Annotated in this window: 105 protein-coding genes and 2 tRNA genes (1 of these 107 only partly in view); 62 read left to right on the top strand and 45 right to left on the bottom strand. The window is 59.2% G+C overall.

The window, feature by feature from the left end; translation table 11 throughout:
• The first annotated feature begins 218 nt into the window (after positions 1 to 218).
• The 16 genes from tolQ (at position 219) to CRO62_RS09110 (ending at position 19,579) form a co-directional block, all read left to right on the top strand.
• Positions 219 to 938, top strand: coding sequence for a protein TolQ (gene tolQ, locus CRO62_RS09035; protein WP_003511390.1), 720 nt, complete (start codon positions 219 to 221; stop codon positions 936 to 938).
• Positions 939 to 984: 46 nt separating this feature from the next.
• A complete protein-coding gene (tolR, locus tag CRO62_RS09040) occupies positions 985 to 1,443 on the top strand; it encodes a protein TolR (RefSeq protein WP_003511389.1) in 459 nt (152 codons plus the stop codon).
• An 8-nt stretch (positions 1,444 to 1,451) separates the two neighbouring features.
• Entirely contained in the window at positions 1,452 to 2,621 is a 1,170-nt protein-coding gene (locus tag CRO62_RS09045; protein WP_097099924.1) for a hypothetical protein, read from the top strand.
• Positions 2,622 to 2,641: 20 nt separating this feature from the next.
• Complete coding sequence (gene tolB, locus CRO62_RS09050) at positions 2,642 to 3,949, top strand: Tol-Pal system beta propeller repeat protein TolB (protein WP_003511387.1); 1,308 nt, start codon at positions 2,642 to 2,644, stop codon at positions 3,947 to 3,949.
• Positions 3,950 to 4,159: 210 nt separating this feature from the next.
• Positions 4,160 to 4,693: a peptidoglycan-associated lipoprotein Pal gene (pal, locus tag CRO62_RS09055; protein ID WP_003511386.1), complete on the top strand. Its 534-nt coding sequence runs from the start codon at positions 4,160 to 4,162 to the stop codon at positions 4,691 to 4,693.
• A 158-nt stretch (positions 4,694 to 4,851) separates the two neighbouring features.
• Positions 4,852 to 5,844, top strand: coding sequence for a tol-pal system protein YbgF (ybgF, locus tag CRO62_RS09060; protein ID WP_154963538.1), 993 nt, complete (start codon positions 4,852 to 4,854; stop codon positions 5,842 to 5,844).
• 30 nt (positions 5,845 to 5,874) lie between these two features.
• Positions 5,875 to 7,212 carry a tRNA lysidine(34) synthetase TilS gene (gene tilS, locus CRO62_RS09065; protein WP_097099925.1) on the top strand — a complete coding sequence of 446 codons (1,338 nt, stop codon included), beginning with the start codon at positions 5,875 to 5,877 and terminating at the stop codon, positions 7,210 to 7,212.
• A gap of 154 nt (positions 7,213 to 7,366) precedes the next feature.
• Complete coding sequence (ftsH, locus tag CRO62_RS09070) at positions 7,367 to 9,331, top strand: ATP-dependent zinc metalloprotease FtsH (RefSeq protein ID WP_013761814.1); 1,965 nt, start codon at positions 7,367 to 7,369, stop codon at positions 9,329 to 9,331.
• A 188-nt stretch (positions 9,332 to 9,519) separates the two neighbouring features.
• Positions 9,520 to 10,872, top strand: coding sequence for a phosphoglucosamine mutase (gene glmM, locus CRO62_RS09075; RefSeq protein ID WP_003511381.1), 1,353 nt, complete (start codon positions 9,520 to 9,522; stop codon positions 10,870 to 10,872).
• A gap of 186 nt (positions 10,873 to 11,058) precedes the next feature.
• On the top strand, positions 11,059 to 11,904 hold the full coding sequence (locus CRO62_RS09080) for an outer membrane protein (protein WP_097099926.1): 846 nt from the start codon (positions 11,059 to 11,061) through the stop codon (positions 11,902 to 11,904).
• A 216-nt stretch (positions 11,905 to 12,120) separates the two neighbouring features.
• On the top strand, positions 12,121 to 13,299 hold the full coding sequence (locus CRO62_RS09085; RefSeq protein ID WP_097099927.1) for a phosphoserine transaminase: 1,179 nt from the start codon (positions 12,121 to 12,123) through the stop codon (positions 13,297 to 13,299).
• A gap of 83 nt (positions 13,300 to 13,382) precedes the next feature.
• Positions 13,383 to 14,978: a phosphoglycerate dehydrogenase gene (gene serA, locus CRO62_RS09090; RefSeq protein WP_003511378.1), complete on the top strand. Its 1,596-nt coding sequence runs from the start codon at positions 13,383 to 13,385 to the stop codon at positions 14,976 to 14,978.
• Positions 14,979 to 15,203: 225 nt separating this feature from the next.
• On the top strand, positions 15,204 to 16,286 hold the full coding sequence (locus CRO62_RS09095) for a Tim44 domain-containing protein (protein WP_097099928.1): 1,083 nt from the start codon (positions 15,204 to 15,206) through the stop codon (positions 16,284 to 16,286).
• A gap of 488 nt (positions 16,287 to 16,774) precedes the next feature.
• On the top strand, positions 16,775 to 17,965 hold the full coding sequence (locus tag CRO62_RS09100; RefSeq protein WP_097099929.1) for an OpgC family protein: 1,191 nt from the start codon (positions 16,775 to 16,777) through the stop codon (positions 17,963 to 17,965).
• A 205-nt stretch (positions 17,966 to 18,170) separates the two neighbouring features.
• Positions 18,171 to 19,367 (top strand): tRNA 2-thiouridine(34) synthase MnmA, encoded by a 1,197-nt coding sequence (gene mnmA, locus CRO62_RS09105; protein WP_097099930.1) that lies wholly within the window; start codon positions 18,171 to 18,173, stop codon positions 19,365 to 19,367.
• A 135-nt stretch (positions 19,368 to 19,502) separates the two neighbouring features.
• Positions 19,503 to 19,579, top strand: a tRNA-Met gene (locus tag CRO62_RS09110).
• 206 nt (positions 19,580 to 19,785) lie between these two features.
• On the opposite strand, the gene CRO62_RS27025 is transcribed toward CRO62_RS09110, so the two are convergent.
• On the bottom strand, positions 19,786 to 20,085 hold the full coding sequence (locus CRO62_RS27025) for a hypothetical protein (protein WP_143539383.1): 300 nt from the start codon (positions 20,083 to 20,085) through the stop codon (positions 19,786 to 19,788).
• 287 nt (positions 20,086 to 20,372) lie between these two features.
• Positions 20,373 to 20,447 (bottom strand) — tRNA-Gly (locus CRO62_RS09115).
• 256 nt (positions 20,448 to 20,703) lie between these two features.
• Between CRO62_RS09115 and CRO62_RS09120 the strand changes: the two genes are divergently transcribed.
• The 6 genes from CRO62_RS09120 (at position 20,704) to pbpC (ending at position 30,817) form a co-directional block, all read left to right on the top strand.
• Positions 20,704 to 21,213 (top strand): prolyl-tRNA synthetase associated domain-containing protein, encoded by a 510-nt coding sequence (locus tag CRO62_RS09120; protein ID WP_013761810.1) that lies wholly within the window; start codon positions 20,704 to 20,706, stop codon positions 21,211 to 21,213.
• A gap of 54 nt (positions 21,214 to 21,267) precedes the next feature.
• On the top strand, positions 21,268 to 22,236 hold the full coding sequence (gene trxA, locus CRO62_RS09125; RefSeq protein ID WP_003511373.1) for a thioredoxin: 969 nt from the start codon (positions 21,268 to 21,270) through the stop codon (positions 22,234 to 22,236).
• Positions 22,237 to 22,304: 68 nt separating this feature from the next.
• Positions 22,305 to 22,976, top strand: coding sequence for an LON peptidase substrate-binding domain-containing protein (locus tag CRO62_RS09130; RefSeq protein WP_179784481.1), 672 nt, complete (start codon positions 22,305 to 22,307; stop codon positions 22,974 to 22,976).
• Between the two features lie 10 nt (positions 22,977 to 22,986).
• A complete protein-coding gene (locus tag CRO62_RS09135; protein ID WP_003511371.1) occupies positions 22,987 to 23,175 on the top strand; it encodes a Trm112 family protein in 189 nt (62 codons plus the stop codon).
• Between the two features lie 122 nt (positions 23,176 to 23,297).
• Complete coding sequence (locus tag CRO62_RS09140; protein ID WP_097099931.1) at positions 23,298 to 28,742, top strand: alpha-2-macroglobulin family protein; 5,445 nt, start codon at positions 23,298 to 23,300, stop codon at positions 28,740 to 28,742.
• A complete protein-coding gene (pbpC, locus tag CRO62_RS09145; RefSeq protein WP_179784482.1) occupies positions 28,739 to 30,817 on the top strand; it encodes a penicillin-binding protein 1C in 2,079 nt (692 codons plus the stop codon). The genes CRO62_RS09140 and pbpC overlap by 4 nt, the downstream gene beginning before the upstream one ends.
• A 115-nt stretch (positions 30,818 to 30,932) precedes the next feature.
• Here the strand turns inward: pbpC and CRO62_RS09150 are convergent, their stop codons facing one another.
• Both CRO62_RS09150 and CRO62_RS09155 read right to left on the bottom strand, forming a co-directional pair.
• A complete protein-coding gene (locus tag CRO62_RS09150; protein ID WP_013761805.1) occupies positions 30,933 to 31,229 on the bottom strand; it encodes a hypothetical protein in 297 nt (98 codons plus the stop codon).
• A gap of 685 nt (positions 31,230 to 31,914) precedes the next feature.
• Positions 31,915 to 33,078 carry a M20 aminoacylase family protein gene (locus CRO62_RS09155; protein WP_097099932.1) on the bottom strand — a complete coding sequence of 388 codons (1,164 nt, stop codon included), beginning with the start codon at positions 33,076 to 33,078 and terminating at the stop codon, positions 31,915 to 31,917.
• Positions 33,079 to 33,302: 224 nt separating this feature from the next.
• On the opposite strand from CRO62_RS09155, the gene CRO62_RS09160 reads away from it, so the two are divergent.
• Positions 33,303 to 34,361 (top strand): D-alanyl-D-alanine carboxypeptidase family protein, encoded by a 1,059-nt coding sequence (locus CRO62_RS09160; RefSeq protein WP_046205618.1) that lies wholly within the window; start codon positions 33,303 to 33,305, stop codon positions 34,359 to 34,361.
• Positions 34,362 to 34,569: 208 nt separating this feature from the next.
• Positions 34,570 to 35,709 carry a CobW family GTP-binding protein gene (locus tag CRO62_RS09165; RefSeq protein ID WP_097099933.1) on the top strand — a complete coding sequence of 380 codons (1,140 nt, stop codon included), beginning with the start codon at positions 34,570 to 34,572 and terminating at the stop codon, positions 35,707 to 35,709.
• A gap of 107 nt (positions 35,710 to 35,816) precedes the next feature.
• Here CRO62_RS09165 and CRO62_RS09170 read toward each other — a convergent pair whose 3' ends face one another.
• The 5 genes from CRO62_RS09170 to CRO62_RS09190 all read right to left on the bottom strand — a co-directional run bounded on the left by CRO62_RS09170 (position 35,817) and on the right by CRO62_RS09190 (position 39,824).
• The gene (locus CRO62_RS09170; RefSeq protein WP_025595404.1) at positions 35,817 to 36,053 is read right to left on the bottom strand and encodes a sulfurtransferase TusA family protein; all 237 of its coding nucleotides are present in this window, start codon (positions 36,051 to 36,053) and stop codon (positions 35,817 to 35,819) included.
• On the bottom strand, positions 36,050 to 37,348 hold the full coding sequence (locus CRO62_RS09175) for a L,D-transpeptidase family protein (protein ID WP_097099934.1): 1,299 nt from the start codon (positions 37,346 to 37,348) through the stop codon (positions 36,050 to 36,052). The genes CRO62_RS09170 and CRO62_RS09175 overlap by 4 nt, the downstream gene beginning before the upstream one ends.
• A 293-nt stretch (positions 37,349 to 37,641) precedes the next feature.
• Entirely contained in the window at positions 37,642 to 38,595 is a 954-nt protein-coding gene (locus tag CRO62_RS09180) for an acetyl-CoA carboxylase carboxyltransferase subunit alpha (protein ID WP_097099935.1), read from the bottom strand.
• Positions 38,596 to 38,658: 63 nt separating this feature from the next.
• Complete coding sequence (gene xerD / locus CRO62_RS09185; protein ID WP_373694472.1) at positions 38,659 to 39,639, bottom strand: site-specific tyrosine recombinase XerD; 981 nt, start codon at positions 39,637 to 39,639, stop codon at positions 38,659 to 38,661.
• 11 nt (positions 39,640 to 39,650) lie between these two features.
• On the bottom strand, positions 39,651 to 39,824 hold the full coding sequence (locus tag CRO62_RS09190) for a hypothetical protein (protein WP_003511358.1): 174 nt from the start codon (positions 39,822 to 39,824) through the stop codon (positions 39,651 to 39,653).
• Positions 39,825 to 40,012: 188 nt separating this feature from the next.
• Between CRO62_RS09190 and CRO62_RS09195 the strand changes: the two genes are divergently transcribed.
• Together CRO62_RS09195 and aroB are read left to right on the top strand one after the other, a co-directional pair.
• The gene (locus tag CRO62_RS09195; RefSeq protein ID WP_003511357.1) at positions 40,013 to 40,594 is read left to right on the top strand and encodes a shikimate kinase; all 582 of its coding nucleotides are present in this window, start codon (positions 40,013 to 40,015) and stop codon (positions 40,592 to 40,594) included.
• Positions 40,595 to 40,599: 5 nt separating this feature from the next.
• Entirely contained in the window at positions 40,600 to 41,733 is a 1,134-nt protein-coding gene (aroB, locus tag CRO62_RS09200; RefSeq protein ID WP_097099937.1) for a 3-dehydroquinate synthase, read from the top strand.
• A 19-nt stretch (positions 41,734 to 41,752) separates the two neighbouring features.
• Here the strand turns inward: aroB and CRO62_RS09205 are convergent, their stop codons facing one another.
• Complete coding sequence (locus tag CRO62_RS09205) at positions 41,753 to 42,034, bottom strand: BolA family protein (RefSeq protein ID WP_097099938.1); 282 nt, start codon at positions 42,032 to 42,034, stop codon at positions 41,753 to 41,755.
• Between the two features lie 115 nt (positions 42,035 to 42,149).
• Between CRO62_RS09205 and CRO62_RS09210 the strand changes: the two genes are divergently transcribed.
• From CRO62_RS09210 to CRO62_RS09225, 4 genes are all read left to right on the top strand, one after another.
• The gene (locus CRO62_RS09210; protein ID WP_097100442.1) at positions 42,150 to 42,788 is read left to right on the top strand and encodes a J domain-containing protein; all 639 of its coding nucleotides are present in this window, start codon (positions 42,150 to 42,152) and stop codon (positions 42,786 to 42,788) included.
• A 68-nt stretch (positions 42,789 to 42,856) separates the two neighbouring features.
• Entirely contained in the window at positions 42,857 to 43,846 is a 990-nt protein-coding gene (gene cobS, locus CRO62_RS09215) for a cobaltochelatase subunit CobS (protein ID WP_003511352.1), read from the top strand.
• 107 nt (positions 43,847 to 43,953) lie between these two features.
• Positions 43,954 to 45,855 (top strand): cobaltochelatase subunit CobT, encoded by a 1,902-nt coding sequence (gene cobT, locus CRO62_RS09220; protein WP_097099939.1) that lies wholly within the window; start codon positions 43,954 to 43,956, stop codon positions 45,853 to 45,855.
• 37 nt (positions 45,856 to 45,892) lie between these two features.
• Positions 45,893 to 46,870, top strand: a complete 978-nt coding sequence (locus CRO62_RS09225) for an esterase-like activity of phytase family protein (RefSeq protein WP_179784483.1) — start codon at positions 45,893 to 45,895, stop codon at positions 46,868 to 46,870.
• Between the two features lie 4 nt (positions 46,871 to 46,874).
• Here the strand turns inward: CRO62_RS09225 and CRO62_RS09230 are convergent, their stop codons facing one another.
• The 3 genes from CRO62_RS09230 to rpmB all read right to left on the bottom strand — a co-directional run bounded on the left by CRO62_RS09230 (position 46,875) and on the right by rpmB (position 48,363).
• Positions 46,875 to 47,207, bottom strand: coding sequence for a pentapeptide repeat-containing protein (locus tag CRO62_RS09230; protein WP_025595408.1), 333 nt, complete (start codon positions 47,205 to 47,207; stop codon positions 46,875 to 46,877).
• A 115-nt stretch (positions 47,208 to 47,322) separates the two neighbouring features.
• Positions 47,323 to 47,961 carry a queuosine precursor transporter gene (locus CRO62_RS09235; RefSeq protein WP_097099941.1) on the bottom strand — a complete coding sequence of 213 codons (639 nt, stop codon included), beginning with the start codon at positions 47,959 to 47,961 and terminating at the stop codon, positions 47,323 to 47,325.
• Between the two features lie 111 nt (positions 47,962 to 48,072).
• The gene (rpmB, locus tag CRO62_RS09240; RefSeq protein WP_003509888.1) at positions 48,073 to 48,363 is read right to left on the bottom strand and encodes a 50S ribosomal protein L28; all 291 of its coding nucleotides are present in this window, start codon (positions 48,361 to 48,363) and stop codon (positions 48,073 to 48,075) included.
• A gap of 251 nt (positions 48,364 to 48,614) precedes the next feature.
• Between rpmB and CRO62_RS09245 the strand changes: the two genes are divergently transcribed.
• Positions 48,615 to 49,388, top strand: a complete 774-nt coding sequence (locus CRO62_RS09245; protein WP_097099942.1) for a DUF3108 domain-containing protein — start codon at positions 48,615 to 48,617, stop codon at positions 49,386 to 49,388.
• Between the two features lie 5 nt (positions 49,389 to 49,393).
• Here the strand turns inward: CRO62_RS09245 and CRO62_RS09250 are convergent, their stop codons facing one another.
• Positions 49,394 to 49,834, bottom strand: coding sequence for a cupin domain-containing protein (locus CRO62_RS09250; protein WP_097099943.1), 441 nt, complete (start codon positions 49,832 to 49,834; stop codon positions 49,394 to 49,396).
• Positions 49,834 to 50,604 carry a hydroxyacylglutathione hydrolase gene (gloB, locus tag CRO62_RS09255; protein ID WP_097099944.1) on the bottom strand — a complete coding sequence of 257 codons (771 nt, stop codon included), beginning with the start codon at positions 50,602 to 50,604 and terminating at the stop codon, positions 49,834 to 49,836. The genes CRO62_RS09250 and gloB overlap by 1 nt, the downstream gene beginning before the upstream one ends.
• Positions 50,605 to 50,711: 107 nt before the next feature.
• Between gloB and CRO62_RS09260 the strand changes: the two genes are divergently transcribed.
• From CRO62_RS09260 to CRO62_RS09275, 4 genes are all read left to right on the top strand, one after another.
• Positions 50,712 to 51,473, top strand: coding sequence for a class I SAM-dependent methyltransferase (locus CRO62_RS09260; RefSeq protein WP_003511344.1), 762 nt, complete (start codon positions 50,712 to 50,714; stop codon positions 51,471 to 51,473).
• 86 nt (positions 51,474 to 51,559) lie between these two features.
• A complete protein-coding gene (gene hisC, locus CRO62_RS09265) occupies positions 51,560 to 52,666 on the top strand; it encodes a histidinol-phosphate transaminase (RefSeq protein WP_097099945.1) in 1,107 nt (368 codons plus the stop codon).
• Between the two features lie 151 nt (positions 52,667 to 52,817).
• Positions 52,818 to 53,924 (top strand): histidinol-phosphate transaminase, encoded by a 1,107-nt coding sequence (gene hisC / locus CRO62_RS09270; protein ID WP_097100443.1) that lies wholly within the window; start codon positions 52,818 to 52,820, stop codon positions 53,922 to 53,924.
• The gene (locus CRO62_RS09275; protein WP_097099946.1) at positions 53,924 to 54,853 is read left to right on the top strand and encodes a prephenate/arogenate dehydrogenase family protein; all 930 of its coding nucleotides are present in this window, start codon (positions 53,924 to 53,926) and stop codon (positions 54,851 to 54,853) included. Before hisC (CRO62_RS09270) ends, CRO62_RS09275 begins: the two co-directional genes overlap by 1 nt.
• Before the next feature lie 126 nt (positions 54,854 to 54,979).
• Here the strand turns inward: CRO62_RS09275 and CRO62_RS09280 are convergent, their stop codons facing one another.
• Positions 54,980 to 55,981: a DUF2125 domain-containing protein gene (locus CRO62_RS09280; protein WP_097099947.1), complete on the bottom strand. Its 1,002-nt coding sequence runs from the start codon at positions 55,979 to 55,981 to the stop codon at positions 54,980 to 54,982.
• Between the two features lie 49 nt (positions 55,982 to 56,030).
• Here CRO62_RS09280 and CRO62_RS09285 point away from each other — a divergent pair, with 49 nt between their 5' ends.
• Complete coding sequence (locus CRO62_RS09285) at positions 56,031 to 56,558, top strand: gamma-glutamylcyclotransferase (RefSeq protein WP_097100444.1); 528 nt, start codon at positions 56,031 to 56,033, stop codon at positions 56,556 to 56,558.
• Here CRO62_RS09285 and CRO62_RS09290 read toward each other — a convergent pair.
• The 4 genes from CRO62_RS09290 to ftsE all read right to left on the bottom strand — a co-directional run bounded on the left by CRO62_RS09290 (position 56,555) and on the right by ftsE (position 59,986).
• Complete coding sequence (locus CRO62_RS09290; RefSeq protein ID WP_097099948.1) at positions 56,555 to 57,352, bottom strand: lysophospholipid acyltransferase family protein; 798 nt, start codon at positions 57,350 to 57,352, stop codon at positions 56,555 to 56,557. The genes CRO62_RS09285 and CRO62_RS09290 overlap by 4 nt on opposite strands.
• 123 nt (positions 57,353 to 57,475) lie before the next feature.
• Positions 57,476 to 58,213, bottom strand: coding sequence for a YdcF family protein (locus CRO62_RS09295; protein ID WP_097099949.1), 738 nt, complete (start codon positions 58,211 to 58,213; stop codon positions 57,476 to 57,478).
• 113 nt (positions 58,214 to 58,326) lie between these two features.
• On the bottom strand, positions 58,327 to 59,334 hold the full coding sequence (locus tag CRO62_RS09300; RefSeq protein ID WP_003511335.1) for a cell division protein FtsX: 1,008 nt from the start codon (positions 59,332 to 59,334) through the stop codon (positions 58,327 to 58,329).
• On the bottom strand, positions 59,327 to 59,986 hold the full coding sequence (gene ftsE, locus CRO62_RS09305) for a cell division ATP-binding protein FtsE (protein WP_003511334.1): 660 nt from the start codon (positions 59,984 to 59,986) through the stop codon (positions 59,327 to 59,329). The genes CRO62_RS09300 and ftsE overlap by 8 nt, the downstream gene beginning before the upstream one ends.
• 200 nt (positions 59,987 to 60,186) lie before the next feature.
• Between ftsE and CRO62_RS09310 the strand changes: the two genes are divergently transcribed.
• From CRO62_RS09310 to CRO62_RS09320, 3 genes are all read left to right on the top strand, one after another.
• A complete protein-coding gene (locus CRO62_RS09310) occupies positions 60,187 to 60,855 on the top strand; it encodes a hypothetical protein (RefSeq protein WP_097099950.1) in 669 nt (222 codons plus the stop codon).
• A 70-nt stretch (positions 60,856 to 60,925) separates the two neighbouring features.
• A complete protein-coding gene (hpt, locus tag CRO62_RS09315; RefSeq protein ID WP_003511330.1) occupies positions 60,926 to 61,468 on the top strand; it encodes a hypoxanthine phosphoribosyltransferase in 543 nt (180 codons plus the stop codon).
• 142 nt (positions 61,469 to 61,610) lie between these two features.
• Entirely contained in the window at positions 61,611 to 61,970 is a 360-nt protein-coding gene (locus tag CRO62_RS09320; protein WP_003511329.1) for a response regulator, read from the top strand.
• A 248-nt stretch (positions 61,971 to 62,218) separates the two neighbouring features.
• On the opposite strand, the gene CRO62_RS09325 is transcribed toward CRO62_RS09320, so the two are convergent.
• The 4 genes from CRO62_RS09325 to argH form a co-directional block, all read right to left on the bottom strand.
• Positions 62,219 to 64,903: a TIGR02302 family protein gene (locus tag CRO62_RS09325; protein WP_097099951.1), complete on the bottom strand. Its 2,685-nt coding sequence runs from the start codon at positions 64,901 to 64,903 to the stop codon at positions 62,219 to 62,221.
• Between the two features lie 178 nt (positions 64,904 to 65,081).
• Positions 65,082 to 66,350 carry a diaminopimelate decarboxylase gene (gene lysA, locus CRO62_RS09330; protein ID WP_097099952.1) on the bottom strand — a complete coding sequence of 423 codons (1,269 nt, stop codon included), beginning with the start codon at positions 66,348 to 66,350 and terminating at the stop codon, positions 65,082 to 65,084.
• A 13-nt stretch (positions 66,351 to 66,363) separates the two neighbouring features.
• Complete coding sequence (gene lptM, locus CRO62_RS09335) at positions 66,364 to 66,567, bottom strand: LPS translocon maturation chaperone LptM (RefSeq protein ID WP_020809890.1); 204 nt, start codon at positions 66,565 to 66,567, stop codon at positions 66,364 to 66,366.
• Between the two features lie 94 nt (positions 66,568 to 66,661).
• The gene (gene argH, locus CRO62_RS09340) at positions 66,662 to 68,062 is read right to left on the bottom strand and encodes an argininosuccinate lyase (RefSeq protein ID WP_097099954.1); all 1,401 of its coding nucleotides are present in this window, start codon (positions 68,060 to 68,062) and stop codon (positions 66,662 to 66,664) included.
• Positions 68,063 to 68,086: 24 nt separating this feature from the next.
• Between argH and tlpA the strand changes: the two genes are divergently transcribed.
• Complete coding sequence (gene tlpA / locus CRO62_RS09345; protein WP_097099955.1) at positions 68,087 to 68,755, top strand: thiol:disulfide interchange protein TlpA; 669 nt, start codon at positions 68,087 to 68,089, stop codon at positions 68,753 to 68,755.
• 67 nt (positions 68,756 to 68,822) lie between these two features.
• Here tlpA and CRO62_RS09350 read toward each other — a convergent pair whose 3' ends face one another.
• The 7 genes from CRO62_RS09350 to CRO62_RS09380 form a co-directional block, all read right to left on the bottom strand.
• Positions 68,823 to 69,704 (bottom strand): 3-hydroxybutyryl-CoA dehydrogenase, encoded by an 882-nt coding sequence (locus CRO62_RS09350; protein WP_097099956.1) that lies wholly within the window; start codon positions 69,702 to 69,704, stop codon positions 68,823 to 68,825.
• A 117-nt stretch (positions 69,705 to 69,821) separates the two neighbouring features.
• Positions 69,822 to 70,751 (bottom strand): electron transfer flavoprotein subunit alpha/FixB family protein, encoded by a 930-nt coding sequence (locus CRO62_RS09355; RefSeq protein ID WP_003511321.1) that lies wholly within the window; start codon positions 70,749 to 70,751, stop codon positions 69,822 to 69,824.
• A 25-nt stretch (positions 70,752 to 70,776) separates the two neighbouring features.
• Positions 70,777 to 71,523 (bottom strand): electron transfer flavoprotein subunit beta/FixA family protein, encoded by a 747-nt coding sequence (locus CRO62_RS09360; RefSeq protein WP_097099957.1) that lies wholly within the window; start codon positions 71,521 to 71,523, stop codon positions 70,777 to 70,779.
• Positions 71,524 to 71,706: 183 nt separating this feature from the next.
• Entirely contained in the window at positions 71,707 to 72,480 is a 774-nt protein-coding gene (locus tag CRO62_RS09365; protein WP_097099958.1) for a rhomboid family intramembrane serine protease, read from the bottom strand.
• 35 nt (positions 72,481 to 72,515) lie between these two features.
• Positions 72,516 to 73,109 carry a cob(I)yrinic acid a,c-diamide adenosyltransferase gene (locus tag CRO62_RS09370; protein ID WP_097099959.1) on the bottom strand — a complete coding sequence of 198 codons (594 nt, stop codon included), beginning with the start codon at positions 73,107 to 73,109 and terminating at the stop codon, positions 72,516 to 72,518.
• 1 nt (position 73,110) lies between these two features.
• Positions 73,111 to 73,308: a twin transmembrane helix small protein gene (locus CRO62_RS09375; RefSeq protein ID WP_003497428.1), complete on the bottom strand. Its 198-nt coding sequence runs from the start codon at positions 73,306 to 73,308 to the stop codon at positions 73,111 to 73,113.
• 17 nt (positions 73,309 to 73,325) lie between these two features.
• Positions 73,326 to 74,159: an SDR family oxidoreductase gene (locus tag CRO62_RS09380; protein ID WP_097099960.1), complete on the bottom strand. Its 834-nt coding sequence runs from the start codon at positions 74,157 to 74,159 to the stop codon at positions 73,326 to 73,328.
• A 182-nt stretch (positions 74,160 to 74,341) separates the two neighbouring features.
• Between CRO62_RS09380 and CRO62_RS09385 the strand changes: the two genes are divergently transcribed.
• Positions 74,342 to 75,259, top strand: a complete 918-nt coding sequence (locus CRO62_RS09385) for a YihY/virulence factor BrkB family protein (RefSeq protein ID WP_097100445.1) — start codon at positions 74,342 to 74,344, stop codon at positions 75,257 to 75,259.
• On the opposite strand, the gene gluQRS is transcribed toward CRO62_RS09385, so the two are convergent.
• Positions 75,227 to 76,111 (bottom strand): tRNA glutamyl-Q(34) synthetase GluQRS, encoded by an 885-nt coding sequence (gene gluQRS, locus CRO62_RS09390; protein ID WP_179783995.1) that lies wholly within the window; start codon positions 76,109 to 76,111, stop codon positions 75,227 to 75,229. The two genes, CRO62_RS09385 and gluQRS, sit on opposite strands and share 33 nt — an antisense overlap.
• 72 nt (positions 76,112 to 76,183) lie before the next feature.
• Between gluQRS and CRO62_RS09395 the strand changes: the two genes are divergently transcribed.
• Positions 76,184 to 76,831: a DNA-3-methyladenine glycosylase family protein gene (locus CRO62_RS09395; protein WP_097099962.1), complete on the top strand. Its 648-nt coding sequence runs from the start codon at positions 76,184 to 76,186 to the stop codon at positions 76,829 to 76,831.
• Positions 76,832 to 76,846: 15 nt separating this feature from the next.
• Here CRO62_RS09395 and CRO62_RS09400 read toward each other — a convergent pair whose 3' ends face one another.
• Entirely contained in the window at positions 76,847 to 78,265 is a 1,419-nt protein-coding gene (locus CRO62_RS09400; RefSeq protein ID WP_097099963.1) for a helix-turn-helix domain-containing protein, read from the bottom strand.
• Between the two features lie 118 nt (positions 78,266 to 78,383).
• On the opposite strand from CRO62_RS09400, the gene CRO62_RS09405 reads away from it, so the two are divergent.
• The 8 genes from CRO62_RS09405 (at position 78,384) to CRO62_RS09440 (ending at position 88,438) form a co-directional block, all read left to right on the top strand.
• Positions 78,384 to 79,916: an acyl-CoA carboxylase subunit beta gene (locus CRO62_RS09405; RefSeq protein WP_097099964.1), complete on the top strand. Its 1,533-nt coding sequence runs from the start codon at positions 78,384 to 78,386 to the stop codon at positions 79,914 to 79,916.
• A 100-nt stretch (positions 79,917 to 80,016) separates the two neighbouring features.
• Positions 80,017 to 80,913, top strand: coding sequence for a glutathione-dependent disulfide-bond oxidoreductase (gene yghU / locus CRO62_RS09410; protein WP_003511310.1), 897 nt, complete (start codon positions 80,017 to 80,019; stop codon positions 80,911 to 80,913).
• 125 nt (positions 80,914 to 81,038) lie between these two features.
• Positions 81,039 to 81,416: a hypothetical protein gene (locus CRO62_RS09415; protein ID WP_013761770.1), complete on the top strand. Its 378-nt coding sequence runs from the start codon at positions 81,039 to 81,041 to the stop codon at positions 81,414 to 81,416.
• A 35-nt stretch (positions 81,417 to 81,451) separates the two neighbouring features.
• A complete protein-coding gene (locus CRO62_RS09420; protein WP_097099965.1) occupies positions 81,452 to 82,015 on the top strand; it encodes an RNA 2'-phosphotransferase in 564 nt (187 codons plus the stop codon).
• Positions 82,012 to 84,015, top strand: coding sequence for an acetyl/propionyl/methylcrotonyl-CoA carboxylase subunit alpha (locus tag CRO62_RS09425; protein WP_097099966.1), 2,004 nt, complete (start codon positions 82,012 to 82,014; stop codon positions 84,013 to 84,015). The genes CRO62_RS09420 and CRO62_RS09425 overlap by 4 nt, the downstream gene beginning before the upstream one ends.
• 118 nt (positions 84,016 to 84,133) lie before the next feature.
• Positions 84,134 to 86,275, top strand: a complete 2,142-nt coding sequence (gene scpA / locus CRO62_RS09430) for a methylmalonyl-CoA mutase (RefSeq protein ID WP_097099967.1) — start codon at positions 84,134 to 84,136, stop codon at positions 86,273 to 86,275.
• Between the two features lie 13 nt (positions 86,276 to 86,288).
• Positions 86,289 to 86,705 (top strand): methylmalonyl-CoA epimerase, encoded by a 417-nt coding sequence (mce, locus tag CRO62_RS09435; RefSeq protein ID WP_097099968.1) that lies wholly within the window; start codon positions 86,289 to 86,291, stop codon positions 86,703 to 86,705.
• Between the two features lie 188 nt (positions 86,706 to 86,893).
• Positions 86,894 to 88,438 (top strand): glycerol-3-phosphate dehydrogenase, encoded by a 1,545-nt coding sequence (locus tag CRO62_RS09440; RefSeq protein WP_097099969.1) that lies wholly within the window; start codon positions 86,894 to 86,896, stop codon positions 88,436 to 88,438.
• A gap of 19 nt (positions 88,439 to 88,457) precedes the next feature.
• Here the strand turns inward: CRO62_RS09440 and CRO62_RS09445 are convergent, their stop codons facing one another.
• Positions 88,458 to 89,690 (bottom strand): ROK family transcriptional regulator, encoded by a 1,233-nt coding sequence (locus CRO62_RS09445; protein ID WP_179784484.1) that lies wholly within the window; start codon positions 89,688 to 89,690, stop codon positions 88,458 to 88,460.
• Positions 89,691 to 89,932: 242 nt separating this feature from the next.
• Between CRO62_RS09445 and xylF the strand changes: the two genes are divergently transcribed.
• From xylF to CRO62_RS09460, 3 genes are all read left to right on the top strand, one after another.
• Positions 89,933 to 90,973, top strand: coding sequence for a D-xylose ABC transporter substrate-binding protein (gene xylF, locus CRO62_RS09450; protein ID WP_003511300.1), 1,041 nt, complete (start codon positions 89,933 to 89,935; stop codon positions 90,971 to 90,973).
• An 80-nt stretch (positions 90,974 to 91,053) separates the two neighbouring features.
• A complete protein-coding gene (locus CRO62_RS09455) occupies positions 91,054 to 92,367 on the top strand; it encodes a sugar ABC transporter permease (RefSeq protein WP_097099971.1) in 1,314 nt (437 codons plus the stop codon).
• An 18-nt stretch (positions 92,368 to 92,385) separates the two neighbouring features.
• On the top strand, positions 92,386 to 93,168 hold the full coding sequence (locus tag CRO62_RS09460; RefSeq protein WP_097099972.1) for an ATP-binding cassette domain-containing protein: 783 nt from the start codon (positions 92,386 to 92,388) through the stop codon (positions 93,166 to 93,168).
• 210 nt (positions 93,169 to 93,378) lie between these two features.
• Here the strand turns inward: CRO62_RS09460 and CRO62_RS09465 are convergent, their stop codons facing one another.
• The 7 genes from CRO62_RS09465 to CRO62_RS09495 form a co-directional block, all read right to left on the bottom strand.
• Positions 93,379 to 93,609: a hypothetical protein gene (locus CRO62_RS09465; RefSeq protein WP_174003311.1), complete on the bottom strand. Its 231-nt coding sequence runs from the start codon at positions 93,607 to 93,609 to the stop codon at positions 93,379 to 93,381.
• 94 nt (positions 93,610 to 93,703) lie between these two features.
• Positions 93,704 to 94,141: a helix-turn-helix domain-containing protein gene (locus tag CRO62_RS09470; protein WP_025595440.1), complete on the bottom strand. Its 438-nt coding sequence runs from the start codon at positions 94,139 to 94,141 to the stop codon at positions 93,704 to 93,706.
• Between the two features lie 69 nt (positions 94,142 to 94,210).
• Positions 94,211 to 95,416, bottom strand: a complete 1,206-nt coding sequence (locus tag CRO62_RS09475) for a hypothetical protein (protein WP_097099974.1) — start codon at positions 95,414 to 95,416, stop codon at positions 94,211 to 94,213.
• Complete coding sequence (locus tag CRO62_RS09480; protein WP_097099975.1) at positions 95,413 to 96,126, bottom strand: TfuA-like protein; 714 nt, start codon at positions 96,124 to 96,126, stop codon at positions 95,413 to 95,415. Before CRO62_RS09480 ends, CRO62_RS09475 begins: the two co-directional genes overlap by 4 nt.
• Entirely contained in the window at positions 96,126 to 97,322 is a 1,197-nt protein-coding gene (locus CRO62_RS09485) for a YcaO-like family protein (RefSeq protein ID WP_097100446.1), read from the bottom strand. The genes CRO62_RS09480 and CRO62_RS09485 overlap by 1 nt, the downstream gene beginning before the upstream one ends.
• Before the next feature lie 37 nt (positions 97,323 to 97,359).
• On the bottom strand, positions 97,360 to 97,788 hold the full coding sequence (locus tag CRO62_RS09490) for a hypothetical protein (protein WP_003511290.1): 429 nt from the start codon (positions 97,786 to 97,788) through the stop codon (positions 97,360 to 97,362).
• A gap of 8 nt (positions 97,789 to 97,796) precedes the next feature.
• Entirely contained in the window at positions 97,797 to 99,749 is a 1,953-nt protein-coding gene (locus tag CRO62_RS09495) for a BTAD domain-containing putative transcriptional regulator (protein ID WP_179784485.1), read from the bottom strand.
• A gap of 173 nt (positions 99,750 to 99,922) precedes the next feature.
• Here CRO62_RS09495 and CRO62_RS09500 point away from each other — a divergent pair, with 173 nt between their 5' ends.
• Positions 99,923 to 100,408, top strand: a complete 486-nt coding sequence (locus CRO62_RS09500) for a hypothetical protein (RefSeq protein WP_035199599.1) — start codon at positions 99,923 to 99,925, stop codon at positions 100,406 to 100,408.
• Positions 100,409 to 100,596: 188 nt separating this feature from the next.
• Positions 100,597 to 100,920: a hypothetical protein gene (locus CRO62_RS09505; RefSeq protein ID WP_236765579.1), complete on the top strand. Its 324-nt coding sequence runs from the start codon at positions 100,597 to 100,599 to the stop codon at positions 100,918 to 100,920.
• 29 nt (positions 100,921 to 100,949) lie between these two features.
• Here the strand turns inward: CRO62_RS09505 and CRO62_RS09510 are convergent, their stop codons facing one another.
• On the bottom strand, positions 100,950 to 102,089 hold the full coding sequence (locus CRO62_RS09510; protein WP_097099977.1) for an ROK family transcriptional regulator: 1,140 nt from the start codon (positions 102,087 to 102,089) through the stop codon (positions 100,950 to 100,952).
• 94 nt (positions 102,090 to 102,183) lie between these two features.
• Here CRO62_RS09510 and CRO62_RS09515 point away from each other — a divergent pair, with 94 nt between their 5' ends.
• From CRO62_RS09515 to CRO62_RS09540, 6 genes are all read left to right on the top strand, one after another.
• The gene (locus CRO62_RS09515; protein ID WP_097099978.1) at positions 102,184 to 103,434 is read left to right on the top strand and encodes an ABC transporter substrate-binding protein; all 1,251 of its coding nucleotides are present in this window, start codon (positions 102,184 to 102,186) and stop codon (positions 103,432 to 103,434) included.
• 67 nt (positions 103,435 to 103,501) lie between these two features.
• The gene (locus CRO62_RS09520; protein WP_019564841.1) at positions 103,502 to 104,413 is read left to right on the top strand and encodes a carbohydrate ABC transporter permease; all 912 of its coding nucleotides are present in this window, start codon (positions 103,502 to 103,504) and stop codon (positions 104,411 to 104,413) included.
• Positions 104,413 to 105,501 carry a carbohydrate ABC transporter permease gene (locus CRO62_RS09525; protein WP_097099979.1) on the top strand — a complete coding sequence of 363 codons (1,089 nt, stop codon included), beginning with the start codon at positions 104,413 to 104,415 and terminating at the stop codon, positions 105,499 to 105,501. Before CRO62_RS09520 ends, CRO62_RS09525 begins: the two co-directional genes overlap by 1 nt.
• A gap of 5 nt (positions 105,502 to 105,506) precedes the next feature.
• A complete protein-coding gene (locus tag CRO62_RS09530; RefSeq protein ID WP_097099980.1) occupies positions 105,507 to 106,619 on the top strand; it encodes an ABC transporter ATP-binding protein in 1,113 nt (370 codons plus the stop codon).
• An 11-nt stretch (positions 106,620 to 106,630) separates the two neighbouring features.
• Positions 106,631 to 107,356 (top strand): glycerophosphodiester phosphodiesterase family protein, encoded by a 726-nt coding sequence (locus tag CRO62_RS09535; protein WP_097099981.1) that lies wholly within the window; start codon positions 106,631 to 106,633, stop codon positions 107,354 to 107,356.
• Between the two features lie 27 nt (positions 107,357 to 107,383).
• Positions 107,384 to 108,298, top strand: a complete 915-nt coding sequence (locus CRO62_RS09540) for a TIM barrel protein (RefSeq protein ID WP_097099982.1) — start codon at positions 107,384 to 107,386, stop codon at positions 108,296 to 108,298.
• Positions 108,299 to 108,376: 78 nt separating this feature from the next.
• Here the strand turns inward: CRO62_RS09540 and CRO62_RS09545 are convergent, their stop codons facing one another.
• A complete protein-coding gene (locus tag CRO62_RS09545) occupies positions 108,377 to 109,774 on the bottom strand; it encodes a family 16 glycosylhydrolase (RefSeq protein WP_097099983.1) in 1,398 nt (465 codons plus the stop codon).
• A gap of 209 nt (positions 109,775 to 109,983) precedes the next feature.
• Here CRO62_RS09545 and greA point away from each other — a divergent pair, with 209 nt between their 5' ends.
• Complete coding sequence (gene greA / locus CRO62_RS09550) at positions 109,984 to 110,466, top strand: transcription elongation factor GreA (protein ID WP_019564836.1); 483 nt, start codon at positions 109,984 to 109,986, stop codon at positions 110,464 to 110,466.
• A 74-nt stretch (positions 110,467 to 110,540) separates the two neighbouring features.
• On the opposite strand, the gene CRO62_RS27185 is transcribed toward greA, so the two are convergent.
• Positions 110,541 to 111,923, bottom strand: coding sequence for an O-antigen ligase family protein (locus CRO62_RS27185; RefSeq protein ID WP_179784486.1), 1,383 nt, complete (start codon positions 111,921 to 111,923; stop codon positions 110,541 to 110,543).
• Between the two features lie 136 nt (positions 111,924 to 112,059).
• Positions 112,060 to 113,250: the 3' portion of an SGNH/GDSL hydrolase family protein gene (locus tag CRO62_RS09560; protein ID WP_097100449.1), read on the bottom strand. 147 nt of this gene lie beyond the right edge of the window; 1,191 of the gene's 1,338 nt are visible here — the last part of the coding sequence; its start codon lies off the right edge, out of view — the gene reads right to left on this strand; it ends in the stop codon at positions 112,060 to 112,062.

Raw genomic sequence — 113,250 nt, forward strand, 5'->3', positions numbered from 1 at the left:
TAACACTCCTTTAACCATAATGGTGTCTTACTTTAGCAACTGGCATTTGTGCGGCGCACGCCTTCCTTTCACCAAATTTATTGGCAAGTAAGGCTTACTGGCAAGTATCGGGGTATGGCAAAGGGGTTTGCGGCTGTTGCTGCATAGCTTCGAGCGTTAACACGCGTTTGAATCGCCCGGTCCCGTACCGGGCGTTTGGATTCGGGGATTGGATATTTATGGAACAGGCAGGTTTGGCAGCGGCGACGCACGATGTAAGTCTCTGGGCGCTGTTTATGCAGGCGGGCCTCATCGTGAAGTTCGTGATGATTGGACTTATCGCCGCCTCGGTCTGGACGTGGGCGATCGTCTTCGACAAATACGTAAGCTTCGGCAAGGCAAAGCGCCAGTTCGACCAGTTCGAACAGGTCTTCTGGTCTGGCCAGTCGCTCGAGGAGCTTTACCGCACTTTGGCAGAACGCCAGAATGTCGGTCTCGCTGCAATTTTCGTTTCCGCCATGCGGGAGTGGAAGAAATCATTTGAACGCGGCGCCCGTTCGCCCATCGGTCTGCAAATGCGTATCGACCGGGCAATGGACGTGACGATTGCTCGTGAAGGCGAACAATACGAGGCTCGCCTCGGTTCGTTGGCGACGATCGGTTCTGCCGGTCCGTTCATCGGCCTCTTCGGTACGGTCGTTGGTATCATGACCTCGTTCCAGGCGATTGCCGGTTCGAAGTCCACCAACCTTGCGGTCGTGGCGCCGGGTATCGCCGAAGCGCTTCTGGCAACGGCCATCGGTCTTGTCGCGGCTATTCCGGCGGTTATCGCCTACAACAAGTTCACGGCTGACGCGCACAAGCTTTCCGCTCGCATGGAAGGTTTCGCCGACGAGTTCTCCGCGATCCTTTCGCGCCAGATCGATGAAAAACTTCAGACGCGGCAGGCAGCCCAATAAGCGCGCCGCGCAGTAATTTGCCGCAAGGCAAAATGGAGTAGATGTTATGGGTATGTCAGCAGGTGGCAGCAGCGGCGGTTCCGGTGGACGCCGTGGGCGCGGCGGACGTCGCAGGGGCGGCGCGATCAGCGAAATCAACGTGACGCCACTGGTTGACGTCATGCTCGTGCTGCTCATCATTTTCATGGTGGCCGCACCGATGATGACGGTCGGCGTTCCGATCGACCTGCCGCAGACATCTGCCAACGCGCTGAATTCGGACACGCAGCCGATCACGATTTCCGTCAATGCCAATGGCCAGATCCATTTGCAGGAAACGGAAATCCAGGCGGCCGAGGTGGCCGACAAGCTGCAGGCAATCGCCACGACAGGTTATAACGAACGCATCTTCGTGCGCGCGGATTCCGTTGCCGCCTACGGCGTCGTCGCCGACGTGATGGCGCGTATCCAGGCAGCGGGCTTCAAGAATATCGGCCTTGTGACCCAGCAGAAACAGGACAATTGACGTCAGCGATGAAGGGCAGCCTTACCACATCCGCGATCGTGCACGCATCGCTTCTGGCTTTCGCCCTCGTTTCCCTGGGCTCGCCGGAGCCTCTTGACGTGTCGCAGGCTGAGGCCCTGCCTGTGGAGCTGGTGCCAATCGAGGAATTGAGCCAGATCCAGCAAGGCGACAAGAACGCGCCGAAAGCGGAAAAGTCGGCCCCGGTTCCGACTACGCGTCCGGATATCGTCCCGAACGCCCAGAATGTCGGCAACAACGTGGCCGATATAGAAGCGCCGCCGACACCTACTACAAAGCCGAACGACAATATCAGTGCGGCCGCTCCGCCAAAGCAGGAAAAGCCGCAGCCGGTCGTCGACACCAAGGCGAACGAGGTGAAGGAAATAGTCAAGGAAGAGACCTCGGCTCCGAAGCCGCAGGAAATGGCCGCCTTGCCGCAGACCAAGCCCGAGATCGCGCCGCAACCGAAGACGGAGCCGCCGCCGCAGGAAACGAAAGCGGAAGAGCCGCCGCCGGTGCAGCAGGAACCGGCCGAAATTCCCGTGCCGCCGAACGTGCCGCGCCCGAATTCCCGCCCGGAGCCGCCGAAGCCTGAGGTGCCGAAACAGGCTGAGACCAAACCTGCCGAGCAGAAGCCCGCTGAGAAGCCTGCAGAGACCAAGCCCGATCAGGCAAAGTCCACGGACAAGCCTTCCGACAAGAAGCCGGGTGAGAAAAAGCAGGAAACGGCGAAATCCGCCTCGTCGAAGGAAAGCGATTTTAACGCTGACGATGTTGCCGCGCTTTTGAACAAGCAGGCGCCCTCCGGTGGTGGTGCAAAGCGCTCGACGGAGACTGCGTCGCTTGGCGGCAAAAAGACGACGGGCGGTTCGACGCTCAGCCAGACGGAAATGGATGCGCTACGTGGCGCGATCCAGAAAAACTGGCAGATCATTCCCGGCATGGCGGATGCCTCGGACGTTCGCGTTCGGGTCACCATGAAGCTTGACCGTGATGGATCCATCATCGGCCGGCCCGAGATCGAAGCAACGGGCGGTTCCGAGGGAACGCGTCGCGCCCTTTCCGGTGGTGCCTATCGCGCCATCATGCGCTCTGCTCCGTTCACGAACCTTCCTGCCGACAAATATGATGCATGGAACGAAGTCGTAGTGAATTTCGATCCCAGTGAATTGCTATGAATGCTGAAAGGCCTGGCAACATGAAGATATTTTCGCCGATCCGGCTGGTGCTCGCTGTCGCGGCCCTTATGTCGGTTTTCTCCGCACCGGCTTTTGCGCGGGTGGAAATCAACATCAACAAGGGTAACGTTGAACCCTTGCCCATCGCCATAACCGACTTCATCTCGGGTGACGGCATCGGCGCGCAGGTGTCGGCCGTAATTGCTGCCGATCTGCAGCGTTCCGGCCTGTTCGCGCCAGTCAACAAGAGTGCCTTCATCGAAAAAATCGCCAACCCGGATCAGCAGCCGCGTTTTGAGGACTGGAAGGTTATCAACGCGCAGGCACTCGTAACGGGCCGCGTGACGCGTGAAAGCGATGGCCGTCTGCGTGCCGAGTTCCGCCTTTGGGATACTTTCGCAGGCCAGCAGATGACCGGGCAGCAGTTCTTCACGCAGCCGGAAAACTGGCGCCGTGTCGCCCACATCATCGCGGACGCCATTTATGAGCGCGTCACCGGTGAAAAGGGTTACTTCGATACCCGCGTCGTTTTCGTCTCCGAAAGCGGCCCCAAGACGGCCCGCAAGCGTCAGCTGTCGATCATGGACCAGGACGGCTTCAACGTCCGCAACCTGACCAATTCGAACGACATCGTCCTGACGCCGCGTTTTTCGCCGAACCGTCAGGAAGTCACCTACATGTCGTTTGAAGGCCAGCAGCCGCGCGTTTACCTGCTGCAGCTGGAAACCGGACAGCGCGAAGTGGTCGGTAATTTCCCCGGCATGACATTCTCGCCACGCTTCTCGCCGGATGGCCAGAAGGTCATCATGAGCCTTCAGCAGGATGGTAACGCCAATATCTACACCATGGACCTGCGCTCACGAACCACGACGCGCCTGACGAACACGTCCGCGATCGATACTGCACCGTCATTCTCCCCGGATGGGCAACGTGTTGCCTTTGAAAGCGACCGTGGCGGCCGTCAGCAAATTTACGTGATGAATGCCGATGGTTCAGGACAGCAGCGTATTTCGTTCGGCGACGGGTCGTATTCCACGCCGGTCTGGTCGCCACGCGGCGATCTGATCGCCTTCACCAAACAATCGGGCGGCAAGTTCTCGATTGGCGTGATGAAAACCGACGGTTCCGGTGAGCGCATTCTGACTAGCGGCTTTCATAATGAAGGCCCAACATGGGCGCCGAACGGCCGTGTGCTGATGTTCTTCCGCCAGAACGCTGGTGCCGGCGGTCCGCAGCTCTATTCGATCGACTTGACCGGCTACAACGAACAACTGATCAAGACTCCCACCTTCGCTTCGGACCCGGCCTGGTCGCCGCTTCTGGACTGATATTGACTGCCATGACGGCGCCGGCCCAACCGGCGCCGTTATGTTTTTACACATGCCGTACGGGAAACTGCCTCTTTCTTGCCGCAAAGTGTTGTGAGGGAGCAAAAAAGTGGGACGTTTCCTTTCTGTTAACCATAAGCGTTTGTCGGCTATTAACCTCGATCCGTTAGTGTCTGGCAACGTTATTGCAATCCCAAGGAGAGACCGGCGATGAGCCGTACACACACTTCGGCACTCAGCCCGATGCAGAAACTGGCCCGTAATCCGGCTGTTATCGCCATGACGCTCGCTCTTGCTCTCGCAGGCTGCGCGAACAAGAAGAACATGCCGAACAGCGCCGGTGAGCTCGGTCTCGGCGGTGCGGGCTCTGCGACGCCCGGCTCCCAGCAGGACTTCACGGTCAATGTTGGCGACCGCATCTTCTTTGATACGGACTCGACTTCCATCCGTGCAGACGCGCAGCAGACGCTGCAGCGCCAGGCACAGTGGCTTGCCCGTTACCCGAAATACGCCATCACCGTCGAAGGCCATGCCGACGAGCGCGGTACGCGTGAATACAACCTGGCGCTCGGCGCCCGTCGTGCCGCTGCAACCCGTGACTTCCTGGCCTCCCAGGGCGTTCCGGCAAGCCGCATGAAGACGATCTCCTACGGCAAGGAAAAGCCGGTCGCCGTTTGCGACGACATTTCCTGCTGGTCGCAGAACCGCCGCGCTGTGACGGTTCTCGGTGGCGCAGGCATGTAATCGCCTGACGCTTTTGTGATCTCGAATGGAAGGCGGTCTATGGGCCGCCTTTCGTTTTTTTCATAGTTTGGCCGAAGTTAAGTTGCTTTTTCGGTTGATATGGAAAAAATCCGGCTTGCGCCATTCCGGTGCAAATCAGTTAAGGCAGGGCAAATGAGATGAAGAAACTTGTCGTGGCGGGAATGCTGGGGCTTGCAGCCTGCACCGGCTTGAGCGGCACAGCCGTTTCAGGTCCGCTGTTTGGTGCGGGGGGTAGCTTCGGCACGGTCAACTCTCAGCAGGTCCCAATTGTGCGGGTTCAGGCCAATGAAGCCTATAAGGTTCAGCAGCTTGAAGAACAGATCCGGCAGCTCAACGGCCGTATCGAAGAAATGAGCTTCCAGCTTTTGCAGATGCAGGAAACGATCCGCAAGGCGCAGGAGGACAATGAATTCCGCTTCCAGGAACTGGAAGGTGGCAAAGGCGCGAGTACCACCGCGCCGAAAAAGAAGGCGGAGGCCACTCCGGCCGCTCCGCCGAGCGACGACGTTGCAACGATCATCGAAACGCCACCTCAGGGTGGCGCTTCCGTTTCGCCGTCCGCTTCCGCCAACGCGCCGACGAGTGCACCGGGAGAGACGACGCTTGGCTCCATCGAGCTTGATTCCAAGGGCATGCCGATCGGCGGCTCATTGAACCAGGGTGCCAACAATTCTTCCGGCAGCCTTCCGGGCGTTACCACCGGCAACGGTTCGCGCAAGACCGATCCGGTCAACACCGCAGCACTCACCAGCGAGGGCGATATCTATCAGGCTGCTTACGGCCATGTTCTTTCCGGCGATTACAAGCTGGCGGAGCAGGGGTTCCAGCAATATCTCCAGGGTTACCCCAAGGGCACCAAGGCCGCTGATGCCAGCTTCTGGCTGGGCGAGGCACAATATTCGCAGGGCAAGTTCAACGAGGCCGCAAAAACCTTCCTGAACGGCCATCAGACCTATGGCAAGTCTCCGAAAGCGCCGGAAATGCTGATGAAGCTCGGCATGTCGCTTGCAGCTCTGGACAACACCGAGACCGCCTGCGCCACGCTGCGCGAAGTGCCGAAGCGTTATCCCAGTGCTTCAAAGACTGTGCTGAACAAGGTTGCCAGCGAACAGAAGCGGCTGAGCTGCTGATCTTTCTCCTGCCATGGCGGCGGTCTTTCCATGCCGGTTGATGTCCGCATTTTGAACGAAAAGACGGTTGCGCCGCTCGCTGCGGCAAGGTCCTTCGTCGAAAATCTTCGCAAACCCGTCCATATTCTCATCGCAATCTCCGGCGGTAGCGATTCCACCGGTCTGTTGCTGGCATTGCATGAGGCGAGGGCGGAGGCAGGCCCCGACCGGGTGCAGCTTTCCGCCGTCACGGTCGACCATGCCCTAAGGGCGGAATCCGCTGATGAGGCTCACAAGGTCTCCTTGCTCTGCGCGGAACTCGGTATCCCGCATGCCGTGCGCAAATGGAATGGCCCCAAACCCGCTTCCGGCATTTCCGAAGCCTCCCGTCTTGCCCGATATAGTCTGATTGCCGACGTTGCGCGCGACATTGGAGCCGATGTCGTCGTGACGGGGCATACTCTTGGCGACCAGCGGGAAACCGTGGCGATGCGTGCCGCAAGAAGCGGCAGCAGCGAAAATCTCGGCCTCGCCGGCATGGCAGACGCTGTCCTATACGATGGACGCCTCTGGATCATGCGGCCGTTCCTGATCTGTGAAAGACAGGAAATCCGCGATTTCGTATCATCTCGCTCGCGTGGCTGGTTTGACGACCCGAGCAATGACAACGCGCGCTACGAGCGGGTTCGTGTGCGGCAGTCGCTTTCCGACTCTCCGCCGCCGTTGGATGCGCAGGCCGCTGTCAAACGACAGGCATATTCAGAGAAAACCGCCTTTTTCCTCCAACAAAACGTAGAAGTCTTTCACGCCACGCTCGCCAGATTGTCGGCTGAAGGCCTGATGCCCGATCTTCCCGAATTTCGGCACGGGCTAGCGGTTCTCATCGCTAATCTCGGTGGAAGGGCCTATTTCCCGGCGGCCAGCAGCATGGATCGGGTGTTGCAGTTTCTCAAAACTGGCGAGAACGGACGGATAACGGTTGGCCGCGTTCTTCTCGATCGCCGAAAGGACGGGCTTTATCTTTTCCGCGAGCACCGGAATGTGCCGGAGCTGCAAGTCGAGGCTGGTGGGCAGGGCCTTTGGGACGATCGTCTTCTTGTGAAAAACATATCGGCTTTTCCGGTCAATATTGCGGCGGGCAGGACGGGTGGCGTTGCGGATGCGGCAGCACTTTTTCCAGCGGTGCCGCCAGGGATTGCAAAACAGGCGATGGCGATCTTGCCGCAAATCACCGCGTTGGTTCCCGGTCGGGCCTCTCCAGAGGGCGCCATCAGTATTGTGCCGAGGCTTGCCCCCTTCGATCTTTTTCTGCCGCGCTTCGACCTTGAGTTGGCGAATGCCATCGCGGTTTTATTCGGCCGTGTGGCCTATCCACAGCCGCCGGTTTAAATCCGGCCTCTTTTTCGTGAATTGCCTTGGAATAGTTTTTACACCAAAACGCATCAGATAACGCCCTTTGCCTTGGCAACGGCATATGTCGTCCTTATGTTAGGGGCGAGTAATAGCGGGCAGCAAACATGTCCGTGTGAGTTCGGGGAGTTCGATGAACCCAAATTTCAGAAATTTCGCCTTGTGGGCCGTGATTGCCCTCTTGCTGATCGCTTTGTTCAGCATGTTCCAGACTTCGCCGACGCAAACGGGTTCGCGGGAAATTCCGTATTCCCAGTTTCTTCGCGATGTGGATTCCGGGCGAGTTCGCGACGTGACCGTCACCGGTAACCGGGTTCTCGGAACCTATACCGAAAACGGCACGGCCTTTCAGACCTATTCCCCCGTGATCGACGACAGCTTGATGGAGCGCTTGCAGAGCAAGAACGTCACCATCGTCGCGCGTCCCGAGAGCGACGGTTCTTCCGGTTTTTTGAGCTATCTCGGCACGCTTTTGCCGATGTTCCTCATCCTCGGCGTCTGGCTGTTCTTCATGCGGCAGATGCAGGGTGGTTCGCGCGGCGCGATGGGCTTTGGCAAGTCAAAAGCCAAGCTTTTGACGGAAGCGCATGGCCGCGTGACGTTTGACGACGTCGCAGGTGTGGACGAAGCCAAGCAGGACCTTGAGGAAATCGTGGAATTCCTGCGCGATCCGCAGAAGTTCCAGCGCCTCGGCGGCAAGATCCCGCGCGGCGTGCTGCTGGTCGGCCCTCCAGGTACTGGTAAGACGCTACTGGCGCGCTCCGTCGCGGGTGAAGCTAATGTGCCGTTCTTCACCATTTCCGGTTCTGACTTCGTGGAAATGTTCGTCGGCGTCGGCGCAAGCCGCGTGCGTGACATGTTCGAGCAGGCCAAGAAGAATGCGCCGTGCATCATCTTCATCGACGAAATCGACGCCGTGGGTCGTCATCGCGGTGCGGGTCTCGGCGGTGGCAATGACGAACGCGAACAGACGCTGAACCAGCTGCTGGTCGAGATGGACGGCTTCGAGGCAAATGAAGGCATTATCCTCATCGCCGCCACCAACCGTCCGGACGTTCTCGATCCCGCACTTCTGCGTCCCGGCCGTTTCGACCGTCAGGTCGTCGTGCCGAACCCGGATATCGTCGGCCGTGAGCGCATCCTCAAGGTTCACGTTCGCAACGTGCCGCTGGCTCCGAATGTCGATCTCAAGGTTCTGGCCCGTGGCACCCCCGGTTTCTCGGGCGCTGACCTGATGAACCTCGTCAACGAAGCCGCCCTGATGGCCGCCCGCCGTAACAAGCGCGTGGTTACCATGCAGGAGTTCGAGGACGCCAAGGACAAGATCATGATGGGTGCGGAACGCCGCTCCTCCGCCATGACCGAAGCGGAAAAGAAACTGACCGCTTACCACGAGGCGGGGCATGCGATTACCGCGCTGAAGGTTGCTTTGGCTGATCCGCTTCACAAGGCGACAATTATTCCTCGCGGCCGTGCACTCGGCATGGTCATGCAGTTGCCTGAAGGTGACCGCTACTCCATGAGTTACAAATGGATGGTGTCGCGTCTGGTGATCATGATGGGTGGCCGCGTTGCCGAGGAGTTGACCTTCGGCAAGGAAAACATCACCTCCGGCGCATCTTCGGATATCGAACAGGCCACCAAGCTTGCCCGCGCCATGGTAACGCAATGGGGTTTCTCCGACGCTCTCGGACAGGTCGCCTATGGTGAAAACCAGCAGGAAGTCTTCCTTGGCCATTCCGTCTCGCAGTCCAAGAATGTCTCCGAGGCAACGGCTCAGACGATCGACACCGAAGTCCGCCGTCTGATCGACGAGGCCTATACAGAGGCACGTCGTATCCTGACGGACAATCACGACGGGTTCGTTGCTATTGCCGAGGGTCTTCTGGAATACGAAACCCTCACTGGCGACGAGATCAAGGCTTTGCTGAGGGGCGAGAAGCCCGCCCGCGATCTGGGTGACGATTCTCCTGGCAGCCGTGGTTCGGCTGTTCCGAAAGCAGGCACCAAGAAGGACGGCCCAAGCGAAGTCAAGGGTGACGGCGAAGCCAAGGGCGACGGCGAGGCTGAAGGCGGCATGGAGCCCCAGCCGCACTGATTGCGTGACCAAGAAGACTATTGAAAAAGGCCATCCGGTTTTCCGGGTGGCCTTTTCAGTTTGGTAACAAGATATAAGCCATTTTTGCGGTAATTTACGTGCTGTTTATCGTGGTTTGTGGCATTTAGCCAAAAACGCTTCCGGCAGTTTTATGCTATGCCGGAATGCCCGAAAGATTTGGAGTTCAAATGGCACGCCGTTATTTCGGAACCGATGGTATCCGCGGACAATCGAACGTCTTCCCCATGACGCCGGATCTGGCGATGCGTGTGGGCATTGCGGTCGGAACGATCTTCCGCCGGGGCCATCATCGCCATCGTGTCGTGATCGGCAAGGATACCCGGCTTTCCGGCTACATGCTGGAAAACGCGCTGGTCGCAGGTTTCACCGCGGCCGGCCTTGATGTCTTCCTGCTCGGGCCCATTCCAACCCCCGCCGTTGCCATGCTGACCCGCTCGCTGCGTGCCGATATCGGCGTAATGATCTCGGCGTCGCACAACCCATTTTCCGATAATGGAATCAAGCTTTTCGGACCCGACGGATACAAGCTTTCCGACGAGCTTGAGCTGGAAATCGAAGATCTTCTCGACAAGGATCTCTATGCCCAGCTCGCCAAGCCGAGCGAGATCGGACGCGCCAAGCGCGTGGATGGCGATATCTACCGCTATATCGAATTCGTCAAACGTACCCTGCCGCGTGATGTGACGCTGAGCGGCCTCAGGATCGCTATCGACTGTGCCAATGGCGCTGCCTACAAGGTGGCTCCCGCAGCACTCTGGGAACTGGGCGCCGAAGTCGTTACCATCGGCAACGAGCCGAACGGCATCAATATCAATCTCGAATGCGGCTCCACCCACCCGGAAGCCCTGCAGAAAAAGGTGCATGAGGTGCGGGCCGATATCGGTATCGCGCTCGATGGCGATGCGGACCGTGTCATCATCGTCGACGAACGCGGCGAGATCGTCGATGGCGATCAACTCATGGCGGTGATTGCCGATAGCTGGGCTTCCGACAATACGCTGCGTGGTGGCGGCATTGTCGCAACCGTGATGTCCAATCTCGGTCTTGAGCGTTTCCTTGGCGACAAGGGTCTCACCCTTGCCCGCACCAAGGTGGGCGACCGTTATGTTGTCGAACATATGCGCAACCACAATTTCAACGTCGGCGGTGAGCAGTCCGGCCACATCGTATTGTCGGATTACGGCACGACTGGCGATGGGCTGGTGGCAGCTTTGCAGGTTCTCGCCAAGGTCAAACGTTCGGGCCTTACCGTCAGCGAGGTTTGCCGCAAGTTCGAGCCGGTGCCGCAGCTTTTGAAGAACGTCCGTATTTCCGGCGGCAAGCCATTGGAAAATCCGATCGTGCAGCAGGCGATCGCCGATGCGGAAAGCGCATTGGCCAATAATGGCCGCCTCGTCATCCGCCCTTCCGGTACTGAGCCTTTGATCCGCGTCATGGCGGAGGGCGACGATAGTGCGAAGGTGGAGCAGATCGTCAACGATCTCGTCGGCGTCATCACCAATGCCCGCTCGGCTGCATAAATTGCGCTACCAAGTGAAAAGAAAAAGCCGGCTCTCGAGTCGGCTTTTTCTTTGAGTATTGCCTAATAAATATAGTGAATGATCGTGGTTAATCGGGACTTAACCATTTTACGCCAATCTCCGTGACTGAACAGTTCACTGGCATTTGCTGCCGCAACGGCAGGTGCCTCTTCTGGAGTGGAAGTCATGAAAAACGCTTTGGCCGGCATTCTGGCCGTTCTGATGACCGGCACGAGCGCCTTCGCTGCCGATCTTTATCAAGCTGAACCTGCACCTGCCTATGTGGAGGCACCCGAGGTGCAGATAACACAGGCGAGCGGCTGGTATTTGCGCGGCGACGTCGGTTATTCCTTTAACAAGCTTCGCGGCGCCCATTATTATCAGGGCGGCCCCGGCGGTTATCTGCAGGATTTCGATACCGCAAAGATCGATGACAGCTATAATATCGGTGCCGGTGTCGGTTATCAGTTCAACAACTATTTCCGCAGCGACGTGACCTTCGACTACATGGGCAAATCGGACTTCCGTGGTTCTACCATCGGTGGCTGCGGCTCCGTCCCCGGTCCCTGTGTCTCGACGGACCTTAGTTCGCTGCGTGCCTATACGCTGATGGCCAACGCCTACGTCGATCTCGGCACCTATGGCCGCATCACACCCTATGTTGGCGGCGGTATTGGTGGCTCCTACGTCAAGTGGGACAAGCTGCGCAATACTTCATGCAGCACCAACGGCCTCGGCTGCGACCCGACCACCGAACACGGCGGCAGGGGCAAGTGGCGCTTCGCCTACGCCCTTATGGCTGGTGCCTCCATCGACGTTACCTGTAATCTCAAAGCCGATATCGGCTATCGCTTCCGCCAGATCAACAAGGGCGACATGTTCTCCTACGAGAACAATGGTGGCCCGGGCCGCGACAAGGGTCTCTATTCGCATGAAGTGCGCGTCGGCGGCCGTTATGTCTTCAACGGTTGCGACACCGCACAATACATGCCGCCTGCCGATATTCCGCTGCAGCCTGCCGTTTATAAATAAACGTCACGCCGGACTGTTAGCTTCAGGCCGTTCGCATCCTCCTCGGGTGCGGGCGGTTTTTGTTTTCAGCGGTATCCAATTGGTCGCATGACGCATATGGACTAAAATTCTCATGCGTAGCGACATATTCCGCTTGACGGAGGCCGGTGAGAGGAATAGCAACGGCGTCAGGACACCTCTCCCTAACGAGAGGCGCCTATCTGAAAGGGTAGTCAAATGACAGATATAGTGAAGCCGGACCTCCGTCCGGGCAATACGCATTTTTCTTCTGGTCCCTGCTCGAAGCGTCCCGGTTGGTCGCTAGATGCTCTCTCCGATGCACCGCTCGGTCGCTCGCATCGCGCCAAGGTTGGCAAAGCCAAGCTGAAGCAGGCCATCGATCTCACCCGTGAAATTCTCAATGTTCCCGCCGATTATCGCATCGGTATCGTTCCCGCGTCCGACACCGGTGCCGTTGAAATGGCCCTTTGGTCGCTGCTCGGTGAACGCGGCGTCGATATGCTTGCCTGGGAAAGCTTCGGTGCCGGCTGGGTTACCGATGTCGTCAAGCAGCTGAAGCTGAAGGACGTACGCAAGTTGGAGGCCGATTACGGCCTGCTGCCGAACCTGGCAGAAGTCGATTTCGATCGCGATGTGGTTTTCACCTGGAACGGCACCACCTCCGGTGTCCGCGTTCCCAATGCCGATTTCATTCCTGCTGACCGCAACGGTCTGACGATCTGCGACGCCACCTCGGCGGCCTTCGCGCAGGATATGGACTTTGCAAAGCTCGACGTCGTAACCTTCTCTTGGCAGAAGGTTCTGGGCGGCGAGGGTGGCCACGGCGTCATCATCCTTTCGCCGCGCGCTGTCGAGCGTCTCCTGAGCTACGCGCCGGCATGGCCGCTGCCGAAAATCTTCCGCATGGTCTCCGGCGGCAAGCTCATCGAAGGCATCTTCACCGGCGAAACCATCAACACACCGTCCATGCTCTGCGTTGAGGATTATATCGACGCGCTGCTGTGGGCGAAGAACCTTGGTGGCCTGAAGGCGCTGATTGGCCGTGCCGATGCCAATGCCAAGGTCATCTACGACTTCATCGAGAAGAACGACTGGATCGCCAACCTGGCCGTCAAGCCGGAAACCCGCTCCAACACCTCCGTCTGCCTGAAGATCGTCGATCCCGACGTACAGGCGCTGGATGCTGCTGCGCAGGCCGATTTCGCCAAGGGCATCGTTGCCCTGCTCGAAAAGGAAAATGTCGCCCTCGATATTGGCGCTTACCGTGACGCACCGTCCGGTCTGCGCATCTGGGCCGGCGCAACCATCGAGACGGCCGATATGGAAGCCGTTATGCCCTGGCTCACCTGGGCCTACCAGACGCAGAAGGCAACCCTTTCCAGGGCTGCCGCCTGATTTTGATACCGGCCCTGCGTTGATGCAGGGCCGCCGATTTCCCGCTTTTAAAACTGCACCGTTTTTCAAGGAGCCCCTGAACCATGGCACCTCGCGTACTCGTATCCGACGAACTGTCGGAAACCGCCGTCCAGATTTTCCGTGATCGTGGCGTCGAAGTCGATTTCCAGCCGAAACTCGGCAAGGACAAGGACAAGCTGGCTGAAATCATCGGCAATTACGATGGTCTTGCCATTCGTTCCGCCACGAAGGCGACCGAAAAGCTGATCGAAGCGGCGACCAATCTCAAGGTCATCGGCCGCGCCGGCATCGGCGTCGATAACGTCGATATCCCGGCCGCCTCGCGCCGCGGTATCATCGTCATGAACACGCCGTTCGGCAACTCTATCACCACTGCCGAACATGCGATTGCGCTGATGTTCGCCGTCGCGCGTCAGCTTCCGGCTGCCGATAGCTCCACGCAGGCGGGTAAGTGGGAAAAGTCGAAATTCATGGGTGTCGAAATCACCGGCAAGACGCTCGGCGTCATCGGTGCCGGCAACATCGGCTCCATCGTCTGCTCGCGCGCACTTGGCCTGAAAATGCACGTTCTGGCCTACGATCCCTTCCTGTCGCCGGAACGCGCGCAGGAAATGGGCGTGACGAAGGTTGAGCTGGATGAGCTGTTGGCGCAGGCCGATTTCATCACCCTGCATGTGCCGATGACCGACAAGACACGCGGCATCCTCAATGCCGAAAACCTTGCCAAGACCAAGAAGGGCGTGCGTATCGTCAATTGCGCCCGTGGCGGTCTGGTGGATGAGGCGGCTCTTGCCGACGCCATCAAGTCCGGCCATGTTGCCGGTGCAGGCTTTGACGTTTTCGAAGTCGAGCCTGCCACCGAAAGCCCGCTTTTTGGTCTTCCCAATGTCGTCTGCACGCCGCATCTCGGCGCTTCGACCACGGAAGCACAGGAAAACGTTGCGCTTCAGGTTGCCGAGCAGATGTCGGATTATCTGGTCAAGGGTGCCGTCTCCAACGCCATCAACATGCCATCGATCACGGCGGAAGAAGCACCGCGCCTGAAGCCCTTCATCCGTCTGGCGGATGTTCTCGGCTCCTTCGTCGGCCAGGTACAGGAAAGCGCCACCAAGGAAATCGAAATCCTTTATGATGGCGCAACCGCCAACATGAACACCAAGGCGCTGACCAGCGCGTTGCTGGCAGGCCTTATCCGCAGCCAGGTTGCGGATGTGAACATGGTTTCCGCGCCTGTTATGATCAAGGAAAAGGGCGTCATCCTGTCCGAGGTCAAGCGTGACAAGACCGGCGTTTACGACGGTTACATCAAGTTGACGGTCAAGACTGAAAACCAGGTTCGCTCGGTTGCTGGCACGGTGTTCTCGGATGGCAAGCCGCGCTTCATCCAGATCAAGAACATCAATATGGATGCGGATGTTGGATCGCACATGATCTACATCACCAACACCGACGTTCCCGGTATGATCGGCTTCATGGGCACCACGCTTGGTGAGGCTGGCGTCAACATTGCCAACTTCCAGCTCGGTCGTGAAAAGGAAGGCGGCGACGCCATCGCGCTTCTTTATGTCGATGGTCCGGTTTCTGAAGACGTGCTGGACAAGCTGCGCGCCAACCCGGCAATCCGCCAGGTCAGGCCGCTGACATTCAACATCGACTGATACCTATCGTTCCTCCCAAGGGGACAATAAGGGCCGGTGCAGGGGAAACCCTGTGCCGGTTTTTTTGTTTCTGAACCGCCGGTTTCACCGAAATATGTGCGTGTTTCTCTCTTTGGTTGCATATCACGAAAAATTTAAGGTGAGCATACTAAAAATGATGATCATGAGTTGCTATATCGCGTGCTGATACGCCGCTCATGGGAGGGTGGCCAACAGGAGATAGTGATGTTTGCTGCCTTTCGGCGCTTCAAAGGTTTGTTCGCAGTCGCCGCGCTTGGTATCGCGGTATCTTTCGTAGCCGTAGATATGGCGGAGGCCCGCCGTGCGAGCGGCGGTTTCGGTAGCCGCGGCACAAGGACGTTTTCCGCGCCGCCGTCGACCAGCACCGCCCCCGGCCAGACCGCGCCGATCAACCGTAGCATGACGCCGAACACCCAGCAGAACCAGGCGGCGCCCGGTGCTGCACAGCCGGCGCGTCCCGGTGCGCAGGCACCGCAGCAGAGCCGTGGCCTGTTTGGCGGCATGATGGGTGGCTTGATGGGCGGACTGCTGATGGGTGGCCTGTTCGGCATGCTTATGGGCGGCGGTTTCGGCGGCATGGCCGGTTTCTTCGGTATGTTGCTGCAGGTGGCGCTGATTGGCCTTCTGGTCATGTTCGCCATGCGTTTCTTCGCATCGCGCCGTCAGGGCCAGCCGGCTTTCGGTGGCGCAGGCGGATCGCAGCGCACGGATCATTCCGGCTCCTCCTTTAATGGCGGCCCGCAGGCAGGTCCTTCCGCATCCTCGTTCAAGATTCCGAAGATCGGCGCGCTTGCCGGTGCTGCGGGCGGCGCAGCTGTGGCCACTGCCGCAACCGCAAAGCCGGTGGCACATGCCAACGCAATGTCCGAAGGTGACGAAATTGGCATTACCCAGAGCGATCTCGAAGTCTTCCAGAAAATGCTGCAGGATGTTCAGGCTGCCTATGGGGCTGAAGATTACGGCACGTTGCGCAAGCTGACGACGCCGGAAGCCATGTCCTATCTTGCTGAGGAACTGAGCGACAACGCGACGAGCGGCGTGAAAAACGACGTGCGCGACGTAACGCTGCTGCAGGGCGATGTTGCCGAAGCCTGGCACGAAGAGGGCCAGGACTATGCGACGGTAGCCATGCGCTACTCCGCCATCGACATTATGCGCGACCGCACCTCCGGCAAGGTGATCGAAGGGGACGAGCAGCATCCGTCCGAAGCGGTGGAAATGTGGACCTTCGTGCGCCGTGGCGGTAACGACAACTGGCAGGTCGCCGCCATTCAGGCCGCTGCCTGAGACGACGCGTAGTCTTATCTGAATGAAACAGCCCGGAGGTTTTACTAACCTCCGGGCTTTTGCGTGTCGCGATGCGTGATGCCGCGACATCGTCTTTCGTCGATACTTCAGTGATCGCGGTGGCAGATCGCAACTCTCCAAAAAATGACTGATAAATCTAACGGGTGATATCTGTATCGCCCCGCGAGTGTCTGTCCGCGTTTTCCCTGCCATGCAGGGGTTTGCGCCCTCTTTGTCGAGGTGTGGCGCTGGCGCATAGCTCTTTTGCTCCATGGAATTGCCGTTTTTCATTCATCCGGTGTTCAGTCCGCGCATCCTAACCAGCATGCGTACACGTCAATGTTACTTTTCGCGCCGGTTCTAAACCGCTTTGGGAAGGGAACCACAGGCGCAAAACAGCGTTGACAATCCAATTCCCGGCCCGCCTCCCGCAAGCCGGGCTGGGTGGCCGGGCAATGCACGGCCCGCGAGAACGGAGAGCTATCGAGATGAAACGCTTTGACCTGATCGACGGGATGCGTGGTTACTTCCTCGTCTTCATGCTGATCAACCATCTGGTGTTTGCAGGTGGTTTCTGGCTGGTGGAAATCAATCACCGCCAGTTTGCCTTCGTGGAAGACGCGCAGGGCTTCGTCTTTCTGTCCGGTCTGCTGATCGGCATGGTCTATGCCCGCAAGATGATGAAGTATGGCTATGATGTCGGCAAACAGATGATCTGGAACCGGGCGATGGAACTCTATCGCTATGCGATGGGTCTGGTCATCGCCGTGCTGTTCTTCCGCATGGTCATCCCGCATGCACCCTATATCTGGTACAACTGGCTGGGCATGACATCGTTCGACGATCCGCTGCGTCTGGCGGCGATTGCGACATTCCTCTTCCAGCCGACATTCATGGATATTCTGCCGCAGTACATCGTTTACATGCTGTTCGCACCCATCCTCGTTAAACTCTGCCTCGACGGCAAATGGGCTTATGTCATGGCAGGCTCGCTGCTGGTCTGGATGGCCGGCCAGCTCGGTCTTCAGCAGATTGTGACGACGCCGCTCAATGAACTCGTCAAGGGTGCCGACGAGCAGGGTATCCGTGTCAGCTTCAACCTTCTCGGCTGGCAGCTTGTGTTCTACTCGGCGCTGGTGCTGGGCGCGATGACGGCGCAGAACCGCATTCCGTGGAAGGCGATCTTCTCACCGCAGCAAACATGGCTTCCGAAGGCGGCACTTCTCATCTGCCTGTTTTTCATGCCGCTTCGTATTGCAACCGCCTGGGGCCTGATGCCGGAATTCGTGATGGGCAAGTTCTCCACCATGGAAATCCGCGCCGATTTCGGTCCGGTCTACCTCATCAATTTCCTTGCTGTTGGGGTGGGTCTTACCTGGCTGGTGATTGCCGGTCCGAAGCATCACCGCCCGATCGTCCGCTCGATTGCGGAGGGCGTGATCTGGGTGCTCTCGCTGAAATTCCTGCAGCTGCTCGGCCGCCATTCGCTTCAGGTCTATGTCTGGCATGTGGCCATCGTCTATGGCGTCTATTATCTGGATGGCCGTACGGCCGAACTTTCGCAGGTCAGCAAGACGCTGATTGCCCTCACCGCGATAGGCTTGCTGGCTCTGCCGGCTCTGTGGAGGGAACGCGACAAGTGGATTGGCAGCAGCGGCCAGAAGACAGCGGGCGCCTAACAACCGGTCACCACCTCACTCTGATGGCTTTACGGGGCGGTTTTCCGCCCCGTACTTGCGTGCGCGGCCATTCCTTTCTATATGCAGCCCTTAAATCCGTATGCTGGCGAGGCAGGACAGTCTTTTTTCGACTGAGGCTCCCGCAGCGGATGACCGACAGGCGGCGGGGCCTTTACCCCCGTTATGACTGACGATGGGAAAAAACGTGAATACGCTCGATTTTGACAAGAGGCCGGAAGACACCCGGATCGTTGTCGCCATGTCCGGTGGCGTCGATTCTTCGGTTGTGGCCGGTATCCTCAAGCGCGAGGGCTATGACGTCCTCGGCATAACTCTCCAGCTTTACGACCACGGTGCGGCTGTGCACCGCGCCGGCTCCTGCTGTGCGGGACAGGATATTGACGATGCGCGCAGGGTCTGCGAAACGCTCGGCATTCCCCACTATGTGCTGGATTATGAAGCGCGGTTCCGCGAAACCGTCATCAATCCCTTTGCCGAAGCCTATGCGATGGGTGAAACGCCGATCCCCTGCGTCGCCTGCAACCAGACGGTAAAATTCGCCGATCTGCTCGCCACCGCTCAGGAACTCGGCGCAGATGCGCTGGCGACAGGCCACTACATCCGCTCGCGTCCCAATCCCGTTGCCGGCCAACCGGGACGCCGCGCGCTCTATCGCCCGATCGATAGCGATCGTGACCAGAGCTGGTTCCTGTTTGCAACGACGCAGGAGCAGATCGACTATCTGCGGTTTCCGCTCGGCGGTCTCTCCAAGGCCGAAACACGCGCGCTGGCGGAAGATATGGGTCTCGTCGTGGCCAAGAAGGCCGACAGCCAGGACATCTGTTTCGTGCCGCAGGGCAAATATACCGATATCATCAACAAGCTGAAGCCGAATGCGGCGTTGGCGGGCGATATCGTCCATCTGGACGGGCGCGTACTCGGCCGCCATGACGGCATCGTGCATTATACCATCGGCCAGCGCCGGGGTATCGGTGTCGCGACTGGAGAGCCGCTGTACGTCGTGCATCTCGATGCGCGTGGCCGCAGGGTCATCGTCGGTCCGCGGGAGGCGCTGGAGACCCGCCGTGTCTATCTGCGCAACATGAACTGGCTTGGCGATGGCGCGCTTGCGGACGAGGCCGGGCAGGGCTTTGCCTGCTTCGCCAAGGTGCGCTCCACCCGCCCGCCAACCGAAGCGATGTTGCATGCCGATGAAAACGGCATCTACGTGGATCTGATGACCGGCGAGGCGGGTGTTGCTCCCGGTCAGGCCTGCGTGCTCTATTCTGCACCGGGCGCTGATGCCCGCGTTTACGGTGGCGGTTTCATCGAACGTTCGGAACGCTCGGTGGACGCTGAGGCTTCGCTGAAGGCGCTTTTGGAAAAGCCGGTTGCTGCCTGAAACAATTCGGTTTTCACCGCCGTGTGGAAAGCGAATTTTTTGCGCGTCATGCGCTTGACACTTTGGGGAGCGGCACCTTATAAGCCGCTCATCCTGATGGAGCGGACGGTCACATGGCCGTCACGTTTTCCCTGTGGCGGGGTAGCTCAGGTGGTTAGAGCAGCGGAATCATAATCCGCGTGTCGGGGGTTCAAGTCCCTCTCCCGCTACCATTCATCTTCAATGAGAAAAGCAAAGTTCGCGTCTTCTTCTGGACGGACGTTGAGAATTTGCGGCACTCCTCGCACTGCCTGTGGCTGGCCGGACGCCAAAAAAAGGGAAACCCGCTTGCCGTATCGAAACAGCCAGCGGGTCTCAACCTTTACCCCCTCCCACAAGGGCGAGCGAACAAAAGCACATCAAATGAATTATGACAAGATCAAGGCGACCATATTGTTGCAGTAGAAGACTCTGTTTGCCAGTTTAGCGGTGGATGGCAGAGAGTAACCACTTCCGTATGCCGCTCGTAGGGGGAGCGGTAAGACACGATGTTCTCGTTGCAGCGTAAGGGCGCGCCAGCAGCATAGACATTTGCAACGGCACGCGGATGATGGTGTACTTTGTATTTCGGAGCCGGTTCCCTGCCATAAGTGATCATGTCGGCGGCAAAAGACGCGGCCGGAATGGACAGGACGGCAAATACCGCAATCACACAAGTTCGTCTGAGATCTATGGACATGAGCTATCCCCTCGCGTTGAACAACGCAAGAAAACGCGATGCACCCGGAAGCTGTTCCCTAGGCGAAATGGTATTTTGACGGGGCGACAAAAAAATGCCCGCTCGCGGCGGGCAATTCAGAGGGGAACTGAGGTTAGGAGCCTCGGGTCCAAAACGGATATCCTCGCCATAAGTTCCGCCTGATTACACGTCGCCCGATAAAAATCATGCACGCCAAGCCGACAGAGCAGGAGCGGCGTCTTCATAAGCAATCGAAATAACGCAAATAACTGTGTCCTGGGAAATTTTGGAGCGGGCGAAGGGATTTGAACCCTCGACCCCAACCTTGGCAAGGTTGTGCTCTACCCCTGAGCTACACCCGCTCAAATCCATCGGTCCGGGGTAGTACGCTGAACCGTGGGCCACCGCAATGCGGCGACGGGCGCTATATCGCTCAATCGATTTTGGAATGCAACAGGGAAATGACAAAAACGCGAAAATTTCTTTGAGAAATGCGACAAGCGGCGGAAATGATTGGGAATTTTCGCGCCGTCGCTTTTTCACGCGTTGCCAAGCCGCGGTTGCCCCCTTAATCATGACGGAGAGGATATCGGAATCGGCAAAGGCAGGCGGTAGGATATGGCGGAAAATTCTCCGAAGACGGCAGCGGACTTGTTCGCGTTTCTGGACGGACTCGGCATCGAGCATAAGACAAAACAGCATGAGCCTGTCTATACCGTTGCCGAATCCCAGTCGTTGCGTGATCTAATCCCGGGCGGCCACACGAAGAACCTTTTTGTGAAGGACAAGAAGGATCAATATTTCGTTCTGACCGTTGAGGAGAACGCGGTCGTCGATCTGAAAAGCGTTCACAAGACGATTGGCGCGGCAAGCCGCGTATCCTTCGGCAGGCCGGAAAAAATGCTTGAATATCTGGGTGTCGTGCCGGGATCTGTCACGGTTTTCGGCGCCATCAACGACACCGGTGGGCAGGTTACCTTCGTACTCGACAGCGATCTTCTGGAAAATGAGCTGATCAACGGTCACCCGCTTTCCAACGACCAGACGACGACGATAGGAAACAAGGACCTCATTCGCTTTCTGGAGGCGACCGGCCACACGCCGCTTGTCTTGAAAGTCAGCGAGTGAGATACGATCTTTGCTTCAACCAAGACAATACGACAGAGATTACGGGAGACCGGCATGAGCGGCACGAACAATCCTTACGGCAGTTCCTATGGCGGGCAGATGTCCGGCAACGCACAATATAGCGGGGAGCTGAACGGCGCGTCTTCCGGTCACATCAAGGACACCACAACGGCGGCCTTCTCCAAGGATGTTCTCGAGGAATCGCGCCACCAGCCGGTTCTGGTGGATTTCTGGGCACCGTGGTGCGGCCCGTGCAAGCAGCTGACGCCGGTTCTCGAAAAGGCAGTAAACGAGGCGAATGGCCGCGTGAAGCTTGTGAAACTGAATATCGACGATCACCCGTCTATTCCAGGCCAACTCGGCATCCAGTCCATTCCCGCCATCGTTGCTTTCCTGGATGGCAGGCCGGTGGACGGCTTCATGGGCGCGGTACCGGAAAGCCAGATCAAGCAGTTCATCGACAAGATCGCCGGACCGGATGCGGGCGATCCGAAGGCTGAGATCGAAGCGGTTCTGGCGGAGGCAAAGCAGCTTCTGGCGGATGGCGATCATAATGGCGCGGCACAATTGTTCGGCGCGGTTATGCAGGCCGATCCCGAAAACGCCGCCGCAATCGCTGGTATTGCCGAATGCATGATTGCCGTTGGACAATATGAACGGGCGAGCGAACTTCTCTCGTCCCTGCCGGCGGAAGTGGCCGCAGATGCAGGCATTCAGCTCGTCTCGAAAAAGATCGCGCAATATGAAGAAGCCCGCAAGATTGGCGACCCGGTGGCGCTGGAACGTGATCTCGCGCTCGATCCCGATAATTACGAGGCGCGTGTGAAGCTTGCCAAGGTCCTCAACGCCCAGGGGCGGCGGGATGAGGCAGCGGACCATCTGCTCTATGTCATGCGCAAGGACAGAACCTTCGATGATGACGGCGCACGCCGCCAGCTTCTGGAGTTTTTCGAGGCCTGGGGCTTCAAGGATCCGGCAAGTGTGGCCGGGCGCCGGAAGCTTTCGGCGATCTTGTTTTCGTAATGCGGGCATATCCCGGCCATGGCGGTTGATCCGCCGGCCGGGCAGCGGTGAACAGGGGGCTTGATCCCATGCATGTCGGAAATGCGAGATATGTGAAGAACAACGATTTGCCGGAAATTGTGCCGGTATTTCCATTGTCGGGCGCGCTGCTTTTGCCGGAAGGCCACCTGCCGCTCAATGTCTTCGAGCCTAGATACCTCGCCATGATCGATATGGCACTGGCCGGCCACCGGGTCATCGGCATGGTGCAGCCGGCCCTTCACGTGATTGAGGGGGGGCATGATGGCGGTCCTTTGAGTGCTGTCGGATGTCTTGGTCGCATCACTTCTTTTTCGGAAACCGGGGATGGGCGTTATGTCATTTCGCTCACCGGCATCTGCCGCTTCCGCCTGCTGGAAGAGGTGGATGTGGGCAAGCCCTATCGCAGTTTCCGGCACGCGCCCTTCATCGCCGATCTTTCCGGCGAGTATGATGAGGACGCTGTGGACCGCGAAAATCTGCTGCGGGTGTTCCGCGCGTTTCTGGATGCGAACCAGCTGGAAGCGGATTGGGAAAGCGTGGAGCGCGCAGGCAATCGTGTCCTCGTCAATTCGCTTTCCATGATGTCTCCCTTTGGTCCCGCCGAAAAGCAGGCGCTGCTGGAAGCGCCTGACCTGAGGACGCGGGCCGAAACATTGATCGCCATCACCGAGATCGTTCTTGCCCAGGGCTCGGGCGAGGCCGGTACTGTGCTGCAATAGGATCGCCGCCATGGACGACAGGATGAGCAATGCCGATCCCAAGCTGCTTGAGCTGCTGGTCTGCCCCTTGACGAAGGGACGTCTTTCCTACGATCGCGCCCGCAACGAGCTGGTGTCCGAAAGCGCAGGGCTCGCCTACCCGATCCGCGACGGGGTGCCGATCATGCTGATTTCCGAAGCGCGCAAATTAGAAGACTAGCGTTAGCCCTGTCTGCCGCTCTCTCCACAGTGTCGCGTCGCAAATTGACGATGATGCGTTGACAACCGTGCGTGGATTTGACCAGAGTCCCGCCCGACATGTCTGTTGCGGGGAGAAAACTGATGTCGTTGCGCGCGCTCGTCCGGATCTCGTTGATTGCGGTCTCAACCGCCATTACTTTTCTTCCAGCTGTGGCGGCGGAACCTTCCCGCAAGGTGGTTACCACCAAAAATGGCGATTATTTCGGGTTCGATCTCAGAACCGAGCAGAATGTCTCGGTTGAGCAGTGCGGCGAGATTTGCGTCGGCGATACCGCCTGCAAGGCCTTCACCTACAATCCCAAGGTGCAATGGTGTTTCCTTAAATCGGATTTCAATCAGCTCAATGCCTTCCCCGGTGCCGTTGCCGGCAAGATCGTGCAGGTTATCGCTGAAGCCGATATCGGTGCACCGCAGCGTCTTTCTTTCGTGGCTGATAGCCTGCAGCAGGAAGCGCGCCGGCTGAAATCGGGCCTTGCGGCAAGCGCGGAGCAGGAGAGCCAGGGACTGGAGAGCCTGCTGCAAACGGCAAGGCAGCAGGCGGCAGCGGACGCGATCGAAACCTACAAGGCGGCTCTTGCGATTTCGCCCGATGACGGTGCTCTCTGGGCCGAATTTTCGCAAAGGGCGGCGCAGGTTACCGACAATTACGCGATTGCGGGCCAGGCCGCTTCCGCTGCCATCAATGCCTATCAGTTGAGCCGCACGGTCAGTGCCCGCACCGAGGCGTTGAACCGGCTGGCCCAGGCTTTCGAAAAGACCCAGAATTATCGCGCGGCGCTTAATGCCTATAAGGAGAGCCTGACACTTTCCGATAATGCGCAGACGAAGGCGGCCTATGCCGATCTGCGCACGCGCCAGGGATTCCGTGTCATCAACAACACGATTGATACGGATAGTGTCAGCCCGCGCGCATGCGTGCAGTTTTCCGAACCGCTGGTGAAGAACGGTGTCGATTATTCCTCTTTCGTCACATTGGATGGTGCTGCACCCAAGGCGATCGAGGCGAAGGGCAGTGAGATTTGCGTCGAGGGGCTGACCCATGGTCAGCGTTACAAGATTGCGTTTCGCGCCGGCCTGCCGTCCTCGGTGGAAGAACCGCTGGAAAAGCAGGTCGATCTCGATATCTACGTGCGTGACCGTGCAGCGAGCGTCCGCTTCACCGGCGAGAACTTCGTGCTGCCGGGCACGGCGCGGCGCGGCATTCCCATCGTTTCGGTCAATGCCGAAAAGGCCGATCTGAAGCTTTACCGTATTGGCGACCGTAACATCACGTCGGTCTTGGCAAACTCGCAGTTTTTGACGCAGATGGACGGTTACAACGCCGACCGTATTGAAAACGAGCTCGGCGAGCTGGTCTGGCAGGGTTCGATAGACATTCAGCCGGACCTCAACAAGGATGTAGTGACGAGCTTTCCGGTGGACGAAGCCTTGCCGGAGCGGAAGCCCGGCATCTATGTGCTGACCGCCGTACCGCCCGGCACCGCACCCGAGACATGGGATTCGCTCGCCACGCAGTGGTTCCTCGTTTCCGATACGGGCATCACCACCTATTCCGGCACCGATGGCCTGAACGTATTCGTGCGCTCACTCGGCAGCGCCGCACCGCTTGGCGGGGTGGACTTGCAATTGCTCGCCAAGAACAACGAAGTGCTCGGCACGGCAAAGACGGATGCAGACGGCAGGGCAGTATTTTCGGCAGGCCTGATGCGTGGCACAGCGGCGCAGGCGCCCGCCATCCTCACGGCGCGCAATGGCGACAAGGACTACGTCTTTCTGGACATGACGCGTGCCGGTTTCGATCTTTCCGACCGTGGCGTGACTGGCCGCGCGGCCCCCGGCGCCATCGACGTGTTCAGCTGGACAGAGCGCGGTATCTACCGCGCCGGCGAGACCGTGCACGCGGCAGCGCTGGCCCGTGATGTCGACGGCAAGGCGATCGAGGATCTGCCGCTGACCTTCATCTTCTCGCGCCCTGATGGCGTCGAGGACCGGCGTTTCGTGAGCGACGGCAAGGCGCTCGGCGGCCATGCGGTCGATCTGCCCTTGCAGGCGAATGCCATGCGCGGCACCTGGACGCTGCGCATTCATACCGATCCGAAAACGGCTGCGATCAGCGAAAAGAGCTTTCTGGTCGATGATTTCGTACCTGATCGCACCGAATTTGATCTTTCCAGCAAGGTGAAACAGATCGAGCCGGGCGCGGAAACGGCAATCGACGTTGATGGCCGTTATCTCTACGGCGCGCCCGCAGCCGGCCTGACGCTGGAAGGTGAGGTCGCCGTCAAGCCGACCCGCACGAGTACCGACTTCGAGGGTTATTTCTTCGGTCTGGCCGATGAGGAAAGCGAAGAGGAAAATCGCACCGCGCTTGCCGATCTGCCGGCGCTGGACGAAGAAGGCAAGGCAAGCTTCAACGTCGATCTGACGGATTTGCCATCCACCACGCAGCTGCTTTCCGCCAACATCACCGTTCGGATGCGCGAGGCCGGTGGCCGCGCCGTCGAACGATCTCTGACGCTGCCGGTGAAGGCGCAAGCACCTGTCATCGGCATCAAACCGGAGTTTTCGGGTGATCTCGCCCAGAATTCCGTTGGCCGTTTCCACATTATCGGCGTGACAGCCGATGGCGCAAAACAGGCGATGAGTGGCCTTAACTGGAAGCTCATCAAGGTAGAGCGAAACTATCAATGGTATCGTCAGGGTAACTCCTGGCGGTACGAACCGGTGGAATATACCAAACAGACCGAAACCGGCACGGTTTCCGTCGATGCTAATGGCGGTGAGATTTCCGTGCCTGTCACCTGGGGCCGCTACAGGCTGGAAGTGGAAGGTGCCGGCAATGGCGCACCGGTTTCGAGCGTCGAATTCGATGCTGGTTTCTACGTCGAAGCAAGCTCGACAGAGACGCCGGATGCGCTGGAAATCGCGCTGGACAAACAAAACTACAAGATCGGTGATACCGCAAAACTCAAGGTATCGTCGCGTTTTGCCGGTCAGCTGATGGTCACGTCAGGTTCGGAAAAGCTGATTTCCGTGCAGAATGCTGAGATCGGTGAGGATGGCGGCGAGATCGACATTCCCGTTACCGAGGAATGGGGCGCGGGGGCGTATGTGACGGCCACGCTGTTCCGTCCGGGCGATTCGCAGGAAAGCCGCATGCCGATGCGCGCCATAGGCATCAAGTGGCTTGCCGTCGATCCCGCCGAGCGCAAGCTTGCTGTAACGCTAGGCGCGCCGCAGAAGACGCTGCCGCGTCAACCGCTTGAAATTCCGATCAGCGTCGCCGGCGCGGGCGTGGGCGAAAAGGCCTATGTCATCGTCGCGGCTGTGGATGTCGGCATATTGAACCTCACCCGCTATGAACCGCCGAAGCCGGATGAATGGTATTTCGGCCAGCGACGGCTGGGGCTGGAAATCCGCGACCTCTATGGCCGCCTGATCGACGGTTCGCTTGGCGCCACAGGTCGCCTGAGAACGGGCGGTGATGGCGGGGGCGCAGCACTGCAGGGCAGCCCGCCCACCGAAAAGCTCGTGGCCTTCTTCTCGGGACCTGTCGAACTTGACGCTGACGGCAAGGCGACGGTGAGCTTCGATATTCCTCAGTTCAACGGCACGGCCCGCATCATGGCTGTCGCCTGGACGAAGACGGGCGTGGGACATGCGGTCTCCGACGCCGTCATTCGAGATCCCGTGGTGGTGACGGCCAGTGCACCGAAGTTCCTCGCGCCCGGCGATGTCTCGCAATTGCGGCTCGATATCGCCAATACCGATGGCGAGGCCGGCGACTACCGGCTGGATGTGACCAGCAACACGGCACTTACGGTCGATCAGGGTGAGATGTCGCAGACCCTGGCACTGCAAAAGGGCGGCAAGTCGTCGCTGACCGTGCCGTTGACAGGCGAACAGCCGGGCAATGGCGCAATCACCATCAAGGTCTCCAATGCCGCCGGCCTTTCGCTGGAGCAGGTATTGAACGTTCCCGTGCGTCCAGCCGTTCTGCCGGTCACGACGCGGCGTGAAATCAAGATTGCGCCGAATAGCAGCCTGACGATCAATGGCGACCTTCTGGCCGATAGCATGCTTCTCGGTTCGTCCGTCGCCGTCAACGTCACACGCTCGCCAGCCTTCGATATTCCGGCGCTGGTGATGATGCTCGACAAATATCCTTACGGCTGCGCCGAGCAGACGACGAGCCGCGCTTTGCCGCTGCTTTATCTCTCGGAAATGACCAAGGATAGCGGCATCGCCGAGGACCCGGATACCCGCCGCCGCGTGCAGGAGGCGATCTACCGGGTGCTGTCCTTCCAGTCGAGTTCCGGCAGTTTCGGCCTCTGGTCTCCCGGTTACGGAGATCTGTGGCTGGATGCCTATATCAGCGACTTCCTGACCCGTGCGCGCGAGCAGGGCTACGATGTTCCCGAACAGGCCATGGTGCAGGCTTTGAGCAACCTGCAAAACGGTCTTTCCTACGATAGCAACGTCAAGGATCGCGGCAACGAGATCGCCTATTCGCTTTACGTTCTGGCGCGCAACCGCAAGGCGGCGATCAACGATCTCAGATATTATGCGGATACGGCGCTTGCCGATTTCCCCACACCGCTTGCCAAGGCGCAGGTTGCCGCAGCCCTTTCGCTTTATGGCGATCAGGCGCGCGCGAAGACTGTGTTCGGTGCCTCGCTCGATATGGCGAGCCGTGCCACCAAGGTTAGCTTCGCAAGGGCGGATTACGGTTCCGCCCTGCGTGATGGCGCAGCGACGCTGGCGCTTGCAGCGGAAAGCCGCCCTGTTCCTGCCGTCGTGCCGCAACTTGCCGGTGCCGTGGCGAAGGAATGGGAAAAGAAACCCTATACCAGCACCCAGGAACAGGCATGGATGCTGCTTGCCGCCCGCGCCGTCAAAGGTGAGGACAAGGATATCCGTCTTGATGTGAACGGCGATTTGCAGACCGGCGGTTTCGGCAAGCGGATGAGCGGCGACGAATTGCTGGCGGCACCCTTGAAGATCGCCAATGCGTCGGCCGATCCGGTCACGGCGGTGGTCACCACGGTCGCGCCCCCGGCACAACCGCTTGCCGCCGGTGGCGAGGGCTTCACCATCACCCGTACCTATTATTCCATGGATGGCGAGGAGGTGAACCCGAGTGAGGTGGTGCAGAACGAGCGTTACGTGGCGGTGCTGAATGTCACGCCTAAAAATGACTGGCAGGCACGCATTCTCGTGACTGACCTTCTGCCTTCCGGTTTCGAGATCGACAATCCGAGCCTCGTCAATTCTGCCGCTCTTTCGAATTTCGACTGGTTGCCGGAAACCGAAGCTGCGCATACCGAATTCCGCTACGACCGGTTCGTTGCGGCCTTCGACCGCACGGCTGGCGACAGTTCGGAAATCACGCTGGCCTATGTGGTCCGGGCCGTCACCCCCGGCACTTATGATCATCCGGCGGCCTCGGTCGAGGATATGTACCGGCCGCAATTTTCCGCCCGCACGGCAACGGGCCGCATGGAGGTGCGTTCGGCAACCCCATGAGGCGAAAAAAGGCGATCATCGTCGGCATCGTGTCGGCCGCTCTGCTTGTAGGCGGTGCGGCCTTCGGTCTCGATGCGCTGGACAAGGCCTATCCACCACCGCTGGAGGCTGCGCAGCAGCGGTCCTTCGAGGTGCTGGATAGAGACGGGCGGTTGCTGCGCGCATTTGCGACACCTGATGGCCGCTGGCGGCTGAAAACCAGCGCTGCAGAAATCGATCCGCAGTTCCTGCGCATGCTGATCGCTTATGAGGACCAGCGTTTTTACGACCATCACGGCATTGACCCGTGGGCGCTGCTGCGCTCCGCCTGGCAATTGGCAAGCAACGGCCGGATCGTTTCCGGCGCCTCGACGCTTTCCATGCAGGTGGCGCGGCTGATCGAACCGCGCACCGACCGGTCGTTTTCGGCGAAGTTTCTGCAGGGATTGCGCGCGCTCCAGATCGAAAGACGGCTCGACAAGGCGGAAATCCTCGATCTTTATCTGAATATCGCGCCTTATGGCGGCAATCTTGAGGGTGTTCGTGCCGCAAGCCTCGCCTGGTTTGGCAAGGAGCCCGCCCGGCTCGACACGGCGGAGGCGGCTCTTCTGGTTGCGCTGCCGCAATTGCCGGAGAAACGCCGACCGGACCGCTTTCCGGATGCGGCAAGGCAGGCGCGGGAGAGGGTTTTGCAGCGCCTTGCCGTGGAACGCGTGGTGGGTGAAGGGGAAGCAGAGCGGGCGATCCTTGCAGCCGTTTCCGCCAACCGGCGTGATCTGCCGGCCTATGCACCGCATATGGCGGCTGCCGCACGCGTGAAGTTTCCCAATGCCACCGAGGCGCACTCGACGCTCAGATTGCCGATCCAGCGGGAACTGGAAGCCGTTGCCCGCCATGCAGCGGAAAAGCTGACAGAAAAGGTCTCCGTCGCCATCGTCATGGCCGACGCGCAGACCGGTGATATTCTGGCTGAAGTTGGTTCCGCTGATTATCTCGATACTGCAAGGCGCGGTTTCGTGGAGATGAGCCGCGCCGTGCGCTCGCCGGGCTCCACTCTCAAGCCGTTCATCTATGGCCTTGCCTTTGAAAATGGTCTCATCGGGCAGGAAACCATCATCGAGGATCGCCCGGCGGATTTTTCCGGTTACCGCCCGCGTAATTTCGACATGCATTATCAGGGTGATGTCAGCATCAGGCAGGCACTGCAACTGTCGCTCAATGTGCCCGCCGTAAAGCTTCTGGATGCTGTCAGCCCGTCTGCGCTGATGGTGCGTTTCCGCCGCGTGGGCGTGAAGCTCGTGCTTCCCACCACCGAGGCGCCGGGCCTTGCCATTGCGCTGGGAGGTGCTGGTATTTCGCTGGTTGATCTGGTGCAGCTTTATGCGGGCCTTGCCGGCGGCGGCGACCCTGTGCGGCTGGGGGACGGTGTGCGCTCCGCGCCGCAACGGCTTGCCGGAGATCGGCTGTTTGCCGACGCTGCGATCTGGAACGTCTCCGACATCCTGTCCGGTGTGCTGCCGCCACTCGGCATGAAGCAGCGCGGCATCGCCTACAAGACCGGCACTAGCTACGGTTACCGTGATGCCTGGTCGGTAGGTTATGACGGGCGGCATGTCATCGGCGTCTGGGTCGGTCGTGCCGATAACGGCGCCGTCCCGGGCATTGCCGGTTATGCGACGGCAGCCCCGATCCTCTTCGAGGCTTTCGAGAAATCCGGCGTAGCGATCACGCCAATGTCTGCTGCACCCTCTGGCGTCGCGCGGGTGGCCGTGAGCGACCTTCCCGCCAACCAGCGGCGTTTCACATTGACCGCAAGCGGCCTGCTTTCGGCCTCAAGGCGCGAAAGCGCGCCGCGCATCGTCTATCCACCGGAAGGGGCTAGGGTGGAGCTCTCCAGCCAGTCAGGCATTTCGCCGCTAGTGCTGAAGCTGCAAGGCGGCCGCGCGCCCTTCCGCTGGCTCGCCAACGGCAGGCCGCTCCCGGATGCTTCGCTCCGCCGCAACAGCGAATGGCGACCGGAAGGGCAGGGGTTTTCAACGCTGACCGTGATCGACGCCGATGGCCGCGCTTCGAGCGTGCGCGTTTTCATCGAGTGAATTTTTGACGGCTTGCGCACCACGCTGCTGAACGCCGCGTCGCAGGCAGCTTCTTGCCCGCGTCATAGAAGTTCATTTGCAGAGACCTGATGCAACGTGGAAGGAGGAACGGCGATCACGCAACGTCGAGTGAATGACGATCGATACGCTCCTGAAGTGCGACCACAACCGCATGCAGGAATTCTCGGCATCGAGGGTCGACGGTCTTCGCCAGTGTCATTTCCAGCCGGCTGCGGATCTTGTCCATGAACCCAACATGATCGAAGCTGTCGGCGGCGATATTTACCTCGACTTCTTCCATATAGTGCAACAGGTGCGGTTCCAGTGCGAGATTTGGGTCCATCCGGTATCGGGTGGCCATCTGCTCTGCAAGCGTTCCCATCTGTACGTATGGGCCATATTCGTTGATCATTCTGTCTCCTTCATCGGGTGTGAGCATCTTAGATAGGTGCTGTTTGTGGATGCACGAGATGTGTTTGCGATCAAACGCGCAAAAGACCGGAGCTAATTGGTAAAACGAACGTGACCAATCGATGCGGTCGCCGTTCGAAAATACCGGTGTGCACGCTGACCGAAACGGGACAGCTATTATGTTTGTCTAGGACTAGAGCCGCATGGCGAGCAGTGAAGCGGGTCACGACATTCCGCTCTTTTCTATATTATTGTTTTAAACTGAATTTACAGGAAAATGGTGTCCACGAGAGGATTCGAACCTCCGACCCCAGGATTCATACCACTTCGGCTTTAGCCGCCGCCCATCTTCATTGGATAGGACGTTCGTGGTCTGGACTGTCCCTTCACCATGAGCCTTTCGGCTTTTAGGTGCTGCCCATCCAGTCTCTACACCTTCACCGGATTTCTCCGGAGCTTGGCTCGGGATTGGCATGCTGGAAGACCAGCGAAGCTTTCCCCGACTTTGAGCAGATCGATTGCGTCGTTTCCGGGCGCAACCCCCAATTTGTTTTAGGAATCCTGTGCTCTATCCTGCTGAGCTACGTGGACACTGAATTGCTCTTTAACCTGCCGTCGCCGGCGGATCAACCGCGTTCTTTATCGCGGTCGATCTGTTCCTCTGCTTTCTTTGCCTTACCCGGCAATCAGTTCGTCAGGCGTTGCTCTGCAAGTTTCACCCAATAGGAAATGCCGTAGGCGATGGCGTCGTCGTTGAAATCGTATCCAGGGTTGTGAAGGCCGGCCGAATCGCCGTTGCCGATGAAGATGAAGGCACCCGGCCTTTCCTTCAGCATGAAGGAAAAATCCTCGCCCGCCATGGAAGGGTCGACATCGGGGTCGACGTTCTTTTCACCAGCCACATCGCGGGCGACGTAGATGGCGTGGTCGGTCTCGTCCGCATGGTTGAAGGTCACCGGGCAATAACGCTCATAGACGACCTCGGCTTCCGCTCCATTTGCAAGCGCTATGCCTTCCGCCATCTGCTTGATGCGATCCTGCGCGAGATCACGCACCGTCTCGTCCAGACTACGCACCGTGCCGGCAATCAGCGCGTCGTTGGGAATGATGTTGTGGCTGGAGCCGGCGTGAAAGCGGGTGACGGACACGACCACGGATCGGATCGGATCGGCATTGCGCGAGGCGATCATCTGCAGATTGCCGACGATCTGTGCGCCGATGGTGATCGGGTCGATCGTGCGGTGCGGCTGGGCCGCATGGCCGCCACGACCTTTGACAGTGATCGAGAACTTGTCCGGTGCCGCCATGATGCCGCCCTTTCGGATGGCGAACGAGCCGAGCGGAATACCCGGCATATTGTGCATGCCGTAGACCTCATCGATGCCGAACCGCTCCATCAGGCCGTCCTCGACCATGGCGAGCGCACCGGCGCCGCCTTCTTCGGCGGGCTGGAAGATGACCGCGATGGACCCGGTGAAATTGCGGGTTTCCGCGAGATATTTGGCGGCGCCAAGCAGCATGGCGGTGTGGCCGTCGTGGCCGCAGGCATGCATGGCGCCTGCGGTTTTGGAAGCCCAGGGTTTGCCGGTTTCCTCAAGAATGGGAAGAGCATCCATATCCGCCCGAAAGCCGATGGTGCGATTGCCCGGAATATTGCCTCTGATGATGCCGACCACGCCCGTGCGGCCAAGACCGGTCACGATTTCGTCAACGCCGAAAGATTTCAGCTTGTCCGCAACGAAAGCTGCGGTGTTGTCGACATCATACAAAATCTCGGGATTTTCATGCAGGTGACGCCGCCATTCGCTGACTTCCTGCTGAAGTTCGGCGGCTCTGTTCAAAATCGGCATTCGTTCATTCCTGGGTTCATCGGTGCGGCATGGCGTAAAAGCCTATCCTCCGCGGTGGATAGTGCGCCGCATAATTGACGTAATCAATGTACTTTGCCATTGCTAGGACATATATGGTGAATATTGCCATTCCCTGACTGAAGACGGGAATTCGAGGATAAGCCTTGCCACAGAATCTTAAATCGCCAAACGCCGCCCGGCGGCTCTCCGCAGCCATTGCCATCATGACCGCCGGCCTTGTTGCCGCTGCACCTGTGGCGAATGCCAATCCGAAAATGGTGGTCGATGTCAAAACCGGCAAGGTGATTTCCCACCAGGAAGCGTTCCGCAAGTGGTATCCGGCCTCGCTGACCAAGCTGATGACCGCCTATATCGCCTTTTCGCAGATGAAGGCCGGCAAGCTTAGCCCGCAGACGGAAGTGGTGATGAGCAAGAAGGCCGCCGACCAGCCGGCCTCGAAAATGTATTTCAAGCCCGGTCAGAAGCTGACGATGGACAGCGCACTGAAGCTGCTGCTCATCAAATCCGCCAATGATATCGCCGTGGCGATTGCCGAAACCATCGGCGGCACCAGCGATAATTTCGTGGCGCAGATGAATGCGCAGGCGCAGCGGCTGGGCATGAGCTCCACCCGTTACATCAACGCCAACGGCCTGCCCGGCAAGGGCCAATATACGACGGCGCGTGACCTTGCGCTTCTGGCGCTGATCATCAAGCGGGAATTCCCGGAATATGCCCATTATTTCTCGCTGGAAGGTGTCACCACCGGCAAGAAGGACTACGCCAACTTCAATATGCTTGTTGGCCGCTTTGATGGCGCAGATGGCATGAAGACCGGCTTCATCTGTGCATCCGGTTTCAACCAGGTGTCCTCCGCCGTGCGCAACGGCCGTTCGGTCATAACTGTGGTGCTGGGGGCAGATAGCCTTGCCGGGCGAACCGACCAGTCCGCTGATCTGCTGCAGATGGGACTGACGGCGCCCTCGGGCCAAGGCGTTTCACTCGCCTCGCTGGCACCCTATGGCGATACCGCTGAGGTAAACGACGTCAGTGCCGAAATCTGCAATCCGAAGGCAGCCAAGGTGCGCAGCGAAAGCCGCGACGAGACCGGCCGCATGGTCATCCATTCGCCCTACGTTACGGAAATGACCCGTCCGCCGGAATATTCTTTCGCGGGTCTCATTCCCGGCAGTGAGACGGTGGCGGTCAACACCGCCAAGGGTGCGAGCGCCAAGGGACAAGTGGCCAACGTGCCGATTCCCATCCCGCGTCCGACATTCTGATTTCGCCTAACCGCACTCTTTATGGATGAGGGTGCGCGCGAAGCCTGAACGCTGCGCGGAATGTGTATTCGCAGCTTCGGTTTGTTATGATATTACAGTGTCGCTCGTGGCCTTCAGGCCCCGGGCGATTTTTTGTGATTATTGCGCGGTTCCGGATCTAATATCGTCCAACGATCTGCCGGAGCGGCCATCAACATACAGGCAAGACATGTCTCGCGATCGCATATCGGTTTCCATCATCACCGGATTTCTCGGCGCCGGAAAATCGACGCTGCTCAACCGGCTTCTCAAAGATCCCGATATGAGCGACGCCGCGATCATCATCAATGAATTCGGCGATGTCAGCATCGACCATATGCTGGTTGAAAGTGCAGGCGAGGGCATTATCGAACTGGCGGAAGGCTGCCTTTGCTGCACCGTTCGCGGCGAGCTGGTGGATACGCTGGCGGAACTGATGGACGGCATACAGACCGGCAAGCTGAAGCCGGTGAAGCGGGTCGTGATCGAAACCACCGGTCTTGCTGATCCCGCTCCCGTCATGCAATCTGTCATGGGCAACCCGGTGATTGCGCAGAATTTCGTTCTGAACGGCATCATTACGGTTGTGGATGCCGTGAACGGCCTGTCCACGCTCGATAATCACGAGGAAGCCGTGAAGCAGGCGGCGGTGGCCGACAGGCTGGTGATGACGAAGCGTGCGCTTGCCGATGCTTCCACAATTTCCACGCTGACGGCTCGCCTACAGGCGCTCAACCCGCGCGCGACGATCGAGGATGGTGACCGGCCCGACTGGAGTGCTGCCGCACTGCTGGATAACGGTCTTTACGATCCGGGCAGCAAAAATGCCGATGTCGGCCGTTGGCTGGGGGAAGAGGCGGAACACGATCACCACGACCAGGATCATGACCATGACCACCACCATCATGGCGACCACGATGGCCACCATCATCACCACGATGTGAACCGGCACGACGCGGCGATCCGTTCCTTCTCGATCATTCACGACCAGCCGATAGCCCCGATGGCGATCGACATGTTCGTGGATCTGCTGCGTTCGGCGCATGGGGAAAAGTTGTTACGGATGAAGGCCGTCGTCAAGCTGTCGGACAATCCGGACCGGCCTCTTGTGCTGCACGGGGTACAGAACATTTTCCATACACCCGAGCGCCTCGCTGCATGGCCGGACCCGTCTGACCAGCGCACGCGCATGGTGCTGATTACCAAGGATTTGCCGGAGGCGTTCGTGCAGGACCTGTTTGCTGCGTTCACCGGCACGCCGGGCATCGACCGTCCGGACAGGCAGGCGATGACGGACAATCCGCTGGCGGTTTCGGGGTTGAGGTTTTAGGTAGCAAAACGGTGGTTGAAACCCGCGGGCAGGGCACCCCTTTACCTTGTCGGGTATCTCACCCTCAAGGGGGAGATCGAGTGGAGTATTCTCGGCAGCGAGGGTAATTACGCTCCCTTCACGATCCTGAATCGGTGTCCTTTGGTCAACGTCGTAGTTTCAACCAGGCTATGCCCATCCTGATTGCACATATGGGCAATATCGATAACCGCCAGCGGGTCGGTCGTCTCCACAACAAGAACATCGCCCGCCTGCAGGCCAGAGAGTTTCTTACGGCTTCTTAAAACCGGAAGGGGGCATTTAAGCCCCCTCAAGTCGAAAACTATGTCAGCCGTGTCGGTCATTCCTTGGCCCAGAACTTCCAGAACGGCTTCTTTTCCGGCGCTTCCGCTGGCGGTGCTGCGGAAAAAGCGAGCGGGTTCATGGCCGGCACAGGGACCTGGGCGGCAGTTCCGTTCTGACCGGGCCCCGAAGCCGCAGGCGTAGCAGCGGCAACCATTGTCGGGGCCGCCGGGGCAGGGTTCGATTGCGGAGCTGCGGGCTGGGTCGCCGAAGGATGCGGGGTCCGCAGAGAAGACGCGGTTGCGGTGGTCGCCGGCGAAGACGAGGTCACCTGCTGCGCCTTCTTCTCCATCAGCGCGGCATATTCCGTTTCCTTCATCAGCTTGCCGGCCTTCAGCGCCGAGCCGGTCGGAGCATAAGCGGGTTCGCGGCCCTTGCGCTTTTCGGCAACCAGCGCCTTGCGCTCCGCCTCGCTCGGGTCGTACCAGGCCATGCCGTCATATTTCTTCATCGCCTTTTCATAGGCGAGATCATAGGTCTTTTCGTAGCTCGAAAGCGCGCTCACCAGTGCCGGCGGCGTGCTCATGGCCGGGCATTGCGCAGATGCGTTGAACGCGCCGCCTTCGGTCTGCTGGTTGAAGACATATTTCTTCTCGCAGACATTCACTTCCGGCGGGCGTTTTGTGACTTCGAAATTGTCGTAACCGACCTTTAGCATCTTCCAGAAATCGAGATGTTCGCTCTGGCGGTGGCGGGCCATGTTTTCCGCGGTCATGCGGAAGGGAAAGGCCTGCAGCTGAACGGTCTTCTGGCCACCCTTGAAGGCGTCGCGGGCGAAACCGTAGATTTCAAGGATCTGCGCGTCCGTCATCGAATAGCAGCCGGAGGACGAACAGGCGCCATGGATCATCAGGTTGGTGCCGTTGCGGCCGTTGGCGGCATCGTAGCGGTTCGGAAAGCCGGTGTTGATGGCGAGGTAATATTTAGAGTTGGGATTGAGGTGCGCGGGCGTCAGGTTGTAGAAACCTTCCGGCGCCTGCCGGTCGCCCTCTTTCACCTTGGGGCCGAGTTTGCCGGACCAGGCGCAAATCTGGTATTCGGCAATCTTGTCGAAGCGGTTGTCGCGCTTGGCCTTCCAGATTTCCAACGCGCCTTCTTCCTTGAAGATGCGGATCATGATCGGCGAGGTGCGATCCATGTTCTTCTTGTCGATCTCGGCAAGAATGGACGGAGAAAGCGGGTAATCAACCTTGTTTTTAACGTGGGAGACGTCGCGTTCGACGGTTTCGAGCGTATCGTTGCAGCCGCTGAGAACGAGCGCGGTGCAGGCGAGAAGTGCAAAATGTGTCAAACGCATGATCTGATCCGAAAGACGATGGCACGGGCGACGGAGTTCTACACCGTCCCGCGTGTATTTTAAATACGGTATTAACCGTTTACATCTTCTTAACTCAAATCGGACCTGCCCCTGCGGCCGCCGATACATCTGTTGATGTGACCGGACTATGGCCGAGTTGGGGCGAGATTCAAGGAAAATAAGGCTGGAGCTAGATTGTTTTGGCTTTTGTTCGATCCGCCAAAAAAATCTAACTCCCTCTTTTTGCGCATTTTCCGCACGTAAAACCGCTGCGCACTTTTACTGGAAACGCTCTAAAGGTTCCTGCCGATATCCAGGAATTTCTGGCGGCGTTCGGCGCGCAGCTGCGTGCCCGAGCGTTGCGAAAGATCGGCGAGCGCCTTGGCGATAACGTCGCCCGTGGCACCAATCACGGCCGCCGGATCACGATGCGCGCCGCCCATCGGCTCGGGAATGATGCCGTCGATGACGCCAAGCGACTTCAGATCTTCCGAGGTGATTTTCATGTTGGTCGCGGCTTCCTTGGCACGGGTCGAATCGCGCCAGAGAATGGAAGCGGCACCTTCCGGCGAAATCACCGAATAGATCGCATGTTCGAGCATGTAGACGCGGTTGCCCGTGGCGATCGCGATTGCGCCGCCCGAGCCGCCTTCGCCGATGACCACGGAGACGATCGGCACCTTGACGTTGAGGCACATTTCCGTCGAGCGGGCGATGGCTTCTGCCTGGCCGCGCTCTTCTGCGCCGACACCGGGATAGGCACCAGCGGTATCGATGAGGGTCACGACCGGCAGCGAGAAGCGGTCAGCCAGTTCCAGCACGCGGATCGCCTTGCGGTAACCTTCCGGGCGCGGGCTGCCGAAATTGTGCTTCAGGCGGCTTTTGGTGTCATTGCCCTTTTCCTGGCCGATAATGGCGACGGGCTGGCCATTAAAGCGGGCAAGGCCTGCCTGAATGGCAGCGTCTTCGGAAAATTTGCGGTCGCCTGCAAGTGGCGTGAATTCCGTGAACAGCGCCTTGGCGTAATCGACGAAATGCGGGCGCTGCGGATGGCGCGCGACCTGCGTTTTCTGCCAGGCGTTCAGCTTGGAATAGATGTCCTGCATCGCGTCGTTGACGCGCGATTCCAGGCGATTGATCTCCTCCGAGGTGTCTATGCTCTCGTCTTCATCGGCAAGCTTCTTCAGCTCGATGATCTTGCCTTCAAGGTCCGAGATAGGTTTTTCGAAGTCGAGATAATTGTGCATGAGATCCGTTTCCGATCGTTTTGCGCAAGGTTTGAGCCGGATTATCCGGCGGTTCCGGTCGCTCTAATCAAGGTTTTTGCCCTGTTTGGCAAGGGGGTGATGTGTTTGTACCAGCTCTTGCAGGCGTTCTTCCAGCACATGTGTATAGATTTGTGTCGTGGAAATGTCGGAATGGCCGAGCAGCTCCTGCACGGCGCGCAGGTCGGCGCCGTTCTGCAGAAGGTGGCTTGCAAAGGCGTGACGCAGGACATGCGGTGACACCGCCGAGGGATTGAGGCCCGCGCGAATGGCAATATCCTTCAGGTCGCGGGCGAAAACCTGTCGCGGCAGATGCCCTTCCTTACTGTTTGAAGGAAACAGCCACGGACTTTCCGGACTGTCAGCCTTTTTCTGCGGTGCGGGCGTCCTGCTTTTCTCAGGTACGAGCGACTTTCTGGCCGCGTCATATTTTTCCATCGCCTCGATGGCCGCGCGAGACAGCAGCACCATGCGGTCCTTGTCGCCCTTGCCGCGGATCATCAGGAAGCGTCCTTCCTGGCGCAAAACCTTGAGCGGCAGCGAGACGAGTTCGCTGACGCGCATGCCGGTCGCGTAGAGAAGTTCGAGCAGCAGATGCATGCGGATGCGGGCAAGCTGGCCGGGGCCGGTTAAGGCTGCCTCTTCAGCAGCGATGCCAAGAAGTTTTGTCACGTCCGCGACGCTCATCGTCTTGGGCAGAGTGAGGCCCTTCTTGGGCGCATCGATGGTACCGGTCGGGTCGTCGCCGCGAAGTCCTTCAGAATAGAGGAACCGGTAGAATTGCCGCATGGAGGACAGGCGTCTTGCCTGCGACGTGGCTGCAAAGCCCTGAGTGGAAAGATGGGTCAGATAGGCGGACAGGTCGGCCGTGGCGGCTTCCATCAAGGACTGGCCTCGGCCACCGAGAAATTCACGCAGATCGGAAAGGTCGCGTTCGTAAGAAGAGAGCGTATTGGCGGCGGCACCCCGTTCGGCGCTCATCATTTCCAGAAAACTTTCGAGCCGCGCGCCGTCCCGCCCGCTCATCTCTTTGCTACTCATGGGGTGCGCCTTGCCGGCTCCGCCGACGGCGGGTTCAGCCGCTCGGAAGGAATGCGCACCGTCACCTCGCGATCATTCGGCTTGACGAACATGACCAGCAGCACCATGCCGCCATAGATCAGCCCCGCGATGGTTGCCAGTATCATCGTGAAGCGGAAGAGGGTTGGCATGGCGGCTCCGTGAGGGTGGCAGTCAGAATGTATATGCGGTGCAGCGAAAGCGGCGACAAGATCAAAAAGCGGTAGTCCGCCGCTGCCGCATGCGGCGATGATTGTGATTCAACGCAATTCAGTCAGCAATTTGGCTTGACGCTTCGTAAACATTTGCAGATATCCATGCCAAACGGGCTTTCAATTTTATGAATGAAAAGAATTTATCTGTCCCGGTCACACTCGGGGAGCAAGCGCGGGCCAAGCTCGCCGGGCGCAACGTCGTCTTTGTCGGACTGATGGGGGCTGGAAAGTCCGCGATCGGTCGCATGGTCGCCCAGCAGCTCAAGGTCTCCTTCATCGACACGGATGTCGAAATCGAGCGTGTTTCTCGCATGACGATAGCCGAACTTTTCGCAACCTATGGCGAGGAGGAGTTCCGGGCGCTGGAAACGCGGGTCGTCAAGCGGCTGCTGCGCGGTGGCCCCAAGGTCATTTCTACCGGCGGCGGCGCCTTCATCAACGACAATACCCGCCGGCACATCACGCGCGGCAGTGTGTCGCTGTGGCTGAAGGCCGATATCGAGGTTTTGTGGGAAAGGGTCAACAAGCGCGATCATCGCCCGCTTCTCAAGACCGAAAACCCCAAGGCCACGCTGGCGGCCCTGATGGAGAAACGTTATCCGATCTATGCGGAAGCGGATCTGACCATCGAATCCCGCGATGTCCGCAAGGAGATTATCGTGACCGAAGTGCTGGCCGCCATCGCCGGCCTCGAACAGAAAGACTGAGCATCATGACGCCTTCCGAAATCCACACCGACGAACGTCTTGTCCATGTGCCGCTCGGTGAGCGTGCTTACGACATTCTGATCGGACCGGGCCTGATCGGCAGGGCGGGCGGCGAGATTTCGTCGCGGCTGAAGGGCAGGCGTGCCGCTATCATCACTGACGAGCATGTTGCACCGCTTTACCTCGAAGGCCTGATGGACGGCCTGCAGACGGATGGCATCGAGGCCGTTTCGCTGACCTTGCCTGCGGGCGAGAAGACCAAGAGCTTCGAACATCTGGTCACTGTTTGCGATGCCGTTCTCTCCGCACGGGTGGAGCGCAACGATGCGGTGATTGCACTTGGCGGCGGTGTTATAGGCGATCTCGCCGGTTTTGCGGCGGGCATTGTGCGTCGCGGCGTGCGTTTCGTGCAGATACCGACCTCGCTTCTATCGCAGGTGGATTCCTCCGTCGGCGGCAAGACGGGCATCAATACCCGCCAAGGCAAGAACCTTGTCGGCGTTTTCCATCAGCCCGATCTAGTGCTGGCCGATACGGCGGTGCTCGATACGCTGAGCGAGCGCGAATTCCGCGCCGGTTACGCCGAGGTGGTGAAATATGGCTTGATCGACAAGCCGGACTTCTTCTTCTGGCTGGAAAAGAACTGGGATGAAATCCGCACCGGCGGTCCCGCCCGCATCCAGGCGATTGCCACAAGCTGCCAGGCGAAGGCCGATGTGGTGGTGGCCGACGAGAAGGAAAACGGCGTACGCGCCCTTCTGAACCTCGGCCACACATTCGGCCACGCGCTGGAGGCAGCAACGAATTATGACAGCAAGCGGCTGGTGCACGGCGAAGGTGTCTCCATCGGCATGGTGCTGGCGCACCAGTTTTCCGCCCGCCTCAACCTTGCAAGCCCTGATGATGCCGCGCGCGTCGAGGCGCATCTCAAGGCGGTTGGTCTGCCAGTGTCGATGAAGGATATTCCAGGTGAACTGCCGCCGGTCGAGATGCTGATGGCGGCAATTGCGCAGGACAAGAAGGTCAAGGGCGGCAAGCTCACCTTCATCCTCACCCACGGCATCGGCCAGTCCTTCGTGGCCGACGATGTCGCGACGTCCGAGGTGCAGTCTTTCCTGTCGGAAAAGCATCCCGGCTGAGGCTTAAGGCGCGCGTTGCCTAGAACCGCGTCGGCTCCCCCGGCGCCGCCGCCTCGATGGCGAGGGCGTGCAGCCCGGCGTCGAGTTCCGGTTTCAAAAGTGCGTTGATCGCCCGGTGGCGCTCAATGCGTGACTTGCCTGCGAAGCTTTCAGACACTATCTGAACACGCATATGCGTCTCGCCGGTGCCGGTTATGTCCGGCTGATGGCCGGCATGCATCTGGCTTTCATCGATCACCACCAGGCGTTCCGGCGAAAAGCTCTGCCGAAGCTTTGTTTCTATGCGTTTTCGCAGGGACATGCGATGGGCTCCAATCCTGTTGGCTGGTCTTTGAAAGGGGCTACCTAAAAGCCTGCAACATTCCGCTTTGTCAATTCTTGTTGTGCGCCTTTTCGCACCCCATAATCAGGGCATCATGAAACTGGATTCGAAATATTTCGACCGCATCCGTACACGCAGAAAAAGGGACAAGGAACCTGAGGTTCAAGCCCCGACCTGCCAGTGGGACGGATGCGACAAGCCGGGCGCTCACCGTGCACCTGTCGGCCGCAATGCCGAGGGGCAATTCTTCCTGTTCTGTTTCGAGCATGTGAAGGAATACAATAAGGGCTATAATTATTTCTCCGGCCTGTCGGACACCGAGATCGCCCGTTACCAGAAGGAAGCGATCACCGGCCATCGTCCCACCTGGACGGTTGGCGTGAACAAGACTGCGCGCGACAGCCCGCTGCACTCCACGCTGCGTTCCGGCGCGGCGGGCGCGGCCAATGCCCGCATCCGCGATCCTTTTGGCTTCACGAATGGTTTTGCAAACGGCGCAAAGGCCGGCGGCCAGCGTCTGCAGCAGGACCGCAAGTTGAAGACGCTGGAGGCGAAAGCCTTCGATACGCTCGGCCTTTCTGCGGGTGCAAAGCAGGAAGAGATAAAAAGGCGCTATAAGGAGCTTGTCAAAAAGCACCATCCTGATGCTAATGGTGGCGATCGCGGCTCGGAAGAACGTTTTCGGGCTGTTGTTCAAGCATATCAATTGTTAAAGCAGTCAGGTTTCTGCTAAGCCAACGTTCGTGTTTACCGCCTGATTGATGATGTGGCCGGGTGGCCGCCGCCCGCCTTGGAGACGTGATGAGCAAAATCGACCTTGATATTTCCAACCTGCCCGACACGACGGTGTCCGTGCGGGAGGTTTTCGGCATTGATACGGATCTGCGGGTTCCCGCCTATTCGCAGGGCGACGCCTACGTGCCCGACCTTGATCCCGACTATCTTTTCGACCGCGATACGACGCTCGCTATTCTTGCCGGTTTTGCTCACAACCGACGCGTCATGGTTTCCGGCTTTCACGGCACGGGCAAGTCCACCCATATTGAGCAGGTAGCTGCCCGCCTGAACTGGCCCTGCGTGCGCGTCAATCTTGACAGCCACGTCAGCCGTATCGACCTCGTCGGCAAGGACGCCATCGTCCTTAAAGACGGCAAGCAGGTCACCGAATTCAAGGACGGCATCCTGCCCTGGGCTTACCAGCACAATGTCGCGCTGGTCTTCGACGAATACGATGCCGGTCGCCCGGACGTGATGTTCGTCATCCAGCGCGTGCTGGAATCCTCGGGCCGCCTGACGCTGCTCGACCAGAGCCGCGTCATCCGTCCTCACCCCGCCTTCCGCATTTTTGCGACCGCCAACACGGTCGGCCTCGGCGATACGACGGGCCTTTACCACGGCACGCAGCAGATCAACCAGGCGCAGATGGACCGCTGGTCCATCGTCACCACGCTCAACTACCTGCCGCATGAGCAGGAAGTGAACATCATTGCCGCCAAGGTAAAGAGCCTCAACAATCCGAAGGGTCGCGAAACCGTCTCCAAGATGGTGCGTGTGGCCGATCTTACCCGTTCGGCCTTCGTCAACGGTGACCTTTCCACGGTCATGAGCCCGCGTACCGTCATTACCTGGGCGGAAAATGCGGAAATCTTTGGCGATCTCGCCTTTGCGTTCCGTGTGACCTTCCTCAACAAGTGCGACGAACTGGAGCGCACGCTGGTTGCCGAACAATATCAGCGGGCTTTCGGCGTCGAGCTGAAGGAAAGTGCTGCGAACATCGTTCTCAGCGCCTGATCTTCCCCGGCTTGTCCGGAGAACATCACCGATGACTTGAAGACGCCGGCGGGCCGCGCATCCTTGGATGGGCGGCTCCGAAGCGTCGACAACTGACAGGAAAGACAATGGCAGCGCGCGGCGACAATTCCAGAGCAAAACCGGGTACGGCGGTCGATACCGAACCGTTGCGTCAGGCGATTGCCGGATGCGTGCGATCGGTTGCCGGCGATGCCGAGGTTGAGGTCGTTTTCGCCAATGAGCGGCCCGGCCTTGCCGGAGAGCGCATGCGCCTGCCGGAAATTTCCAAGAAACCCACCGCGCAGGAAATCGCCGTCACCCGTGGCCTTGGCGATTCCATGGCGCTTCGCCTTGCCTGCCATGACGCTGACACCCATGCGGTGATGTCGCCGCAGGGTGCCGAGGCGCGGTTGATCTTCGACGCTGTTGAGCAGGCGCGGGTGGAATCCATCGGTGCGCTGCGCATGCCGGGCATGGCCTCCAACATTCAGGCCATGAACACGGAAAAATATGCCAAGGCGAATTTTTCTGGCATCAACACGAAGGACGATGCACCGCTTGCCGAAGCCGTCGCCCTTTTGGTGCGCGAAAAGCTGACCGGCGAAAAACCACCGGCCAGTGCCGGCAAGGTTCTCGACCTGTGGCGCGACTTCATCGAGGACAAGGCCGCCGGCGACCTGAGCGACCTTTCCAAGGTGATTGGCGACCAGAAGGCGTTTTCGCGGCTGGTGCGCAAGATGCTGACCTCCATGCAGATGGCGGAGGAATTCGGCGACGACGATAACGAGCCGGAAAGCCAGGAGGCAGAATCCGACGAGGAGCAGCCGCGCACCAACGAGACCGAGGAAGAACAGGTCGAGGAAGAGGCCGGTTCCGATGCGACGCCCGCTGATGAAAGCGAGGCCTCGCAGGAGGAGATGGAAGAAGGCGAGATGGACGGCGCCGAGATGTCGGACGAGGAAATGTCCGACGATCTCGATGAGGATTCCGAGACGCCCGGCGAGACCCGCCGCCCCAACAGCCCCTTCGACGATTTCAACGAGAAGGTCGACTATCGCATCTTCACCCAGGAATTCGACGAGGAAATCCACGCCGAGGAACTGTGCGACGAGTCGGAGCTCGACCGCCTGCGCGCGTTTCTCGACAAACAGCTCGCCCATCTTCAGGGCGCCGTCGGACGTCTGGCGAACCGGCTGCAGCGCCGTCTGATGGCGCAGCAGAACCGTTCGTGGGATTTCGATCTGGAAGAGGGTTATCTCGATCCGGCTCGCCTCGTGCGGCTTATCATCGATCCCATGCAGCCGCTCTCCTTCAAGAAGGAGCGCGACACCAAGTTCCGCGATACGGTGGTTTCGCTCGTCATCGACAATTCCGGTTCGATGCGTGGTCGCCCGATCACGGTTGCTGCCACCTGCGCCGATATTCTTGCGCGTACGCTGGAACGGTCGGGTGTGAAGGTGGAGATTCTCGGCTTCACCACCAAGGCGTGGAAGGGCGGTCAGTCGCGCGAGCAATGGCTGGCCAGCGGCAAACCCGGCTCGCCGGGTCGGCTCAATGATTTGCGCCATATCATCTACAAGTCGGCGGATGCACCCTGGCGGCGTGCACGGCGCAATCTTGGCCTGATGATGCGTGAAGGCCTGTTGAAGGAAAACATCGACGGCGAAGCGCTGATGTGGGCGCATAACCGCCTGATCGGCCGCCCCGAGCAGCGCAAGATCATGATGATGATTTCGGACGGTGCGCCGGTGGACGATTCGACGCTGTCGGTCAATGCGGGCAACTATCTGGAACGGCACCTGCGCGCCGTGATCGAGCAGATCGAGACCCGTTCGCCGGTGGAGCTTCTGGCGATCGGTATCGGCCATGATGTGACGCGTTATTACCGTCGCGCCGTGACGATCGTGGATGCGGACGAACTAGCTGGCGCGATGACCGAACAGCTTGCTGCTCTCTTCGAGGATACCAATACCGTCAGCTCGTCCCGCAAGGTTCGCCGTGCGGGATAAGCGGGGTCGGGCTTTTCTTTCCTGTAAATCGCTGGCGATGGCTGCAGTTCTTGCGGTCGCAGCGCTTGTTCCGGTGCCTATCGGCGCATCGACCATCGATGTTCCGGTTGGCGTTCGTCTGTTGTCAGGCTTCGAGGTGGGCACCAGCGCTAGGCGTTTCGGAAAGCTGGAATTTATCGGCGGCATGGTGATGAGCACGCCGGAAAAACTATTCGGCGCCATATCCTCCATCCGCTTCCGCCCAAACGGGCAGGAATTTGTTGCTGTGCTGGATACCGGCCACTGGCTCACGGGCAAGATCGCACGCGGCCCTTCAGGCGCTCTGTCCGGGTTGGGTGACGTGCGTATCACTGCCATACTGGATGCCAGCGGCCGTGAACCTTCCCGCAAGATGGAAATGGATGCGGAAGGTCTGGCGCTGCGGGATGGCAAGGTATTCGTCAGCTACGAGCAGCGGCACAGGATCGATGCCTATCCCGATCCGGGGTTCGAGACCTCAAAGCCGCTCAGCCGCCTGCCTCATCTCATTCCCAACAGCGAACTGCGCCACAATGGCGGCATGGAGGCCCTTGCGGTCTCGCCGGCCGATTCGCCGCTTGCCGGTGCCCTTGTCGTGGTGGCTGAAAAAAGCATCGATGCCGACGGCAATCTTCTCGCCGCCATACTGGAAGGCCCGTTGAAGGGCACATTCGCGGTCACCCATCACCCCTCATTCGACGTGACTGATGGCGCTTTCCTGCCCAATGGAGACCTGCTGCTTCTGGAGCGCCGCTTCAATTTCGCTGAAGGGGTGGGGATGCGCATCCGCCGCATCAAGGCTGCCGATGTCAGGCCGGGCGCGGTGGTGGATGGCGAAATCCTGCTGGAAGCAGGCATGGTCTACCAGATCGATAATATGGAAGGCATGGATGTGCTGAAGGGGCCTGATGGTTCCACGCGCCTCATCATCGTTTCCGATGACAATCACTCATTTCTCCAGCGTAACCTGATGCTGGAATTCAAGCTGGTGGAGTGAAGGTTCAGACCTGCTGCGCCGCCTTGTAGGCAGCCATCAGATCCTCGACGGGAATGCCGTCGATCTTCATCCCGGTCATTCGGCATCCTGTTATCTGCGCGCCGGACAGGTTGGCGTTGCTCAGTTTCAGACCGGAAAGATTGACGTCGTCGATCGACCAGCCGGACATGTTGCTGTCAGTAAACGACGCGCCGGAAAAGTTGATCTGGTTGAAGCTGGTGCCGGCGAGATTGACGTCGTTGAACACTGTGCCCGAAAGATTGACGTCGTTGAAGGTGGAGCCTGAAAGCGTGGCGCTGGCGGCCTCCACAATATCGATAACGTCATTGATCTGCATATCTGCCTGCCTCTGAGCTGTGCCACGGACCGCAGACTGCAACGCAGTCGGCTGGTTTGCAAGCGCGATTCGATCCACGCTCCCACCCCAGCCTTAAACCTGGATGACAATGGTGTCAGCCCGATTTGGCGACCTTTGGCATCGGCTTCAGCGTGTTCATCAGTGCGCCGTAGGGCAGGAGCATCACGAGGCCGACGAGGATCTTCACCGAGAGGTCGCCGAGCGCCCAGGAAATCCAGCGCGGTGCCTCCACAGCGAAGATGCCGAGCACGGGGGCGTTTTCAATGGCGAAGGCATCGTTGGGACCGACGAAGGAGAAACTCGCAGCAAAGGCGATGGAGAAGAACAGCGCGGTATCCAGCACCGAACCCAGCATGGAGCCGGCAAGCGGTGCGTGCCACCAGCGCTGGCGGCGCAGGCGGTTGAATACGGAAATATCGAGCAACTGGCCAATCAGATAGGCGGTGCCGGAGGCAACGGCGATACGCGGGATCGAGGTCCAGAAGGACAGTGTGACACCAACAACAAAACCGGCAAGTACGACGCGGCGCGCGACCGAGGGGCCAAACTGACGGTTTGTAAGGTCTGTGACGAGGAAGGCGACCGGATAGGTAAAGGCACCCCAGGTCAAAAGATCGCCGAGATTGACGCCGAACAGCGATCCGGAAAGCGGGTATTGCACCAGAATATTGGACGCGACGACCACCAGTGTCATCAGCAGAACGTAAATGAGCGTGTAGCGCAGGTAGGGCATTTTTTTATCCTGGGTGATGCCACCAGTTGGAGCCGAATTAAAACAAGCAAAAGGCTTGAGCGGCAAAAGCCATTCAAGCCTTCTGAATATCAGTGATGTCGAAACCGCTAATTAAGCAGCTTCGGCCGTCTTCTTGGCGATCTGGCGGCGCAGGAGACGAGCGCGCATGCTCAGTTCGTTTTCGCCGGACTTCAGAAGGAAGGCATCGAGGCCGCCACGATGTTCAACGGAGCGCAGAGCTGCTGCGGAAACACGCAGGCGGAAACGCTGGCCGAGAGCATCGGAGATCAACGTAACCTGGCAGAGGTTCGGAAGGAACCGGCGCTTGGTCTTGTTGTTGGCGTGGCTGACGTTGTTGCCCGTCTGGACGCCCTTGCCGGTCAATTCGCATACACGGGACATGGGTACACCTATTTCGTTTGTCTGTTTCACCACTGGCTCGCCACCGGCAAAACCGTGGTGGCAATCCAACTGGCCATGATTGGAAAGTTGCGGTTCTATAGTCAGACGGGACTTAACAGTCAAGCCGCTCGCGAGCAAATGAAAGGAAATTCCGGCGTTTTCAACCGGCATCCGCTTTTTTATTGCCACAAGTCGGCGTATATGATCGCCCCATAAGGCCGCTTCCGCGCCTCTTTTAAGGTGATATCCAAATGATTGCCAGAGGAAAAAGCATTTTCATGGCTGTGACAATGGCGTTTGCAGGCGTATCTCCCTCGCTCGCCGCCGAAGCCCGCCATACAAGCGAATACAGCATCAATCTCGGTATTCTGCCAATTGCCAAGGCGAGTTTTTCGACTCGCATGAACGGCCCGAACTATTCGATTTCCGGTTCCTTCAGCTCAGCAGGGCTTGCAAGCATTCTGGCGGATATTTCCGGCAAGACGACGATTTCGGGTGCCAAACGCGGCCATCGGCTGCAGGCGAACACATATTCGCTTGTTTACAAGGACGGCAAGCGGGTACGGACCTATGATGTGGTGTATCGCAACGGCAACGTCACATCGACGACGGTGAAACCGGAGCCGAAGGCGCGGCCGGACAATTGGGTGAATGTGAAGGACGGCGACCTACGCTCCGTCCTCGATCCAATCTCCGGCCTCATCATTCCCGCCGGCGGCCGCATCTGCCCGTCGCGCCTGCCGATCTATGACGGCGAATCGCGGCTGGATCTGGTTTTGAGCCCCAGCGGCACCAAGCCATTCAAGACCAATGGCTTCAGCGGCGATGCCGTGGTCTGCAAGGCGCGTTACGTGCCGAAGTCGGGTTATCGCCAGGGGCGCAAGGATATCGAATACCTGAAATCCATTTCCATGGAGATCTGGTTCGCCAAATCCGACAATATGGATGTCTATGCCCCGGTCTACGCCGTCATTCCGACGCGGGTAGGCCAAGTCTACATCACCGCCACCAAATATGGCGGTTGATGCAGTTACAGCGTATCACCCGGCGACCAGCCGGGTTCGGCCATCGCGAAGCTTGAAAAGGCGAAACCCGGCGAGACTGTGCAGCCGACGAGGGTGAAGTCGCCGAGGCTTTCGGCCGATTGCCAGCAATTGGCAGGCACGATCACCTGCGGGCGCTCGCCTTCCAGAATGTCGGGGCCGAGGGTAAAGGTCTGTACCTCCCTGCCATCTTCGGAAAGATGCAGTGTGATCGGAGCGCCGGCATAATAGTGCCAGACCTCCACTGCATCGGTGACGCGATGCCAGTGCGAGCGCGTCCCCTTTTCCAGAAGAAAATAGATCGCCGTCGAATGGCCGCGCTCACCACCTGCCTTGTCGCGAAATGTCTGGTGGTAAAAGCCGCCCTCGGGGTGCGGCTCCAGTTCCAGTTCGCGAATGATCGCTGCCGCAGAAAGATCGGCGCCCATCAGAAATTGTCCTTGCGTGTGCGGATTTCGGCAAAGACTTCGGCATCGGTTGCGCCTTCAAGGCCAAGATGACTGCGGATGCCGGCGTCGGCTACCCGCATATAAGGGTTGGTCTGTTTTTCCAGCCCGATGGTGGTGGGAATGGTGAATTCATTCGCCTGCCGCGCCTTTTCGACGCTTTCGGCGCGCTCGATTAGAACCGCGTTATCAGGATCGACGGTGAGCGCGAAACGGGCATTCGAAAGTGTATATTCGTGGCCGAAATAGACTTTCGTGTCATCCGGCAGCGCCATCAACTTCTGGAAAGAATGCCACATATCTGTTGCCGTACGTTCGAACAGGCGACCGCAGCCCATGGCGAACAGCGTATCGGCGGCAAACAGCAGGCCGTCATCGGGAAGGTAGTAGCAGATATGCCCCGCCGTATGACCGGGTGTGGCAATGACCTGAACGCGCCGTCCGGCAAATTCGAACTCGTCGCCATCGGCCTGGGACCGGTCGAGACCGGGGATCGCAATCGCCTCATCATGTGGGCCGTGTATTTCGCACTGGAATTTGTCCTTCAGCGCCAGATTGGCTTCCACATGGTCCTGATGGTGATGGGTGGTGAAGATATGCGTGAGCTTCCAGCCATGCCCATGAAGAGCCTGCAGGATGGGGCCTTCCTCCGGCGCATCGATTGCGGCGGTCGCACCGCTTTCTGGATCGTGCAGCAGAACGCCAAAATTATCACTGCGGCAAAGAAAGACGTCTATTTCCAAAGGTTTCATCGTGGTCCTCTCCATTTGCCGGCCGTGGCCGGCGCATTTGTCCGCCTGAATTTCAATGTAGGCGCAGACGCCTTGAAGTCCAACCGCCTGATGCTACATTCTCGCCCATGAACACCGATATCGTCGATCTGCGCGAATTCTATCATTCCCCGCTTGGCCGCTCGGCCGAGCAGGCGATCACCATGGCGCTGTCATCGCTCTGGCCGCCTTTGCCGGAGGAAAGGCTGGTCGGCCTCGGTTACGCCGTGCCGTTTCTGGAGCGGTTCCGTCATGACACGGAGCGCACCTTTGCCTTCATGCCGGCGGGGCAGGGAGCGGTGAACTGGCCGGCAGGCGAGCTTTCCTCCACGGCGCTGGTGTTTGACGAGGAGCTGCCGCTACCCGATTCGTCGATAGACCGGGTGTTGATGGTGCATGCTCTGGAATTTGCCGAAAATCCGCGCGAAACCCTGAAAGAACTCTGGCGGGTGCTGGCGCCCGGCGGGCGTCTGGTGATCGTGGTGCCGAACAGGCGTGGGGTCTGGGCACGCATGGAACACACACCTTTCGGCTCGGGCCGGCCCTATTCGCGCGGGCAGTTGACGGCGCTTCTGCGCGAGACCAATTTTACGCCGGGGGCAAGCGCCGAAGCGCTTTTCTTTCCGCCCACCACCAGCCGCCCGGTACTGAAATTCCGCCGATACCTTGAGCTTACCGGCCGCAGGCTCTGGCCGCTGTTTTCCGGCGTTATCGTGGTTGAGGCGCAGAAACGTCTCTATCAGGGATTGCCCGTTACCCAGCGCGCCTCACGCCGGGTTTTCGTGCCGGTCCTAGCGCCTCAGGGTGTGCCCACCACCCGCACCGCCGCAAAGCACGGAAAGCCGCGCTGACCCTCGACAAAGGGGCCATTCCGTCCTACGCCTTTGGCATTGTTTTTTTGCCGGGTTCTCCGACGTCTTTTCAAAGGTCGATAAAAATGAGCGCAGAGCTTAGCCAACCCGTTCCGCGTCCTGGTATTCTGGATATTTCCGCTTATGTTCCCGGAAAAGAACATGTGGACGGCGTCGCGAAGGTTTATAAGCTTTCCGCCAACGAAACGCCGTTTGGGCCGAGTCCCAAGGCTATACAGGCTTTCGGCACGGCTTCGGCCAATCTGGAACTCTATCCGGACGGTCGGGCGGCCGCGCTGCGCTGTGCAATCGCCGAGGTTCATGGCCTCAACGGTGCGAATATTATCTGCGGCAATGGTTCCGGCGAGCTGCTGGAACTGCTTTGCAGGGCCTATCTTGGTGTGGGTGACGAGGCGATCGTTACCGAGCACGCCTTTCTCCTATACAAAATCCAGATCATCGCAGCGGGCGCGACCCCGGTTACGGTCAAGGAAAAGAGTTGCACCGTCGACGTAGACGCTATTTTATCGGCGGTGACGCCGAAGACAAGGATGGTGTTCGTCACCAATCCGGGCAACCCTACCGGCACCTATGTTCCGGTCTCAGAAATCCGTCATTTGCAAGCCAACCTGCCGAAGCATGTTCTTCTGGTGATCGATGCGGCCTATGCCGAATATGTGCGCCGCAACGACTACGAAACCGGCATCGAGCTCGTGTCTGGAAACCCCAATGTCGTTATGACCCGCACGCTTTCCAAAGCTTACGGCCTTGCCGCGCTACGCATCGGCTGGATGTACGGCTCGGTGGATATCGTTGATGCGCTGAACCGTGTGCGCGGCCCGTTCAACCTGAATGCGCCTGCGATTGCCGCCGGCGCGGCTGCCTTGCGCGATCAGGCTTTTGTCGAAACGACCGTCGAGCACAATCTGCTCTGGCGCGAGAAGCTGACTTATGCGTTTACTGCGCTCGGCCTGACCGTCACGCCGTCAGTCGCCAATTTCTTGCTGATCAATTTCCTCGATCAGGACGGCAAGCGTGCGGCAGATGCGGACGAATTCCTAAGCCATCGCGGTTATATCTTGCGTGCGGTGCATGGTTACGGTTTCCCCAATGCCCTGAGAATGACTGTCGGTTCGGAAGAGGCAAATCTTGGTGTCATCGCGGCCTTAACCGAGTTCATTGGGCAGGCGTGATGAGCAATCATGCTCGAGCGTATAGCGCTAAACGGCACGGCCGTCAGGCATGGAACGCCGCGCTGACCCTCGACAAAGGGGCCATTCCGGTCTAATGCCTCCGGCATTGCTTTTGCCGGGTTCCACCGGCGCATTTCCGAAGGTCGATCAAATGAGTGCAGAGCTTAGCCAACCTCTTCCGCGTCCGGGTATTCTGGATATCGCCGCTTATGTTCCCGGCAAGGAACATGTGGACGGCGTCGCGAAGGTTTATAAGCTCTCCTCCAACGAAACGCCGCTCGGGCCAAGCCCGAAGGCGATCGAGGCATTCGCCGCTACCGCCAGCCATCTGGAAATCTATCCCGACGGACAGGCGATTGCGCTGCGTCAGGCGATTGCAGACGTGCATGGCCTCAACATAGCGAATATCATGTGCGGTAACGGCTCGGATGAGCTTCTTGGCCTGCTCTGCCACGTCTATCTGGGTACGGGCGATGAGGCGATCATCACCGAACACGGTTTCCTCGTCTACAAGATCCAGATCATGGGTGCGGGCGCAACGCCGGTGACGGTGAAGGAAAACGATTGCGCCGTCGATGTGGACGCCATTCTCGCCGCCGTCACGCCAAGGACGAAGATGGTTTTCATCGCCAATCCCGGCAATCCCACCGGCACCTATGTTCCGGTCGCGGAAATCCGCCGCCTTCAGGCTGGTCTGCCGAAACATGTCGTGCTCGTGCTTGATGCGGCTTATGCCGAATATGTGCGCAAGAACGACTACGAGGCCGGTCTCGAGCTGGTGTCTGGCAACCGCAACGTGGTGATGACCCGCACCTTCTCCAAGGTTTACGGTCTGGCCGCACTGCGCGTCGGCTGGATGTATGGTCCGGCCGCCATCATCGATGCGCTGAACCGGGTGCGTGGTCCGTTCAACATGAGCGCGCCGGCGATCGCAGCGGGTGCCGCGGCCATCCGCGATCAGGCATTCCTGGAAAAGGCGATCTCTCACAACACGCTCTGGCTGGAGAAACTCACGACGGTCTTCACCGGTCTCGGCCTCAGGGTCACGCCATCAGTCACCAACTTCGTCCTCATCCATTTCCCGGACCAGGATGGCAAGCGTGCACCAGATGCGGACGAGTTCCTGAGCCGCCGCGGCTATATCCTGCGTGCCGTGCGCGGTTACGGTTTCCCCAATGCCTTGCGTATGACGGTTGGTTCGGAAGAAGCCAATCTCGGCGTCATCGCCGCGCTCACCGAGTTCATGGGGCAGGCGTAATGGGCGAGATCATGTTTGAGCGCATCGCGCTTGTTGGCATAGGCCTGATCGGCTCGTCTATTGCCCGCGACATCAAGGAACTGGGTCTTGCCCGGCATGTCACGATTTCCACCCGCAGCGCGGAAACGCTCAAGCGGGCAGAGGAACTGGCGCTTGGAAGCGAGTATACGACATCCGCTGCGCAGGCCGTCAAGGATGCCGATCTTGTCATCGTTTCAGTGCCGGTCGGTTCATCCGGGGCGGTTGCCGAGCAGATCGCGCCGCATCTGAAGCCCGGCGCCATCGTCACCGATGTCGGCTCTACCAAGGCCTCTGTCATCGCGCAGATGGCGCCGCATATGCCTGACAATGTGCATTTCATTCCCGGCCATCCGCTGGCGGGAACGGAAAAATCCGGCCCGGATGCCGGTTTTTCCGGTCTTTTCCGCGAGCGCTGGTGCATCTTCACGCCGCTGCCGGGCACGGATGCGGAGGCGCTGGAAAGGCTCAAGGATTTCTGGCGGGCGCTTGGCTCGCGTGTGGATGAAATGGATGCCGAACACCACGACAAGGTTCTGGCGATCGTTTCGCATCTGCCGCACATCATCGCCTATAACATCGTCGGTACGGCGGATGATCTGGAGACGGTAACTGAGTCGGAAGTCATCAAATATTCCGCTTCCGGCTTCCGAGATTTCACGCGTCTCGCCGCCTCGGACCCCACCATGTGGCGCGATGTCTGCCTGCACAACAAGGATGCCATCCTCGAAATGCTGGCACGGTTCTCGGAAGACCTCGCCTCGCTGCAAAGGGCGATCCGCTGGGGGGAGGGCGACAAGCTGTTCGAACTGTTTTCCCGCACACGCTCCATCCGCCGCTCCATCATCGAGGCCGGTCAGGACGTCGATACGCCTGACTTTGGGCGTCACGCGCTGGATCAGAAGAAGTAAATCGCCGCTGGCGAACAGTCATGGCCGGATTTGATCCGGCCATAGGATCCGCTGGCAAATTGCCAAGTTTTTCCTTCGTCATCCTCGGACGAGCCCGAGGATGACGTTGAGTATGGGGGCAATCCCTTAGATAGGCGGGATCTTCCCCAGCGGAATGAAACCGCTGACGGTGGCGCGGCCGCGATCCACCACGAGATCGACGGACGCCCTGTCGCCGCCGCCGGCGAGTGCACGGAGCATTTTGCGGGCGGTATCGATGGTGGATTGCAGCTGCGGAAACGCCTGCTTGGCATTGTCCGACCAGGCGTCGAGCTTTTCGATCTCCAGCTTGAACTGGCCGGAGAGATATCCCTCCTTATCAAAGGAGAAGGGGCCGCTGATACGCATGGTGCGGCCTTCGCCGATATCGGCGACCAGCCGGCGAAGCTCGCCGCTCGCGCCGTAAAGCCCGGCCGTATCGCTGCCGTCTACCATACCCGCCTTGCCGGCAAGGGTGACATCGGCGATGGCGTTGAGGCGCGGCAGAAGTTGCGGCCAGTCCTTAATGACGGTTGACGAGTCGGTCAACGTTATCGCGCCGTCTAGATCGGCACCGTTCTGGCGCAGATGCATTTCCGTCTTGGTGGCATCGAAATCGATCGTCTGGCCGGTAACCGTGGAAACCGCCTGAGCCTTCAGGCCGTCGATGACAAGCGAGGTGCGGTCGATACCCCTAAGCTTGGTGACGATGCTCGACTGCATGTTCTGCCAGACGGCCGAAACCGTCAGGCCATGCGCGGTGCGGATTTCAGCTGGTGCATCCAGTTCCCAGACAATGTGGCCGGGATTGTAGACCTGTGCTGCGGAACGCAATTCTCCGAACGAGGCTGAAACGCCATTCTGCTTGTCTTCCACCGTTACCTTGGAGCAGAAAAGGCCGATGCGGAAAGGATAACCCTTGAAGGCAATGTCGCCGCATTCGCCGCTGAGGTTTCTGGCCTGCGAAGGCGAGATGACGTTCAGAACCGTCTGCTTCAGCTTGTCGGCGGCATAAAACCACCCGGCCGTGTAAAGTCCGATAACCAGCACGACGGCGATACCAAGCCAGAGGAATTTTTTGACCGTGCCGGATTGGCTTGACGATGCCATATTGATCTCCGATGAACAGACTTCAGATAAATTCGATTTGGCTTGGGATATGGACGATTTTTGGGTCTTTGGCTACGGTTCTTTGATGTGGAACCCGGGCTTTGCCTTTGAGGAAAGGCAGCAGGCGCGGCTGCACGGTTATCGACGCTCCCTCTGCATCAGTTCAAATGTGTACCGCGGCACTGAGGAGAGGCCCGGCCTTGTGCTCGGTCTGGAGCGCGGCGGCTCCTGCCTCGGCGTTGCCTTTCGAGTGCGGGGAGCGGACCATGGTCCGGTCATGGCCTATCTGCGCGAGCGCGAGCTGGTAACGAATGTCTACAAGGAACGCGTCGTTGCCGTTGCGCTCGCCGATGGCACGCGCGGCAGTGCCGTGACCTATGTGGCCGATCCCGCCCACGAGCAGTATATTGGTGGTCTAGGTGTCGCGGAAGCGGCCACGATCGTGGCTGCCGCATCGGGCCGGTCCGGCCCGAATACCGACTACGTCTTCAATACCGTGCAGCATCTGCAGGATATGGGTATTCGCGACACGCTGCTGGAAAGCATTGCCGCCAGTGTCGGCACGGTCGCGGTTTAGCCGGCGGGAGTGTCTTGCCCCTGAAGTTCTGCGATACGCTTCATGGCGGTCGGTGGCAGCGGCAGGTGCGGATTGTTGCGCGCGGTTTCCAGCAGCAACTCGTCGCTCGCCTTTTCCGTCACCTCGATCAATGTCTTGAAAAACACGTCCGGGTCCAGCCCCGGCTCGATGGCCGGCAAGATCCGCACCTTGAAATGGCCGGGATAACGCATTGTCGAGCGGCGTGGCCAGAAGAGGCCGGGATGCATGGCGACCGGAATGACGGGGACTTTGAGGTCGCGGTAAAGACGTGCGATGCCATAACGATATTCGGGCTCAGCGCCCGGTGGCCGGCGTGTGCCTTCGGGATAGATTATGAGTTCGCGGCCAGCCGCCATCTCCTCTCTCGCCCGCTCCATGACCTTCAGCATCACCTTGCCGCGCGCGGCGCGGTTGACCGGGATCATGCGCTGCTTCATCGCATACCAGCCGAACAGCGGGATCCACAAAAGCTCGCGCTTCAGAATATAGACCGGATCGGGAAGGTTGGGCAGCAGCGCATAGGTGTCCCAGAAGGACTGGTGTTTGGGGGCGAAGATGCAGCCGGTTTCGGGAATGTTTTCCAGCCCCTCGATCTCAAAGGTGGTGCCGACAATGGTCTTCATCAGCCAATGGTTGGATCGCGCCCAGTTCTTGGGGATTTCATAGGCTATTCTGCGCGGCAGGATGAAATAGATCGGCGTGAGCACGATCATGCGGACAATCAGATTGAGATAAAACAGCGTATTGAAAAGAAAAGAGCGCAGCTTGAGCATCGACAGACTTCCCGGGTTGCAGCCGTTCCGAAGCTCAGGCGCGCCTCGATGCCGGATGCCGATGCCAGACGCCTACACGAAAACAAGGCTCCGCAGCAAGCGCGTTCTCTCCGTTCTTTCCATTCACGGGGAGGAGGTTGCCGCCTTGATCGTGGGGTGATCGGCGCCCGCCTTGCGCAGACCGTCGCCCTTGCCGAGCCCGGTCAGGTCGCGTCCTGCTGCAATCACGAATTTCATGTATTCGTAGAGCATGGTTCGCACCACATCCGGCTCCGCGAACCAGTTGGTACGGGCAAGGTCGGCACTGATGACGGGATAGGCGATGAATTGGGTTTGTGGGCTGGCATTGCGCAATTCATGAAGGCTGCGATGCATATGGTAATTGTTGGTGACGACGACGATGGAGGAATAACCGTGGTCGCGTATCCAGCTCGCAGCCTCATTGGCGTTGCCGATGGTGTCTATGGCCTTGTAGCCCATGTCCACGCAGCAGGAAAACATGTCCGAAGAGCCTTGCGTCATCTTGCGGATTTGCGTGCGGGTGGTGGCCGGGTTGACGCCGGAAATCAGAAGGCGCTTGCCAACGCCGTCCCGCAGCAGGCCGACCGCCTGTTCGATGCGCTGATAACCGCCGGTCAGAACAATGATCGCGTCGCCCTTGGCGCCTTCGGGTGGGCGCATGGAGGCGACCGAATCTGCGAACCACAAAAAACCGCCGGAAAAAGCCCCGAGAGTAATGACGCAAAGCAGGATGAGACCGCGAATAAAACGGCGCAGGCGACTTCGCCGCGACAACAGGCCCTTTTTTGCCTGTCGCGTGGTCGTCTGTTCCTGATCATGGTCCGTCCGACTCACAAACATTCCTCCTGAATACTCGCCGATTAAGGCTAGGAACAGGCATTTTTGTCCACCGTCCGCAGGTTACATCCGGCGTGTGAAGGGTGCAGTTTCCTCGCGAGATCCGGGAGACGGCGTCACGATGCGACACCGTCGCTTTTCGACGGATCGGAACGGACGCGGTCGATATCGTCGATCGTGCGGATGACCGTCACACGCGCGGTGATGGTGGTGAGCAGCGCGATGATGATCATCGTCGTGGCGATGCCGATATAACCACTGAGGCCAACCGAAAAGGAGCCGAACAGCGCACTTGCCTGATCGCTTTGCGGCGTTGCGACCGTGCTCGATTGCCAGAAACCGGCGGCAAGGAAAACCGCCGCGGCAAGGGCGCTGCCCGCTGCCGCACCTTTCAGGCTGATCTTCAGGAAGTGCTTCTGGAATTCCCGCGCCACGAAGCTGCTTTCGGCGCCCACGAAATGCAGCACCTCGACGATGTGCCGGTTGCCGGAAAGCGCGCCGCGCGTTGCAAACACCACCGTCAGCACCATGGCGGTGAAGACGAGGATCAGGACCCCGACGCCGATCATGACAGTGGTCCTGGCCATGGAGACGAGCCTGTCGACCCATGTACGGTGGTCATCCAGAAACGCCTGTGGAATTTCAGCTTTCAGCATATCGCGCATGGCCTGAAAATCGGGCGGGTGGTTTTCATCGATGGTAATCACGACGAGGCGCGGCACTGGCAGTTCGGAAAGATCGAGGCCACTGCCGAGCCACGGCTCCAGAAGACGCGCGGTGGCGGCGTCATCGAGGATCGTGCCATCCCGCGTCCCGACGAAGGTGAGCGCCAGAGTGCGCGCCTTGGTGAGCGCCGCATTCATGTCCAGCCCGTCCTCGGGTTTGATCTGGATGGTGATTTCGCGGGAAATCTGGCTCTGCCACGTGGCGGCGGTGGCACGCACCATGGAAACGGCACCAAGCGTCAGGCAGGCGAGAAACGCCATAATGGCGATCACCACCATCAGCGCATTGCCCTGAATGTTGGAGGGCGGCAGAATGGGTGCCATCGGGCGGATACGCATCGGCGGCCGCTTCGGTGCGGTCGCCTCTGGTCTTAGCTGTTTGCGGTTGATCTCATTCATAGATGTCGAGCCGCCCTTCGGTGAGGATCATCCGGCGTGCGTCGATCTGGTCCATCAGGCCGAAATCATGGGTGGCGATGACCACAGCGGTACCTAGCCGGTTGAGCTCCAGAAAGAGGTTGAGAAGGCGCTTGGCCATCGGCGGGTCGACGTTGCCGGTCGGCTCGTCGGCCAGCAAGATTTCCGGCTGGTCCATCAATGCGCGGGCAATGGCGGCGCGTTGCTTTTCCCCACCGGAGAGGATGGCCGGAAGCACATTGATGCGCTCGCCAAGCCCGACCCATTTCAGAAGCTCGATGACGTCGTTGCGGTAGGCGCTTTCTTCCTTGCCGCGCACACGCAGCGGCAAGGCGACATTCTCATAGGTCGTCAGATGATCGAGCAGCCGGAAATCCTGAAAGACGATCCCGACGCGGCGGCGCAGCATGGGCAACTCGCTGCGCGGAATGCGCGACACATCGCGGTTGAACATGCGGATATTGCCGCGTGTGGGCTGCAGCGACATCAGCAGCAGGCGCAGGAACGTGGTTTTGCCGGCACCGGAAGGGCCGGTCAGAAACTGGAACGAACCCTTGGGAATGTCGAAGGTCATGTCCCTCAGGATTTCGGGGCCCATGCCGTAACGCAACCCGACATTTTCGAAATGGATCAACGGACTTCCAGTCTCTTCGTTTCGTGGTGGTTCGCAAACCGCTGGCGCGTGAGGCCCGGATGCGCCGTTTAACCCGGTTCCGGTGGCCTATGCGAGCCGTTTTTGCGAAGCATTAACCAATTAAATTTAAAACTTGGCAGGATTCGTTGCAATGCCCAGTTTTGCGGGCCGGAAAACCTCACCCAAGGAATTCTATGGCTATGTTCCGTTCATCTCGCCGGCAAGCGGCATTCGATTTCGACCTCCTGATGCCGGAAGCGCCAGTGCGCCGTACGGCGCGGGCAGCCCACACCGGCCCCGATGTGGTAGACGCGGAATTTGTCACCATCAAGGAAAACCGTGTCCGTCAGCCCGGAAACGATAATCGCGGCGCGATGCGCCGGCAGATGGAAAAACCGCCCGTTACCGCCAGCGCTCTTGGCTACGCGTTCATCGGCTGGGTGGACCGCAAATTGTCGCGCCTGTCGGTGGATGCCTATTCGGCGCTGGTTGCGGCGCTCGTCATTTTTGTTTTCATCTGCTCAGGCGGTCTCTCGGTGGTCGTGCCGGAAAAGCCGGTCGTGGTGGCCGCAAACCCGCTTGCCATTTCTCATGTCACCATCACGCCGCAGGAGGCTGGCGGCATGGATGTCCTGCTCATCAACGGTATTGTGGAAAACAACGGTACCGCTCTGGAAGATGTGCCGGCACTTCGCGCCGACCTCTTCGTTGCCAAGGGGCAACTGGTCGCCAGCATGGTCATCGAACCGCCGGTCAGGCAGATGCAGCCCGGTTTCAGCCACGGATTTTCGGCAAAGTTGCGCCATCCCGGTGGAAAAACGCCTGACATCAAGCTTTCCTTCGTCGAAGCGGGTGCTTCCGAACGTTGACTGTGCTAACGCGTGGTCTTCGTATTTTTACTGAAAGGTAAAATCGGCAAGGCGCAGCACAGGAGAAAGAATGCCCGTCGTCCGTGGAAAAAACATTGAGCCGCTTTACACCGCCGAGCAGATTGCCGAGCGCAATCGCGACATGGCCAAGCATATAGCAAGCGGCCCGACCAAGGATTTGCTGGTCATCGCCGTGCTCAAGGGATCGTTCATTTTCGCGGCCGATCTCATCCGCGCGCTGCATGACAGCGGCCTTGCCCCCGAAGTCGAATTCATCACGCTTTCGAGCTACGGTGCCGGCACCGTTTCGCAAGGGGTGAAGATCGTCAAGGATATCGACAGCGACGTGAAGGACCGCGATGTTCTTCTGATCGACGATATTCTCGAATCCGGCCGCACGCTGCGTTTCGCCAAGGAACTGCTTTACGAACGCGGCGCCCGTCACGTCACCATCGCCGTGCTGCTCGACAAGAAGGTCAAGCGCAAGGAAGATCTGGAGGCCGACTATGTCGGTTTCGAATGTCCCGATTATTTCGTTGTGGGTTACGGCATGGATGTGGCTTACGCCTTCCGCGAACTGCCCTTCGTAGGCGTCGTCACGGGCGACGCCTGACGATTTATGCCGTGCCGGGATGGGACATGCCGGAGACGCCTCATTAACCATTCACCCAGCGAAACCCTGGGTGTTTACCTCTTGAAAAGAGGAGCCTGCGATGTTGCTCACGGCTGGAAATGATGCCCAGGAGCAATGATTAATGGCGAAGATTCTGATTACCGAAGATGAGGATGCATTGCGGGCTTTCGTTGCCCGTGCGCTGCGTCTCGACGGTCACGAGACCCATGAGGCGGCAGACGGCGAGCAGGGGCTGGAGAAGCTCCAGGAAACCAATTTCGATCTCCTTCTTTCGGATATCCGCATGCCGGTCATGGATGGCATCGAGCTGGCGCACCGCGCCGCCGAACGCTTCCCGGCCATGCGCATTCTGTTGATGACGGGTTATGCCGAACAGCGCGAACGTGCTGATGATCTGGCGGAAAAGATCGTGGACGTGGTTTCAAAACCTTTCGCGCTTCCGGATATCCGCAAGGCTGTTGCGCGAGCGCTTGCGGCCTGAGCGATAAGGCTACAGAGATTTGAGAAAGGGCGGCCCTTTGGGTCGCCTTTTTTGTTGCGGAGTTGTCAACTCTCTCCGCCGTCATGCTCGGGCCTGTCCCGAGGATCTGCCACGTCTCGATTGATTGAGACGTGGTTGGATCCTCGGCACAAGGCCGAGGATGACGTTGAGTGTTTGATAAGCTGGCCTTTCCTCAAAAATGCGCGAGGTTAAACAGGCCCGATCGCTAGGAATGGCGGCCTCCATCCTCACCGTATATCCAGCAACCGCTCCAGATAACGCCGCTCGATTTCACCCGGCGGGTTGTTGCCGAGCTTTTCGCGGATAGCCTCGAGAATTTCGCGGGCGCGCTGCACGTCGATCTCATCAGGCACCTTCACCTGGTCGCCGAAATCGGGGCCGGTTGTGCTGCGCGGACGGCCGAGTGGATCGCGGCCGTTCTGTCCGCCTTGGCCCGCCATGCCTTCCTGCCCCTGTCCGGGCTGCTGTCCCTGCTGGCGCATGGCCTGCATGATCTGGCCCATCATATCCTGCGCGCCCTGTCGCAGCGCGTTCAGCGCATTGCCCTGACCTTCGACCGCCTGTTCGCCCTGGCTTTTGCCGAGTGCTTCGCCGGCGCCTTCCATTTCCTGCTGCGCCTTGCCGAAGTTTTCGCCCGGCTCCATGCCGAGATCACGAAGGCCCTGCTGCAATTCGCCCAGCTGCTTGCCCAGCGCGTCCTGTTGCGCCCTCAGATTTTTCAGCGCCTCGCGCAATTGCTCGGCGGTCATCTGCTCGCTCGGCTGTCCGCCTTGCTGGCCGTTCTCGCCCTGCTGGCCCTGTTGCGGTGGTTCACCGTTTTCACCCGTCTGCGGGTCCTGGCCTTCGCCGCCATCCTGCGGGTCGCCGCGCTGCATGCGGTCACGCAGCGCCTGATCGAGCTTGAAGGTCTCGTCCATCAGCTTCTGCTGCTGTTGCAGAATTTCACCCAGCTTGTCGATCTGCTGGCGCATCTTGCTGCTTTGTTGCTGCCCCTGCTGGCCCTGACGTTGCGGCCGTCCGGCCTGCAGGTTGTTCATCATGCGTTGCAGCTGCGAGAGCATTTCCTGTGCTGCGTCACGGTTGCCGGAGCGTGCGAGGTTTTCGATCTGGTTCATCATGTTTTCCAGATCGCGCTGCCGCAAGACGTTTTGTGCCTGCTGGTTCATGTTGGCTTGCGGCGCATTCTGCATGCGCTGTGCAAGCTCGCTCATGAACTGCTGCATCGCCTCGCGCAGTTCCTGCATCAGCTTGGCGACTTCCTCATCGGAGGCATTGCGCTGAAGGGCCTCGGAAAGCGCTGTCTGCGCATCACGCAGGCGTTTTTCCGCCTGCGAAAGATCACCATCCTCGATGCCAAGCGCGATCTCCCAGAGATAATCGGCGGTGTTCTTCAGCATCTCCTCATTATAGGCGAGCCGCATGCGGGTCTGCGCCGATTGCAGCAGGAGATAGTGCGTGGTGTTGGGAATGGTTTCTTCCGGACGCAGACCAACCGCCTCGTTATAGGCGATCGCCTTTGGCATCTGGCGCGTGTCGAGCGAGAATATCTGCCGCTGTTCGGCAACCGAAGCCGCCAGCGGTTCAGAGAAGTTGCGGCCCGGCAGTACCATTTCATGCGCGGGGCTGCGGCCGGTCTGGCCGGCACCATCTGTTGCCACCAGCGTGATGCGCACGCGCTTACCTGCCATGGGATGTTCGGTCAGGTTGCGGCTGGTCAGCCCCTTGATCTCGCGGTTGTTCTGCCGCGGCAGGTCGAGCTTGAATTCCGGCGGCGGGTAAAGTGCTGTTGCACCCTCCGCAACGCCAAGCGGCTCGATGATGGCGTGGGCTTCCTTGATGCCATAGTCGTCCTTGGCGGTGAAACCCACCTCCAGCGCACCATTGACGGCGCGGCGCGGCATGTTGTCGAAGCCGATGCTCGGTGGCTGGTCAGGAATGACGTTGAACACCCATTGTTCGCCATTGGCGGTGATCATGCCGCTTTCGGTCACATCCATGGCAAAGGTGCGCGGCGTGACAGGTTGATCCGGCGCGCGTTTTTCTGTCTGTGCCGCCACATCGCCACTTGCGCCGTCGGCGCGCGCCGCTTCGGGGGCAAGCTTCTGCAGAGCGCCGGCGGTCTCAGGCTCGAAGGTCACTTCTTCGCCGCCATCGCCACCGGTCATGCGGATCGTCAGTTTGGAGGATTGCGGCACGGACACCGCGTCGTGGCCCGTCGCATCGCGCCCTGTCAGAAAAATCGGGGCGCGGCCGGTATAGGCGGGCGGCGTGACCCAGGCGTCGAGACGGATATCGGGATTGAGCGGACCGGCTGCCGGTCGGCTGCGGAAGGCATCTGCAATCGTGCCTGCACCATTGGAATAGGAAAAACCGAAGGCGACAACCAGAAAAAGGGCGGGAATGGCGCGTAGTGCCGAGCGGTCGTAACGGGCGATATCGGGTTTCGGCAGGCCGGCATTCAGCGCGGCGATGCGTTCCGCCATACGGATCTGGTGTTCTTTCCACAAGGCGCGGGAAATGGGGGTGTCCAACGCAGGTTCGTCTTCCTGCACGCCGACTGGCTGGTGAGCGAGACCATTGCGTTCTTCCAAAAGGCGGGACGCGTCGTTGTCTGTCGGCCATTTCAGCCGGACGATTGGCAGGATGGTGCTGATGAAACCGAAAATCAGCAGGAAAACGATGCCCAGCCGCACGAAATCAGGCATCTGCCGGTAGAGGCCGAACCATGCGAGCGCCAGAAACGCGGCGGCGATGGAAAGTGGCCACAGCGTCTTCGGTGCTACTCTTTCCGAAAACAGCACGATTTTTGCGAAGAAGCGTTTAGCCGCAACCCGGCGGGCAAGATCCGGCCGCTGCGCGAATGCGCCGGTTGGGCGCTTTCTGCCTGTCCTGTCCTCTCCGGCTGTGGTCATCAATCCGTTCTCCCGGTTCTGGCCACGTCAAACGCCATTCCCGGAACGGCGAGCTGCTTGTATTATGAGAAACAAGGATAACATTCTTTGTGGCGAAGACGAGGGCAAGCGGATGCTCACCCCCATTTTTTAGGCAGCTTCGCTCAATTGTGATCGACCAAGCCGGATGAATGGCGGATCAATCGAGCCAGGCGGGTACGGAATCGAGAGCGATCAGCTCTTCATAGGTTCCGCGCGGGCGGATGACGTGGAACTTGTCACCCTTTACCAGCACTTCCGGCACCAGCAGGCGCGAATTATAGGTGCCTGCCTGCACGGCGCCGTAAGCACCTGCTGAGCTGACGGCAATCAGATCACCCGGCTGCGGTGCGGCCATCTCGCGGTCCAGCGCCAGATAGTCACCCGTTTCGCAAACGGGGCCAACGATATCGGCCTTGATGCGAGGGGCGTCCACCGCAGGCTGCACGACCGGGCGGATGCCGTGATAGGCCTCGTAAAGCGTCGGGCGGATGAGGTCGTTCATCGCGCCATCGACAATCACGAAGTTCTTTTCGCCGCCATCCTTCACATAGATCACTTCCGTCACCAGAATGCCGGCATTGCCGACGATCAGGCGTCCCGGTTCGGTGATGATCTTGCAGTTGAGACTCTTCAGCTCGTTCTTGACGATATGCGCATAGGCATCCGGCAGCGGCGGCGGATTATTGTCCTCGCGGTAGGGAATGCCGAGGCCGCCGCCGATATCGACGTGACTGATCGTGTGCCCGTCCGCGCGCAGGGATTCCACCAGTTCTCGCAGCAAGCGGAACGCATCCTCGAAGGGCTGCAATTCGGTGATCTGGCTGCCGATATGCATGTCGATGCCGGTGACTTCGATGCCGGGCAGGGTGGCGGCATGGGCATAGACCGCACGCGCCCGCTCATAGGAAATGCCGAACTTGTTTTCTTTTTTGCCGGTGGAAATCTTGGCATGGGTGCGCGCATCCACATCCGGATTGATGCGGAAGGACACATGCGCCCTTTTTCCGGCCTTGACGGCGCGCAGGTTGAGAACCTCAAGCTCCGGCTCGGATTCGATGTTGAAGCAGTAGATACCGGCTTCCAGCGCGTAATCCATTTCCGCCACCGTCTTGCCGACGCCGGAGAACATGATGCGGTTTGCCGGTACGCCGGCGCCGAGCGCGCGGCGCAATTCGCCGCCGGAGACTACGTCGATACCCGCGCCGAGCTTTGCCAGCGTCTTCAGAACGGCCTGGTTGGAATTGGCCTTCATGGCGTAACAGACCATGGCGTCCACATCGGCGAAAGCACCGGAAAACACCTTGTAGTGGCGCTCAAGCGTCGCGGTCGAATAGACATAGAACGGCGTGCCGACCGCCTTGGCGATCTCAGGCACGGGCACGTTTTCGGCGTGCAGCACGCCGTCGATATAGCCAAAATGGTTCACAGGCTTTTTCCCGTCAGAGAAGCTTGTCGAGGATGAACGGCCGCTCCGCCGTTGCCGGCTTTGTCTCCGTTCCGTCGGCATTGCGCTTGTTGCGCATTTCGACCGGCGTGCTTGGCGGGTCAATATCGCCTTTTCGCCCGCAGGCACTGAGAGCAAGACTGACGGCGAGCGTCATGCCGATGGGAACGATGAGTTTGCGCGCGGTTTTTGAAAGCATGAGCCTGTCCAAAGGAAATATGTGCTTCTCTGATAACGAAAAACAGGGCGCTTGTGCACCCTGTTTCTTGTGATCGCAGCGTAACGCGATTTTATCAGTTGCGTCCACGCCACCAGGCGATCTGCTTCTTGACCTCGGAAGGAGCCGTGCCACCAAAACTGGTGCGGCTGGCAACCGATGCCTCGACGGAAAGAACGTCGAAAACGCCGCTCGTAATGGCCGGATGGATCGCCTGCAGGTCTTCCAGCGAAAGATCGGCCAGATCGCAGCCCTTCTTTTCCGCCAGTGCCACCGCATTGCCGGTCACATGGTGGGCGTCGCGGAAGGGCAGGCCTGCCTCGCGCACCAGCCAGTCAGCAAGATCGGTGGCGGTGGAATAGCCAGAACCAGCGGCCGCACGCATGCGGTCCTTGCGCACCTCAAGGTCGCGGATCATGCCGGTCATGGCGGCAATGGCCAGTTCGATGCTTTCGGCGGCATCGAAAACCTGTTCCTTGTCTTCCTGCATGTCCTTGGAATAGGCGAGTGGCAGGCCCTTCATCACAGTCAGAAGCGCCACCAGCGAGCCGTTGATGCGGCCGGTCTTGGCGCGCACCAGTTCGGCGGCGTCGGGGTTCTTCTTCTGCGGCATGATCGACGAGCCGGTGGAAAAGGCATCGGACAGGCGGATGAAGCCGAATTGCGGCGTCGACCAGATAACGATTTCTTCGGCGAGGCGCGACAGGTGCGTGGCGCAGATTGAGGCGATCGACAGGAACTCCAGCGCGAAATCGCGGTCGGAAACGGTGTCGATGGAGTTGCGGGTCGGCTCGCGGAAGCCGAGCGCCTTTGCCGTCATGTGGCGGTCGATAGGATAACCGGTGCCAGCCAGGGCTGCTGCACCGATCGGGCTTTCATCGAGATGTTCGATCGCGTGACGCACGCGGGCGCGGTCACGGCCGAACATTTCCACATAGGCCATGCAATGATGGCCGAAGGTGACGGGCTGGGCCGTCTGCAGATGGGTGAAGCCGGGCATGACCGTATCGGCATTTTCCTCGGCGCGGTCGAGGAAGGCGGCGATGAGCGCGGTCAGCATGCCTTCCGTCTTCTGCAGCTCTTCCTTGACCCAGAGGCGGAAATCGAGCGCCACCTGGTCGTTGCGCGAGCGGGCGGTGTGTAGACGCCCTGCCGCCGTGCCGATGAGGGTGGCAAGTCGCGCCTCGATGTTCATGTGAATGTCTTCGAGCTTGCGCGAGAATTCGAAGCTGCCGGCCTCGATTTCTGACAGGATCGTGTTCAGGCCGTGAACGATCTTGTCTTTATCTTCCTGCGAAATAATGCATTTTTCCGCCAGCATGGTGGCATGCGCTATAGAGCCGCGGATGTCCTGGGCATAAAGCTTCTTGTCGAAGCCGATGGAGGCATTTATCTCTTCCATGATGGCTGATGGCCCGGAAGCGAAACGTCCGCCCCACATCTGGTTGGAGGATTTCTGATCTGTGCCGTCAGCCATGTTCTGCGTGCCCTGGAGTATTCGATGACAGAAAAAAGGCCGTTCAGGCTTCCTTCCGCCAGATTGGTTGCAATTGCTGCCGTTGCCGGTGTCGTGTTCGGCGCGGGTGCGGTCTGGTTCAGGCATATTGGGTCTGAGAGCCCGGTTCAAGGGGCAGCGGTTGCCGAGGCCGGTTTATGTGAAGGTGCGGCAAACCGCATCGCCTCGCTGAAACCCCTCCTGAAGGGCCAGGTGGCGGCCATGTCGGCCACGGATACGCCGCGCGTCATCCCGCTGTCCTTCAAGGGTCCGCAAGGGTCGGACATGTCGCTTGCCGATCTCAAGGGCAAGGCGGTTCTCCTTAATCTGTGGGCCACCTGGTGCGTGCCATGCCGGGAGGAAATGCCTGCGCTGAACGCACTCGAGAAGGAAAAGGGCAGCGATGGCTTTGAGGTTGTTGCGGTCAATATCGACACCGGCGCGGACGAAAAACCGAAAGCCTTCATGGACGAATACAAGATCGACGCGCTGAAACTTTACCGCGACAGCTCCATGGGCGTCTTCAATGTTCTGAAAAAGGAAGGGCTGGCTTTCGGCCTTCCCGCGACGCTTCTTCTGGACGAAAAAGGCTGCCTGCTTGCCGCCATGAACGGTCCGGCAGCCTGGGACAGCGAAGATGCCAAGGCGTTGGTATCGGCAGTGAAGGCTAAATAATTGTCCAGTGCGGGAGGGATTTCCCTCCCGTCATCTCGCATGATATCAGAGGAATATCTCTTGCGCCTTAGCGCGTCGGAACAGGTGTCTCGCCGCGATAGTCGTAAAAGCCGCGGCCGGATTTGCGGCCGAGCCAGCCGGCCTCGACATATTTCACCAGCAGCGGGCAGGGGCGGTATTTGCTGTCGGCCAGCCCGTCATGCAGCACCTGCATGATCGACAAACAGGTGTCGAGACCGATGAAGTCGGCAAGCTGCAACGGCCCCATTGGGTGGTTGGCACCAAGTCGCATGGCAGTATCGATGGCTTCCACCGAGCCGACGCCCTCGTAAAGCGTGTAGATCGCCTCATTGATCATCGGCAGCAGGATGCGGTTGACGATGAAGGCGGGGAAATCCTCGGCAACTGTGATCGCTTTTTCCAGCGTCCGCACGTAGTCCTTTGCCGCGTCGAAGGTCTTTTCGTTGGTGGCGATGCCGCGCACCAGCTCCACCAGTTTCATCACCGGCACCGGGTTCATGAAGTGGATGCCCATGAACTGTTCGGGACGATCGGTCGCGGAAGCAAGGCGGGTGATGGAGAGCGAAGACGTGTTGGTGGCCAAAAGCGCTTCGGGCTTCAGCACCGGGCAGATCTGCGCATAGATCTTGCGTTTGATTTCCTCGTTTTCGGTAGCAGCCTCGATGACCAGATCCATCGGCGCCAGATCGTTGACGTCAGTCGAACCGCTGATGAGCGCGAGCGCTTCTTTGCGGGCGTCGTCGGAGAGCTTGCCGTTGGTGACCTGACGGGCAAGATTGCCGTTGATCGTGGCAAGGCCGGCTTCGATGCCGTCCTTGGAAAGATCGTAAATGTGAACCTTGTAACCGGCCAAGGCGGAAACATGCGCGATGCCGCAACCCATTTGACCGGCTCCGATGATACCGATGTTTTTAAAGGGGGCGGTCATATGCTGGTCTCCTCATGGGATTTCATCTGCGTCATTTGCGGCGATGTTACGCATATCGCCGAAAAAGAGAAGGCGGCGCGTTCAAAAAACGCGCCGCCTTTGGCTAAAGGCTTAAAATCACAGAGCCTTCTGGAGTTCCGGTAGAGCCTCGAACAGGTCTGCAACGAGGCCGTAATCGGCAACCTGGAAGATCGGCGCTTCCTCGTCCTTGTTGATGGCAACGATGACCTTCGAGTCCTTCATGCCGGCCAGATGCTGGATGGCGCCCGAAATGCCGGCAGCGATGTAAAGCTGCGGTGCCACGACCTTGCCGGTCTGACCGACCTGCCAGTCGTTCGGTGCATAACCCGCATCGACGGCTGCGCGCGATGCGCCGACGGCTGCACCGAGCTTGTCGGCAACCGGCAGGATCACTTCGCGGAACTTTTCCGAGGAGCCGAGTGCGCGACCGCCCGAGATGATGATCTTCGCAGAGGTCAGTTCCGGACGATCGGAAGAGGCGAGCGCGTCGGACACAAAGACAGAAACGCCGGGGTTCTCGGCAGCGCCGATGGTTTCCACCGGTGCCGAACCGCCTTCAGCGGCTGCCGCAAACGCGGTGGGGCGCACGGTGATGACCTTCTTGGCGTCGCTTGCCTGCACCGTCTGGATGGCGTTGCCGGCATAGATCGGACGTTTGAAAGTATCCGGGCTGACGACCTCGATGATTTCCGAGACCTGGGCCACATCGAGAAGGGCTGCGACGCGCGGGGCGACATTCTTGGCCGAAGCGGTCGCCGGTGCGATGATGACGTCATAGGAAGGGCTGAGCGAGACGATCAGCGCCGCCAGCGGCTCGGCGAGCGCGTTGGCATAGGATGCGTCGTCGGCAAGCAGAACCTTGGCAACGCCGGACAGTTTCGCTGCCGCATCGGCGGCACCCTTCGCACCGGAACCGGCAACGAGCACGTGGACGTCGCCGCCAATCTGCGTTGCCGCCGTCAGCGTCTTCGCCGTCAGGTCGGAAAGGGTTGCGTTGTCGTGTTCTGCCAGAAGAAGAATGGCCATGTTGTAATCTCCCTTTTCCGAAACCTTAGAGGACGCCGTCGGCTTTGAGCTTTTCGACCAGCTCAGCCACCGAGCCGACCTTGATGCCGGCCTTGCGGCCTGTGGGCTCCTCGGTCTTCAACACCTTCAGACGCGGCGTGACATCGACGCCGAAATCGGCCGGGGTCTTCTTGTCGAGCGGCTTCTTCTTTGCCTTCATGATGTTCGGCAGCGAGGCGTAACGCGGCTCGTTCAGACGAAGATCGGTGGTGACGACAGCGGGAAGTTTCAGTTCGACCGTCTGCAGGCCGCCATCGACTTCACGCGTCACAGCGACCTTGCCGTCAGACGGTACGACCTTGGAGGCGAAGGTGCCTTGGCCCCAGCCGAGAAGGGCGGCCAGCATCTGACCGGTCTGGTTACTGTCGTCGTCGATAGCCTGCTTGCCGACGATGACGAGGCCGGGCTGCTCGGCTTCCGCCACGCCCTTCAGCAGCTTGGCGACTGCCAGCGGTTCGACCGTTTCATCTGTCTCGATCAGGATGGCGCGGTCGGCACCCATGGCGAGCGCCGTGCGCAGCGTTTCTTCCGCCTTGGCCGGGCCGATCGACACGACCACGACTTCTTCGGCCTTGCCGGCTTCTTTCAGCCGCAGCGCTTCTTCCACCGAGATTTCGTCGAACGGGTTCATCGACATCTTCACATTCGCGAGTTCAACGCCCGAACCATCCGACTTCACGCGGATCTTGACGTTGTAATCAACAACTCGTTTGACAGGGACAAGGATCTTCATCGGCGGTTTTCCTCAAACTCCTGTCCGCGAGGCGACAAGACCGCGCGGACCTCCAAAAACAGGTTGGCGACATGGATAAGCATTTTTCCCGCAAATACAACGGAGCAATGTTCATTATCACATGCACGCAAGGCATACCTTACGTTGACGTTAACGTAAATAATTTATCTCTTCGTCAACGGCTCATCTGCTCCCGTCATAGCCCCGTTCGATTTGCGACAACCCCGCCGTTTGCGACGGATTCTTGAACTGCGCCGCCCTTGGCGGAACAATCGTGCGGTCGAACAGGGGAACGTCCGGCCTGCGCATGAAAATTACCATCACAGCCCCGGCCAATATGCCGCCCACATGTGCCCCCCAGGACACATTTTCCTCAAGGCCAAGTGCCAGCATCAGAAATTGCTGGCCGATCCATAGCGCCAACGGAATGAAGGCAGGCAAGGGCAACGGAATGCGCATGAACACCAGAACCCAGACGCGCACCTTGGGATGCAGGAGAAAATAGGCCGCGACGACGCCGGAAACAGCGCCTGATGCACCGATAAGCGGCCCTTCCGACATGGGTGCGACGAAGCCGTGCAACAGCGCGCCGGCTATGGCGCAGGCGATGTAAAATATCAGGAAACGGAAATGGCCGAGCGCGTCCTCGACGTTGTCGCCGAAGACCCACAGAAACAGCATGTTGCCTGCCATGTGCCAGAAATCCAGATGCAGGAACGCATAGGTGACGACGGTCAGATCATCCGGCACCACCTGCAAGGCGGGTTCCAGATAGGCGTAATCGAACACCACCGCCGGAATGAAGCCGAGGCCGAGCGCTGCGGCATTGGCCTGCACATCGCTGGCGAACACGCCGGTGAACAGCCAGACCAGCACATTGACCACGATCAGGCCGATCGTGACATATTGCAGCCGGATGTGTTTGAGGGAATTCGCATCGTGCAGCGGTATGAACATCGAATGCCCTTCTGTTGCGCGATTGTCTCGCGATTTTAGCGGTTCTTGCCGGGAACCCACAATATGTCAGCCTTGCCCATATCATTGGCAAAACGGGCGGCTACGAACAGGAAGTCGGACAGGCGGTTGACATATTTTAGCGCTTCCGGGCTGACGATCTCGCTTTCAGCAACCGAGAGCTCCACTATGAGCCGTTCCGCCCGTCGGCAGATCGTGCGCGCCAGATGCAGATTGGCCGCCGCCGCATTGCCGCCCGGCAGCACGAAGGAGGTCAGCGGTTCAAGTGAGGAGTTGAGGTCGTCGATTTCGTTTTCCAGCCGCGTGACCTGGCTCTCGACAATGCGCAGCGGCTCGTAGGCCGGCGGCTCGTCGGTTTCCGGGGTCGCGAGATCGGCGCCCAGGTCGAACATGTCGTTCTGGATGCGGAACAGCATGGCATCCAGCTTTTCCATGCTGGCAATATCAGTATTGGCGGTATGCAGCCGCGCCACGCCGATCGCCGAATTCGTTTCGTCCACCGTGCCATAGGCCTCGACGCGAAGATCGTGCTTCAGGCGGCGGGGACCGGACACCAGCGCCGTCGTGCCCTTGTCGCCGGTGCGGGTGTAGATCTTGTTCAGCTTCACCATGTCAGCGTCCGCCGCCGGTGAGCCACAGGGTCAGCATGATGAGCACGATGGCGATGGCCTGCAACAGAAGGCGAAGCTGCATCAGCTTGTTGGAACGGTTGGCGTCCTGGCCCTTCAGCATGTTGAAAAGGCCTCGTATCAGCACGATGACAACGAGGCCCATGACGATAAGGGCCAGAACGGTGGTGAAGCCGGACATTTAGGGGGTACTCCTCCTCAATCGAATCTGCGCAGCAGACGATAGAACAGTCCGGCAGGCAAGAGCCGTTTCAGCAACAGCCCCTGTTTGGCGGGAACGGTGACGGGATAATGCGGTTTTGGCTTTGCGGCGGTCAGGGCGTGTTTCAGCACGGCATAAACGGCGTCGGGGCCAAGCTTGTGGCGGTTGACCGGGCCGGACCCATCCATCCGCGCCAGCTGACGCTTGTATTCCACCGCATGCGCCGAGTTTTCCAGATCGATCTTGTCCCTGACGTGGGCAAGGGCCGTCGTGGTGAATTTCGACGTGATCGGTCCCGGTTCGATCAGGCTCACATGGATGCCGCTGCCCTGAAGTTCCATGCGCAGCGTGACGCCAAGGCCCTCGATGGCGAATTTCGATGCGGTATAGGCGCCGCGATACCGATAGGGAATTAGGCCGAGAATGGAGGAGCAATGCACGATGCGTCCGGAACCACGCTTGCGCATGAAGGGAATGACCCGCCGCGTCAGATCGTGCCAGCCGAAGACGTTGGTTTCGAATTGCTGCCGCAGCGCTTCCACCGGCAAATCCTCCACCGCGCCCGGCTGGCCATAGGCGCCATTGTTGAACAGCGCATCGATGCGGCCTCCGGTTCTGGCCGCAACCGTATCCACGAGAGCCGCGATGGTTTCGGGCTTGGTATAATCCATGATCAGGGTTTCTATGCCCTGATTTTCGAGCGCGGCCATATCGACGATGCGGCGCACGGTGGCAAACACCCGCCAGCCGTCGCGGTGAAGCGTGCCGGCACAATGGGCTCCGATGCCCGAGGAACATCCGGTAATTATGATGACGGGTTTTTCAGGCATCTATGCCGCTCCGGAAAGCCGAATGTTGTGCTGGCCCGATGGTCCGGCCTGTGAAAATTGTATTGCGCAAAATCTGTATGCCTGCGGGAACCGAAAGGCGGGCTTGTGCGCTGTACAAAGTAGAGCTGACTTCCCATATTCGGGGCGAAGTTACAAATGAAATGCCGATGAATGGAGGCGACATGGTTGCCGCAGTGCGCCTGGCAGGCAAGGTTGCCTTCGATGCCTATTCTCATTTTGCCGAGGATGACGGCTGGGCGATGGCGAGCCACATGGCGCTTTCCATCCTGCTGGCGCTGTTCCCGTTCCTGATTTTCGGCACGGCTTTGGCCGGTTTTCTGGGGGCTGACCAGTTTTCCGAGACGGCGGTGCATCTGATTTTTGACACCTGGCCGGAAGCGATCGCAGGTCCGCTTGCCGCGCAGGTGCAGCAGGTCCTGACCATTCCGCGCGGCGGACTGCTGACAATTTCGGTACTGGCGGCGGCATATTTTGCCTCCAACGGCGTCGAGGCGCTCAGAATCTCGCTCAACCGCGCCTATCGCGTCACGGAAACGCGCTGGTGGTACATCACCCGTCTTCTCAGTCTGCTTTATGTGTTGATCGCAGTGGTGGTCTTTACCGGCATCAGCATCGTGCTTGTTGCGGTGCCGGTCGCAACGTCCTTTGCCGAGCAGCGGTTTCCCTGGCTGACGGATGCGCTGAACACGGTTTCCAGCCTCGGTCTTTACGGCACCATCGTCGTGCTGACGGTCGGGCTGGTGGCGGCGCATCTGTGGCTTCCGGCCGGCAAACGCCGCATCTGGGATGTCTGGCCCGGCATTCTGCTGACAATGATCTTCTGGGTCATCGGCGCGGCGATCTTTGCCTATTACCTCTCCACCTTCGCTAATTATGCCGCCACATATGCCGGTCTGGCCTCGGTGATGGTGGTTCTGGTGTTTCTTTACATGGTGGGTGTCATCTTCATGCTGGGTGCGGAGGTGAATGCCGCTCTGATGAAATACAAGGTCCGGCAGATCATCCGCCGCAATATCGGCGGCAACAGTGCGCGCCGCGAGCAGGTGCTAGAGGAGCCCGACAAGCCGGCGGATATCTGACGACGTTTTTCCTTCCGCCCGAAGCGCGGAAAGGCCGGTGCTGCCTTCGCTTTTCGAAAGCTTGCGCCCATCAGCACCCAAAATCAGCCGGTGGTGGTGATAGGCGGGTGGCGGCAGGTCCAGCAATTGTTGCAGCAGCCGGTGAATGGCGGTTGCGTTAAACAGATCCATGCCGCGCACCACATGGGTGATGCCTTGCAGCGCGTCATCCAACACCACGGAAAGATGATAGCTGGAGGGGGCGTCGGAACGCGACAGCACCACATCGCCCCAGAGCGCCGGCAAAGCTTCGATTTCCCTGGTCTGCCCGTCGCCGCTCTCGCGCCAGAACAGCTTGCTGCGCAAGGTGCGGACCGCCTTCTCCATGTCGAGCCGCCAGGCATGTTGCCTACCCGATGCCAGAAGTTCGGCCCGTTCCGCCTGCGGCCTTTGCCGATCTGTTGCCGGGTAAAGCGGCGCGCCGTCGGGATCGCGCGGCCAGAGCCTTCCCTCGGCCTCAAAGGCCCTGACAATGGCTTTCGTCTCACCCCGGCTTAAGAAGGCGGGATAGGCGAGGTCGGCCTCGACCAGCCTGTCGAGTGCTGTGCGATACTCATCGAAGTGCTCCGATTGCCGCCGCACCGGCTTTTCCCATTCCAGTCCCAGCCAGCCAAGATCATCATAGATAGCCTGCTCCAGCTCCGGAGTGCACCGCGTCTGGTCGATATCTTCGATGCGCAGCAGAAAATGGCCACCGTTTTCCCGCGCCATATCGTGGTTCAGAAAAGCGGAAAGCGCATGGCCCAAATGCAGGGCGCCATTGGGGCTTGGCGCAAAACGATAAACCGGTTTTTGACGGACGGGCGAAGGCATGGTTTCTTCTGCCATGTTTTGAAGCGCCTCGCCACCCGGTGCCGGGCCAACGTGAATATGGGCTGTGCAGACATGAAAATCATCAGGGGCCTTGACGATATCAGCGAAGGTCTGGCGCATCTTGCCCGCCTCGATCCGGCTCTCAGCCTTATTATCGAAAAAGCCGGTCCGCTGGAGTTGCGTATTCACGAGCCCGGCTTTGCGGGCCTTGCCCATATCGTCGTGTCGCAGATGGTGTCGCGCGCCAGCGCCAACGCCATATGGGTGCATATCCTTGCCGGCACAGGCGGGGCGGTGACGGCGGAAAACTATCTGGCGGTGCCGGAAGAATTGCGCGCCACTTTCGGCCTTTCCCGGGCCAAGGCAACAACGCTGGAAGGGTTGGCGCACGCGGTTGCGGATGGCCGCATCGATCTTGATGCCGTCAGTCGCAAGGAAGCAGATGTTGCCCTTTCGGAGCTGGTGGCGCTTCGCGGCATCGGCCCGTGGACGGCGGAAGTCTATCTGATGTTCTGCGGCGGCCACCCCGATATTTTTCCGGTTGGCGACGTGGCGCTGCGGGCTGCGGTGGGCCACGCGCTTTCGCTCGAGGCACGGCCGGATGCGAAATGGCTGGCGGCGCGCGCGGAACTCTGGACGCCCTGGCGCTCCGTCGCCGCCCGGCTGTTCTGGGGCTACTATGCAAATATCATGCGGCGCGCGATGGTGCCGCTGCCCTGATATGATCGCGCGGCGCTAGAAGTCTGCGATCCGGTACGGCAAGGCCCCGCGTGACAGATGATCGAAGTGTAGTTTGCGTTTCAGTGGGGGCACGGCGCGCTGAACGCACTCCACCCTTTCGCAGACCCGGCAGGAAACGCCAATAGGCTTGAAAGACGAGGTATTGGTGAGATCGAGCGTATCGGCATAGACGAAATTCTGCGCATGGGAAATTTCGCAGCCGAGCGCGATGGCATAACGTGGCCTGTCCGTGTTGAAACCGGCGCCGGCTTTTTCGATCTGCGTGGCGATGGAAAGATAACGCACGCCGTCAGGTGTTTCCGCCAGCTGGCGTACGATCCTGTCGGAGCTTTCGAAGGCCTGATGGATGTTCCAGAGCGGACAGGCCGCGCCGAAACGGGCAAATTGCAGCCTTGTGGCGCTGTGGCGTTTGGTGATGTTACCGGCACGGTCGATCTTCGCGAAAAAGATCGGCACGCCTTTCTGACCAGGGCGTTGCAAGGTGCTGAGCCTGTGGGCCACCTGTTCAAGGCTCGCGCCGAAGCGCACGGCCAGAAGTTCCAGATCGTGGCGCAATTCCTGCGCGGCCCGGTGAAATTGCCCATATGGCAGGATCAGCGCGGCGGCGAAATAGTTGTGAAGGCCGATGCGACAGATTTCCGCGGCTTCGGCGCTGCGGAAACCGGCGCCGGCCAGCACTCTGTCCACCGTTGCTCCCGCATGAAGCTGGGCGATCTGAAGCGCAAGCTGAAAACAGCGGGTCGGTGCTGCCATGTAGGAACTGAGCGCCAGCGTTTTGCCGGCCGGATCGAAATGCCGGATCAATCCGCCCGCCGCCTCCGTTCTGGTGATGTGGACACCGAAGCGGCTGCGTAGATGGGCCGCGAGAATGCCATAGGTCTCGCCGCCCTCTATCTCCAGTTCGTATGCAAGTTCTTCCGCCAGAAGATCGATCTCGGCAACGTAATTGTCGACGAAGTGGAAGAAATCGCGGACCTCTTCGTAAGGTGTTCTCTCCACCTGCGCGGTTCCCCGCCCCAGCCTGTCATCCAGCTGCACCAGCTGCTCACTATTTTGCCGGTAGGCCTGGTGGGCGCGCAAAAGCGCATGCGCAAAACCCGGTGCGTTCTGCGCAATCAGCTTCAGCTCCTGCAGCCCGGGCTCGTAATTCAGGAACAGCGGGTCTTTCAGGGCCTCGCGCACAGCGGAAACCAGCCGGTCGTTTTCGCCGGTTGCCAGTTCCGTCACGTCGAGCTGGAATTTTTCCACCAGCGTCACAAGAACGCTGGCGGAAACGGGTCGCTGATTGTTTTCGATCTGGTTCAGATAACTCGCCGAAATGCCGAGCCGTTCGGCAAACTGCGCCTGCGTGGCGCGGGCGTTTTCGCGAAGGCCGCGGACCTTGCGGCCGATGAAGAGCTTTTCCGTCGCCATGTTGCAACTTTGCAAAATTAAATATTGCAAATATTTATGGCACGCATACGCGCACGATCAAGGCTTCTAGGCGAATGTTTTCTAAGCTATTGATTTTGAGGAAACGCATGGAGGAAACATGCCCAGCATTCTGGAGCAATTGCAGACGCGCCGCGACGAAGCGCGGCTCGGCGGCGGCGTCAAGCGCATTGAGGCGCAGCATGCCAAGGGCAAGCTGACGGCGCGCGAGCGCATCGATGTGTTGCTGGATGAAGGTTCCTTCGAAGAGTACGACATGTACGTTACCCACCGGGCGGTGGATTTCGGCATGGCCGAACAGAAGGTGGCGGGCGATGGCGTCGTTACCGGCTGGGGCACCATCAACGGCCGGCAGGTCTATGTGTTTTCCCAGGATTTTACCGTGCTCGGCGGTTCGCTGTCGGAAACCCATGCCCAGAAAATCTGCAAGATTATGGATATGGCCGTGCGCAACGGCGCGCCCGTGATTGGCCTCAACGACAGTGGCGGCGCGCGCATTCAGGAAGGCGTTGCTTCGCTCGGAGGTTATGCCGACGTTTTCAAGCGCAATGTCATCGCCTCCGGTGTCGTGCCGCAGATCTTTGTCATCATGGGGCCGTGTGCCGGTGGTGCCGTTTATTCGCCTGCCATGACCGACTTCATCTTCATGGTGCGCGACACCTCCTACATGTTCGTAACCGGGCCGGATGTGGTGAAGACCGTGACCAACGAGATCGTCACGGCGGAAGAGCTGGGCGGCGCCTCCACACACACCAAAAAATCCTCCGTTGCCGATGGCGCCTACGAAAACGACATCGAGACGCTGGAACATGTGCGCCTGCTGTTCGATTTCCTGCCGCTGAATAATCGGGAAAAACCGCCGGTCCGGCCTTTTCATGACGATCCCGCACGGCTGGAAGCGCGCCTTGATACGCTGATCCCCAACAGTTCCAACAAGCCATACGATATGAAGGAACTGATCCATGCGCTCGCCGACGAGGGCGATTTCTTCGAGTTGCAGGAGGCGTTTGCCAGAAACATCATCACCGGTTTCATGCGTCTGGAAGGCCAGACGGTAGGCGTCGTCGCAAACCAGCCGATGGTGCTGGCCGGGTGTCTGGATATTGACAGCTCACGCAAGGCCGCCCGCTTCGTGCGCTTCTGCGATGCCTTCAACATTCCCCTGCTGACACTGGTGGATGTGCCCGGTTTCCTGCCCGGAACGGCGCAGGAATATGGCGGCGTCATCAAGCACGGCGCGAAACTGCTGTTTGCCTATTCCGAGGCGACGGTTCCGATGGTGACGCTGATTACCCGCAAGGCCTATGGTGGCGCTTATGACGTGATGGCCTCGAAACATATCGGCGCTGATGTGAACTATGCATGGCCGACTGCGGAAATCGCTGTCATGGGCGCAAAAGGGGCAGCGGAAATCCTCTATCGCTCGGAGCTTTCCGATCCGGACAAGATCGCCGCACGCACAAGGGAATATGAGGAGCGTTTCGCCAATCCCTTCGTGGCGGCAGAGCGTGGTTTCATCGATGAGGTCATCATGCCGCATTCCTCGCGCCGCCGCATCGCCCGTGCCTTTGCCTCGCTGCGAGGCAAGAACGTCGAAACCCACTGGAAAAAGCACGATACTATTCCGCTCTGACCTGCTCTGGGGCTGGAAAAATACTTTGGCCACCTTACTATAATGATGTTCAGGCGCCCGACCTTCGGTGCCCTCCCGAAACGCACAAGGACTGATTTTTATGGCCGAGAACTCCTCCGCAGATAATTTTCCCGCCGGATATGAAGTGCCCAAGGTCTGGACCTGGGACAAGGGCAATGGCGGCCAGTTCGCCAATATCAATCGCCCGATCGCCGGTCCCACCCATGACAAGGAATTGCCGGTCGGCAAACATCCGTTGCAGCTTTATTCGCTGGCGACGCCGAATGGTCAGAAGGTCTCGATCATGCTGGAAGAATTGCTGGCCGCTGGCCACAAGGGCGCCGAATATGATGCCTGGCTGATCAAGATCGGCGAAGGCGACCAGTTCGGCTCCGGTTTTGTCGGCGTCAATCCGAACTCCAAGATCCCGGCGCTGATGGATCATTCGACGCCCGAGCCGACCCGGGTTTTCGAGAGCGGCTCGATCCTCGTTTACCTCGCGGAAAAATTCGGCGCTTTCCTGCCGAAAGAGGGCAATGCCCGCACGCAGGCGCTGAACTGGCTGTTCTGGCAGATGGGCTCCGCCCCCTTCCTCGGCGGCGGTTTCGGCCATTTCTACGCCTATGCCCCGATCAAGATCAAATATGCTATCGACCGTTACGCCATGGAAGTTAAACGCCAGCTTGACGTGCTTGACCGTCATCTGGCCGATAACCGTTATCTGGCGGGCTCGGAATATACGATTGCCGACATGGCCGTCTGGCCCTGGTACGGCAAGATCGCGCTCGGCCAGGCTTATGGCGATGCCGGTGCTTTCCTTGAAGCGGCCGGTTATAAGAACCTTATGCGCTGGACGCTTGAAATCGGCGAACGCCCTGCGGTCAAGCGCGGCGTGATCGTCAATAAAACCTCGGGCGATCCGTCCGAACAATTGCATGAACGCCACGATGCCTCCGACTTCGAGCAGAAGACGCAGGACAAAATCGGCAAGGCATAACGAAAAGACTAGAGCGCTTCTGGTTCTAATGGGACCATGAAAGCGCTCTAATTATTTGAATTTACGCATATCCGGACGTAAAAGCGGACCCGCTTTTAATGGAAATGCTTCTGGAAGGACAAAAGATGGCGAACCTGCCCGAAATGACGAAACACAAGGGATTTCCCTCCGGCATGCCGAGCACGGGCATCCAGTTCACCATCCGCCGCGCCAATCCAAAAGGGGTAACGCCCATCAAGATGATACCTCGAAGGGCGCGGGACGATTCCAAGGAACACCGCATCGATGCGGCCTTCCTGCACTCGCTCTGGCACCATTTTGGTCCCGAGCCGTTCGAGCGCGGTAATCTCGACGCTGCCCGCCTCAGCCTGCTGTTCGGCCGCGAGGTCTTGCCGGCGGAAAAGAATTTCGATCCGCTTTCCTACCAGGCGATGCTTGTCATCGACGAGCGCGTCGCCCGGCAGAATTTCCCGGAATCGTTTGAGAATTTTTTCGAGATTTGAGTGTGCTGTCATCCGCCAATAGGGAATGAAATTCAATGTCGACGGCCACCAGCAAATTCCTGAGCTATGTTCTGCGACATGCGCCCGAAAGCATCGGGCTTACCTTGGATGCTCAGGGTTGGGCGGATGTCGGAGATCTATTGGCAAAAGCAAATGCGAGTGGCACGCTGCTCGACGAGGCCGGCCTGCGTGCGGCCGTTGCCGAAAGCGACAAGAAGCGTTTCACCCTTTCGGAAGATGGGCACCGCATCCGGGCCGCGCAGGGGCATTCAGTAAAGGTCGATCTTGGTAGAGCTCCTGTCGAACCGCCGCCGCAGCTTTTCCATGGCACTGCGACACGTTTCCTCGATGCTATCCTGCAGGAAGGATTGCGACCGGGCAGCCGGCAGCAGGTTCACCTTTCGGCAGACAGCGTGACGGCACATGCGGTCGGCCAGCGGCACGGAAAACCTGCCATTCTGATCGTTGATACCGGTCGGATGTTTACCGATGGCCACAGCTTTTATCAGGCCGACAACGGTGTCTGGCTGACCGACGCGGTCCCTGCTGCGTATCTGGTGCCGATTGAAAACGACGCTGCGGAAGGCGATGGCAAATGATCAAGAAAATCCTCATCGCCAATCGCGGCGAGATCGCCTGCCGGGTCATCAAGACGGCAAAGAAGATGGGCATTGCGACGGTTGCAGTCTATTCGGATGCTGATGCCAACGCATTGCATGTGAAGATGGCGGATGAGGCCGTTCATATCGGTCCGGCGCCCTCGTCGCAGTCCTATATCGTCATCGATAAAATCCTTGCTGCGATCGAGAAGACCGGGGCTGATGCGGTGCATCCCGGCTATGGCTTCCTGTCGGAGAACGCTGCCTTTGCCGAGGCGCTGGAGAAGGCGGGTGTGATCTTCATCGGCCCGCCGGTCGGCGCTATCCAGGCCATGGGCGACAAGATCACCTCCAAGAAGCTAGCGGCGGAAGCCGGTGTTTCCACCGTGCCCGGCCATATGGGGCTGATTGGGGATGCAGATGAGGCGGTGAGGATCGCCTCCGAGATCGGTTATCCCGTGATGATCAAGGCCTCGGCCGGCGGCGGCGGAAAGGGCATGCGCATCGCCTTTAACGATGCGGAGGCGCGCGAGGGTTTCCAGTCGTCAAAAAACGAGGCGAAATCTTCCTTTGGGGACGACCGCATCTTCATCGAGAAATTCGTCACCCAGCCGCGCCATATCGAAATTCAGGTGCTGGGCGATCAACACGGCAATATCCTTTACCTTGGCGAGCGAGAGTGCTCGATCCAGCGCCGCAACCAGAAGGTCATCGAGGAAGCGCCATCGCCCTTTCTTGATGAGGCAACGCGCAAGGCCATGGGCGAGCAGGCCGTGGCTCTGTCGAGAGCAGTCGGTTACCATTCGGCCGGAACGGTGGAATTCATCGTCGATGGCGAGCGCAATTTCTACTTTCTGGAAATGAATACGCGCCTGCAGGTGGAACATCCGGTAACGGAACTCGTCACAGGCATTGATCTGGTCGAGCAGATGATCCGCGTGGCATCAGGCGAAAAGCTGTCCTTCGGGCAGGCCGATATAAAGTTGAACGGCTGGGCAATCGAAAGCCGGCTTTATGCCGAAGACCCCTATCGCAATTTCTTGCCCTCCATCGGCCGGTTGACGCGGTATCGTCCGCCGCAAGAGGGCGAGCAGGAAAACGGCACCGTGATCCGCAACGATACCGGCGTCTTCGAAGGCGGCGAAATCTCGATGTATTACGATCCGATGATCGCCAAGCTTTGCAGCTGGGCCAAGGATCGTGAAACCGCCATCGATGCCATGGGGCAGGCGCTGGATCGTTTCGAAGTGGAGGGCATCGGCCACAATCTGCCGTTCCTCTCGGCTGTCATGCAGCACGAGCGTTTTCGGGCCGGCCGTCTGACGACGGGTTTTATCGCCGAGGAATTTCCGGAGGGCTTTTCCGGGGTCGAGCCGGATGAGGCCTCCGCGCGCAAGCTTGCAGCCATCGCCACCGTTATCCACCAGCGGCTTCAAAACCGTGCGGTCGAAATTTCCGGTACCATCGGCAATCATCGTCGCATTGTCGGTCAGGACTGGGTGGTTTCGCTTGGTCAATCCCGTCGAAGCGTCAGCGTGGAAACCGGTGCTGAAGGCATGGCAATCCGTTTTGAGGATGGTGCTGCGCTGACGGTCGATACCGGCTGGCTTCCCGGCCGCAGCCTTGGCCTGTTCACGGTGGCGGGCGAGGTGATCGCCGCCAAGGTCGATCTTGCCGGTGCGGCGGTTCGCCTGCGCTGGTGCGGCATGGATGTTCTCGCCCATGTGCGCAGCCCGCGCGTGGCGGAACTGGCGCTGCTGATGCCGGAAAAGCTGCCGCCCGATACGTCGAAACTGTTGCTCTGCCCGATGCCGGGCGTCATCACCGGGATCTCGGTTGGCGAGGGGGACGAGGTGGAAGCCGGTCAGGCGCTGGCGACGGTGGAGGCAATGAAGATGGAAAACATCCTGCGTGCGGAAAAACGCGGCCGGGTCGCCAAAGTGTCGGCAAAGCCGGGCGACAGCCTCGCCGTGGATGAGGTCATCCTCGAATTTGAATAGGGCTTGATACCGTTTTTGAGGAACGGATGAGGGGCGGAGCGGGTTACGGGGTAGGCTGGATTTCGGTCACGATCACCAGTCACAGTACTGAAAATGAAATGCAGAAGGGGAGATATGCATGTCGGGTGAAAAAACGGTGCGGGATTGGCTGCAGCTTGCCGAAAAGGAGCTGAAGCGTTCACCGGATGCACTCGTCTGGCATACGCCCGAAGGCATAGACGTCAAACCGCTTTACATGGCCGATGATCTGAAAAAGGTTTCACATCTCGACGGCCTGCCGGGTTTTGCGCCCTTCACGCGCGGCCCGCGCGCCACCATGTATGCCGGGCGGCCATGGACCATTCGCCAATATGCCGGTTTTTCGACTGCCGAAGCCTCCAACGCCTTTTACCGCAAGGCGCTTGCCGCCGGTCAACAGGGTGTTTCGGTCGCCTTCGATCTTGCCACCCATCGCGGATATGACAGCGACCACCCGCGCGTTGAAGGCGATGTCGGTAAGGCGGGCGTAGCGATCGATAGCGTCGAGGACATGAAAATCCTGTTCGATGGCATACCGCTCGAAAAGGTCTCCGTCTCCATGACTATGAACGGGGCCGTCATTCCGGTGCTCGCCAATTTCATCGTTGCTGGGGAGGAGCAGGGTGTCTCGCGTGCCGCGCTTTCCGGCACCATCCAGAACGACATTCTCAAGGAGTTCATGGTCCGCAACACCTATATCTACCCGCCCGAGCCTTCGATGCGTATCATTGCTGATATCATCGAATATACGGCGAAAGAGATGCCGAAATTCAACTCCATTTCGATATCCGGCTATCACATGCAGGAGGCGGGTGCCACGCTGGTGCAGGAGCTTGCCTTCACGCTGGCGGATGGGCGGGAATATGTGCGGGCCGCCCTTGCCAAGGGACTGAATGTCGATGATTTCGCTGGCCGCCTGTCGTTCTTTTTTGCCATCGGCATGAATTTCTTCATGGAGGCCGCAAAGCTGCGCGCCGCACGCTTCCTCTGGTCGCGCATCATGGAAGAGTTCAAGCCGCAAAAGGCGTCGTCGCTCATGCTGCGCACCCATTGCCAGACATCCGGTGTGTCTCTTCAGGAGCAGGACCCTTACAATAACATTGTCCGCACCGCTTTCGAGGCCATGTCCGCCGTGCTGGGCGGCACACAATCGCTGCACACCAATTCCTTTGATGAAGCCATTGCCCTGCCGACAGAATTTTCCGCCCGCATCGCCCGCAATACCCAGCTCATTCTCCAGCACGAAACCGGCGTCACCAAGGTCGTCGATCCGCTGGCCGGTTCCTACTACGTCGAAAGCCTGACGGATGAACTGGCGCAAAAAGCCTGGGCGCTGATTGAGGAGGTGGAGGCGCTTGGCGGCATGACCAAAGCGGTGGCGGGAGGCCTGCCCAAACGATTGATCGAGGAGGCGGCCACGCGTCGGCAGGCGGCGGTGGACAAGGGCGAGGAAGTTATCGTCGGCGTCAACCGCTACCGTCTGGAAACCGAAGAGGATATCGACGTTCTCGATATCGACAACGCCGCCGTACGCGCCGCGCAAATCCGCCGCCTTGAGGACACCAAACGTCGCCGCGACGGCGGGGACGTCTCGAAGGCGCTGGCGGCATTGTCTGAAATTGCCCGCAGCGGCAAGGGTAATATTCTCGAGGCGGCAGTCGTCGCCGCCCGCGCCCGCGCCACCGTCGGCGAGATTTCCGATGCGCTGCGTGCCGTCTTCGGCGACTACGTTGCCGTGCCGGAAGTGGTGGAGGATATTTACGGCGAGGCCTACAAGGACGAGCCGGAGCTTGCCACGCTCGCAACGCGGCTTTCCGGCGTGGCAGAGCGACTCGGCGTCAAACCGCGCATCATGGTCGCAAAGCTCGGGCAGGACGGGCATGATCGCGGCGCGAAGGTTATCGCGTCGGCCTTTGGCGATATCGGTTTCGCTGTGCTGGCCGGGCCACTGTTCCAGACGCCTGCCGAGGCAGCCGATCTTGCGGTTCAGAACAAGGTGCATGTGGTCGGCATGTCGTCGCTTGCCGCAGGTCACAAGACGCTCGCACCGCAGCTGGTCGAGGCGCTGAAGCAGAAGGGTGCCCAGGACATCATCGTCGTCGTCGGCGGCGTCATTCCGCGCCAGGATTATCAGTTCCTGCTCGATCACGGCGTTTCGGCGATTTTCGGACCCGGCACCAATGTCATGGATGCGGCCAACAAGGTTCTCGATCTGCTCGAAGGCATCCGGCGCAACGCGTGAGAGGAATACCGCCATGTTCGGAAGATTGAACCACGTCGCCATTGCCGTGCCCGATCTTAATGCCGCCGTTTCGCGATACAGGGCGCTTGGCGCTCACGTTTCCGAGCCGCAATCCCTGCCCGAACACGGCGTGACAGTGGTGTTCGTTCAGGCTGACAATACCAAGATCGAACTTCTTCATCCGCTTGGAGAGAACTCCCCGATTACCGCCTTCCTCGAAAGAAATCCGGGTGGCGGCACGCATCATCTGTGCTTTGAGGTGCCGGATATTCTGGCCGTGCGAGACGATCTCGTCCAAAAAGGCATCCGCATTTTAGGTGATGGCGAGCCGAAGATCGGCGCGCATGGCAATCCCGTTCTCTTCCTGCATCCAAAGGATATGGGCGGCGTGCTTTACGAGCTTGAGCAGGTCACTCCGACACACGTCTGAAACACAGACCCCGTACGACATCCCGAAACACGCTGGCGAAGTGATTCACCGGCGGCAGTTGCCGTTCGCTTGTGCTGGAAACATGGGTTTCGTTTGTTTTCTTTTGACATTCGTTTTGTTTTCGTTTTTATGACAATAATCTTTCAACGTAGGGGGAAATGGTCCCCGGCGCTGTCTTGGGAGGCCCTATGTCCGGCGAAAACATATTCGATCTTTTTGTCATCGGCGGTGGCGTGAATGGTTGCGGCATTGCCCGCGATGCCGTGGGTAGGGGCTATTCCGTGGCGCTTGCGGAAAAGGGCGATTTTGCCTCCGGTACGTCTTCGGCAGCCACCAAGCTCATCCATGGCGGCCTGCGTTATCTCGAACATTATGAGTTTCGTCTGGTGCGCGAAGCCTTGATGGAGCGTGAAATTCTGTGGGCCATGGCCCCGCACGTCATTTGGCCCATGCGCTTCGTTCTGCCGCTCCAGAAGGGCGGCGTGCGTCCGGCATGGATGGTCCGGCTTGGCCTCTTTCTTTATGACAACCTCGGCGGCCGCAAGCTTTTGCCGCCGACGCGCACGGTCGATCTTCGGAAAGACCCGGCGGGCAAACCTCTGAAGCCGGTCTTTGCGAAGGCTTTCGAATATTCCGACGGCTGGGTGGACGATGCCCGTTTCGTGGTTCTGAATGCGCGTGACGCGGCGGATCGCGGTGCGACGATTATGAACCGCACGCTGGTCGTTTCCGCACGGCGCGAAGGTGGCGTGTGGTTTATCGAGACGCTGGACGAAAAGACCGGCCGTTCAGCCACGCACAGAGCGCGCATGCTGGTGAATGCCGCCGGCCCATGGGTGGATAACGTGCTGTCCGGCGTGTTCGGCCGCAACGATGTGCACAATGTTCGTCTCGTGCAGGGCAGCCACATCATCGTGCGGAGGAAGTTTTCCGATCCGCGCGCCTATTTCTTCCAGAACCCGGACAACCGCATCATCTTTGCCATTCCCTATGAGCAAGATTTCACGCTGATCGGTACCACGGACCGCGACTACAAGGGCGACCCGGCCAAGGTGCGCATCTCCGAGGAAGAGATTTCCTATCTCTGCAATGCCGCCAGCGAATATTTCAGCGAGCCGGTGAAGCCGGATGATATCGTCTGGACTTATTCCGGCGTGCGCCCGCTTTTCGATGATGGCGCTTCAAAGGCGCAGGAAGCCACGCGCGACTATGTACTCAAGGTTGAAGAGGCAGAGGGCGAAGCGCCGCTGCTCAATATTTTCGGCGGCAAGTTGACCACCTACCGGCGGCTGGCGGAACATGCTCTGGAAAAAATCGGCGCAGCCATCGGCGAAAAGGGCAAGCCCTGGACGGCGGGCTCGTATCTGCCGGGCGGCGACTTCGGTGTCGAGAAATATGATGCCCAGGTACTGTCGCTTCAGCGCAGCTATCCATTCCTCGACCGTCGCCATGCCGAGCGGCTCGTCAGAAACTACGGCACCAAGGCGGCGGAACTTCTCGGAGCCGCCACCGATGTTTCCGGCCTCGGCCGACACTTCGGCGGCACGCTTTATGAATGCGAAGTGCGCTTTCTGGTGGAGCACGAATGGGCCTTCGCGGCGGAGGATATTCTCTGGCGGCGCACTAAACAGGGCTTGCGGTTGAGCAGGGACGAGGCTGCCGCTCTGGATGAATTCGTTTCCACGCTGATTGGCGTCAAGGAAAAGGGCGAAGCCGTGACGGAGCAGGCCTGAGCATCTAGGAGTTGCCCCGTCAGTTCCCCGAGTTCCTTACCGCTCTTTCAGGACCATCTGCGCTCAATATATAGTCGTCGGCGGCGGACAGAGCGTGTTCCATATGCCCTTCGAACACCAGTTCCGGTTCGTTGGGCGCGATGCCGATTTTTGGCATTCCGCCGAAGCGTACCGACTGCGATTGCGCAAGGCCATCGTGAAGGCCGCTTTCCAGAAGATCGAAGTAGCGTGTGCCGGGGCCAGTGATGAAGACCGGCATATGGCCATGCAGGCTGAACAGGCGTGAAAGGCCGTTGCCGAGTGCAAGCCCGGCTGTGCGGAAGGCAAGCCGCGCCATGCGCCCGCCGGCGCGGGCGGAAGCGGCGATCTTGTCCACTTCGGCAATCGGCACGAATTTTGCCGGTTCCGCCTGCGGCGGGGCCTCGAAAGCCGAACGCAGGATTGCATAAAACCCTGAATAGGCCTCGATACAGCCTCTGGTGCCGCAGCGGCAAAGGGCGCCATCGGCCAGATGCAGCATATGTCCGAAATTGGGGGCGCTAACCTCTATCCCGCCACCCGCGGCGCGGGCAATGCCGAGGCCAATGCTGTGGCCGAGCGACAGGGTGACAAGTGCCTCTGGTTTCGGGCCGTCCTTTGCCTGCTCCTGCATCCGGATGGCTTTTGCGGCCAGCAGCGTTTCGTTGTTCAGCGTCACGCGGATTCGGCCGTCCTGAGAAATGAGCTGCTGGAAATCTATCTTTTCGGTGCCGAGCACCGGCGACCAGACGAGCACCGCCGCTGCCGCGTCCACAAGCCCCTTGCTGCTGATCGACACCTGAAGAATGTCGTGCCGGTCGATGCGCGAACGGTCCGCAAGCCGTGCGAGGCCGGAGAGGATCGAGCCGCCGAATGACCCTTTTTCAGCCGTGATCCTCTGCTCGGTGAAGCGGTCCACCAGCTTGCCGGCATAATCGACCAACGAATATTGCACGCTGTCGGACGAAATGATGACGATGGCGACGTGGCAAAAAGCACCATCAGGCCCAAAGAGGATGCGCGGTCGCCCGCGCCCGGCCGCGGCCAGTTGCTCTTTGCGCAGGATGAGGCCGGCCCGCTCGAGTTCCATGGTGATTGCGGAAACAGTGGCGGAGGCAAGCCCGGTGAAGGAGGACATGTCCGTATGGGAGAGGCTGCCATGAAGGCGCAGCGCTGCCATCACCGACAGGCTGTTTTTCTGGCGCACCAGTTCCGTGCTTGCAATGGCGGACATGGGCTGGGGTATGCTCCCTGAACGGCTTTTTTCCTGTCGTGCTTATCCCCTCTGATGGCGCACGCCACGAGCAAGATCAAGGCACCCGGATGCTGCCCGCAGCCGTTGTTGACAGCATGGGCAATCTCTGACATTAATTTTCTCGACTGTCGAGAAAATTGTGAAATCACAGAGCCCGACAGCTTTTTCCGGGCGTTTTCCCTGCATGGAGGTGCAGGCTTCGCCCTTACCGGGAGGACATCATGAATTCGTTTGCCAAGCTTTTGGCGGGTACAGCTGTACTCGTTTCCCTGCACACCGCAGCCATTGCTGCTGATCTCGTCGTTGGCGTTTCCTGGTCGAATTTCCAGGAAGAGCGCTGGAAGACGGATGAGGCGGCAATCAAGGCAGCTCTCGACAAGGCCGGTGCGAAGTATATTTCCGCCGATGCGCAGTCGTCCGCCGCAAAACAGCTGACCGACGTGGAATCGCTGATTTCCCAGGGCGCCAATGCGCTGATCATTCTTGCGCAGGACAGCGACGCGATTGGCCCGGCTGTTGAAAAGGCCGTCGCTGAAGGTATTCCGGTGGTGGGTTACGACCGCCTGATCGAAAACAAGAACGCCTTCTACATCACCTTCGACAACAAGGAAGTCGGTCGCCTTCAGGCCGCCGAAGTCTTCAAGGTCAAGCCGGAAGGCAACTACGTCTTCATCAAGGGTTCGTCTTCCGATCCGAATGCGGACTTTCTTTTTGCCGGACAGCAGGAAGTCCTGAAGGCCGCTGTCGACGCGGGCAAGATCAAGAATGTCGGCGAAGCCTATACCGATGGCTGGAAGCCGGAAAATGCCCAGAAGAACATGGAGCAGTTCCTGACCAAGAATAACAACAAGGTCGATGCGGTCGTCGCCTCGAACGACGGAACGGCCGGTGGCGCAATTGCCGCTCTTGCCGCGCAGGGCCTTGCAGGTTCTGTTCCCGTATCCGGTCAGGATGCGGACTTCGCCGCGCTCAACCGCGTAGCGCTCGGCACGCAGACAGTATCTGTCTGGAAGGACAGCCGCGAACTCGGCAAGGAAGCTGCTGGCATCGCGCTGGAGCTTGCGGGCGGCAAGAAGATGACGGAAATCAAGGGCGTTGCCGCTTTTGATGGCGGTCCGAAAAAAGTGACGATGCAGTCAGTCTTCCTCAAGCCCATCGCCATTACCAAGGACAATCTGAACGTCGTCATCGACGCCGGCTGGATCAAGAAGGAAACGGCCTGCCAGGGTGTAAAGGCCGGATCCGTCAAGGCCTGCAACTGAGACCGCTAGGTTGATGTTTAGGCGCCGCGCCAGTGATATGTGGCGCGGCGCCTTTCAGATGTAAGGAGGACCGGCAGTCCATGGCCGACATGACACAATCCAATTCCACAGCGTCCCCCAAGACGGAAAAGACGGGCTCTATTTCGCGTTTCATCAGTGCGACGGAGCTTGATACCCGCCTGCTCGGCATGGTCGGCGCGCTTCTTCTGATCTGGATCGGTTTCCATATTCTTTCGGGCGGGCTGTTCCTGACGCCTAGAAACCTCTGGAACCTCTCCGTCCAGACCGCTTCGGTCGCGGTGATGGCGACAGGCATGGTGCTTGTCATCGTTACCCGCAACATCGATCTGTCGGTCGGGTCGATCCTCGGTTTTTCCGGCATGATCATGGGGGTCATGCAGGCGGAAATCCTGCCGCAGCTGCTCGGCTTTGAACATTGGGCGACATGGATCGTCACGCTTCTGGTAGGCATTCTCGTCGGCGGAGCGATCGGCATGCTTCAGGGCTCGATCATCGCCTTCCTGAACGTGCCGTCCTTCATCGTCACGCTTGGTGGTCTGCTGGTCTGGCGCGGTGGCACATGGTTCGTCACCAGCGGCCGCACCGTGGCGCCGATGGATTCCACCTTCCGCCTGATGGGCGGCGGCACCAGCGGCTCGATCGGCGCGACATGGAGCTGGATCGCAGCCATTGTCGCCTGCGTCGCCATTGTCGCGGCAATCCTGAATTCCCGCCACCAGCGTCGCCGTTTCGGTTTTCCGCTGCGGCCCGTCTGGGCGGAATATTTCCTGGTGGCACTTGGCTGCTTCGTCGTCGTCGGTTTCGTGGCTGTCGTCAACAGCTATCCCTGGCCGATCAACATTGCCCGCAACTATGCCGATGCCAATGGCATTACCTGGCCGGATGGTGGTCTGTTCATTCCGCACGGCATTGCCATTCCGGTGCTGATGGCGCTTGCCGTCGGCGCGGTGATGACCTTCATCGCCACGCGGTTGCGCTTCGGCCGCTACGTGTTCGCCATCGGCGGCAACCCGGAAGCGGCGGAACTCGCCGGCATCAAGACCCGCTGGGTCACGGTCAAGATATTCACGCTGATGGGCGTTCTGTGCGCCATCGCTGCGGCAATCTCGACTGCCCGCCTCAACGCGGCCACCAATGCCCAGGGTGAACTGGATGAACTTTATACGATCGCGGCGGCGGTCATCGGCGGCACGTCGCTTGCCGGCGGCGTCGGCACCATAGCGGGCGCGATGCTCGGCGCGCTCGTCATGCAATCGCTGCAATCCGGCATGGTGCTTGTGGGCATCGATACGCCCTTTCAGCGCATCGTCGTCGGTGTGGTTCTGGTCGTCGCCGTCTGGCTCGACACCATCTACCGCGCCCGCGCCAAGTAAGAACCGAGGAGAACCCCAATGACGGAACAAGTCACGCCCCTCGTGGAAATGCGCAATATTTCCATTTCCTTCGGTGGTATCCATGCGGTGGAAAACGCCTCTGTCGATCTTTTCCCCGGTGAGGTGGTGGCCCTTCTTGGCCACAACGGTGCCGGCAAATCGACGCTCATCAAGATATTGTCCGGTGCATACCGGCGGGATGGGGGCGATATCCTCATCAACGGCGAGGATGTCGATATCCGCAATCCCCGCGACGCCAAGAAATACGGTATCGAAACCATCTACCAGACGCTGGCGGTAGCGGATAACGTCGATGCGGCGGCCAATCTTTATCTCGGCCGCGAACTGAAGACGAAATGGGGAACATTGGATGATGTCGCCATGGAAGCTTCGGCCCGCGAGGTCATGGGGCGTCTCAACCCCAATTTCCGGCGGTTCAAGGAGCCGGTGAAGGCACTTTCGGGTGGCCAGCGGCAGTCCGTGGCAATCGCCCGCGCCATTCTGTTCGATGCCCGCATCCTCATCATGGATGAACCAACGGCAGCACTCGGGCCGCAGGAAACGGCGCAGGTCGGCGATCTCGTCAAGGAACTGAAACGGCAGGGCATCGGCATCTTCCTCATCAGCCACGATATCCATGACGTCTTCGATCTCGCCGACCGGGTATTCGTCATGAAAAACGGCAAGGTGGTCGGCCATGCCCGCACGGAAGATGTGACGAAGGACGAGGTTCTCGGCATGATTATTCTGGGCAAAGTACCATCAGGTGCTGTGGCCGGTCCGGGCGCGGTTGTCTCCTGACGCCGGTTTCGTCTACAGCTCCCGGGTTTCGGCGGGCGTTGCTCTGAAATAAATCGAGGCCCGGTGAAAACCGGGCCTCGACAAACGCTTCCATAAAATTTTGTGGAGGGAATAATACCAATATCTGCGCCCGGTGGGTTTCAAGCCACCCGGAAGCGCAGACAAGTGGAACCATCCTGCGGATCTGCATAAATTGCAGACACGCTTGGCTTAATGCAGATCGGCGTGTGCGAAACCGTTGCCATTCATCTCTGCGCCTGCCTGTGGCAGTCCCTGCAGATTGATGTCCTGAGCCAGCGATAACAATGCCATTTCGAGGAAATAGGTCGACATGCCCAGTTCCATGGATTTGGAGCGCTGGCAAAGGTAGGACACCATCCTTCCGAGTGCCAGAATCTCGTCCGCATTGTCCTCTTCAAGTATTGCTGTGGTAGACGCCATGCTTCCCTCTCGACAATCGACAGTATGAAAACGCGTTGATCCCGCGTTGTTCATTATCGACCACATCGAGCGTCACGCGAGCGTCACACCTGCGTCAATCGTCGCTCTTGTTTTCCGGCGCGCCGTTATTTTCCGCCGCTTCGGTAGCCGCAAGCGATGTCACGAGGGCAACAATGCTCTTGCGCACGGTTGCGCTCTTGATCCGGGCAAAGGCCTGATTGAGCGAAAATCCTTCATTCGACGCAACGAAAGACTGCATGGCGTTGATCGTGCCAAGGGCGGGATTGGCGTTTCCGACATCCGGCGTCGCATTGGCGAACAAAGAGCTGACATCGACGCCGAGAACCGATGCAATGGCTTGCAAACGGGACGCGCCGACGCGATTGGCACCCTTTTCGTATTTCTGGACCTGCTGGAAGGTAATGCCCAACCGGCCCGCCAGCGCGCTTTGACTCATGCCGAGCGATTTGCGGCGCATTCGGATTTGTGTACCCACATGCACATCGATTGGGCTGGGTAGTTTGGCTTGCATCATGAACTCCTCCAGTTGTGAGGTTCTTAAATTGGATATTTATCAATTAATATTGTTGAAGGTAGACATTCAACACAATTTCCACGGGTATTGTGAGGTGTTACTGATAAAGTAAGGCTGTTTTCCGTCGGTATGCTGTGCTGGTTGACGGTTTATCACCTTTGTTGCACATCGCAATGCCCCGTTTCGGCTGGCAAAATGGCTCCAGCCGGCCACGCCGATGGCGTGAAAGCCCAGTCTTTCCCAAATTTTCCTGTTCTCTCGGTCGAAACCTTCGAGCGTCTCCACATCACCGAAATGCGGAACCCAGACGAATGGCTTCTCTTTGCCGGAGCGCACGGTATTTTCAACAAGGACGTTGTTATAAAGCCGAGGCAGGCATTTGTTGGTGTCGATGGCGGGTAAAACCGGAATGGGATTTCGCAGGATTGCGAAGCCCTGCTGTGCCAGCAATAGAACGGAGGCATCCAGTTTTCGTTTCAAATCCATCGCGTTACGGGCATCGCATTCATGGGCCACCGGATCGGCAACAAGCAATAGCGGGTGGCCATCGCGTCTTAGACCTGTGACCGAAACGAACTGGTCGACGTGGAAACCGCATTGGTGGATTTTTCCGAAGGTGATCGCCGGAGGCGACGTTTTTGCCAAGGTAAGAGCGATTGAGGCCGAGGCATTGCCGAGGTCTTCCGGCCGATATCCGAAATCGCGCACGGTTCTGTAGTCGAGTGCCTGAACCCGCTGCCATTGTTGCGGCCGTTCGGTTACCGCATTGTTTGCCACACCCCTGTCGTCCTGCAGGCTGGAATGGCCCACCAATCGAAAGTCCGGCCCGACCAGCTGGTTGCCGCCCGGCAAAGTGACATACGAAGCGTTGGCAGCAAGCCCGAGACGATTGGCGAGCTCGCCAGTGATGGCGCTTTCCGATGCGCAAAGCAGTTCGGTTGCGATCCCATCAGCAGTCCGAACGTGGAACACGTCCTGTATCCACGGGTGCGAAACGCTGCTGGTTGCATCGAGCGGCAACAGTTCTGCGGTGCAGGTGGCTGCCAGCCTGCTGAGCCAGCTTTGAGCGGCGGCGAGACAGGGGCCATCGATCAGAACAAGGGCCGTGACGTCGGACGGCAGAGCCGAAAGCAGGTTTCCGATCGGGATGAGCGGAGAGACGCCCCCGTCAGTCCTGTCACCCGCAAAAAACGCTGCGGGCAGGGCAAGCGCTATTGTCCGGATCAGCCCACCGCAATCGGGCACCAGAGACAGGGGCGGGGCAGCGGTCAAGACGCTTTTTCTCCCGCCGTCTGCCGCATGGCCAATTGCTGGAAAAATACCGTGTTCTGCAATTTCCACGATTGCGGCGGCGGTGATGGCAATTCCCCGCTGCCAAGCAGGCCTAAAAGCCGGGCCGCATCGTTTCGTTTGGCAGAAACCGCGTTTCCGGCCAGAAAATTTGCGGTCTCGGGGTTGAGGTCTGCTTCAGTTGCCATTGCACGCCATGTCCTGCGGGTAAAATGCAGCTTGCGGGCGGCGTTCAGCAAGGCGTCGTGTTCCTCTGGGGCAATAGTGGCGCGACACGCTTCGAGCGTCGCTTCGGCATCGACAAGCGCGATTGTCAGCGGGCGGTAGTCGAGTTCGCCGGGCGCGTGGCTGACTGCCACATCGGCGTCGGAAAAACGCTGCCCGTCCCGATAGGCTTCAAAGATTTCGCCGATGCCGATCATGCCGAAGGCCGCGCATTCCGCCGCTCTTAGCGCGCCCATGCTGGCGGCACCGAGAACAGTGACGCCGCCTGACAGTGCAAACAGGATTTCCTTGTGCCACACGGCGGCGCAGTCACCGTAGAGGCCGTCGATCAGCCCGATTGTCCGGGCACCCTGCTTTACCGCATCGAAAATATCTCCGCAGGCAGCCGGGCCGCGAAGATCGAGGCCTAAAATCTGCGCGCGTGGGATGCCGTGGATGGACGGGCCTGCAAAAACCACCGGCTTCATCAAAGGCCTCCGAGGTTCAGGAACCGGTCGAGCGTCCGCTGCGATATGCGTTGCAGACCGCCGCCGGCGGGCGTGAGGCCACTTGCCAGAACCCGTACGACATGCAGACCGGATACGCCCGTTTCCAGCGCAAAGGCATAGATGTCGTCGATCCCGGCGGCGAAAAGATGCTCGGCAAGCTGACGCCACCGAGGTAGAGCCGGATCGCTATCCGCAAAATCTAGATTGACCGGGGTCCGGTCCATCGGCCGCACCTCGGATGCCGCCGGTCCCGCCGCAAACATATCCCGCTGGTAGCGCAAAGGAGAGAGATCGTCCCTTGCGCCGCTGATGTCAGTCAGTCGCGACTGGATCGCCTCCAGCAGCGCGGCAATTGCCGCGTCATAGGTGCCAAACCGGCACGCTGCGCCGGCAGCGCTACGGGTGGCAAGTCCGTCCTGCGCGTGGATTGACCGTGGCAGGCTTGCCATTATTACGGGCACGCCGAGCGTATTGGTGAGATCAAAGAAGCGGGGCGGCAGTCCGATATGTGAAAGGTGTTGAACAAGAGCATCGAAGGATGTGTCGACACCCATCGGCAGCACGACCGGTTCCGGCGCGATATTGCGGGTTTCGAAGGTATCGACGAGAAAGCAGGCGTCGTTTTCGATGAGTTCGAGCAAGGCGTGCAGAACCGCGTGGTCATGGTCGAAACCCGCCGCGAGACCTTGCGAACTCATGAGGAAGGCCCGCCGGTCCCAGGGGAAATCCGCGCGAAAATCCATGCCCACCAGCTCATAGGGGGCAAAAACCTCCTGCTGCTGGCGTATGGATATTCCCTTCACCCAGGCGCGTTCGTTTCGCAGATCAAGAGTGTCCGGGTCGACCCGGCCGATCGTTTCGAAAGGAACGAGAGGGGCGCCCTTGTCCCGCATCTCACGAATGGAGCCGAAAGTGGCGATATGTTTGCGGGTGTCTTCGGCGACGGCACCTTCGATCGCTTCCATGATCGCGGAAAGCCGTGCCTGCTCCGCGACAAGCCCCTTGCCCTGGGAGACCGACAGTCCGCGTGAATTGGGCCGCGTCGCGAACCAGACGGGTATGCCGATAATATCGAGACCGGTCACGTCTCCGACGCGTGTAATCCCGAACCGCCGAAGCAGTTCGGGATCGAAGAACGAAGCGTCCGCATGCCCTAAAGCCGCTGTCGCTGGAATATGTACGCCGTCAGCGGTCAAGGCTGCGGGGCCGCAATCAAGGCGCCGCGTTGGTATCGTCGGCAAGGATGGCGTCGAACAGCTCGCCGGTGACGGAACCCGCCGGGCCAACAGCCTTCAGGGCCGATTCGATCGGTGCCTGCACCATGCGGTTGAAATCCCAGCCGGCGTCGATCACTTCGCCGACAAAGGCGAAATCGGCCTCGGAAACGACAGCGCCGCCGGCGACGAGGGCTTCGATGCCCTGGATCTGGACCTGATCCAGCTCGTTTTCGGGCTGGCCGTCCTGACGAACGAGCATGGATTTTGCCGCCGCAGCAACGCGCGCGTAACCGTCCACACCGGGATGGCTCGCTTCATAGGCGGCAATCGTCTCATGCGAGACGGACGCAACCCTGAGGGGTGCCGTGCGAATGAAGAGAACGCCGAAACCCTTTTTTCCGACAATAAAGAAGTGCGAGGACATAATAACTCCTATTTGATCCCAGCTAATCGAAGTGCGTTATAGAATTTTTCATTCGCTACCGGGTCTCGGTCTGGGGACAGGCTGCTGATCTCCCTCGCCGTCATACCCGGATAGTTTTCCTGAAGCCTGCTGCCGGTTTCCCGGGCAGCGTCCAAATCACCGTGGAGCGCGTGGCTCGCGGTCAATACGCGCAATGCCGGCTCGTCATTTTCCATGCGCGCGCACAGTTCTACTGCCGCGCCGTAATCCTCACGCTTGAACGCGATGCTGGCGCCCGCCCACCAGTAGATGTCGGGTGCGAGCGGATTGAGGTCGATGGCTTGCTGAAACTTTTCCCATGCGGTTTCGGCATCGCCGAAATGGGCGAGCGCATCGGCATGCTGGAGCAAAAGGTCGGCGGAGTTGGGCGCAAGCGCCTCGGCTTCGAAGAACCTTTCGGCGGATATGTCGAAATCCCGCTGGTAGAGCGCCACGACGGCGCACATCCAGTGGCCGACGCCAAGAGCGGGATCGATTTCGACGGAGGCGTCTGCCTCCGCCTTGGCGCGGTGCAGCAAATGGGGGTCGTTGCCGCCCAGCATCAGCCATTCCAGCTGCAGGCTCTGCGCCACGCGGGCGCGGGCAACCGCCATGCTGTTATCCAGATCGACCGCCTTGCGGAACATCGAGCGGGCTCTTCGAAGAAGCGGCAGGTCGCACTTGCCGCGCAGAAGCTGCTGGCCCTCCAGCAATTGCCGGTAGGCCTCGCCGCTGTGGTTGCGGTCTGGTTCCACCTGAAGCCGCTCGATCTCGCGGGCAAGCCCCGCGGCCACCTGTTTGGACAGCAGTCGAAAAGCGGCGTGAATATGCCGCGCGGTCAGCACAACCTCCAGCGACCAGACGATTTCCCCGGTCGCTTCCTCGATCAGCGCTACCGACATGCGGGCATCGTCGAAGACCGTGGAGATGATGCGGTAATTCGCCCGCAACATGGCATAACTGTCGTCGGTCCGGTCGTGTGTCGCTACAAAGGTGCTGTGCGTCGAAAGAACGGTGAAGGTCCGGTATCGAACGAGACTATTGGCGACATCCTCGACAAAGGCATTCATCACCGGCGATACCGCAAGCCCGTCCACCCGCACCGGACGGCTAAAGGCGACGCGTGGTTTTGCCATCGGTTTTCGGCGGCTACCCTCATCCGGTTCGGCGGGGGTTACTATCGTCGAGGCCAGACTTTGTATCCGCCGTCGGAGCGCCACTGTCTCGGCCTCCGGAGGGCGGTCCTCCTGGCGAAGCTGTTCCATCAGGAGCTGGAAAATTCCCTCGCAGGCGCTGGTGTTTCCCACCCGCGCATAGGCCGCCATGGCGGCGCGGTAGGTTTCCTCGCGCTCCGGCTCGATCTTCAGCGCGCATTCGGCAAGCGATGCGATGTTGTTCGAACTGGCGCGGCCGAAGCGCGTCAACTCCTCCAGAAGCGGTGTATAGCTTGAAAAGAACAGGTCCTTGAGACGGCGTCGCTCAGACAGCAGCCAGAGATAAAGGTGGTCCTGCCCAGCCTCCAGCCCCTCCAGCAGATCGCCGCCGAATTCGAGCAGGGCCTGCAGCCGCTGCATCGGGTCTTCTGCTCTCGCGCCGGCAAGAAAGATCGCAAGGTCGGTCCGCTGCGCCAGCTTTCCGGCCTTCAGGTCGTTTCCTTCTGTCAGAAGGATGGCATCGTCATCGCTCGACAGCTTCTGGAGGCGCAGGATCAGCTGACGCAAATTGCCGAGTGCCCTTTTTTGCTCGACGTTTTCCCACAACAGCGATGCGGCCTGCTGGCGGGAAAGGGACTGGTTGGGAGCAAGGATCAGGGCGGCAGTGAGGGCAAAGCCCTTGGACGGGAAAAACGCTTGCCGCACCGCATCGCAGCGCGGGGTGCCAAAAAGCCGGATCGGTATCAGTTCAGCGTTCCCAGCCACTTTCGTTCCCTCATGAATCACCATCTAACAATGTGTCCGGGAAATTGAAAGTCATCATTAGCGTTCCATTTGACGCTGGTGTGACGCCGCTTGCCTATTGTCGTGAATAGAGGCGCGGATGACGGGTGGAAAACAGCAATCATGCATCAGGCAGGCATCGGGAATTTTCGAAATTGATAGCGTTTAACGGAAGCTACATGGCGTTCGAGCCGCGTACTGAACCTTACCAGCGTGCCGACGACGTCGGTTATGCGGTGTGTGAGTTCATGTGGTTCAAAGGGCGCCCGTTCTATCCGGTCTCGGCGCTGGCTCATGCGAAGGTTGCTCACGCCAGACTGTCGGCATGCGACGACGAAGATGAGGACAATCTCGATATTATTTTCCGCATGCCATTTGCGGCCGGCGGGCATTTTTTCGAGATCGTGCTGCGCTCCAACGAGGGCACTGCTTACGGTGGCTGGCTGTGGGGAGAAGAGCTGGAAATACTGAACGAGGTCGTCAACGGCTATCGCGTTCTGGCGGGGAAGTTCGAAGACAGGCTGATCCGGTTTGAATATTCCAAGCGGTCTCATCGATACCGGACAGCCGAACCGCTGCCGGTGGAGAAGTCCGTCTTCCTGATCCAGCGGGAGGTAAAGCCTTACGCGGGAAGGCACGATTTGCCGGGAAGCCCGGCACGTTAATGGCAGGGCTGATGTCGATGCGTTTCCGGGGGAGCGCAAAAGCGCGGGGCGAGAAGGGGTTCAACTGGCGCGGCGCGTATTGCACGCATCGTAAATATGCCCGGTAAAGCCAAGGCTTTGTCGGGAGCAGCAGGTGAATTTTTTTATTTTTATTGTGTGGAAGATTTGTGATGCCCAATGGAGGTAACATGCGTAACAGGCGGGTGTCATCACAGCTATTAGCGGTGAGTTGCGCCTCGGGTGACGACGTGCTTTCCCTTGACGGGAGCGCCAACGACGACCCGCATCCATCATTTGCGAACGACAGGCTTTATGTCGTGGGCGAGCCGGTTTCCAGGAAGGTGCTGAGATCTCGCCCGCCGGAGAACCGGGTTGAGGAAGAGGCTTTTCGCGTGGCGGAAATCAGCAATACAGTCATCGATGTCGATATCAGGCTTGCAAAATGGGCCTGGGCCGTGCTGGTGATCGGGCATTGCTGGCTGATCTATTTCATGGTGACCAATCTAGGCTGAGACCTCTCCCGGGACATGCGCTCCGGCCGTTAACGCACTTCTCCGACGCCGTGCAGAATCATCGCCGCCGCACCGAAGGCCACGGGGTCTGTCGCAACCACATCCGGAAGTTGTATTTTCGGCTGTATCACCTTTGCGCCGTCGAACGGGTCCGAGCGTTCGTAATCCAGCCATTCCGCCAGCCGCTGTCGTACGATCCTTGGTAAAGTGCCGCCGACAAAGATTGCCGTGGGCGCCAGAACGGCGCTGACAGCGAAGGCGAGGCGCGCAACCTCGGGTCCCGCCCGTTCCAGCCACGCCTCAAACACGGCGGAGTTGCGCAAGAGGTAATCCTTCCAGACCTCGGGTGCGCGCCCGGAGGGTTTTTCTCCCACATGCTCCACGCACCATGCCGCCAGATCTTCGAAGGAGGGCCGCGAAGTGCTGCGGCCGCGCAAGGCGCCGATCTCGCCGGCATTGCCGAGATAACCGCGATAAAGCTCATTTTTGATAATGATGCCGCCGCCGATCCCCTCGGACAGATAGAGATAAGCGAAATTTTCGTGTCCGTCCGCATTGCCAAGCGTCAGTTCACCCATGGCTGCGGCATTGGCATCGTTTTCTATGATCACCGGGCAACGCAGCGCCTCGCGCAGCATGGCGGAAAGGTCAGACCCGGCCCAGGAAATAACCTCTTCGGCAAGATCGAGCGACATGGCTTCCTTGCGAAAGCGGGTCGGCATGGCAATGGCCGCGCCGATCAGTTGGCTCCTGTCGATCGCATTTTTCGTCAGTAGTTCTTCGGATCCGTCCTGAAGCGCCCGTTGGACATCGGAAAACGCGTCATAGGAGCCGCGCATCTGCAATTCTCCAACGATCTCTCCGCCGAAATTCAACAGCGTCAACATCACCGAATAACGGTTGGCGTGCGCACCAAGGGCGTAACCGACGGTTTTTTTGAGCGTGAGGTCGATATGGGGCGCGCCGCGGCCTTCCTGCCGGCGTGCACCTTCCTCGATGATACCGCGCTCAAGCAGATTTCGCGTCATCATGCTCACGGCAGCCGGCGTTATGCTGCAATAGTCGGCAAGTTCGACCCGCGAGGCCGACCCCTTGCGCCTGATATATCCCAGAAGCGCGCCCTGTGTTGCGCCAATGCCTGCCAGCCCGCCCTGCCGTCTCTCAGTCAAAGTTTCACTCTCCCGCGCTTTACCTAGGGAAATGTCATGAAGCTGTTAATTAAGCAACTTAATTAAATAATCAGTTTCAACGGGAATGGATCACATGTTCAAGTCTCTCACCCTGATGGCCACGGTTGCCCTCGGCGCGCTTTTGCCGGCTGTCGCCTTTGCCGAAGACATCAACATCAAGCTCTGGACGCTCGCCGACAAGAATGCGCCCGGCCGCGTCACCAACATCGAAGCTGCCGCCGGCATCATCAACGCGCAGTTCAAGGCAGCAGGCATCGACAAACGCGTCGTCATCGACATCAACAACAGCGCCGTGCAGGGCTGGGACTCCTTCGCGCTCGATACGCTGAAGGCGTTTTCGGTGGGGCAGGGGCCGGATATCTACATCCTGCCGCATGAATGGATCGGCCAGTTCGCGCAGGACGGCTATGCCATGCCGATGGAAGACAAGATCGCCGCTGCTCCCTGGGTCTATGGCGATATCCTGCCGGTTCTGTGGAATTCGGCCAAGGTCGACGCCGGCGAATTCACGCTCGACGATCTGACGGCCCTGTCGAAGGAAGTGGTAGACGGCAAGGCCGCACAATACGGCATGCTGCACCGCCCGAATGTCGGTATCGACTATCTGATGGTGTTCCAGTCCTATGGCGTGAAGTTCATGGACGAAAAGACCGGAAAGCTGATGTTCCCCAAGGCCGAAATGGCCAAGGCGCTCGGCTGGTATGAGCGCAATGCCAAGGAAGGCGTGACGCCCGTCGACAATACCGCCATGAGCTGGGAGGCGATCCAGACGGCCTTCAAGCAGGAAAAGGCCTTCATCTTCCATCAGGGTGTCTGGGCGGTTGCCTGGCAGGTGGGCGACAAGAACGGCGCGACCTGGCCGACCGACGGCAAGGGATATTTCAACAAGATCGGCTGGATTTCTGCTCCGGCAGCCGAAAAAGGTGGCAAACCGGCCAACCTGTCGCATCCGCTGCTCTACACCCTCAATCCGAAGAGCGCCAATGCCGATATCGCCGCCGATCTCGTGGCGCTTGCAACATTGCCCCATTTCAACAACGAACACGCCGTGACGTCCTATCATACGGCCATCAGCAACGCCCAGACGGCCATGCCGAAATACCGCGACAACTGGGTACTCTCCGCTGCTTCGCCGATGATGAAATACGCGCAGTTCGTGCCCAACCACACCAAGTTCGGCAGCTACAACAAAGTGCTGTTCAGCGGTCTGCAAGCGGTTGAGACCGGCAAGATGACGGCCGCGCAGGCGGTCGATTTCATCGCCGACGAGCTTGAGCTGCAATTTGGCGCGGAGATCGAAATCCGCGACGCCGCAAGCAACTGAGTTTGCCCGAAACCATGCCGCCCGGTTCTGCCGGGCGGCTTTTCCGCGTTCCCACCGGTATATCGTGATGTCTCAATTTCAGCTTCGGGCGCGCCGCCCGGCCCGGCCGATCTTTTATCTGGCTCCGGCTCTCGCCTTGCTTGGCCTGTTCTTTCTTGCCCCGATCGTCGTCAATCTGGTGATCGCCTTCACCGACATGGGCGCAAACCTGAGGGTCGGCAAATTCACGGTCGAGAATTTCCAGCGCATGTTTCAGCGCGACGTGCGCCTGCCGATGGTGTTGCTGACGACGCTGATCTATGTCGGCGCAACGCTGTTCATCTTCAATATCGGGCTTGGCGCGCTTCTGGCCGTTACGACCACGGCGATACCGGACCGGCTAGGCAACTTCTTTCGCGGCCTCTGGCTGCTGCCGCGCATGAGCCCGGCCGTGCTTTACGGCGTGCTGTGGATATGGATCGCCGATCCGACGTCTTCCGGCCTGCTCAACCAGTTTCTTGGCGCGCTCGGCGCACCCGCTCTCAACCTGCGCAACGACTTTCCGCTGTTTCTGGTGGTGGTGGCGAACGGTGTCGTCGGCGCGTCTTTCGCCATGGTCATCCTCACATCGGCCATCCGCTCCATACCGTCGCATCTGGCCAATGCCGCGCGCGTCGATGGTGCCAGCGAATGGGGTGTGCTTCGCCATGTCGTCGCACCCGCGCTCTCGGCACCGATCCGTTTCATCACGCTCTATCAGGCGCTCTCACTGATGACGACCTATGAATATATCCTGCTGATCACCGGCGGTGGGCCTGTCTACGATTCCACGACCTATCCGCTTTATATCTACCGTCGCGCCTTCGAAAACGGCGCCTATGCCTATGGTGCCGCACTTGCGCTCGGCCTTATGGCGATAGGCGTTGCCATCACCCTCATTCAATGGCGCATCAGCAATATGCGCTCAACTTTTGCTCCCGCCAAAATCGAGGTGCTGTGATGACGCTCGCCCACACCCATGCGCCTGCCCACAGCAGTCATACCCTTGATCTGAAGCCGGACTGGACGCGTCTTGAAAGGCGCAGCCTTGCCCATCGCGCCGGTTTCGTTCCCGTCATTCTTGTGTTCCTGACGGTGGTTTCGATTCCGGTTCTCCTGCCCTACCTGTGGCTGCTGGTGAGGTCGCTCACGACTTCCGACGACAATCTCAGCCGACTTGTGCTGTGGCGCAGCGGCGCAATCGTCGCTTTTGCCTATGGCGGGGCGATAGCGGTTGCGCTTCTTTCCACGCGCCTGCGCAATCCCGCGCTGCTGTGGCTGGCATTTGGTGCCGTGGTTGCAGCGCTCGCCTTCGTGCTGGTGCTGCCGCATCTGACCATCGACAACTACAGTTTCCTCTGGAGCCGCGATATCGAGAAAACCGGCACCACGCGCATGGCGCTGATGCCATCCGTCTGGACCGCCATGCGCAGTTCACTGCTGTTTGCCGCGTCCCAGACGCTGATCGTCGCGCTGGTCGCCACACCGGCCGCCTATGCGCTGTCGCGCTTCACCTTCGCCGGGCGTGAAAACGTGCTGCGCGGGCTTTTGCTGCTGCATGCCTTTCCGGCGCTCGCGCTCACCGTCGCGATCTTCGTGCAGCTGCATTACATGGGCCTGCTCAACAATCTCTTCGGCGTCGTGCTGGTCATGAGTGCGCTTGAGCTGCCGTTTCCAATTTTTGTTCTCAAGGGCTTTTTCGATAACGTTCCCTGGGACATCGAAATGAGTGCCGTCACCGATGGCGCGAGCCGCTTCCAAGCCTTTCGCATGGTGGTTCTGCCGCAGGTAAGAAGCGGGCTGATCGCGGTTGCCACCTTCACCTTTCTGCGTGGCTGGGAAGAATATGTCTTCGTCCAGACGCTGCTCATCGAAAAAAGCCAGATGACGATGAGCCTCTATCTCTTCTTCGTGGCACAGGACAGCGCCGGCGTGAATTACGGCATGATCGCTGCCGTAGGCATCATCTATCTGCTGCCTGTGCTGATCATTTACATCTTCACGCAGAAATACATCACCCAGATGAGTTTCGGCGGGATCAAAGGATAATCGCCATGGCCAGGATCACCCTCGACAATGTCACCAAAAGCTGGGGCGACACCCGCGTTCTGCAACCAATGACCCTCTCCATCGAAGACGGCGAATTCGTCGCCGTTCTCGGCCCGTCCGGATGCGGAAAGTCGACCACGCTTTTCCTGCTCGCCGGGCTTTACGCGCCGACCGCGGGTCAGATTTCTTTCGACGGCCACAACGTCAATCGCATCGATGCGCGCGACCGCAATGTCGGCATCGTCTTCCAGTCCTATGCACTTTATCCCAACCTGACGGTGCGGCAGAACATCGCCTTTCCGTTGCGTTTCAAGAATGTTCCGCGTGAGGAAGCAACGCGACGGGTGGAGGAGGCGGCAAGCCTCGTGCAGATCAGCGCGTTGCTCGACCGACGGCCCTCGCAGCTTTCCGGCGGCCAGCAGCAGCGTGTGGCGCTTGCCCGCGCGCTGGTCAAGGAACCGAACATCCTGCTTCTGGACGAGCCGCTTTCCAATCTCGATGCGACCCTGCGCATCACCATGCGCGCCGAGCTGAAAAGCCTGCAGAAGCGCCTGAAGATCACCACGCTGATCGTCACCCATGACCAGATCGAGGCGATCACCATGGCGGACAGGATCATTTGCATGAACAACGGCGCCATTGCCCAGATCGGCACGCCCGATGATCTTTGTCGCCGGCCCGACAATCTGTTCGTGGCCGGTTTCATCGGCACGCCGCCAATGAATCTCTTGAAAGGATGGGCGCAGGGCGGGCAGTTGCAGATTGGCGATGCCCTGCTCGACCTCAATGCCCCCTGTGACGGCGAAGTCACCTTTGGCCTACGCCCGGAAGATATCGCCCTCGTCACATCGTCCGAGGCACGGCTTGCGGGGCAGGTTACCACCGTCGAGTCCATGGGGCGCGAGGTATTCTACACGATCGATACGCCCGCAGGCATGATCCACGCGCTGGAATATGGCGAGACGATACGCCACGCGCCGGGAGATCGTGTCGGGATCAGCTGCAAATCCGCGCTGACGCTCGTGTTCGACGCCGCCGGCAACCGCATCGCCGGGCTGCATGCCGATCTTTCACACCATTCGACTATTCCGGCGCGTGAACCGGAAGCCGTAAACTGACAGGAATATCCATGCCCAAAATCGTCTCCCATCGCGGTGCCAACCATTTTGCGCCCGAAAACACCTTCGCCGCCGCCGACCTCGCCTTGCAGCAGGGAGCGGATTACATCGAGCTTGACGTGCGCGAGAGCGCAGACGGCGTGCTTTATGTCTTTCACGACGAAACGCTGGATCGTACCACCAATGGCACGGGTCCCATTGGCCACATGCTGTCGAGCGAGATCGATGCGTTGGACGCCGGCAGCTGGTTCGGCGAAAACTTCAAGGGTGCGGCTGTACCGCGGCTCGATGCCTATCTCAGCCATTTGCGCGGCCGCTGCGGCGTCTATGTCGAGCTGAAATATTGTGATCCCGTCAAGGTATCGGCACTGGTGCGAAGCCTTGGCATGGTGCGCGATACCTTCTTTTTCTCTTTCTCCGAAGAAATGCGCCGGGGCCTGGCCGCCGCCGCGCCGGAATTCCGCAAGATGATGACGCTCGATATCGCCAAGTCGCCTTCGCTGGCTGCGGTTGTTCACCATGCCTCGATCATCGAGATCACACCTGCGCAGATGCGCAAGCCCGGCCTTGTCGCGGCATGCCGCAAGGCGGGTCTGGAAATCATGGTTTATTATGGCGGCGATGATGCCAACCTTCATAATGAGATCGCATTGGCCGGGGTAGACTACGTCAATATCGACCGCCCGGACCTGTTCGATACGGCGCGCCGCGCCGTACGGCAGCCTGAACTCGCATGACCTTTCTTACCCCCTGGAGATGATGAAATGAGCAATCTTATTGGAACCGGCTTCAACGCCAGTTCGGACGACGGTGAACTGGCCACGCTCGAAAGCGATCTGCGTGCGCTTGCCGAAATTGGCTGCGACACCGTTGAAATTGCCGCAACGAGCCTTGATCTGATCGCAGGCGGTCGCATCATTGAGGAGCGCGCTCAACGGTTCGTGGCGCTCGCCAAAGAATTCGACTTCCGCTATACGGTGCACGGTCTTGTTTCGTCCAATTTCATGGACCCGGTAACGTGCCGCTACCAGATAGATGCAGCCAAGGCGTTGGCCGTCCTGTGCGATCGCATCGGCGCGGGCATCCTCGTTCAACACAGTGGCGCCCTGCGTGCCGACCAGATCGCCGAGCTGGCCGATGCCGACAGCCGCGAGCGGGAAGCGCTTTTCGAGCTGGCGGAATTCTGCAAGCCCTATGGCGTGCGGGTCGCGCTTGAGAATATCTTCTCCACCGAGCCCGGCCAATATCGCCAGACGCCTGCCGAGGTGGCCCAGACCGTTAAGGCCATCGGCCATGATAACGTCGTGGCGCTGATCGACTTCAGCCACGCCTATCTCGAATCTACCTATCGCGGGCTCGATTTTCGCGAACAGCTTCGTGCCATGGCGCCGGTCGCCGGCCATCTGCATGTCCACGATTCTTTCGGCCGGCCGCAGGGCTTTTATCAGCCGTATTTCGACCAGGAAAATACCGCTCTCGGCATCGGCGATCTGCATATGCCGCTCGGCTGGGGCGATATCGACTGGCAGGGCATCTTCTCGGAGCTGACCTTCCTGCCGGATACCGTGCTGATGATGGAAATCGGCCGCCGCTACCGTGCCGAACAGCCCGCGAGCCTTGAAACGGCGCGTCATCTCATGTCGCTCTACACTGAGCGGATGCAGATCGCGGCTGAATGACTGAACTGAACAAGGCCCAGCCGACAGGCTGAGGTTTGAAGCGCCGGCAGTTCTGAACGCAACTGCCGGCGTTTTTCGTTACGCGGCCCAGTCGGAAAGCGAATAGGCTTTGATGTAATCGATCATCATCTGCGACCCGTCGCTGAAATCAACCGCCGACGGCGTTCCTGCCATGCCGCCGACAGCAAGATTGACGACCATATACATGGGGTCGTGCATGTCATCAGGCGTATCCGTCTGCGCCACGGCGACGTCGTCGAAATACCAGGTAATATGTTCCGCATCCCACAACACGCCATATGTGTGGAAACCTTCCGTGCTCGGCACGCTGACATTGTTTATGACTGATGTCTGTTCTCCCGTTGCATTGGAGTGGGTGGACATGATCAGCGTATTAGGGTTTTGCCCACGCATCTCCACGACATCGAGTTCCGGTGGCCAGGAGCCGTCCTCAGGCAAAAGCCAGAAGGCCGGCCAAGCGCCCCGGTCGGTCGGCATGTCGGCGCGCATTTCGAAATAACCATAGGTCTGGCTGAACGACGAATAGGTGTTCAGCATACCCGAGGTATAATCATAGCCCTCAACCTCGCTGGCGATCGATTGCGGGGTTTCCGCGGCGGTGATAGTCAGGACACCGTTGTTGATGCTGAAGGGATTGACCTCTGATGTGCCGGCATAAGCGGGGTTGATGTACCATTGCGCCTCGCCATTCGTCGTCAGCGAGCTTCCCTTTTCCGGTGCCCACCAATATTTGGCATCCCAAGTCCCCTGATCGCCGCTGCGAAGTGAAAGTGCATCGAATTCGTCGGCAAAGGTCTGGGTGAGGGATGATCGGTCGAGGCTGAGCTCGAACTGGTCGGCCTGAAGATCGTCGATGGTCGTTCCGGCAAGAACGACGGCCTCGCCGTTGGCGAAGTTCAGCCAGAGATTATCGCCCTGTTGGGTGGCATTGCTGACGAGCTGCTCGAAGGACGTGATGCCGTAACCGTTAAGCCGGATCGTGTCGTTGGCGCTGAAATCCATGATGAGATCGGTGCCGTTGCCGCTCGTAAAAACGAATGTATCCGCACCGCCACCGCCGATCAGCACGTCGTTACCGGCCCCGCCATCAATGGTCTGGCTGCCGGATCCGCCGGTTATGATGTTGTCCAGCTCATTTCCGAAGGCATAGCGGCCGTCACCGGTTACCCGCAGGTTCTCGAAATTGTCGGGCAGGGTATAACTCATCCAGGTGTCGATGGTGTCGATACCCTCCCCGGCATTTTCGACGGCGCGGTTGATGCTGGAATAGAGGTAATAAATATCGTCGCCCGTGCCGCCCGCCATTGTCACATTGACGGAACTGTCGCCCCACATAGAATCATTGCCGGCAGTGCCTGTCAGCAGCGGTCCGGAACCCGTGGCGGAAAAAAATCCGGTGGAAGTGTCGCTGTAATAGAGTGTCTCTCCAAGCGCATTCAATACTGTCCGGGCCATTGACCGTCTCCTGTCCGTTAGCGTTGGCTTTCTCACTCCTCTTGGGCGATACCCTAACAGGGCGAAAAGCCTCCTGTTAGAGCCAGAAATGAGGGGTACATGGCCGGTTTCTCTGGTGCACGCTATTGCAGCATTGCAATGGGCGGTGGCAGGATTGGACGGCAAGGGAGATGCTCAAAGCGGCATCTCACGGGAATGGAGTGCCAGAATTGAGTGTAGCCTTTACCAAGGAAGATAGTGCCGAAACCGCAGCCGAAACGGTTCTGCCGGACCGGGTGATTTCGCCTCATCCCAATCTGGTGACGGAAGCTGGGCTGAAAGCGCTGGAGCAGCAGCTGCAATTGGCGCGCGAAGCCTGCGAAACGGCCAATGCCGTCGAAGACGTCAATGAAAGACGTCGACTTTCGGCCAATCCTCTGCGGGACATTCGGTATTTCGCGGAGCGCGTTCGCACCGCCCAGCTGATGCCGAGCCCGCCTGCTGATGGCACCGTTGCCTTCGGCAGCGTGGTAACATTCAGCCGTGATGACGGGAGGACGCAACGGTTTCGGATCGTAGGCGAGGATGAAGCTGATCCGGCCACTGGATCGATGTCTTATGTTTCCCCGGTCGCAGGAGTGCTGATGGGAAAATCTGCCGGTGATGTTGTCAGCCTGGGTGGCAAAGAGATTGAAATCATCGAAGTGACCTAAAGCGCCCACTTGAAAACGGAATAAATTTTAGCAGCAAGGATGTGCGGTTTGGAGCGAGAGAACCTCGCCGTAATTTAGGTCAGCCGTGCCGTCGCCAAAGCGTCCTCTTCTGCCATTCCTGCCATCCGCATCATCGTATTTTTCAGAAAGAACCTGAAATCCAGATCAATGAAAGTATAGGCGAGTACGAGCCCCATATAGGCCATGAAAACGGGATTGAAATTCAGCTCTTCAAATTGATAGACGATTACGATTGCGATCGCCGAATAGGCGAAGAAACCGACTTTTCGTTTCCGGAGGATCGCGTAAACAAGCGCAAAGGCGCTGAGAAGGCCAAATCCTATGCCGGATGCATAGGCCGTGGCGAGAAAGCCACTATGCGGCGTTCCGATCCTCGATATTCGCGACAGTTCTTCATATCGAGCGGTAAAACCGATGCCGAAAGGATGATGGAGCATCACCTGAAAGCCGCCAGTGAGCGTATCCCAGCGCTCCTGCGCATTGTTGCTGCTGTTGCTGTCCTCGAGAAACCGTTTCGAAAAGATCTGTTCCGCAAAATCGAAAGCGCCCAATGGCAAAACAGCTGCGATGACAAGGGCGGACAAGGCAAAACCAAAATAGGTGCTGAGCAGCATTTTGATGGAAAAATTTCTGATGTAGAAATAGACCCCGATGGCAAGAACCGCAAATACTCCGGACCGGTTGAGAGTAAGTGTGAAGCTCGCCAGATAGACCAGCAAAAATACGGCAAACAGCGCGGGGCGTTTTTGCCTTTCGGCAAGATAGGCGACTGCCGCACCCGCCAACGCAAAGGCAGGTCCGGCTGTGTTGCCCACCGGCCAGATTCCACCCGCTTTTTCGACACGCAAAAGTAACGGGCTCAATTCGCCTTTTGCCGCAGCTGCCAGCACGGCGGTTTCATCGAACATGAAAGAAAGGCCAAGGGAGGCGAGCTGGTCGTGAATGACGATGTCCAGAAAAAGCAGGATCGTCACAGCGATGAAGCCGGCGAAGATGCCCCAGCAGAACAGATCGAGAAGGTTCTCCTTAAACAACATATAGGCAAAAAACAGAAAATAGACCGCGTAAAAATATGCCATCGCGGTGGTGTAAAATTCACCTTCGCCACGTTCGTCGGCAAAGACAGCCGAAAGGGCAAAAAAAATGGTTAGCGGAACGAGATAAAGCAGGATGATCGAGGGCGTCAGACAGCGAATGTAAAGCAGTGCGATGACGGGCAGCGTCATCAGGACAAGCATATCGGTGATATTGAGGAAGCGCAGGCCCAGATTGCTGGTCAGCACATTGCATTGAATGAAAAAGCCAATGGAAAAAACGAAGATCGCCAGAAAGAGACCGGGCACCTGTATGGTTTTTGAAGGATAAAGAGGCATCGCCAAAACGAAACCCGGCAACGGGGATTGATGCGATGCCGCCATATTTGTGCTTCTGGTCATTCCCGGCCTGTATCCTTCACTGGCGGACCCTAGTTCGGCCCTGTGGGAGAGGGCGTCATCACCATGAGGCGAGAGGGTGATGACGATGAATAGTGGTCTTGATGACGTTGCCGTGCAAGACAATTTTCTAAGGTTTTCAGTCGCTCAGATTACCTTTTGGCAAAGCTCCTTCGACGGCGATTACCCGCTGGATGTAGAGCGGTTCGTTGGAAACCGGCGCGCTCATGCCGAATGCCGGCATGATCCTCACATAGAAACCGTATCCGCTGGGGCTGATATCCGGGTCGATAGCGATCTCGTTGGCTGTGGCCCACATCCAGCCGCTATTGTCGAGGGCATTCGCACCACCGAATTGCAGGGCGGAGCAGCTTATCGTCCGGACTGCGCCGCCGCTTTTTGCAACCAGTGTGACATAGGGCGCACGCTGCCCCTCGATATTTTTATAAAGCACTGCAAATGAAACTGTTTTGCCGATCATCGCGGCGGCCTCCGCATTGCGAAAATAACGAACCAGTGCAGCCGACTGGTTGCCATTCGCACGCAAACCGAGGCTGTGAGCGAAGGCCGGAGAAAAGGTGACTTCTGCGGTTTTTATGGCGGAACCCGACGCCGCCGGGCTCCAGCCCGCTGGAGCGGACCCGGTCCAATCGGTGAAATCGCCGTTGACGATAAGATTGGCAGCGGGAAGTTTCGGCCAACAAGGTGTCTGAAAGACGTTATCGGGCGCCGATGCCAGATAACAACCGAACAAGGTTCGGGCGACGAGATGAGATCCGGCATCGTTCGGATGGACGTTGTCGCGGTAAAGCGCATGGTCCTTGCCTCTCGCTACAAATGCCGCGTGTGTATCCACCAGCGTGAGGCCCGGGTGCGCTCGGGCAAGGTCAAGGATCGCATTATAGACCTTGTCGTAACCGGTGCTATCGCGCCAGGGGTTCTGGGTGGTGATGAGTTGGGGGGCACCCGGCCATTGCCATTCGATCATGCCAAGCGGTCCGAGCAGGGCGGCTCGTCCGGAGCTTAGGATACCGCCCGGCGTCTCGAAACTCTGCATATTATGCCCATGATGCGTGATGCAGAGGTCTGGACGCGGAATCTTCAGCGCCTCCGCGCGCTGTTCCGCGAGCATGTAACCGGCCATGCCGCCTGGCAGTGCCGCAAGATAGACTGTGAGCGTTGGCCCCATGCCTGCGCGCAGCGTAACCGGATCGGCATAGGCCTTTGGCCCGGTGGGGGCGTTTGTCTGCCATTCTGCCCAGCGGTGCAGCACAACCCTTGTGTCGTGCAGATCGCCAAGCATCATGGCGAACTGCTGGAATGGTCCCGC

It is taken from the genome of Rhizobium sp. AN6A (assembly GCF_900215635.1).
Classification (GTDB): domain Bacteria; phylum Pseudomonadota; class Alphaproteobacteria; order Rhizobiales; family Rhizobiaceae; genus Agrobacterium; species Agrobacterium tumefaciens.

Excerpts from the sequence above, each read along its gene's own strand:
- CRO62_RS09130 (WP_179784481.1), top strand. The coding sequence starts at position 22,305 with ATGCATGTCGGAAATGCGAGATATGTGAAGAACAACGATTTGCCGGAA.
- CRO62_RS09520 (WP_019564841.1), top strand. The coding sequence starts at position 103,502 with ATGTCTCAATTTCAGCTTCGGGCGCGCCGCCCGGCCCGGCCGATCTTT.
- hisC (WP_097100443.1), top strand. The coding sequence starts at position 52,818 with ATGAGTGCAGAGCTTAGCCAACCTCTTCCGCGTCCGGGTATTCTGGAT.
- argH (WP_097099954.1), bottom strand. The coding sequence starts at position 68,062 with ATGGCTGACGGCACAGATCAGAAATCCTCCAACCAGATGTGGGGCGGA.
- CRO62_RS09515 (WP_097099978.1), top strand. The coding sequence starts at position 102,184 with ATGTTCAAGTCTCTCACCCTGATGGCCACGGTTGCCCTCGGCGCGCTT.
- pbpC (WP_179784482.1), top strand. The coding sequence starts at position 28,739 with ATGAGGCGAAAAAAGGCGATCATCGTCGGCATCGTGTCGGCCGCTCTG.
- CRO62_RS09210 (WP_097100442.1), top strand. The coding sequence starts at position 42,150 with ATGAAACTGGATTCGAAATATTTCGACCGCATCCGTACACGCAGAAAA.
- CRO62_RS09400 (WP_097099963.1), bottom strand. The coding sequence starts at position 78,265 with ATGGCGACGGAAAAGCTCTTCATCGGCCGCAAGGTCCGCGGCCTTCGC.
- serA (WP_003511378.1), top strand. The coding sequence starts at position 13,383 with ATGGCACCTCGCGTACTCGTATCCGACGAACTGTCGGAAACCGCCGTC.
- CRO62_RS09295 (WP_097099949.1), bottom strand. The coding sequence starts at position 58,213 with ATGTTTGTGAGTCGGACGGACCATGATCAGGAACAGACGACCACGCGA.
- CRO62_RS09085 (WP_097099927.1), top strand. The coding sequence starts at position 12,121 with ATGACAGATATAGTGAAGCCGGACCTCCGTCCGGGCAATACGCATTTT.
- CRO62_RS09165 (WP_097099933.1), top strand. The coding sequence starts at position 34,570 with ATGTCTCGCGATCGCATATCGGTTTCCATCATCACCGGATTTCTCGGC.
- CRO62_RS09325 (WP_097099951.1), bottom strand. The coding sequence starts at position 64,903 with ATGACCACAGCCGGAGAGGACAGGACAGGCAGAAAGCGCCCAACCGGC.
- ybgF (WP_154963538.1), top strand. The coding sequence starts at position 4,852 with ATGAAGAAACTTGTCGTGGCGGGAATGCTGGGGCTTGCAGCCTGCACC.
- tolB (WP_003511387.1), top strand. The coding sequence starts at position 2,642 with ATGAAGATATTTTCGCCGATCCGGCTGGTGCTCGCTGTCGCGGCCCTT.
- CRO62_RS27025 (WP_143539383.1), bottom strand. The coding sequence starts at position 20,085 with ATGTCCATAGATCTCAGACGAACTTGTGTGATTGCGGTATTTGCCGTC.
- hpt (WP_003511330.1), top strand. The coding sequence starts at position 60,926 with ATGCCCGTCGTCCGTGGAAAAAACATTGAGCCGCTTTACACCGCCGAG.
- CRO62_RS09395 (WP_097099962.1), top strand. The coding sequence starts at position 76,184 with ATGAAAATCATCAGGGGCCTTGACGATATCAGCGAAGGTCTGGCGCAT.
- trxA (WP_003511373.1), top strand. The coding sequence starts at position 21,268 with ATGAGCGGCACGAACAATCCTTACGGCAGTTCCTATGGCGGGCAGATG.
- CRO62_RS09175 (WP_097099934.1), bottom strand. The coding sequence starts at position 37,348 with ATGCGTTTGACACATTTTGCACTTCTCGCCTGCACCGCGCTCGTTCTC.
- CRO62_RS09230 (WP_025595408.1), bottom strand. The coding sequence starts at position 47,207 with ATGCAGATCAATGACGTTATCGATATTGTGGAGGCCGCCAGCGCCACG.
- CRO62_RS09275 (WP_097099946.1), top strand. The coding sequence starts at position 53,924 with ATGGGCGAGATCATGTTTGAGCGCATCGCGCTTGTTGGCATAGGCCTG.
- CRO62_RS09490 (WP_003511290.1), bottom strand. The coding sequence starts at position 97,788 with ATGTCCTCGCACTTCTTTATTGTCGGAAAAAAGGGTTTCGGCGTTCTC.
- CRO62_RS09445 (WP_179784484.1), bottom strand. The coding sequence starts at position 89,690 with ATGTCCGCCATTGCAAGCACGGAACTGGTGCGCCAGAAAAACAGCCTG.
- CRO62_RS09355 (WP_003511321.1), bottom strand. The coding sequence starts at position 70,751 with ATGGCCATTCTTCTTCTGGCAGAACACGACAACGCAACCCTTTCCGAC.
- CRO62_RS09470 (WP_025595440.1), bottom strand. The coding sequence starts at position 94,141 with ATGCAAGCCAAACTACCCAGCCCAATCGATGTGCATGTGGGTACACAA.
- CRO62_RS09195 (WP_003511357.1), top strand. The coding sequence starts at position 40,013 with ATGAATGAAAAGAATTTATCTGTCCCGGTCACACTCGGGGAGCAAGCG.
- lptM (WP_020809890.1), bottom strand. The coding sequence starts at position 66,567 with ATGCTTTCAAAAACCGCGCGCAAACTCATCGTTCCCATCGGCATGACG.
- CRO62_RS09285 (WP_097100444.1), top strand. The coding sequence starts at position 56,031 with ATGGACGATTTTTGGGTCTTTGGCTACGGTTCTTTGATGTGGAACCCG.
- CRO62_RS09365 (WP_097099958.1), bottom strand. The coding sequence starts at position 72,480 with ATGTTCATACCGCTGCACGATGCGAATTCCCTCAAACACATCCGGCTG.
- CRO62_RS09440 (WP_097099969.1), top strand. The coding sequence starts at position 86,894 with ATGTCCGGCGAAAACATATTCGATCTTTTTGTCATCGGCGGTGGCGTG.
- CRO62_RS09480 (WP_097099975.1), bottom strand. The coding sequence starts at position 96,126 with ATGAAGCCGGTGGTTTTTGCAGGCCCGTCCATCCACGGCATCCCACGC.
- CRO62_RS09140 (WP_097099931.1), top strand. The coding sequence starts at position 23,298 with ATGTCGTTGCGCGCGCTCGTCCGGATCTCGTTGATTGCGGTCTCAACC.
- CRO62_RS09420 (WP_097099965.1), top strand. The coding sequence starts at position 81,452 with ATGTCGACGGCCACCAGCAAATTCCTGAGCTATGTTCTGCGACATGCG.
- CRO62_RS09135 (WP_003511371.1), top strand. The coding sequence starts at position 22,987 with ATGGACGACAGGATGAGCAATGCCGATCCCAAGCTGCTTGAGCTGCTG.
- CRO62_RS09100 (WP_097099929.1), top strand. The coding sequence starts at position 16,775 with ATGAAACGCTTTGACCTGATCGACGGGATGCGTGGTTACTTCCTCGTC.
- CRO62_RS09235 (WP_097099941.1), bottom strand. The coding sequence starts at position 47,961 with ATGCCCTACCTGCGCTACACGCTCATTTACGTTCTGCTGATGACACTG.
- xerD (WP_373694472.1), bottom strand. The coding sequence starts at position 39,639 with ATGAGCGGGCGGGACGGCGCGCGGCTCGAAAGTTTTCTGGAAATGATG.
- CRO62_RS09455 (WP_097099971.1), top strand. The coding sequence starts at position 91,054 with ATGGCCGACATGACACAATCCAATTCCACAGCGTCCCCCAAGACGGAA.
- CRO62_RS09045 (WP_097099924.1), top strand. The coding sequence starts at position 1,452 with ATGAAGGGCAGCCTTACCACATCCGCGATCGTGCACGCATCGCTTCTG.
- CRO62_RS09370 (WP_097099959.1), bottom strand. The coding sequence starts at position 73,109 with ATGGTGAAGCTGAACAAGATCTACACCCGCACCGGCGACAAGGGCACG.
- scpA (WP_097099967.1), top strand. The coding sequence starts at position 84,134 with ATGTCGGGTGAAAAAACGGTGCGGGATTGGCTGCAGCTTGCCGAAAAG.
- CRO62_RS09155 (WP_097099932.1), bottom strand. The coding sequence starts at position 33,078 with ATGCCGATTTTGAACAGAGCCGCCGAACTTCAGCAGGAAGTCAGCGAA.
- tlpA (WP_097099955.1), top strand. The coding sequence starts at position 68,087 with ATGACAGAAAAAAGGCCGTTCAGGCTTCCTTCCGCCAGATTGGTTGCA.
- CRO62_RS09300 (WP_003511335.1), bottom strand. The coding sequence starts at position 59,334 with ATGAATGAGATCAACCGCAAACAGCTAAGACCAGAGGCGACCGCACCG.
- CRO62_RS09375 (WP_003497428.1), bottom strand. The coding sequence starts at position 73,308 with ATGTCCGGCTTCACCACCGTTCTGGCCCTTATCGTCATGGGCCTCGTT.
- CRO62_RS09540 (WP_097099982.1), top strand. The coding sequence starts at position 107,384 with ATGAGCAATCTTATTGGAACCGGCTTCAACGCCAGTTCGGACGACGGT.
- CRO62_RS09320 (WP_003511329.1), top strand. The coding sequence starts at position 61,611 with ATGGCGAAGATTCTGATTACCGAAGATGAGGATGCATTGCGGGCTTTC.
- CRO62_RS09280 (WP_097099947.1), bottom strand. The coding sequence starts at position 55,981 with ATGGCATCGTCAAGCCAATCCGGCACGGTCAAAAAATTCCTCTGGCTT.
- xylF (WP_003511300.1), top strand. The coding sequence starts at position 89,933 with ATGAATTCGTTTGCCAAGCTTTTGGCGGGTACAGCTGTACTCGTTTCC.
- CRO62_RS09310 (WP_097099950.1), top strand. The coding sequence starts at position 60,187 with ATGTTCCGTTCATCTCGCCGGCAAGCGGCATTCGATTTCGACCTCCTG.
- CRO62_RS09545 (WP_097099983.1), bottom strand. The coding sequence starts at position 109,774 with ATGGCCCGGACAGTATTGAATGCGCTTGGAGAGACACTCTATTACAGC.
- CRO62_RS09415 (WP_013761770.1), top strand. The coding sequence starts at position 81,039 with ATGGCGAACCTGCCCGAAATGACGAAACACAAGGGATTTCCCTCCGGC.
- CRO62_RS09205 (WP_097099938.1), bottom strand. The coding sequence starts at position 42,034 with ATGTCCCTGCGAAAACGCATAGAAACAAAGCTTCGGCAGAGCTTTTCG.
- rpmB (WP_003509888.1), bottom strand. The coding sequence starts at position 48,363 with ATGTCCCGTGTATGCGAATTGACCGGCAAGGGCGTCCAGACGGGCAAC.
- tilS (WP_097099925.1), top strand. The coding sequence starts at position 5,875 with ATGCCGGTTGATGTCCGCATTTTGAACGAAAAGACGGTTGCGCCGCTC.
- CRO62_RS09360 (WP_097099957.1), bottom strand. The coding sequence starts at position 71,523 with ATGAAGATCCTTGTCCCTGTCAAACGAGTTGTTGATTACAACGTCAAG.
- CRO62_RS09385 (WP_097100445.1), top strand. The coding sequence starts at position 74,342 with ATGGTTGCCGCAGTGCGCCTGGCAGGCAAGGTTGCCTTCGATGCCTAT.
- CRO62_RS09525 (WP_097099979.1), top strand. The coding sequence starts at position 104,413 with ATGACGCTCGCCCACACCCATGCGCCTGCCCACAGCAGTCATACCCTT.
- mce (WP_097099968.1), top strand. The coding sequence starts at position 86,289 with ATGTTCGGAAGATTGAACCACGTCGCCATTGCCGTGCCCGATCTTAAT.
- CRO62_RS09380 (WP_097099960.1), bottom strand. The coding sequence starts at position 74,159 with ATGCCTGAAAAACCCGTCATCATAATTACCGGATGTTCCTCGGGCATC.
- CRO62_RS09405 (WP_097099964.1), top strand. The coding sequence starts at position 78,384 with ATGCCCAGCATTCTGGAGCAATTGCAGACGCGCCGCGACGAAGCGCGG.
- CRO62_RS09160 (WP_046205618.1), top strand. The coding sequence starts at position 33,303 with ATGACCGCCGGCCTTGTTGCCGCTGCACCTGTGGCGAATGCCAATCCG.
- CRO62_RS09505 (WP_236765579.1), top strand. The coding sequence starts at position 100,597 with ATGCGTAACAGGCGGGTGTCATCACAGCTATTAGCGGTGAGTTGCGCC.
- tolR (WP_003511389.1), top strand. The coding sequence starts at position 985 with ATGGGTATGTCAGCAGGTGGCAGCAGCGGCGGTTCCGGTGGACGCCGT.
- CRO62_RS09190 (WP_003511358.1), bottom strand. The coding sequence starts at position 39,824 with ATGCCAACCCTCTTCCGCTTCACGATGATACTGGCAACCATCGCGGGG.
- CRO62_RS09535 (WP_097099981.1), top strand. The coding sequence starts at position 106,631 with ATGCCCAAAATCGTCTCCCATCGCGGTGCCAACCATTTTGCGCCCGAA.
- cobS (WP_003511352.1), top strand. The coding sequence starts at position 42,857 with ATGAGCAAAATCGACCTTGATATTTCCAACCTGCCCGACACGACGGTG.
- ftsH (WP_013761814.1), top strand. The coding sequence starts at position 7,367 with ATGAACCCAAATTTCAGAAATTTCGCCTTGTGGGCCGTGATTGCCCTC.
- CRO62_RS09495 (WP_179784485.1), bottom strand. The coding sequence starts at position 99,749 with ATGGTGATTCATGAGGGAACGAAAGTGGCTGGGAACGCTGAACTGATA.
- CRO62_RS09225 (WP_179784483.1), top strand. The coding sequence starts at position 45,893 with ATGGCTGCAGTTCTTGCGGTCGCAGCGCTTGTTCCGGTGCCTATCGGC.
- CRO62_RS09180 (WP_097099935.1), bottom strand. The coding sequence starts at position 38,595 with ATGCACAATTATCTCGACTTCGAAAAACCTATCTCGGACCTTGAAGGC.
- yghU (WP_003511310.1), top strand. The coding sequence starts at position 80,017 with ATGGCCGAGAACTCCTCCGCAGATAATTTTCCCGCCGGATATGAAGTG.
- CRO62_RS09350 (WP_097099956.1), bottom strand. The coding sequence starts at position 69,704 with ATGACCGCCCCCTTTAAAAACATCGGTATCATCGGAGCCGGTCAAATG.
- CRO62_RS09465 (WP_174003311.1), bottom strand. The coding sequence starts at position 93,609 with ATGGCGTCTACCACAGCAATACTTGAAGAGGACAATGCGGACGAGATT.
- gluQRS (WP_179783995.1), bottom strand. The coding sequence starts at position 76,111 with ATGCCTTCGCCCGTCCGTCAAAAACCGGTTTATCGTTTTGCGCCAAGC.
- CRO62_RS09260 (WP_003511344.1), top strand. The coding sequence starts at position 50,712 with ATGAACACCGATATCGTCGATCTGCGCGAATTCTATCATTCCCCGCTT.
- cobT (WP_097099939.1), top strand. The coding sequence starts at position 43,954 with ATGGCAGCGCGCGGCGACAATTCCAGAGCAAAACCGGGTACGGCGGTC.
- CRO62_RS27185 (WP_179784486.1), bottom strand. The coding sequence starts at position 111,923 with ATGACCAGAAGCACAAATATGGCGGCATCGCATCAATCCCCGTTGCCG.
- CRO62_RS09425 (WP_097099966.1), top strand. The coding sequence starts at position 82,012 with ATGATCAAGAAAATCCTCATCGCCAATCGCGGCGAGATCGCCTGCCGG.
- CRO62_RS09500 (WP_035199599.1), top strand. The coding sequence starts at position 99,923 with ATGGCGTTCGAGCCGCGTACTGAACCTTACCAGCGTGCCGACGACGTC.
- gloB (WP_097099944.1), bottom strand. The coding sequence starts at position 50,604 with ATGAAACCTTTGGAAATAGACGTCTTTCTTTGCCGCAGTGATAATTTT.
- CRO62_RS09150 (WP_013761805.1), bottom strand. The coding sequence starts at position 31,229 with ATGATCAACGAATATGGCCCATACGTACAGATGGGAACGCTTGCAGAG.
- CRO62_RS09530 (WP_097099980.1), top strand. The coding sequence starts at position 105,507 with ATGGCCAGGATCACCCTCGACAATGTCACCAAAAGCTGGGGCGACACC.
- CRO62_RS09170 (WP_025595404.1), bottom strand. The coding sequence starts at position 36,053 with ATGACCGACACGGCTGACATAGTTTTCGACTTGAGGGGGCTTAAATGC.
- hisC (WP_097099945.1), top strand. The coding sequence starts at position 51,560 with ATGAGCGCAGAGCTTAGCCAACCCGTTCCGCGTCCTGGTATTCTGGAT.
- tolQ (WP_003511390.1), top strand. The coding sequence starts at position 219 with ATGGAACAGGCAGGTTTGGCAGCGGCGACGCACGATGTAAGTCTCTGG.
- CRO62_RS09245 (WP_097099942.1), top strand. The coding sequence starts at position 48,615 with ATGATTGCCAGAGGAAAAAGCATTTTCATGGCTGTGACAATGGCGTTT.
- CRO62_RS09080 (WP_097099926.1), top strand. The coding sequence starts at position 11,059 with ATGAAAAACGCTTTGGCCGGCATTCTGGCCGTTCTGATGACCGGCACG.
- pal (WP_003511386.1), top strand. The coding sequence starts at position 4,160 with ATGAGCCGTACACACACTTCGGCACTCAGCCCGATGCAGAAACTGGCC.
- CRO62_RS09120 (WP_013761810.1), top strand. The coding sequence starts at position 20,704 with ATGGCGGAAAATTCTCCGAAGACGGCAGCGGACTTGTTCGCGTTTCTG.
- CRO62_RS09460 (WP_097099972.1), top strand. The coding sequence starts at position 92,386 with ATGACGGAACAAGTCACGCCCCTCGTGGAAATGCGCAATATTTCCATT.
- CRO62_RS09095 (WP_097099928.1), top strand. The coding sequence starts at position 15,204 with ATGTTTGCTGCCTTTCGGCGCTTCAAAGGTTTGTTCGCAGTCGCCGCG.
- aroB (WP_097099937.1), top strand. The coding sequence starts at position 40,600 with ATGACGCCTTCCGAAATCCACACCGACGAACGTCTTGTCCATGTGCCG.
- glmM (WP_003511381.1), top strand. The coding sequence starts at position 9,520 with ATGGCACGCCGTTATTTCGGAACCGATGGTATCCGCGGACAATCGAAC.
- CRO62_RS09290 (WP_097099948.1), bottom strand. The coding sequence starts at position 57,352 with ATGCTCAAGCTGCGCTCTTTTCTTTTCAATACGCTGTTTTATCTCAAT.
- CRO62_RS09250 (WP_097099943.1), bottom strand. The coding sequence starts at position 49,834 with ATGGGCGCCGATCTTTCTGCGGCAGCGATCATTCGCGAACTGGAACTG.